The sequence below is a fragment of the Paenibacillus sp. FSL W8-0186 genome (assembly GCF_037969765.1).
Lineage (GTDB): Bacteria > Bacillota > Bacilli > Paenibacillales > Paenibacillaceae > Fontibacillus > Fontibacillus woosongensis.
In genome coordinates this window covers 3191029-3306371 of sequence record NZ_CP150207.1, presented here as the reverse complement: position 1 = coordinate 3306371, position 115343 = coordinate 3191029, and the positions used below count along the sequence as shown (strand labels likewise).

Below are 115343 nucleotides of genomic sequence, written 5' to 3'. Positions count from 1 at the left end.
ATGATGGTGCGGAATTTTCAACGGGTTATCGGCGATGAGACGCGCCGGCAAATCCTTGAAGCCGAAGGGCGGCTTCCGGATATGCTTGTCGCAGCGGTTGGCGGCGGCAGCAATGCGATCGGCATGTTCTATCCGTTCGTGGAGGATACGTCCGTTCAGTTGATTGGCGTAGAGGCGGCTGGCCGAGGAGTGGACACCGATTACCATGCCGCAACGATGACGAAGGGGACGAGAGGGGTATTCCAAGGCTCCATGAGCTACCTCTTGCAGGATGAACATGGGCAGGTGCTGCCTGCGCATTCCATCTCGGCAGGCCTTGATTACCCCGGCGTCGGACCGGAGCATTCGTATTTGAAAGATATCCAGCGAGCGAAGTATGTGCCGATTACCGATGCTGAGGCGCTTGATGCGCTCGGACTGCTCAGCCGGACCGAGGGCATTATTCCCGCGCTGGAGTCTGCCCATGCTGTAGCTCAGGTTGTGAAGCTGGCGCCAACGATGAGTAAGGATGAGATTATCGTTATCTGTCTATCAGGGCGCGGAGATAAAGACGTTGAGTCGATTATGGCTTACACGGAAGGAGCGAAGCAATCATGAATGCAGCGGCAACCAACGCACTAGATCTTACTTTTGGGCGGCTTAAGGCTGAGGGAAAAACGGCGCTGATGCCTTTTATCACGGTTGGCGACCCGGACCCGGATGCGACTGTGGACATCCTTGTCGCCCTGCAGGAAGCAGGAGCTGACATTGTGGAGCTTGGAGTTCCTTATTCGGATCCCCTTGCCGACGGACCGGTCATTCAGCGCGCCTCCGAGCGGGCTCTCGTGCACCATATCACCATTGATACATGTCTCGATACGGCGCGAAAGGCTAAGGAACGCGGTGTGACGATGCCGTTCGTATTGTTTACCTACTACAATCCGGCCCTGCAAATCGGCTTGGACCGTTTCTTCTCCAAGCTACAGGAGGCGGAGATCAGCGGACTGATCATCCCTGACTTGCCTTATGAAGAGTCGGCAGAGGTGCTCGCTCTTGCGGATGCGGCTAATATACGGCTCGTACCGCTTGTTGCGCCGACTTCCAACGACCGCATCGCACGCATTATGTCTTCAGCCCGCGGCTTTATTTACTGTGTATCATCGGTAGGTGTGACGGGGGAAAGATCGTCCTTCTTCGAAGGAGTCGAGCAGTTTATCAATTCCGTCAAGGAACAGACGGAATTGCCCGTGGCGATCGGCTTTGGCATATCGAGCCGCGAGCAGGTGCGCCGCTTCTCGGAAATTTGCGATGGGGTGGTCATCGGCAGCGCGATCGTACGTAAAATTGAGGAATCCATTCCTCTGTTGCAAAATCCAGAAACAAAGTCACAAGGCTTATTGCAAATCCGTGACTTTGTGGCACAATTAAAATCATAGTTTTTATTGAAGGAGGAACTTCTGATGCTGCCCAAATCCCGAATAGTTAATCTTCCTGTGTACCAGCCAGGCAAGCCTGCCGAGGAAGTGAAGAAGGAACTAGGCCTGGAGGAAGTTATTAAACTGGCCTCCAATGAAAATCCATATGGCTGCTCCCCACGCGTCCGCGCGGCGATTGAAGCAGAACTCGCTAATATTACCCAGTACCCTGACGGCAGCTCTGCGGAATTGACCGAGGTGCTTGCACAGCATCTTGGGGTCAGCAGGGAACAGATCATTTTCGGCTGCGGTTCCGATGAAGTCATCGCCTTGATCTGCCGTGCATTCCTGCTGCCTGGTGACGAAACGGTCATGGCTGATCAGACCTTCTCCGTTTACGACACGAATTCACGCATCGAAGGGGCGACGATTATCGAAGTTCCGCTGCAGGACGGCACGCATGACCTTGAAGGCATGCTCGCCAAGGTAGGGGAGAAGACCAAGATTGTCTGGATTTGCAACCCGAATAACCCGACGGGCACTATCGTCACGGACGATGCCCTAAGATCGTTCCTTGACCGTGTGCCGGCCCATGTTCTTGTCGTGCTTGACGAGGCATACGCCGAGTATGTAACCGATGCTTCCTACACGGACGGAATCAGCCTGCTTGGCAAATATTCTAATGTGATCGTCCTGCGGACTTTCTCCAAAATCTACGGCCTCGCATCCTTGCGGATCGGTTATGGCGTCGGACAGCCGGAGGTGATTCAGCTGATCAACCGCGTTCGCGAGCCGTTCAATACGTCCCGCTTTGGTCAAGCAGCTGCCAAAGCCTCTGTTGCAGATCTTGATTTTGTGAAGGAATGCCGGGATAAGAATGCTGAAGGGATCCGTTATTTAAGTTCGGAGTTTGATCGGCTTGGATTGGCCTATTTTCCGGCCCATGGCAATTTCATGCTGGTTCAGGTCAATCGGCCGGGAGGGGAAGTATTTCAGGAATTGATGAAGCTGGGCATTATTATTCGTTCCGGCTTCGGCAAGTATCCGGACTACATTCGCGTGACCGTAGGAACCAAAGAGCAGAACGTGAAATTTATCGCCGCTCTGGAGCAGGTCCTAAAGAAAGACCAGGTACAGGTGTAGTTCCTGTAGGAGCGCGTCTTAAATCCAAATCGTAGAAATCGAGTGAGAATTTATGCCAATTAAAGTAGCAATATTCGGAGTAGGATTGATTGGCGGTTCGCTGGCGCTTTGCCTGAAAGGCAAGCCCGGCTTAACCGTCGTTGGGCACAGCCATCGTCCCGAGTCCCAACAAAAAATTATGGATCGCGGCGTCGTTGACGCCGTGACTTCATCTATGGAAGAAGCGGCCTGCGATGCCGACTTCATTTTTTTGTGTGTGCCGGTCGGCAGTTTGGAGCCTTATCTGCGGAAACTTAGCGAGCTGCCGCTCAAGCAGGGATGTATCATTACAGATGTCGGCAGCACGAAGGCCTCGGTAGCCGCCTGCGCGGCGATGCTAAGCCTCCCGGGCGTCCATTTCATCGGCGGTCATCCGATGGCGGGGTCGGAGCGTTCCGGCGTTGAGGCTGCCTCCTCGCTGTTATTCGAGAATGCGTATTATGTGCTGACTCCTTCAGAGGATGTTCCGGAGGATTCCTACCGGAAGCTGGAGGATCTGCTTTCCTATACCAAAGCGCAAATTGTACGGGTAGATCCGGTGCTGCACGATGAAATTGTCGGGGCTATCAGCCATCTGCCGCATATTATTGCGGTAGCGCTCGTCAATCAAATTCGCACTTATAACAATACGGACGCTGATGGCTTGTACCGATTGCTTGCCGCTGGCGGCTTTCGCGATATTACGCGAATCGCTTCAAGCGACCCGGTGATTTGGCGTGATATTTTACTGAGTAACCGGGATATCCTCTTAACTTTGCTTAAGGATTGGAACCGCGAAATCGAAGGGTTTATTCATTTACTGGAATCGCGGGACGGGGAGGGCATCGAGGCGGCGTTCGCCACCGCTAACCAATTCCGCAGCGAGCTTCCAGAGCGGCGCAAAGGCGCAATTACTTCACTGTACGATATTTATATCGATGTGCCGGATCACCCGGGAATTATTGGTCAAATCGCGACACAGCTCGGCGATCAGCATATTAACCTGAGCAACATGCAGATTATCGAGAGCCGGGAGGACGTTCCAGGGGTGATGCGCTTATCCTTCCGCCAAGAGTCGGAAATGGAACGGGCAAAGCAGCATTTGCAGTCTTTAAATTACAAGGTGTATGTATAGGCTGCATAGGTGCATTGCACCTTCTGCCAAATGTAAATGAAAGCGATTAAAAAATAGTGTTGACAGAATGAAAACGTATACAATATAATAGAACTACAGTATGGTTTCTCTCCACTCCTATCCAATAACTGTTGCTCTAAATTGAGCAGTGGCCACTTTACGAAGTGGCCTTTTTTTTTGCATTTTAAATAATTGTCAAATTTAAGCAACCTTTTTCCTGCTGATTTCGTCTAGAATGTAGTTGGCGGTTACATAGCAATTATTTTTCTTATTAGGAATCTATGGTATAATATTCAAGGATTGTACGAAGGCCTGCTAATTCAGCAATAATTTGGTTTATAAAAAAATATGACTTGAAAACCGCAACTTTTTGAATCCTGTTCGGTAAAATGAAGAGAGAGAGTCGAACGGGAAGAAGCACATGGATGGGCGAGGAGGATCGCACTCAAATGACGGATTCCCAAATGATTCGTGAAATTAAGGAAGGCAATACAGAGCTGTATTCGGAGTTGATGCGGAGATATCAGCGTAAGATATTGGCCTTTATCTATCACATGTTGAAGAGCGCTCATATGGAGCTGCTCGCAGAAGATTTATGCTCGGAAACGTTCTATAAAGCATTTCGGAGTCTGAACTCCTTCCGCGAAGTGGATGCATCATTCTCAACCTGGCTGTATACAATCGCCAGAAATACCGTGCTAAGTGAGCTGCGTAAGCAGCGAGCAGGCAGCGTCCCGCTGGAAGAGAGCGGTATTGTACCGGTGGCGCCTAACGAGCTTGCACCGGAGCAAGCGATATTGCGCAGCGAGAAGGTTGAATTGGTGCGTGAAGCGATTAATAATCTTCCGGAGAAGCAGAGGTCGGCGCTCATCCTTCGCGAGTACGACCAACTGGATTATCAAGAGATCGCGAGTGTGCTGGGTCAAAGCGTAAGCGCAGTGAAGTCTCTGTTATTCCGTGCACGCAGCAGCGTGAAAAGTCAGCTTGAACCCTACTTTTATGAACAGATTTACGAGCCGTATGAAGGGATGAAAAGCAGATGAATTGTAGAGAGGCCCAAGAGCTGTTCGGATTAATTTCCGACTTGCCGGATCATGATCCCCAGCGTAAAATGCTGGAATGGCATATTTTGGGCTGCGAATACTGTGCGGCTGAATACTCCTTATGGCAGGAAAGTATAGAAATGATTCATGAACTGCCGGTGGAGTTGTCAGCAGATGAGGCGGAGCGGGTGAACCGCAAAGTCATGGATCGCATCTATGCGGAATCGCCCTGGCTCGCACCTGGCGGTGAGCATAGCAAAGTTACCAATCGGATTAGACGGCGCGTATCCATTTGGTCCGCCTGTTTCCTGGCAGTATTCTTGTGCAGCTTCCTCGTATTCCTGATCGGTGGATACGGCCAGAGCAATGATTCGATCAGACCGGCTACGGGCGTGCTTAAGCCCGTTGTTATCACTGAGGATATGGGTTCCTCGGCGGAGTTCCCCATATTTGACTTGTCGAACGTCTCGCGGGGGATTGTAGAGCCTTTTGTTATGCAAATGGGTCCTGCCTATCCGCAATATTGGATGGTCCTGTCGATGGCAGGCATGCTGCTGGCGCTCATATCCTACAGCGGCATACGCCGGGTAAGGAGATAAACTCAATAACAGTTCAAGCGCTTCTTCACCCGTTTGCGGGAAGAAGCGCTTGTTTTTAAAGGCAAGAATATATTATAGTACTGTTCAAATGAAGCAAACTATCGAAGCAAACTACGCGGAGGTTCAACATGATTGTCGGATTAATTCGTCATGGACTAACAGATTGGAATGCGGCAGGGAGAATCCAAGGCCAAAGCGATATCCCGCTCAACGATGAGGGGCGCAGACAAGCTCTGATGCTTGCCGAGAGGCTTCAACGCGAGAGCGGTGAACGCCCATGGGACTTTATTATTACGAGTGGATTATCGCGCGCTCAGGAGACAGGCGCAATCATTGCCGAAATTTTGCAAATCCCGGTATACGACCCCGATTCCAGATTAATGGAGCGGGCCTTCGGCCAAATCGAGGGCTTGACCTCGGAGGAGAGGGAGACCCTTTGGGGTAAAGATTGGTACATGCTGGACTTGGGCCAGGAGAAGGAGGATGACATCCGGCGGCGAGCCCTCGAATTTATGGAAGAGCTGGGCGAGCGTTATCCGGATAAGCGCATCCTTGTCATTTCCCATGGGGCATTATTGGCCCAGTTATATACTGCGTTATATGATAATAAGTACATAGAACGGATTGGCAACTTGTCGCTTACGATTCTGGAGAAGAAGGATCAAGATTGGGACATGCTGCTTTATAACTGTACGAAGCATCTTACAGAAAATTTGAAGGATTCGAAATAACCCGAATATTCGCGGGTTATTTTTTTTGTGATGACGGAATAAAAGCTGCAAATTTTCCCATAATGGTAGTAAAACAGCGAGGCGGTAAAATATGGACTTGGCGGATATGCTCACTTTTGCCGATATCGGACAGCTTAGCAGAATAGCGGATCATTACCAATGCGAATGCAACGGAAACTCTAAGAACGATCTGATTCAGTCGATTTTACAGACGGTCGGGCGCAGGGAGTTTATCGAGCAGCATCTCGATCAATTGAGTCTCGAAGATTTGCGCTTTCTGAATAGGCTGCTATTTGACGGAAGACGCCAGTTCAGCTTGGAAGAATTGATCGCCTGTGCTCAGCAGTCGCGTTTCACGCAGGATGCCAAAGAGCGCGAGAGCCCCAGGGATGTCATCACTAGATTCAGGCAGCGTGGATGGCTGTTTAACGGTTCAACCGCAAGCACAAAGTACTTGTTCGAAGTTCCCGAGGACCTGAAGCGGCGTTTCAGAGCATCTCTGGAGTCCCGGTTTAAATCGGCTGTTACACCAGCGGGTGCGGAACCGACCGTCTACAGGGAGGAGTATGATTTGCTTCCGAAGGATTTAAGAGAGCTGCTGGATTACGTCTATCATCACGAAATACCGTTGAACGCCGAAGGCGTCATGTACAGAAGAAATCAGATGCAGCTCCTGGACAAACTTCACGTGGCGGAGCCGCTGGTAGGTAAGGGCTGGAGGTTTGGCTATGGGCGAAGGTTCAAGGATTATCCGAACCGCCTGGCGCTGCTCTACGACTATGCCTATCACATGAAATGGATAAGGGAGGAAGGCGGATTATTGGTCCTGACGGCTAACGGCAGCGCGTTCCTTGCGGAAAATAAGCAGGAACCGATGATACAGTTTGTTAGCTTTTGGTTAAGACTTTATAAAGGGCCTATCCCTAACTTGCTATCTCTAATCTACTGGATAGAGCGCTGCTCCAGTGAATGGGTAACAGCAGTTTCGCTGTTCGCGCAAATGAAGCTTTTAATCAAGCCGTTTTATTACGATACTCCGGAGTCCATTTTTGAAGAACGCATTTTGCACATGATGCTGCATCTGGGTATGCTGCGAATCGGCGAAAGCGAAGCGCGTGAAAGATTTGTCCAGACGACACCTTTCGGGAAACACTGCGTTCAGCAGCTGGTAAAGCGCTAATTGCATCGAAGAGAGGTAGCCTGCCGCGTACATTGACAATGACAAATCATGCTGTTACAATCACTCCCAATTCAAAGCGGAGGAGTGGTTATCTTGTTACTGAATTATCAGGGAAAACGGCCTGCGGTGGATGCTTCCGTATTTATTGCAGAAGGCGCTAAACTGATCGGTGACGTAACCGTCGGTAAAGACAGCAGCGTTTGGTTCAATGCGGTGCTTCGTGGAGATTTGGCTGAGATCCGAATTGGGGAGAGAACTAATCTTCAGGATGGGGTTATAGGCCATGTCAATACCGGGCAGCCCTTAATCGTTGAAAACGATGTCTCTGTTGGCCACGCCGCGATCATTCACGGCTGTCATATAGGCAGGGGCACTTTAATCGGCATGGGGGCTATCATCTTAAACGGAGCAGCTATTGGTGAATATGCTTTAATAGGAGCAGGTTCTTTAGTCACGGAAAATACAGTCATCCCCGCTTATACGCTTGCTTTGGGCTCACCCGCAAGGGTTGTCCGCGAACTTACGGAAGCCGATTTGCAGCGAATGAAACTGACGACCGACAGCTATGTTGTGAAAGGAAAAGAATACAGGATCTAGTTGGAGGTGCATCCTATGGATCAAATGAAGGTAACTTACGAAGTGATGCTTGGCCTGGCCGCGGAGATGATATGGGATGAAGCTCTACGCAAACACCGTTCCGAGCAAATTTACAGTGAAATAGATTCCGCTTTGGCCAAGGGTGACGAAGAAGCCTTTCGAGCTTTGACAGAAGAACTTAAAGCGCTGGAGGATTTGAAGGAATGCCGTTAACGGCATTCTTTTTTTTCAAGCTTTTAATTGACGATATCCTCTGTATATAATGTTTAAAGGAAAACAGGAAGGGGATACATATGAAATTCAGTGAAATCGAGGCGGCGTCATGGGAAGAGCTGCGACCGTATCTGGATACTTGCCTCATTCCGGTCACCGGGCTCACCGGGAGCGAGCAGCCACATGAAGTGACCGCTGCGCTGGAGAGGTTAAGAGACGTTATGGATTGGATCGAGATTCCATTCAAGGGAAGAGTGGTAACATATCCTTCTTTTCAATATGGACGGGACAATATATTGTCGCAAATAAATGAAATTTGTCATAATGTCAAGTTATCTGGTTTTAACTATATTATCGTCGCGTCTGCCGATGTCGAGCTTCCGGCCGAATATATTCCTCATGCAGATTTAATCGTTGCCGCAAGCGAATTTAAGGAAGTTCAGGGTGCTGAAGCAAGCGCCGAAGTTGGCAGGAAAATTCAGCAAATGTGGCAGCAGGGCTAAAACATCAATTGTGACAAATTATCAACATTTTATGCGTTCGTTGAGCACCAGGGGCGGAAAAAGACGACGGATATTCTTGACGCTCTCAGAACCCTAATATATTATTAATATGTCTTACCAAAACATGTGAGATTTATCATTGAAACGGGAGAGAGAATTGGCTTGCAAAGGGGGTTGAAGACAGTATGAGCATTCATAACGACGAGCATGAATCATCGCATAAACCGCCTACACGTAAGGAAATGTCCCGTCGGCAGTTTCTTACATATACGCTGGGGGGCGCTACCGCTTTTATGGTAGGGGGTGCAGCGCTGCCTATGGTACGTTTTGCTGTAGACCCGATTCTGCAGAAGAAAGGCGAGGGCACCTTTGTTAAGGTAGTTGAAGTCAGTAAGATCACAACTGAGCCGCAGGAATTCACGTTCGAGCTGCAGCAGCAGGACGGCTGGTATTCGAGCACAGCATCACTTGTCGCTTGGATCCGCAAGGATGAGAGCGGCAATATTTATGCGCTTTCACCGATCTGTAAGCATTTGGGCTGCACGGTCGGCTGGAACACTAATGCGAGTTTCCCTGAGCAGTACCATTGTCCTTGTCATGGCGCGCATTATACGAAAGAGGGCAAGCAACTCGCTGTTGCGTCCGCTCCGCTAGACGAATACAAGGTCATGCTGAAGGATGATTGGGTCTATTTGGGTGAAATTATCCCGAATAGTATCGTGAAATAAGGAGGCGTAGATTCGGATGTTTAAAAATGTGTACAACTGGATTGATGAACGTCTTGATATCACGCCGATTTGGAGAGATGTTGCGGACCACGAGGTTCCCGAGCACGTTAACCCGGCGCATCACTTCTCCGCTTTCGTGTATTGCTTCGGCGGCTTGACGTTCTTTATTACTGTAATCCAGATTTTGTCGGGGATGTTCCTTACGATGTATTACGTTCCTGACATTATTAATGCTTACGCCAGTGTGGAGTACTTGCAGACACAGGTCGCATTCGGCCAAATCGTCCGCGGTATGCACCACTGGGGAGCAAGCTTGGTCATCGTCATGATGTTCCTTCACACGCTCCGGGTATTCTTCACGGGCTCCTACAAGGCGCCGCGGGAGATGAACTGGGTCGTGGGCATGCTGATCTTCTTCGTCATGATCGGACTCGGTCTGACGGGTTATTTGCTGCCATGGGACAACAAAGCGTATTTTGCAACGAAGGTTACGCTTGAAATCGCTAACTCTGTACCGGTTCTCGGGCCTGTCATCAAAGAGCTGCTTCAGGGCGGTACCATCGTAGGGGCTGAGACGCTTACTCGGTTCTTTGCTATTCACGTGTTCTTCCTTCCGGCCGTGCTGCTTATCCTTCTGGTAGGACACTTTATTATGATCCGCAGACAGGGTATTTCCGGTCCGCTATAAAATTGAGAAGGGAGGCACTAACATGGCTCACGTAGACAAATCGAAAGAAAAAGTCGTATTTGTCGGCGATTCGCGCGTACGCAAGGGTAACGGATTTATCACTCCTCCCGATTATACGGCATATCCGGGCAAATCGGAGGCGTTTATTCCGAACTTTTTGTTAAAAGAATGGATGGTCGGAGTCGTCGTGCTTGTAGGGTTTCTCGTACTGACCATTTCGGAGCCCGCTCCGCTCGGTTATCCGGCTAACCCAAGCGCATCGGTTATTCCGATGCCGGACTGGTACTTTCTATTTCTGTACCAGTATCTGAAATATCCTTATGCTTCGGGAGATTGGGTCGTGCTTGGAACACTCGGTATTCCGGGCGTGGCATTCGGCGGTTTGCTGCTTGCTCCGTTCCTTGATCGCGGGAAGGAGCGCCGCTTCTATCGCCGTCCAATCGCTTCATCGTTAATGTTTCTGTCGCTGGCAGCAGTCGTTTATTTGACGAACGTAGCCTGGACACATTACACGACTGAACTGGAGAAGACGGGCACGAAGCCGGAGCACATTCAACGCGAGGAAGAGGCTAGGGAGAAACGGGAACAAGGTTTGCCTACCTCGAACGCGATTCGGCAGAAAGAAGTGGCCATCGTGGATAAAGATGATCCGGCGATGGAGACATACAAGAAAGCAACCTGCATCAACTGTCATGCTGCTGATTTGAAGGGAACCGCGGCTCCATCATTGCGTGGAATCGGCGACAAGCATAGCAAGGATGAGATTCTGACGATCATCCATGATGGCTATAAAACGATGCCGCCAATGTATGAAACTGCGACCAAGGCAGGTCTGTCCGATGAGGAAATCGATCACTTGGCCGAATGGCTTGCGAAACAAAAAGCCGAACAGTAAAATAGAAATAAATCAAAACCTGATCGCAGCGTCGATCAGGTTTTTGGTTTCCAAGGACAATTGCAGCTGTGCAAACCTGCTGCATGGAAGGAGCATGAAAGTTGAGGCTGTCATTATTATGGAGCCGGGAGTTTCTGACCAGCCGGTTCATTCTATGGGCTTTGTTCATAAGTAATCTGCTAGGCACGGTTTATGGGTACATATGGTATGAGGCGCAGCTTCGGGAGACTTGGGCCAATTATCCGCGCTGGCTGATTCCTTTCGTGCCGGATAGCCCTACAGCTAGTTTGTTTTTTACGCTGGCGCTGCTATTTCTAATGTTTCCGGCCACATTGTCGAAGTATAACCGGATTCACACATTAATTGAAGCGTTAGCGGTGGTGACGAGCGTCAAGTACGGTATATGGGCGGTAAGCATTATTTTTGCGGGTGCATATCAGGGCGAGGTGCTCGTATGGCAGGATTGGATGCTGGTGGCTTCCCATCTAGCTATGGCTGTGGAAGCGCTACTGTTCGTCCGCTTTTTCAAATACGGCACGGTTATGCTGCTAGCAGCGGGGGCTTGGACATTCCTAAATGATTTTATAGATTATTCGTTTGGCGTATATCCTTGGCTGCCGAAGGCGCTCTGGGACGATGTTGGGTATGTGGCGGTCTTTACTGTGGCGCTGACGGGAGCCAGCATAGCAGCCGGTTGGATAGCCATGAGAGCAGCCAAAAGAATATAAGCGGTTCTAAGGCGGGACAGCTTGCCATACCATGATTGGTAAGGGGGGATGTCCGTGACGCGGGACAAGAAGAGACGGGGGCTGCTCGTGCTGTTGTATGCACTGCTGACTGTATGTTGGATGGTGCAGCATCCGGGCATGGCTGCGGCCATGAATAGCGATTCCGAAGTATCGTCTGCAACGGAACGGGACGAGAGGTTGAAGAGCTTTGAAACGGTGACAGAGCGCCTGTACAATGTCATGCAGCAAGGAGATACGTCGGCAGCGCACCAGGAAATGGATCAATTAATCCGGACTCTTGAGGGGTTGTCGTTTCGGGGGGTGACTTCTGTAGATGGCATACATGCTCTCGCGGAATGCATTATGGATACTAGGGAGACGATCAACCGGGTGAAGCTGTCGCCTGAAGCGTGGGTTGAGACGTCCGCACGGCTAAGGCTGGCCGTAAACAGCCTGACGCATAAACGGGATGCCCTATGGCAGCAATACTATAAAGTGATGTCCAGCAGTCTGCAGGATATGGGAAAGGCACGATCGGCCGGTAACCGAACGGGATTCAAGGAAGCGCTGCAATCCTTGCAGGCGAATTATGAATTGATCAGGCCGGCTGCGCTCATTCAACGGGACGCAGCAGACGTGAACAAGTTTGAATCATGGCTGTCCTATATGGAGCGGCTTGGGGGAGATGCTTCCTGGGATGAGGCGGCGCTGAAAGGAGCGATCGATCAAGGGGGGCCGCTGCTGCAGGAGCTGTTTGGGCGCAAAGGCCATGAGCCTGTTTTTTTGCCGATCATCGGGATTCGGAGTCCCTGGTACTGGAGCGCCCTGATCGGCGGCTGGATCATGCTTGCGCTGACTTATACGGCGATGCGCAAATACCAGGCCGAACAAGACGTATCTCCGGTGCAAAGGCCTAAATAAAATAGCGGAACCGTTTTAAAGACGGGAGAATAGCAAATTAAGTGACTGTTCCAGTTAGCCCTGCTTCTTTACGAAGCGGGGCTAATCCTCTTTAAAGCCTTCCCCGTGTACGTCATGAACGTCGCTGATGATGATAAATGCTCTAGGGTCAACGGACCTGACGATCTCCCGCAGCCGCCGCATTTCCTGCCTTGAGACGACGCAGTAAGCAACATGCTTGGCTTGCTTGGAATAGGCGCCGACAGCCGGGATGAGCGTGACGCCTCGTTCGAGTTCCTTCGTAATGATGTCGGCGATTTCCGGAGCGAAGTCGCTGATGATGGTGAAGGCCCGGGCGGAGTAGGCGCCCTCTTGGATGAAGTCAATGACTTTGGAGGCGATAAAGACGGCAACCAGCGTATATAGAATATTTTCCTCCCGGATATAGAACAGAGACAAGCCGATAATGATCACGTCCAGGCTTAAAATCACTTGTCCCATGCTCCAGCCGTATTTGCGGCCGAGAATTCTGGCGATGATGTCCGAGCCTCCTGTCGTGCCCCCAAAGCGAAAAACGAGGCCAAGGCCAGCACCAAGCGTAACCCCGGCGTAAAGGGAGGCAAGAATGTAATCATGCTCGGTCGTAAAAGGATTGATCCAACCGGTACGAATCATATTTTCGAACATCCAGAGGAAAAAAGACAATGAGGCAATGCCGAGCCCCGTATATATGATGGAGCGGCCCCCTAATATTTTCCACCCTAATAGAAATAAAGGGATATTCAGCACCAGGTTGGAGATGGAAGGGGAAATGCCAAACGCGTAGTTGAGCAGGATCGTCACACCGGTTACCCCGCCCTCCATTAATTGGTTCGGTATAATGAAATAGAGCAGCCCGAATGCATAAATCGCCGTTCCCAGCATGATGGGAAGAATAGTACGCAGATAGCTTGCCAGTTTAAGAGTTCTCATTAAAATCCCTCGCCTGCAGTAAAATAAATTTCGTTATCTTCTTATTTTCACCGATTTGCGTTAGAAGTATTGATCGTTGTTCAACTCCGCCGATTTTTCACTAAAGATCGATGCTCAACTCATATAGTATACCTTTTGCGCGGCGATTAAAAAATGATTTGTTTTCAAAACGTCTTTACGATAACATAGGGATAAAACCTGAGTAAAGACGGGGAGGCATAGGCATTGCAAGAGAAAACACTGTCGGAAATGCAGCGGGAAGTGGATGCATACATATCGCAGTTCAAAGAAGGCTACTTCAGTCCGCTTAGCATGCTTGCCCGGATGAGTGAAGAGGTCGGCGAGCTGGCCCGGGAAGTGAATCACCGCTTTGGCGAGAAGCCGAAAAAGCCGGAGGAAGCCGACAATTCCATCGAACTGGAGCTAGGCGATATATTGTTCATTACGATTTGCTTTGCGAATTCGCTCGGCATCGACCTGACGGAAGCGCATAATAAGGTTATGCATAAATTTAATACCCGCGATGCTGAGCGTTGGACCAAAAAGGACACCGATTAATTCATTGCGTCATATGCTGTAGTAATTTCAGCCCATACTGTGGGGGGACAGCATATGCAGGTTGAACAAAATTTGCAGAAGGCTTATCGCAGCATCTTCGATAATGATTTTGAGGGAGCGATTCACTGGTTCGAGCAGGCGCTGGCTGAGGGACAGGACAATGCAGACATTCATTATCGCTTGTCAATTACTTGTGCGCGCAGCGGTCAACTGGAGAAGGCGATTCATCATGCCCGTTTGGCTGCCACGCTAGAACCTGCCCATAAGGAATATAAATCGCATTATGACCGGCTGCAGTCCAAGGAATTGACGCTCATGGCGAAGAAACTGCTGGAGAAGCCCCAGGATCCTGTTCGCGGGTTGGCGAAGTCTGCAGTTGCCCTGCTTGAACGGGCGGTCCAATTGGACCCGCTATCAGTCATCGCTCAGCTATGGCTGTCTATAGCCTATGGTGAATTGCAGCAGTACACGCTTGCTTTACGAGCCGTCCGGGAGGCGATGCACCTTCCGCAGGACGAGGCTATCACAAAGCAGCTTCAACAATTGGAACAACGGTTCGCATCCAAGATTAATCAATCATCATCCTAGGAAATGTGAGGTAATTTCGAATGACTGAACAAATTAGAGTAGCTGTTGCCGGAGCTGGCGGCAGAATGGGTAAAGAAGTAGTGAAGATGGTTCTTGAGGATCCGAAATTGCGCCTGGTGGCAGCTGTGAATTTATCGGATGAAGGCCTGGACGCAGGTACGTTAGTCGGTCTTCCCGCTTGCGGCGTGACGCTCAGCAAGGATTTGGAGCTGGCGCTGGTAGAAGGCAAACCTCAGGTGCTGGTCGATTTCACGACGCCGCAGTCGGCGTATTCCAACACTTTGACGGCGATCAAGCATGGAGTTCGTCCAGTAATCGGAACAACGGGCTTCACACCGGAGCAAATCGAGGATTTGGACAAGCAGTGTCAGGAGCGGGGAATCGGCGGGCTGATTGCTCCCAACTTCTCCATCGGAGCCATCCTGATGATGAAATTTGCGGCCCAGGCGGCCAAATATTTTCCTCATCTTGAAATCATCGAATATCATGGGGATCAGAAATTAGACGCTCCCTCCGGAACTGCGGTGAAAACCGCGGAATTAATCGCCATGAACCGTGAGGAGCTGCGCCAAGGCAATCCGAACGAGGAAGAGACGATCGAAGGATCAAGAGGAGGCTACTATAATGGCTTCCGTATCCATAGCGTCCGTCTGCCTGGGGTTTTTGCCCAGCAGGAAGTTATTTTCGGCGGATTTGGCCAGACGTTGAAGATTCGCCATGATTCTTACGAGCGGGCCGGATATATGCCGGGGGTCAACCTTGCGATCAGCAAAGTGCTCGAATATGAGGGATTGATTTACGGCTTTGAGCATTTTGTAGACTGATAGTGGACTGATATTTAGAGATGCTGCTCAAAAAGGAGAAAACGCACATGATGAACATCGCATTTATTGCTCACGATCGAAAAAAAGAAGATATCGTTAACCTCGCCATAGCCTATGAACATGTGTTCATGGATAAGAAATTATATTCGACGGGAACGACAGGGGCGCGGATCATGGAGAGCACGAACCTGAACATTCACCGTTTCCTGTCTGGGCCGCTCGGCGGCGATCAGCAGATCGGCGCGCTGATTGCACAAAACGAAATGGATCTCGTCATTTTTCTGCGTGATCCGCTGATGGCTCAGCCGCATGAGCCGGACATCACAGCATTGCTTCGCCTTTGCGACGTGCACGGCATCCCCGTGGCAACGAATATGGCAACAGCGGAAATCCTGATCCGGGCTCTCGACCGGGGAGACTTCGCCTGGCGTGAGCTGGTAGAGCAGAACAAGCCGGGGTTAGCGTAATGAGCATGAAGCTGGATATTCTCGTCATTGGCGCTCATGCTGACGATGCGGAGATCGGCATGTCCGGCACGATCGCGAAGCAGGTTGCGGCCGGATTTAAAGTGGGCATCCTCGATTTGACGGAAGCCGAGTTGTCCTCGAATGGCAACGTTCAATTGCGCAAAGAGGAAGCGGCCGCAGCTTCCCGGGTGCTCGGGCTGGCGCATCGGGGAAATTTGGGATTGCCGGATCGGGGACTGGATGCCACGCCGGACAATATAGCCGCTGTTGCTGCAGTGATCAGGTCGCATGCGCCGGATATCGTCTTCGCTCCGTATTGGGAGGATCGCCATCCTGATCATGTGGCAGCGAGCAAGCTTGTGGAGGAAGCTGTCTTCAACGCCAAGCTGCGGCGCTATATGCCGGAAATTCCTGCGATCCCTCTTCCTGAATTATATTTTTATTTCATTAATGATTGGAGAACGCCGGACTTGCTCGTAGATATCACCGAGTTTTACCCGGTCAAGGAGCAAGCGCTGGAATGCTATCGTTCTCAATTTGGACAGGCCGCTCCCGGAGAGGATATCGCTCCGACGCCTCTGAATCAGGGGTATGTGGAACGGGTGAAAGCAAGGGATGCTTTGCTTGGCCAACGCAAGCTTATTCCTTATGCCGAAGGCTTTGCGGTCAAGTCGCCCTTTTTGATAGAACGATTCGGATCCAGCAGCATATAAATTCAAAGTAAGGCACAAGACTACGAAGGAGGTCCCTCACTTTATGGACCCATTTCTAAAAATCGGCATAACCTGTTATCCGACGCTTGGCGGTTCCGGGGTTGTTGCCACTGAGTTAGGCAAGCTGCTGGCAGAGAAAGGACATGAGGTTCATTTCATATCGCATAGCGTTCCTTTTCGCTTGGGCAGCTACCACAAGAATATTTTTTATCATGAAGTAGAGGTCAGCGATTATTATGTATTCCGATATCCGCCTTACGATTTATCGCTGGCCACGAAGATGGCGCAGGTAGCCAAGCAGCAGGAGTTGGATATTTTGCACGTGCATTACGCGGTTCCGCATGCGGTCTGCGCTTTTCTGGCCAAACAAATGGTTGGCGATAAACTGAAAATCGTTACCACACTGCACGGAACGGACATTACAGTGCTTGCGCAGGATGAATCGCTGAAGGACTTAATCCGGCTGGCGATTAACGAGAGCGACGCAGTTACATCGGTGTCCCGCGATCTTATGAGAGAGACCCGCGAGGTCCTTGACATTTCGAGAGATATTGAACTCACGTATAATTTCGTAGATGAGCGGGTGTACTACCCGCGTGACGCGAAATCCTGCCGCAGTGAATTCGCCGGTCCCGGTGAGAAGGTGCTCATGCATATTTCCAACTTTCGCCCTGTCAAGCGGGTAAGCGATGTTGTGGATGTATTCAATATGGTCAATGCAGAGGTTCCTTCCAAGCTGCTGTTCGTCGGCGAAGGTCCGGATCTTCCCAAAATCCAATGGAAAGTAAAAGAGCTAGGATTGGCGGATCGCGTTCATTTCCTCGGCAAGCAGGATGATATCGCTCACGTTATCTCGATGGCGGATGTCCTGCTCCTGCCGTCCGAAAAGGAAAGCTTCGGTCTTGTTGCCCTGGAAGCGATGGCCTGCGGCATTCCAACCGTTGGTTCGATGGCGGGGGGGATTCCCGAACTGGTCGCTCACAGAGAGACGGGCTTCCTGTCCCCCATCGGGGATACGCGCCAGATGGCGGACGACACACTCTCGCTGCTTAAAGACGAGCAGCTTGCGCATAAATTCCGTGAGGCATGTTTGGCGCGTGCAAAAAACGAATTCAGCAGCGATCTCATTACAGCGCAATATGAGAGCATTTATTATAAAGTGCTGGGACGCAAAACGCCCGTACCGAAGCCGCTTTGCGGATGAAATAATTCATTTGGGCAGGCATGGAATGCCACGATGCGCTGCCTGACTGTTTGAATGTAAAGAGGGTTGGCCTCTGGAGGTTATAGTGATGCAAGTATGGAAGCAGGTAGACCCCCTGATGCTGCATCAGGGGGAACGGGTGCTTAGAACATTGCTCGAATCCGGCTACAGCGCCTATTTCGTCGGAGGCTGCGTTAGAGATGAATTGATGGGCCGCCCGGTGCATGATATGGATATCGCGACTTCGGCGAAGCCTGAGCAAGTTATGGAATTGTTCGAACGTACAATTCCGACCGGTTTGCAGCATGGCACCGTAACAGTGCTGATGGGAGACTACCCGTTTGAGGTCACGACGTTTCGCACAGAATCCCATTATGAAGATCATCGCCACCCTGCAGCCGTCGAATTTGTGGATGAGATAACCCAGGATTTACAGCGCCGCGACTTTACGATGAATGCGATTGCCCGCAGTTTGGATGGCGAACTGACGGATCCTTTTCAGGGGTGGTCGGACATTCGGGAAGGAGTCATCCGCTGCGTTGGACAGGCTGCGGAGCGGTTTGACGAGGATGCGCTCCGTATGATGCGAGCAGTTCGCTTTGCATCGGTGTTCGGTTTCCGCCCCGTAAAGAGCCTCTGGCGGGCGCTTATTCAAGGTAGGGATAAACTAACCTTTGTGGCGATGGAACGTGTACGGGCCGAACTGGAGCGTCTGATGCTGGGGCCGAATCCTCTCCGGGGACTGGAGCTGCTTCGCCGCAGCCGGCTGCTCCATTATGCCAAGCTGCCATTTAAAGAAGGTGACAAGCGGAGCCCCGGGCAGGACGGACAGCTTCAGGCGCTGAGCCATATGCCGGCCGATCCCCAGGAGCTAAGATGGTCATTGCTCCTTCAAGGATTAGGAATATCCGGGTATGAGGCGGAGGCCAGGATGAAAGTATGGACATTCTCGAATCAAGTCGCTGAGACTACGGCAGACATCATGAGATTTGACGAGGCATGGGGCGAAATAAAAGCGAGACTCGGTGCAGCCGGGTCGGACCGGCTTCGCCGGAGCTGGATCGAGCTTCAGCTGCACTACGGACAAATGATCAGCCAACTGTGGCTGGAGCGCGAGCGCCAATGGTTGGCTTGCCAGGGAAGCGCGGGGAAAGAGGCGCTGCTTCGTCTGAATGAGGAGGAAATGCGCTGGCACCGCGACGTGCCCGTTCACGAGCTAAAGGAGCTGGCGATTCGCGGCGGGGACGTACTTGCGGCTTTAGGCCAGAGAGGCGGCCCATGGCTGGGGGATCTAATGAAGCGGCTGCTGCAGCTCGTAGCCGTCGGCGATGTGCCAAATGAGAAGGAGCTTTTGCTCGATTATGTGAAAGCTGTGGTGAAGCAAAATGAGTGATAGCCGCTTGCTTGATATGCTGCTGTCCAGGCCAGGCGAGTATATATCCGGTGAAGAAATTAGCCGGAAATTGTCGATAAGCCGGACGGCGGTATGGAAACAAATTAACAAGCTTCGTGAAGAAGGCTATGAATTTGAGGCTGTCTCCCGCAAAGGATACCGTTTGGTCAGCAAACCGGAGAAGCTCGAATACAGTACCTTGCTCCAGGCATTCAGTACGGTCTCTTTCGGCCGGACCTTGAAGCTAATGGATGTAACCACATCTACGCAGGAAGAGGTTCGCCTGCTGGCGGAGCACGGAGCGAGTGAAGGTGCGCTGGTCATTGCCGAGGAGCAGACGATTGGGAGAGGACGGCAGGGCCGCAAGTGGCATTCTCCTGCCGGCAAGGGGATTTGGATGAGCCTGCTGCTTCGTCCGCAGCTTCCCTTATCTGCAGCACCCCAGCTTACATTGCTCACTGCGGTGGCGGTATGCCGCGCCGTTCGGGCAGTAACGGGAATCGGCGTCGGCATTAAATGGCCGAACGATTTGCTGGTCCGCGGACGCAAAATTTGCGGGATTTTGTTGGAGTCCGTAGGTGAGGATGAAATGATTCGCTATTGCATTGCGGGAATCGGCATCGATGCCAATCTAGAACCTGACGACCTGCCGCCGGAGCTGGCATCCATAGCGACCTCTTTGCAAATCGAAAGCGGCCGGAAGGTGGACCGGGCTGTACTGATCGGCGCAGTGATGACAGAGATGGAGAAGCTCTATGGGCTTTACATGGAAGAGGGTTTCGCCCCGATCGGCCACTTATGGGAGGCATTATCCGTGACAACTGGCCAGCATATTACCGTCAAGACAGCACAGGGAGAAGTAAGCGGAAGAGCGGTCGGTTTGGAAGAAAGGGGAGGACTCCTCGTCATGCAAGAGGATGACAGCCTCACCACAATTTTCTCAGGGGAAGTGCATTTTGACGGGTGTAATCCTTAAGAAACTTTGTTATACTGTCCACATGAGGCGGTATCGAATGATTCGAGCTGCACTCTTGTGGACATTGTTATTTGAAGGAAGTGAAAAACCGTCATGACCGTGGTTTTGTTCGGTTGCGTCGGATTCTGCTCTGAGCCGGAAAGGACCGAGACAGAAGGGACGAACGAGAGAGTGACTCTTCTTTGGATTCGGACCTTTTTAGCGCTGCGACGATGGCGATAGAAGGTTTATTTGTCGTTGGCGCCGGACTGATGGATGATGAACCATCCGCGAGGCTTGAAAACCAAAGGAGATGAAGGAAATGACAGTCAAACATGCCTTAAACATCGTGAAAATGAAAAAAATGAAGCAGGAACAAATCCCTCTTACCATGATTACCGCATACGATTATCCTTCTGCCCGGCTGGCGGAGGAAGCGGGCGTAGACCTCATTCTAGTTGGAGATTCGCTTGGCAATGTCGTGCTTGGCTACGATACGACGATTCCGGTAACGATCGAGGATATGGTTTACCACAGCCGGGCCGTAGCTCGTGGCGCCCAGCACACCTTTATCGTAACAGATTTGCCATTCATGACTTATCATGGCAGCATCGATGAGACCATGCGCCAGGTCAGAAGGGTCATGCAGGAAGGCCATGCCCATGCTGTGAAGCTGGAGGGGGGCGCAGAAATCGCTCATACGGTTCAAGCGGTCGTACAGGCTGGCGTTCCCGTGTTGGGCCATATCGGCTTAACGCCGCAATCCGTCAATCAGATCGGAGGATATCGCATTCAGGGGAAAGATCAAGCGGATGCCGAGCGCCTCATGGCTGACGCCAAGGCTCTGGAGCAGGCAGGAGCGTTTGCCATCGTTCTGGAGCTGGTGACCGAGCAGGTTGCTGAAGCGATTTCCAAGGAGCTTGCAATTCCAACGATCGGCATCGGTGCGGGACGGGGATGCGATGGGCAGGTGCTCGTTTTCCATGATGTGTTGAAATATGCCCCGGATTACCGGGAGAAGAAATTTGTGAAAACCTATGCCGATATCGGTGAGCAGATCCGACAAGGCATTTCAGAATATGTGAACGATGTGAAGAAGCGCGTTTTCCCTGGAGAGCAGCATGTATTTGCTGCCGACGAGAAGGTAGTCGATGGTTTGTATGCAAAAGGGAAGGTGGAAGGTTAGTCATGATTGTGTTAACAGAGATCAGGGATGTCAGGGAGCATTTGCGTGCTGAGCGCTTTGCCGCCGCTAAAGAAGGAAGGGAGCTTCAGGTCGGGTTTGTTCCTACGATGGGATATTTGCACGAAGGGCATGCCAGCCTGCTGCGGAGCGCCCGGATGGACAATGATCTAGTCGTATTGAGCATTTTTGTAAATCCGATCCAGTTCGGACCTAATGAGGACTTTGACCGTTATCCGCGCGACCGTGACAAAGATATGGCGCTCGCCAAACGCGAAGGCGTAGATATTGTTTTCCTGCCGTCCGTCGATGAGATGTACCCACAGCCGACGAAGACGAAGGTTCACGTGGCCGAGCTGACGGATCACCTATGCGGGGCAGCGCGTCCCGGCCATTTCGACGGCGTGACGACCGTAGTCAGCAAGCTGCTGAATATCGTTGCTCCAGACCGGGCTTATTTCGGACAGAAGGATGCACAGCAGGTTGCGGTTATTACGCAAATGGTCCAGGATCTCAATATGGATGTCGAAATCGTTCCTTGTCCGATCGTGCGAGAAGAGGACGGGCTGGCTCTTAGCTCCCGCAACGTATATTTGTCGCCGGAGCAGCGTCAGGCCTCGCTGGTCATCTCCCGTTCTTTGCGGCTGGCGGAACAGATGGCCAGAGAGAAGGAGTCGGCAACGGCAGGGGATATTGCCTCGGAGCTGGTTCGGAGTATCGAAGCTGAGCCGACTGCTGTAATCGATTATGCGGACATTCGCCGTTTTCCTTCCCTGGAGTCCGTACCAAGCTCGATGCGCGTCAAGGATGCAGATGGGAAGCTGCTGATTGCCGCCGCGGTCAAATTTGGAGCCACCCGGCTGATCGACAACGTTATTTTAACGATGGAGGGAGACAAATAGCCATGTATAGAACGATGATGAAATCGAAAATTCACCGGGCTACAGTAACCGAGGCGAATTTGAATTATATTGGAAGCATTACAATCGATGAGGATCTGATGGAGACGGCGGATCTTCTTGAGAATGAGAAGGTGCAGATCGTGAACAATAATAACGGCGCGCGTCTGGAAACCTATGTCATTCCAGGGCCGCGCGGGAGCGGAGTGATCTGCCTGAACGGGGCGGCAGCCCGGCTGGTTCAACCCGGCGACAACGTAATCATCATTTCCTATGCGCAAATGTCCGCGGAAGAGCTGAGAAGCCATAAGCCGACCGTCGTTTTCGTCGATGAGCACAATCGTCCCGTAGAGACTGCCAAAGAGGAAGTCCACGCTACGATTCGTTAAGGGCTATACTTTCGCAGCCGGCGTTATGCAATTAATGCCTTCGGGAATGAAAAGCCCCCCGGGAACAAAAAATGAACATAAGGCCTCGCACTGATTTCATTTTCGTTAAAGGGTGGGTTGCGGATGATGTTTCAACATGTGTTTGCGGAAATGAATGAAATGTTGGATGAAATTGCCCGGCAATACCCGATCGCCCAAGGGACTCATAAGCATGAACTTGCCCGAAAGTGGCATCTTCTGCGGCAAATGAGCGATAGCATGATTGAAGAATGGCTTGTTTTCGAGGAGAAGATGGGAATGCTGCGCCAATCCGGTATTAGTCTCGAGGACAGATATGAGCCGGATTATCCGGAAATGAGCGCCGATGCTTTTGTCAAAGGCCAGGGATATTATAAGCTGCTGATGTTTCCCCAGTCCCTGGATCAATTTCAGGCCGTACTAAAGGAATATCCGGACAGCTTGATCGGCCGCACCTATTTGGCGATGTGCCATCTTCATCTGGATGAAAGCGAGGAGGCCGCAATCCATTTTGAAGCAGTCCTTAGGAGTGCGGCAAACAAGCGGCTGCGTTCCATTATTTACAATGCGCTTGGCTGCATTGAGGCGAAAAAGGGAAATCGCAGCAAAGCGAGGGAGTTTTTCACCCTTGCTCACCATAGCGACCCCAGCTTGCCGGAACCGTTAGCCAATTGGGAAGCCTGTCTGCATAGCACAGGAAAACTTCAGTACGGCACTCAGCTTACGAAATTGATGTAGGCGGGGCCGAATGCAGGAGCGATGCGGGAATCCGTTATTTTGCGGCGCATCGCTTCTTTTGTATTCATCTGTGTCAATTTTCAAAACGCCCATCTTCTGTTATGCTGTTAAGAGAAATAGAGACTGGAACGAAAGGGACCATAGAACAGAAATGAAATATGCTGTACTTGACTTTGAGACAACGGGCAATCAGTCCTCCGATGAGATCATTCAAGTTGGGCTTGCCATTATAGATGATAATTTGACCGTTTCCCAGGTATATCATTCGTACATTAAGCCGACGATACCGATTCCTCCTTTTATTACAGGATTGACGGGGATTACCGAGGATGACGTCAAAGATGCGCCGGACTTGGATGAAGTCATGATGGAAATGGTTCCGCTTCTAAACGATGTCGTGCTTGTCGGCCACAACGTAGCTTTTGATTTTAATTATCTTCAGAGCGCGTTGGACAAAACAGGCTACCTGCCTTTTACCGGGCGCATTTTGGATACGATGGATTTTTTGAAAATATTGTACCCTTCGCTTGGTTCTTACCAGCTCGGACTAGTATCTTCCGAGTTCGGCATAGAGCATGACCGGCCCCATCAAGCTGACAGTGATGCGCTGGCCACGGCCTATATATTCCTGAAATGCCTGGAGGAATTAAACGACCTGCCGCTTCTGACGCTGCAGCGGCTCGCCGACCTGTTTGCTGGGGAAGACAGCGATCTGGGCTGGTTCTTTGATGCTGCGCTGCAGGAAAGACAGCTGCAGGGAGAGCAGGACACGGACGGATTTACGTATTACCGCCAGTACGCTTTGCAAGTGGAGGATTGGATGGATATTATGCCCGCTAGGGAGAATATGCTGGACAATCCGCTAGATAACGTCAGCTTTACGGAGTTCAAGGAGCAGGTGAGTGAACATCTGCGCGCCAAGCTGCCAGGATATGAGGAGCGCGAGGCGCAGAACATGATGCTTGCGGAAGTAATGCGCGCCTTCGACGAAGACAAGCATTTGCTTGTCGAGGCCGGAACTGGCACGGGCAAATCGCTCGGGTATTTGCTGCCGGCCATATATCACAGCGTAAAGCACGACGAGAACGTCATGGTCAGTACGCACACGATCAATTTGCAGGAGCAGCTTCGCGAGCGGGACATCCCCTTGTTAACGGATGTTGTGCCATTTCCATTTCGTGCGGCAGTATTTAAGGGAAGACAGCACTATTTGTGTCTGCGCAAATTTGAACATAAAATAAGTAGGAGAGATTTCGTTTCTCCCAAAGAAGATGTCATGACAGCAGCCCAGATGATCGTATGGCTAACTCAAACCGAAACGGGCGACGATGAGGAACTGAATTTGAGCAGCCGCGGCGGCGATTTCTGGGAAACGGTGGCCAGTGATTCCGATTCCTGCTTGGGGCGTTCCTGCCCATGGTTTCGCAAATGCTACTACCACCGGGCTAAACACGAGGCTGGCGTAGCTGATGTCGTGATCACGAACCATTCCAAGCTGTTCACGGATATTCAGGCAGGGCATCAGCTGCTGCCGGGGTACGAACGGCTGGTCATCGACGAGGCACATCATTTGGAAGATGTGGCAGGCAAGCATTTGGGGCTTCACATGAAATACTTTACGGTCGTACACACATTAACCCGCCTTTTCAAGGACAGTAAGACAGGGCAGCTGCCTAATTTGAGAATGCTGCTGCAGAATACGCCCGGCGAGAAAGCCGCGGACTGGTGCAGTGTAATCGATGGCATTTATCCTGCGCTGCTTGACGTGAAGGAAAGCTGGGACAAGCTGAGCGAAATGCTGTTCGCCCTAATGCCGGAACGAAGCGACGCGGCTCCTGGCGACCCGGGGCAATTTGTTCTCCGCTTGCTGCCGCACAAGAAACCTAAGGATTGGGATACGCTCAGCGCGCTAGAGAATCATATCTATGTCCTGCTGGGGGACATCGTCCGCAAAGGGGAACGGATGCTGAACGACATCAGGGACGAGCAGGAGGATTACGGGGCGGACAGCTTGCTGACGGATATCAGCGGTCTGCTCAAGGACTTGGCGACAGAGCGGGAAGCAATCCGTTCGTTTATGAAGCTTGATGACGAGGACACCGTTTACTGGATCGAAGGCAACGGGAATTACCGCAGCCGCTCCTTGCAGATTTATGCGGTTCCGATCGATGTGAGCCAGCAGCTCAAAAACTATTTCTTCGACAAAAAGAAGAGCGTGGTTATGACCTCGGCTACATTGTCCGTGGATAAGTCATTCCAGTACATGATCGAACAGCTTGGACTGCAGGAAGCCGCTGACAGCGACCGGCTGCTGACCTCCATGCTGCCTTCGCCATTCAATTACAGAAACCAGGCGCTGCTCGTCATTCCGCGTGATTTCCCGAGCGTCAAAGGCAGCGTGGGGGATGAACATTTCGTGAAGATGCTGGTGCAGTCGTTAGCCGAAACGGCTATAGCAACGCGCGGCCGGATGCTGGTGTTATTCACGTCATACCGGATGCTTCGCCAGGTTTATGACCCGCTGAAGGAGCAATTATCCTCCGAGGGAATTACCGTCATCGGCCAAGGAATGGATAGCGGCAGCCGCACGAAGCTGACCCGCAGATTCCAGGGCCAGGAAGCATCCGTGCTGCTCGGCACGAGCAGCTTCTGGGAAGGCGTGGACATACCGGGGGAGGCGCTGACCAGCCTAGCTATTGTCCGCCTGCCATTCCAGCCGCCGAACCATCCTCTTGTCGAGGCGAAGAGCGAAAGGCTTCAGAAGGAGAAGAAGAACCCATTCATGAAGCTGTCCGTACCGCAGGCCGTCATCCGCTTCAAACAGGGGTTTGGACGCCTAGTGCGCTCTTCTCAGGATCGCGGGATAGTGGTGGTGTACGATACGCGCATCTTGGAATCTTACTACGGAAAATATTTCTTATATTCGCTGCCTGGGCCGAAGATGGAACATATGCCGACCGAGCAAATGGTACCGAGAATTTCCGAATGGCTGGATGTTCACGAAGTCCAGGGGGCAAAGGAGCAATAACCGTAATTCATATCGCGCCATTATAAGGGGAGAAAAGCTATGAAATCAGAAAAAATTTCCGATGCGGTTGTACGCAGATTGCCAGTGTATTTGCGTTTCCTCAATGAGCTGAGCCTTCGTGAAGTGCCTACGGTATCCTCTCAGGAATTGGGTCAGAAGCTTGATCTTAATCCTGCGCAAATCCGGAAGGACCTTGCTTATTTTGGGGATTTTGGCCGTAAAGGCATCGGCTACGACGTGTCTTATCTCATTGAAAAAATCCGGCAGATCCTCAATCTGGATCAGCAGATCAATGTAGCTCTAGTCGGAGCTGGTAATCTAGGCCAAGCACTGTCTAACTATAATGCCTACCTGAAGGACAATATGAAAATCGTGGCGGTATTCGATGCCGCACCGTCCAAAATCGGCACCAAGATCAACAATATTACGGTTCAACCGATCGACGAGCTCGTGGAGACGGTACAAGCGATGAACATACGGATCGGTATCATTACGGTTCCTGATTTCGAGGCCCAGCGCGTGGCGGATCAGCTTGTTGCCGCCGGGATCGGAGCGATTCTTAACTTCGCGCCAACTATTTTGAAGGTGCCATCGGAGGTAAGAATACATGCGGCTGATTTCACGACGGACCTGCTCAGTCTTGCCTATTATTTGAATGACGGAAAGGAACTTACTTCGAATGAGTCGTAAACTGCTAATCACAAACGGTACGTTTGCCGTGCTGGAAGAACAAGAACCTGTCGTTAACGGTTATATGCTCGTTGAGGACGACCTGATTACCTATATTGGCTCCGAGCGTCCAGAAGGCAGCGAGAATGCGGAAGTTATGGACGGAAAAGGCCTGTTGTTTTTGCCTGGTCTGATCAATACGCACGGCCATGCAGCCATGTCGCTGCTGCGCGGTTATGGGGACGATATGGTGCTGCAAAAATGGCTGCAGGAGAAAATGTGGCCGATGGAAGCGAAGTTCACAGGTAATGACGTGTACTGGGGAACTGCGCTGTCCGTACTGGAGATGATTAAGGGAGGGACGACAACCTTCCTCGATATGTATGATCATATGGACAAGGTCGCACAGGTGACGGAAGAATCCGGCATCCGCGGGGTACTGATGCGCGGGGCGATCGGGCTGTGCCCGCCTGACGTACAGAAGCAGAAGCTGGATGAAGCGGTTGCTTTTGCTCGCAATTGGCACGGCAAGGCGGACGGCCGGATTACGGCGATGATTTCGCCACACGCGCCTTATACTTGCCCGCCGGATTACATTGAGCAGTTCGTGCAGGCGGCACATGATCTTGACTTGCCGATGCATACACATATGTCGGAGACGCAGGCCGAGGTGGAGCAAAACGTCGCCGATTACGGAGCAAGACCGGTGGAGCATTTGCTTAAGCTGGGCATGTTCTCGCGTCCGACCCTGCTTGCGCATGGCGTTCATTTGACAGATGAAGAGATTGAAGTGCTCGCTGCCCATAAAGTTGCGATTTCACACAATCCAGGAAGCAATCTGAAGCTGGCTAGCGGCGTTGCGCGGGTTCCTGAACTGCTGAAAGCGGGGGTTACCGTTTCGCTTGGTACCGACGGTGCAGCGAGCAACAACAATTTAGACATGTTTGAAGAGATTCGTCTCGCCGCTTTGATTCACAAGGGGGTATCAGGAGATCCGACGGCAGTCCCGGCGCTGGAGGCACTGCGGATGGGGACAGAATACGGGGCCCAATCCGTGTTCCTTAACAATACGGGCAAACTTGCCGCAGGAATGAAGGCGGATTTCATCGCGCTCAACACCGAGCAGGCTCATTTTGTGCCGAGAACCGATTACGTTTCTCATGTTGTATATTCCGCCGGACCGAAAGATGTAGAGCATGTATGGGTCGACGGGAAGCAAATCGTGAAGCACGGCGCGTGCCTCACCCTGGATGAAGAGCGGATTCGCCATGAGGCACAGGCGGCTTTTGAAGGTCTGTTATCCAGATAGCCTCAAGCTTGTTTAGGAAAGGAAGAGAAGGTTGAAGAAGAGAACCAAATGGATCCTGCTTTCTATCCTCATTCTGCTGCTTGTGCTCTTTGGCCTTCATCGTTTTTATGTATACGTCATGCAGGATACTTGGAATGAGGAATCAGCGGCGATTCAGACGGCTAAACAGCAAACAGGCATCGTATCGGTCGACAAGACGTGGAAATCGGTGTGGGACGAGGTATGCTGGGTAGTTCAAGGACAAAACGAGAACGGTGAGGAACTGATGGTCTGGCTGCCGGAAGGCGGGGAAGCGCATGAAGAGCTTCTTAGCGGCGGAACCAACGAGCAGCAGATCCGGGATATCATCAAAAGCCAGCTGCCGGGAATCAGAATCGTCAGGCTCATGCCGGGGATCTATGAGGGCGAATATGTCTGGCAGCTCTTTTACAAGGAGAAGGAGCATCACTATTATCAGTTTTTCAAGTTTAGCGACGGCTCGATTCTGCCTGATAAATTTACGCTGCCGAATCGTTGATCAAGATGGCGCAATCCATAAAGTATAAAGGGAGAACCTCGCTCGGGTGGAGCGAGGTTCTTTGCTATTCCCTAAAAATTTTAAATATATTCATACTTTGGTTTCGATATTGCGCGAACTATATGTTATACTCTTATTTGTAGTTTGTGATATATCGAAGTATATCAATTCATGCAATATTTTATATATATAATTAGGATAGGAGGAAGCCGCGAATGAAATTACGTATCGGACAAACTGTCGCTATCGCTGCTGTCTCTGCCGTATTGCTGTTTGGCGGTTGGTTTGCCTATCGCCAATGGGCGATTGAAGCCCCGTTCCAAAAGCTGGTTAAGCAATACGAGGGCGTAAATCACGTTCAATTTAATATTACCCCCAAAGAGGTAGGGTTGAAACTTGACCTTGCAGTGGGTACGGATATGGGTGGACTTGTCCGCCACATTGAGAAAGACGGGAAGAAGCTGCTCGGCAATCGCAACCTGAAGCTGGAAGTGACGGATCATTCAACGCCGGATTTGGATAAAATTTGGAGTGAAGCGCTGTTTTCCGTAGCTCAGGCGATGGAAAACAAACAATACACCGAAATACAGCATACGTTGGATCAACTGGCGCAGCAGCACGACGCGCTGCAGGCGACCGCGGATATGGATAATGAGAACGTCTATGTGACGTTGACCTATGGAACTGCAAGCAAGTATGTTATTTTGCCACGCATTCCGCAAAAAATGGGGGTGTGGCCAAATGCGTAAATGGATGTGGGAAGCCATAGCCGGATTTGTTCCTGTATTATTGATTTTTATGGCTTTTATGGGCCTCAACGTAGTTCCGCTGATCTTCGCGCTCCTGATGGTGGGCGCGGTATTCACTGTGCTTAAAATGCGCGGAGGCATTGCGATTGGCGCAGCTCAAGAGCGGAAGCGGAAAAAGGCGGGACCGGCGAAGCTGACCTTCGAAGAAATCGGCGGCCAGGAAAGCGCCAAACAGGAGCTGCAGGAAGCGCTTGACTTCATGGTGCGTCATGAGGAAATCAAGCAGTTCGGCATCCGGCCAATCAAAGGGATTTTGCTGACAGGGCCTCCGGGAACGGGCAAGACTTTGATGGCCAAAGCCGCGGCCCACTATACGAATTCCGTCTTCGTCGCCGCCTCCGGCAGCGAGTTCGTAGAGATGTATGTCGGGGTGGGGGCAGGACGGATTCGCGAACTGTTCAAGGAAGCGCGGACACGTGCCGCTAAAGAGAACAAGGACAATGCGATTATCTTTATCGACGAAATCGATGTGATTGGCGGTAAAAGAGAAGGCGGCCAGCAGCGAGAATACGATCAAACGCTGAATCAGCTGCTGACGGAAATGGATGGCATTTATTCTACCGAAGCGCCGCGTATTTTACTCATGGCCGCGACGAACCGCAAGGAAATGCTGGACAGCGCCCTGCTGCGCCCGGGGCGATTCGACCGCCACATCCAGGTCGATTTGCCGGATAAGAAGGGCCGCATGCATATTTTGGAGCTTCACGCCAACAATAAACCGCTGCACGACAGCGTGAGTCTGGAGAAGGTCGCCGAGGAATCCTTCGGATTCTCCGGGGCGCAGCTCGAGAGCGTCATGAATGAGGCGGCAATTTATGCAATGAGAGAGAGCAAGAAGGAAATCGAGCAGCGTCATTTGTCGATGGCCATTGACAAGGTCATGCTCGGCGAACGGACTGACCGGGTGTCTACAGAAGAAGAGAAACGGCGCGTTGCGATTCATGAGCTGGGTCACGCGATCGCCGCCGAGGTAGTTGCACCGGGAAGCGTGAACCAGGTTGCGCTTAGTCCGCGCGGCAGAGCGCTTGGTTATGTCCGGCACAATCCGCAGGAAGACAAATATTTATATACAAAAGCCTATTTGGAAGGCCAGATCATTATCGCTTTGGCCGGAGCGGCTGCCGAAGAAATTTATTACGGGGAGCGCAGTACCGGTTCCAGCAACGATTTTGAGCAGGCGATCAACATCGTGCATACGATGATGACCTCCGGGTTAACATCGCTTGGCATCGTCAATATGGAGATGATGACCAAGGAAGTGCTCATGAAGGAGAATGCCGCTATTTTGGATGATCTAGCGGATCGTTCAAAGCAGCTGCTGCTTGATCATTCGGCAGCATTCGACAAGTCACTGGAGATCCTGTTGCGTGAGGAACGCCTCTCTGGGGAGCAATTTAGATGTCAATTTGGTGACAGTGCTCTTTTACCGGCATAAATCGTATGCCGGTTATTTTTTTTACTTTTTGTCCGTGCTAAGATATTATTATATGTTGGGTATAAAAAATTGTATTATTCGACATGAAGGGTACAATATTATGTGTAGATGATGAAAGGATGGAGCGAGAGAACCATGAACTTCAAAAGAATAGGTGTCATCGGCGGCGGCACGATGGGTCAGGGGATCAGCGAAATGCTGGCAGCCAAAGGACTCGATGTGCTGCTTGTGGAGGAAACGCCTGAGAAATTGGACCACGCTTATAATATGATAGAGACAAGCTTGGATAAGCAGCTGGAGAAATGGGCCATTACGAAGGCCGAGAAGAAGCTGATTTTATCCAAAGTCCATAAAGTAACCCATCTTGCCGAACTCGGTACCTGTGATATGGTTATCGAGACCATTTCGGAGGATTTGGATGCCAAAAAAGAAGTGTTCAAGCAGCTCGATCACGTATGCCCGAGCAATATTATTCTGGCCAGCAACACGTCCACGCTCAGCTTGACGGAGATCGCCGGCTCGACCATGTATCCTGAGCGCGTGATCGGCATGCACTTTATTTATCCTGTTTCCAAGATCAACCTCGTGGAAATTATCCGCGGACTGAAAACCTCGGATGCAACATTTGAAGAAACGAAGCATTTCGTGGAGGAAGTTGTCGACAAACGCGGCATCATGGTATATGAATCACCAGGATTCGTCACTTCCCGCATCATTTGCGTCATGATTAACGAGGCGCTGCACGTGCTGGGCGAAGGCGTTGCTACGGCAGAGGACATTGACAATGCCATGCGCGTTGGTTATCAGTTCCAGTACGGTCCTCTTGAAATGGCTGACCGTTTCGGCTTGGATTCCGTCTTGGCGGCGCTTGAGCGCATGTTCCGCGAATTCGGCGATTTGAAATACCGCCCTTCCTTCGTATTGAAAAAGATGGTCCGCGCCGGTAATTTGGGTGTGAAGACAGGTGAAGGATTTTTCAAATACGACAAGGATGGTGACCGGCTATGAAAGTTCTCGTAATCAACGCGGGAAGCTCTTCCCTGAAATATCAATTGTATGACATGAATGATGAGTCGGTATTGGCGAAAGGTCTGGTTGAACGGATTGGCATGGATTCCTCCATTCTGACCCATAAGCCGACAGGCAAAGAGGAAGTTACGGAGGTTAGTGAAATCCTGGAACATACGACAGCAATTCGTAAGGTTCTGGAGAAGCTGACCGATAAAGAGCACGGCGTTCTGAATTCTGTCGAGGAAATTCAGGCCGTAGGGCACCGCGTCGTTCACGGCGGGGAATTCTTTAAGGGCTCGGCGCTTGTTACTCCAGAAGTAAAATCCGAAATCCGCCGTTTGTTCGACCTGGCCCCGCTGCACAATCCGCCAGCGATTATGGGGATTAACGCGGCAGAGAAAAATATGCCAGGAGTTCCTCAGGTGGTGGCTTTCGATACGGCGTTCCACCAAACGATGGAGGAGAAGGTGTATTTATATCCGATCCCGAAAGTACTATATAAGAAACACCGCGTACGCCGCTACGGGGCTCATGGCACGTCGCACGACTATGTAAGCAAGGCGGCCGCAGCTTACCTGGAGCGTCCGATCGAAGACCTTAAGATCATTACCTGCCATATCGGTAACGGTGCCAGCTTGACCGCTGTTCAAGGCGGCGTGTCCGTAGACACCTCGATGGGTCTAACCCCGCTGGAAGGTCTCATGATGGGTACTCGCAGCGGTGACTTGGACCCGGCAGTCGTCACGTTTGTCATGAACAAAGAAGAGCTGTCGATCAGTGAAGTCAACTCCATGCTTAACAAACACAGCGGCTTGCTGGCAATTTCCGGCAGCAGCAGTGATATGCGCGATATTACCGATGGGCTGGAAGCCGGCGAACCAAACGAGACGCTTGCTTTTGAAATGTATGAGTACCGTCTGCGCAAATATATTGGTTCTTATGCAGCGGCAATGAACGGTGTGGATGTTATCGTATTTACGGCGGGTGTAGGCGAGAACTCGGCGATCGTGCGCGAGAAGGTCTGCGAAAACCTGACTTATCTTGGCGTAGAGCTTGATCCAGAGCTGAACAAAATCCGTTCCGGGGATCCGCGGCGCATTTCCACGCCGAATTCCAAAGTAGAGGTTCTTGTTGTTCCTACGAACGAGGAATTGGTCATTGCCCGGGATACCCATCATATTGTTAATAAAGCATAAATCAGCATAGTTAGAGGAGATGTTCATAAATGGCGAACAAAACGGTGATTCGTCAGGTTAACGAGCATGTCGGCGAGACAGTGGTCATCGGCAGCTGGTTAAACAACAAACGCTCAAGCGGTAAAATACAGTTCCTTCAGCTCCGGGACGGCACAGGCTACATTCAGGCCGTCGTCGTCAAAAGCGAAGTATCCGAGGAGACGTGGGATGCGGCAAAAAGCTTGACACAGGAATCCTCGCTGTATGTGACAGGTGTCATCCGTGAGGAGCCGCGCAGCCAATCGGGATATGAAATGACGGTGACGGAAATCAAAGTCATCCATCTGACGGAAAACTATCCGATTACACCGAAGGAGCACGGTGTTGATTTCCTGATGGATCATCGCCATTTATGGCTGCGTTCCTCGAAGCAGCGGGCGATCATGGTTATTCGCGCGGAAATCATCAGAGCGATCCAGCAGTTCTTTGATCAGAACCATTTTACACTCGTCGACCCGCCGATTTTGACGCCAACTTCTGCGGAGGGTACGACCAATCTGTTCCATACGAAATATTTCGACGAGGATGCTTACCTGACGCAGAGCGGGCAGCTTTATATGGAAGCGGCGGCGATGGCGCTTGGAAAAGTATATTCCTTCGGCCCGACGTTCCGGGCGGAGAAATCCAAGACCCGCCGCCACTTGATCGAGTTCTGGATGATTGAGCCGGAGATGGCTTTCACCGAACATGAAGAAAGCCTGGTTGTTCAGGAGCAGTTTATTACGCACGTCGTTCAATCCGTCCTGAAGAACTGCCGGACTGAGCTGGAGACGATTGGCCGCGACATTTCCAAGCTGGAGAGCATTCAAGCTCCATTCCCGCGGATTACTTATGACGAAGCTATCGAGTTTCTGCATGGGAAAGGCTTTGACCTACCTTGGGGCGAGGATTTCGGTGCGCCGCATGAGACAGCGATTGCCGAGCAGTACGACAAGCCGGTATTCATCACGCATTATCCTGCCGGCATCAAGGCATTCTACATGAAGCCTGATCCTAACCGTCCGGAGGTTGTACTCTGCGCGGATATGATTGCTCCGGAAGGCTACGGAGAGATTATCGGCGGTTCGCAGCGGATTGACGATCCGGAATTGATGGAGGCGCGCTTTCAGGAACACGAGCTGTCGCCGGAAGCTTACCAATGGTACCTGGATCTGCGCAAATACGGCTCAGTACCGCATTCCGGCTTCGGGCTTGGTCTCGAGCGGACGGTTGCCTGGATTTGCGGACTGGATCATGTCCGTGAGACGATTCCGTTCCCGCGGATGCTGTATCGCCTTTATCCGTAAAAGGACAGTAGCCCGGAAGTCATCAGCGTTATACAATACAAGTACGGGTTCGTAAGGATAAGAAAGGTGAGGACGTATGGCATTGACCGATGGTTGGAAGGTGTGGGCAAAAGGAGTCGCATTCGGTATGGAAGCAGGTGTTGTGCATGTACCCTCCTCTCTGCTGACACATTACCGAAAACTCGGTTTAAGTGATACGGAAGTCATGCTACTGCTGCAGCTAGTTACATACAAGCAGCTGGAGCATAATGATTTTCCTTCGATGGAGCAGCTGGAGCAGCGGATGGGAAAAGCGCCTGGGGAGGTCTCCTCCGTCATTCAGCGACTGATGAAGGATAAATGGATCTCCATCGATATGGAATGGGACGAACGCACAGGCATCCAGTTTGAGAGCTACAATTTGGCAGGGATGTATGAACGCCTGGCGCAGTGCTTGGCTGAAGAACGGGCCGCACTGCGGCAGCAGAGCCACCAGCGCGAGCCGGAAGCAGCCAAACCGGAGGCGAACGAACGGAACTTATTCGTTATATTCGAAAAAGAGTTCGCAAGACCCCTATCGCCGATGGAATGCGAGACGATTTCAAGCTGGGTGGATCAGGATGGTTACCCGGAGGAGCTTATTTTGCTGGCATTGAAGGAAGCCGTCTTCGCCGGCAAAGTGCACTTTCGCTATATCGACCGGATATTGCTGGAGTGGAATCGTAACCGCGTCCAGACGGTTGAGGATGCCAAGGCATATGCCCAAAAATTCCGCAGCTTGGGGCGATAGTCTAATATTTGTTACATGAAATGGAACCTCTACTTGGAGAGATTGGTGTTAGTAACCCTAGCAATTCCAAATCTCTCCAAGGAGAGGTTTCCTCTTTTTTAGTAGGGCCGAAATATGTTATGTTTGGTATGCAGTGCTAGGACATCTTGACTATAGACCAGTTTGTGCATTCATTAGATCGGGAGGAGAATGTCATGAAAGGCTGGATCATTTACAAGAGCGCTACCAACGAAGTAAGACCCGAAACATTCGAATTGAAACGATTGCTGGAAGAGGCGGAAAGACACCGCATGGATGTCCGCGTTTTTTCACCGGAGCAGTTCGAACTGATCGTTACCCGGGATGACCGCAAGAGCGTTATGGTCGACGGCGAAGTACTGCAGCTGCCGGACTTCGTCCTGCCGCGTATGGGGGCCGGGACGAATTATTTTGGTCTGGCATTAATTCGGCATCTGGAGCGGCTGGGCGTTAAGACGTTCAACTCGTCCCAGAGCATTGAGACGGTAAAGGATAAAATGTATACCTTGCAAATTTTGGCGGAGCATAATCTGCCCGTTCCCAAAACGATGCTGATTCGCTCGAAGGTTGATGTAGATCTGGTGGACAAGCATCTGGGTTTTCCCGTCGTGGTGAAGACGATTGCGGGTTCCCAGGGCTGTGGCGTGTTCCTGGCCGAAACTCGCAACAAATTCATTGATTTAATTGAAATGATCAGTGCTTATAAAGAGGATGCCACGATGATCCTGCAGGAGTTCGTCGAAACGAGCCGGGGCATAGACTTGCGGGTTATTACGATCGGCGGACGAGCTGTGGCTGCCATGAAGCGCTATTCTGGAAGCGACAGCTTCAAGGCCAATTTTTCGCGGGGCGGCTTGGTGGAGCCCTATGAAATTACGCCGGAAATCGAATGGCTTGCGCTGGAAACTTCGCGGATTCTAAATTTGGATATCGCAGGGATCGACCTGCTCTTTGATGGCGACCATTATAAAATATGCGAGGCCAACTCTTCGCCCGGCTTCGAGGGTCTCGAATCGTGCTGTAACGTGAATATCCCGGAGGAAATCTATAATTTCCTTAGGGTGCGTATCCATCGGTATGACTGAATCGCAACAACCGCAAAAAGAAGAGATACGAGAGTTTAGCCCTGGGAGGTAGAGACGCTAGCGATCATGGAATCGCCAGCGTCTTTGTTATGATATAAAGAAAATATAAGTTTTTAAAATAATATGCAGGGGCGGCACCAGGCTGCTTCGTCTATATAGATGGGAAGGAGGGGAGAGTCATTGAGGAAAAGCAGCTTATTCTAAGAATACAGCGGGGCGATCGCGGCGCATTCCGTGAATTGGTCAGCCAATATGGGCCATATGTGTTCCGGGTCGCTTATTCCGTGCTTCATGATCATAAGGAAGCCGAGGACGCAGCACAGGAAATATTTTTACAAGTATACAAATCTCTCCCCGGATACCGATTTGAAGGCTTCAAAACCTGGTTGACACGCATTGCGGTTCATAAATCAATCGATTTAAAGCGGAAACGGGATCGCCGCAGAGAGGAGCAGTGGGATCCTGCGGAAGTGTTACATATCGCACCAGCCCAGGAAGACGACGTGCTGCAGCAACTGATGGATGAGGAACGCAAAGCGCAGCTGCGAACCCGTATTTTGACGCTGCCGCCGGGGCATCGGGATATTATTACGGCGTTTTATATAGAGGGCAAAAGCTATGATGATATCGCAGCGGAGCAGTCTATTGCGGTGAAATCGGTAGAGTCGAGATTATACCGGGCAAGATCATGGATTCGCGAGCATTGGAAGGAGGAGGAGTGGCGATGAATGACCAGGGGAAGGACAGTAGAAATGATCAGAGCAGGGAAATCTGCTGGGATAAATATATCCGAGGAGAACTAAACGAGCAGCAGACGCGGCAGGCCGAAGTATTGCTGCTGCATGACGACGAAGCTCTGGCAGCTTATATCGCTGCGTTAGCTGAGCATGAGCAGGAACTGCCCGACTTGCAGCAGGAGGAAGCATTCATCGAAGCGGTGATGCGCAAGACTCAAGGCCACGCGCAGCAAGCGAGAGAATCCGCGAAGCCGTTAATCCGGAAAAGACGCTTAAGGGAGCATCCGCTGTTCAATTACGTCATTGCGGCGTCGATTACTTTATTCCTGTTATCGCTGGGTGCGTTTGATCACCTGAAATCTGGAACCGAGTATATTATGCCTCCTGCAACGGAGCCGTCCGTAAGTAAGCAAATTATGGACAGAACCGCAGGCTGGATTGATCATTTGAAACCTTAAATAATTACTATGAAAGGAAGGGATTCTATTGCCTCGTTATCGAAATAAAATGCTGGCATTCGTTCTAAATTGCATTCCCGGACTGGGCCATTTATATTGGGGGCGTAAGATAAGGGGAGTTCTTTATCCGCTATTTTTCTTCGGGGGGTTGCTGCTTGGCTTCCTTGCTGCCGTTGCCAGCAATGAAGGGGGATTAATGCTTGCCGCCGCCATCTGTGCATTTGTGCTCTGGTGCATCTGCATGCTGGATTTGATCATCACTCTGCTTCGTGCTCCTGACGCGGATTTGTCTGCCTATCCGTACGAGACGCCGCGCAAAGGCGAAGCTGATGCGGAGCGCTTCTATACGATTTTACTGTCGTTCGTACCTGGCTTGGGCCATTTTCAGCTTGGTTTAATGCAGCGCGGTTTGTCCTTTCTGATCAGCTTCTTCGGCTTAATCACGATCATGTTTGTTGTCACCGGGTTGACGCATCAAACTGTGTTTCTGCTATTCCTCGGCCTGCTGCCGATTATTTGGCTGTACTGCATGTTCGACGCTGTGCAGCTGGTTCACCGCAAACAGGCTGGAGAACTGCTGATCGATCGAACGCTGTTTGACGAATGGGAATCGGGCCGGGTGGAAGGAAAACGCAGTAAGGTGCTGGCGACGCTGCTGTCTGCTTTTCCCGGGGCTGGCCAAATGTACCTCGGGATGCAGAAGCGCGGTCTTCAGCTGATGGTTTTGTTCCTGGGCAGCTTCTATATTATCGATGTTCTGCGGTTGTCCTTGTTTCTATTCATTGTTCCGGTCATCTGGTTCTACAGCTTCTTTGACGGATTACAAGCAGCAAGCCGCTATGACCGGGTTCTACAGCTTGAGGATCGTCCGCTCTTGAATTGGAAAGGCGACAACCAGAATTGGCTTGGCTTGATATTGCTTCTGCTTGGCATCTATTACGTGACCATGAGCCTTGTCGTTCCGTTGTTCGACCGGTTCCTTCCGGAATTCCGCATTAACCAATTCATCACAAACTATTTGCGGCCGCTTATTGTCTCTCTGGTACTCATTGGAGGCGGGATCAAACTGCTATCTAGGACGAGGCACAAAGACAAACGGTATGAGGAATATTGATGGTGAGAAGAAGCTCTGCAGTTCAGCGGGGCTTCTTTTTCGCATATAGGGACGTTTCTTTGCTAAGATAGAAGGGGTTAAAATCCACAGGGCCACTTTTAGATCGAAGTAGTAAAAAGGAGAAAGATGATGTTCAAAATTTTCATTGTCGAAGATGATCAGGGGCTGGTCAAGCTTCTGGAGGAATATTTGCATAAGTTTGATTATGAGACTTTTGCAGTAACTGATTTCGAGAGCATTAATACGCAGTTTAGGCAGTATGTTCCTCATCTCGTGCTGCTGGACGTCAATTTGCCAAAGTATGACGGATATTATTGGTGCCGTCAAATCCGCAGCCTGTCGACCTGTCCGATCATTTTTCTGTCTGCTCGCGACGGCAAAATGGATCAGGTGATGGGGCTTGATAATGGAGCAGATGATTATATAACAAAACCTTTCGACTATGATATCGTACTTGCCAAAATCAATAGTCATCTTCGCCGAGCCTATGGAACCTATGCGGCGCAAGCGGAAGGCCGCCCGCTTCAGGTTCAGGGGCTCCGCTTGGACCGTGAACGGTTATGTTTGTTCCTTCATGAGATGAGGGTCGAGCTGAGTCATACAGAAATGAAAATATTGGATGAATTGATGATAAAATCCGAACAGGTGGTCAGCAGGGATCGCCTGTTGGAGAAAATATGGGACGAGCAAATTTTCGTCGATGACAACACGCTAAATGTATATGTAACCCGAGTTCGCAAGAAGCTGTCCGCGCTAGGCATCGAAGATGCGCTTCAGACAGTCCGGGGGCAGGGCTACCGGCTCGTTCCCAGCTGGGAGAACACGCCATGAGGCTGTTTTTGCGGGAGCAGCGGCCCGTCATCGTCATTTACTTTATTCAACTAGCGGTCGTTACCTTTGTTTACTGGCTGGACGGCTACCGTAATGCCGCGGTCAGCATGTATGCGGTGCTGCTGAGCAGCTGCCTCCTGGTCGGATATTTAGTATTCCGCTATTTGACGCATCGATCCTTCTACCGCCGCTTGCAGGAACCGGCCGAATCGATCGGGGATTTCACCGATGTGAAGCCGTCATCCCCGTTATCCGAGAGCCTGCATCGCCTGCTGAAATCGCAATATCGGCATTATATCTCCGAGCTGAGCGGGCAGACGGAGAAGATCGAAGGTCATATCCGTTTCATCAACCAGTGGGTGCACCAGATGAAGACGCCGATTTCTGTCATTCATTTGATGGTGCAGCAGGAGAGCGATTCACGTTCGGTGGCGATCGCTGATGAACTGGACAGGCTGAGAAAAGGGCTGGATATGGTCCTTTATACCGCCCGTCTTGATCAATTCGAGCATGATATTTATGTGGAGACTCTTGGATTGGAGAAGTTAGTCCGTTCGTTAATTACGGCACAAAAGCGCTTGTTCATTCGCGGAAAGGTATTTCCGGTCATAGAAATGGAACCGCAGTTGTCCGTCGTGTCCGACGAGAAATGGCTGACCTTTGTATTGACTCAGCTGATCACGAATGCCGTCCGTTATACGCTAAGGGAGAACGGCAAACTGTATTTCCGTGCTTACGCAAAGAACGGGCGAACCATGCTGGAAATCGAGGATGAAGGGATCGGTATTCCAGAGAGTGACCTGCCGCGCGTATTCGACGCTTATTTCACGGGAGAGAATGGCCGCAGGTTTCAGGAATCAACGGGGATGGGGATGTATTTGGCCAAAGAAATCTGCCGGAAACTGGGCCATGAGCTTGACATAGAGTCGGAAGAGGGGCGGGGTACCCTCGTCCGGATGAAATTCTAGGATGAATTCGGCTCACAAGCGCAAGCTTACAGAGTTGTAAGGGAAGTGTAAGGTTAAGATGTGGCTTCGTGAAGGCGGGAGAACTTATACTATGATCATCCCTGTCAGATAGGAGATATTGAGCTATGTCGGTGCTAGAAGTGCGTGCTTTATCAAAAATATACGAAGGCAAAGTTCCCACGCCGGCGCTTAAGGGTGTTACCTTCCGGATGGAGCGCGGGGAGTTCGTCGGCGTGATGGGGCCATCCGGCAGCGGCAAGACGACGCTTCTGAATGTTATGGCCACGATCGACGAACCGACATCAGGAAGCGTGCTGATCGAAGGAAGAGAGCCGCATCAAATGAGCGAGGAAGATACTGCATTGTTCCGCCGCCGTAAGCTGGGCTTCATTTTTCAGCAGTTCAATTTGCTGGACACTTTGACGATCGAAGAGAACATTGTGCTTCCATTGACGCTGGATGGCACGCCAGTACGGGAAATGGAGAGCAGGGCCGCAGCCATCGCGCAAAGACTAGGGATCGGTGGACTGTTAAAGAAATATGCGTTCGAGGTATCCGGCGGAGAGATGCAGAAAACAGCCATCGCCCGGGCGATGATTCACCGCCCTTCCTTGATTCTGGCTGACGAGCCGACAGGGAATCTGGATTCGAGATCCTCCCGCGAAGTGATGGAGGCATTTACCGCCCTGAATGAGGAGGAACAGGCGACGATATTTATGGTTACGCATGATGCCGTAGCTGCGAGCTACTGCCATCGGGTTATTTTCATCAAGGACGGGAAGTTCTATAACGAGATTTACCGGGGCAGCAGCCGGCAGGTTTTTTTTCAGAAAATTATCGATATGCTATCGCTGCTCGGAGGGGATACGCATGACCTTTCGACATTTCGCCTTTAGCCATGTGCTCCGCAACAAGCGGACCTATGCCGCCTATTATTTAAGCAGCTCGTTTTCGGTCATGGTTTTTTTTCTGTGCGCTCTGTTTCTGTTCCATCCCGGCATTCAAGAGAACATGATTTATGACCAGGCAGTACAGGCTTTACAGGTAGCGGAGGGAACTGTATACTTTTTTTCGTTTTTTTTCGTTATTTATTCAGTAGCTTCTTTTTTGCAGTCGCGCAAAAGAGAGTTTGGGATATTAAGGCTGCACGGGATGACCGTAAAGCAGCTTAACCGCATGTTGTTCCTGGAAAATGTGGCAATCGGCGGCGCATCCATTGTAACCGGGATTGCTGCAGGCCTTGTGTCGGCGAAGCTGTTCCTGATGGCCGGGGCCAATATGCTTGGCATTGAACGGCTCAGCTTTCACATTTCCTGGGCGGCCCTGCTGCTGACGTTGATGTCGTTTGCAGCACTGTTTTTGCTCATCTCCCTGTACACGCCCGCCCTAATTGGCAAAAGCAAGCTTATGACGCTGTTTCAGTCGAATCAGCGGGTAGTCGAGCCGCCGAGAAAGTCGCCGGTACTATCCGGTGTAGGCGCAGGTCTCGTAATATTGAGCTATTATTTGGCGGCAACCTCAACCGCGGCAAACGTTGTCATGCGTATGATACCGGTAACCTTGATGACAGTGGTCGGCACTTACCTGGTGTATGCCCATTTCGGCGCGTATTTCCTGGCATTGGTGAGGAGGCGGCCCCGGCTGTTCTGGCGGAAGACGAATATCGTAACGGTTCCCGCGCTGGCGCAGCGGATGAGCAGGAATGCGCAAATGCTGTTCCTCGTGACGATCATTTCAACGATCACGTTCTGCGCCATCGGGGTATTCGCCTCCATTCACCGGTTGTCCGACGAATTCCGGCAGGATTACCTTGCGGGGATCGGCTATGTATCCAAAGCGGCCAATTTGCTTGAGCGCGATCATTTGCTTGAGATAGAAAGCGAGTTGACGGCGCGCGGAATAACCTACGAGCGCGTCAGCCTGTCGATCAGAATTGTCGACGTTGTTCAAGCGTCCAGATCAGCACCGGCGGCTATGCGTATGGCGCTTGTATCGTACTCGGATTATGCCCGTTTGATCGCTGCGGCGGGAATCCCATTTGAGGAAGTGCCATTGTCAGGCCAGGATGCGCTCATTATGCTGGGATCGCAGCGCGAGAGACCGCTGCTGAAGGAGCGGCCGCTTGCCTCGTACACGATACCTGGCACGGGGCTGAAGATCGTGGAAAGAGGAATTACGAATCATGTGCCAATCCCTGAATATTTAATGCTGGAGCTAGGCGGCAGGATGGAAGGGAAGTTCAGCGGCCTCGTCGTCAGCGATGAGTGGATGGACCGTCTTCCTGCATCCGCGCAGGAAGATCGTTATTTCGGTTTTTACTTCCAGGATCCAACGCAGGGGGAGGAAATCGGGAATGCCTTGACCCGCCGGGGGAAGATGGCTTATGAAGAGGAGCAGCCGTATGCAATGACCGTCAGCGGTACGCTGTTCGCCGTTCAGAAGAGCATTTACAGCACAATGCTGTTTATTGCGCTGCTCGTCGGCACTGTGTTTTTCATTGCGTCGGGTAGTTTTTTATATTTCAGGCTGTATGCAGATTTGGATTATGACCGCCGCCAGTATACTACGATGGTGAAAATCGGGGTAACGAAAAAGGAGATCGACACGATGATCACCCGGCAAATCGGACTGCTCTTCTTCGTGCCCATCGTTCTGGCGATAATCCACAGCTTTTTTGCTTTTGTTGCTCTGCAGAGCTACTTGAATTTCTCCATCGCGATGGAGGCCGGATTTATTTTGATGAGTTTTTTCGTTATCCAAATCATGTACTTCTTCTTCATTAGAAGACGGTATTTGCGCAATTTAAGAAAGGCCCTTGGCTGAGAGAATAAGAGATAAGATAATCTGTGGAGGTACGATATGGAAAACTGGATTACTGAATTTATGGAGCAGTTCGGGTACATAGGGATATTTTTGCTCATTGCGCTCGAGAATGTTTTCCCGCCGATTCCTTCCGAGGTGATTCTGACGTTTGGCGGTTTTATGACGACGTATTCGGATCTGACGATGACCGGTGTTATCATTGCTGCTACGCTAGGTTCTGTGCTTGGAGCTGTTATTCTGTACGGCGCAGGCTATATGCTGAATGTCGATCGCCTGGAAGCGATCATCGACAAGTGGGGAAAGTATCTAAGGCTCAAAAAGGAGGATGTTCGCAAAGCGGACGCCTGGTTTGATAAATATGGCTACTGGACGGTCCTGTTCTGCCGGATGATTCCCCTCATTCGCAGCCTGATCTCTATTCCGGCTGGCATGGCTAAGATGAAATTCGGCTTGTTTCTCCTCTATACCACCGTCGGGACGCTGATATGGAACGTGATTCTGGTGTCCGTAGGCGCTGCGGTAGGCAGCTCCTGGGAGAAGATCGTCGCGTTCATGGACGTTTATTCCAACATTGCTTATGGGATCATAGGCGCGGGACTGATTGTCTTTTTCATTTGGTTCATGCGCAGACGGAAGAGGGCTTCTTGAAAAATGGCTGCAAACCATCTATTCTATTAAAGGAGTTTTATAAGCTGGAAGGCAAGCGATGTGCTGCCAAACACCGAATCTAACAGTCTTCCGGCACATCGGAGAAGAGGGGAAGTAGGAGCATGTTATTTTTGGATATTATTAAAGCCATCATTCTGGGATTGGTAGAAGGTGTCACTGAATTTGCGCCGGTCTCCTCGACGGGACATATGATTATCGTAGATGATATGTGGCTGAAAACGGAGCAGATATTGTCCTCCAAATATGCCGCCAATACGTTTAAGGTCGTGATCCAGCTTGGATCGATTTTGGCGGTCTTGGTTGTATTCAAGGATCGGATCCTCAATTTGCTTGGCTTGTCGCGCTTCAGCAATCAGGCCGTAACCGCAGGCGGGCCGCGGTTGAAGCTGGGGCAGGTTATCGTCGGGTTGATCCCGGCCGGGATCTTGGGCGTGCTGTTTGAGGATTATATCGATGAGTATTTGTTCTCTACGTCCACGGTATTGATTGGACTTGTGCTGGGAGCGATCCTGATGATTGCTGCCGATAAATTCGGCCCGAAGGAGCCGAAGATTCAAACGGTAGATCAAATGACGTATGGACATGCCTTAGTCGTTGGCTTGATCCAGTGTTTGTCGATTTGGCCAGGCTTCTCCCGCTCTGGCTCCACGATTTCCGGAGGGGTACTGGCGGGAATGAGCCACCGCGCGGCGGCGGATTTCACGTTTATTATGGCTGTTCCGATCATGTGCGGGGCAAGCGCGATCTCTCTATACAAGAACTGGGAGTATATGACGCTTGATGCGCTGCCGTTCTTCATCGCCGGTTTCATTAGCGCCTTCATTTTTGCTCTGTTGTCGATCCGATTCTTCCTGAAGCTGATCAACCGCATTAAGCTGATGCCGTTTGCCATTTACCGGATATTGCTCGCTGTTGTCATTTGGATCGTATTTTTCTAATTAAGTCAATGATGAAAGGCAGTCTCGTACTTAGTTTGCGCTAAGCATGAGACTGCCTTTTTAAGTTCTTGGGTGAAAATTACTCCAAATCGTACTCTGGCTCGTTCTAATCGGACCGTAGATCCGCTATTTCTTAAAAGAGTGCCTGAATTTAAGCTGAATGGACAGTCGTTCCGCTATTAGGCCGAAAAGTCAACTAAACAAGCTTACATAGAGCGAATAACGGATCCTATGTCCGCTTACCTTGCCAAATTCAGTATAAAAAGCAAAATAGCGGTTCTTGTGTCCGTTAGCCAAAGGGGGCTGGTTGCATAGGAATTAGGCCGTTATTTATTTTAAAGCAAGTCTGCGATATTCAACCTCGAATATAAACTCGAACGCTTCTAAATGCCGCTTCGCTTCGAAGGCATTTTTGCCCCAAACGTAAATCCCGTGGTTGCGCAGCAGTATGCCGGGGATTTCCGGCTTCAGGGCATCGGGAACAAGCTTGGCAATCGCAGCAATGTCGGCGTAGTTCGGGAGCACCGGAATTTCGATGGCCGCATTTTCCTCCCAGATGCCCAGCCCCTTAATCAGTTCGATTCCCTGCACGGGAACATAACCTTGATCGCCGTAGAGCTCGCTCAGGACGTTATTGAACACGGTGTGCACGTGGAAGATCGCGCCGCAGCCGGTCATGCGGTAGATCTTGGCGTGGATCAGCGTCTCCGCGCTGGGCTTCAGCTTCGTCGCCTCGCAGGGCTCGCCGGCAGCGTCAACGAAAAGGAAATCCTCCGGGGTATGAATCGATTTGTCTTTACCACTTGACGTTACCGCGAAATGGAACGAGTCGGGAGAGAATTCCCCAACGCGGATGGACAGGTTGCCGCTTGTGCCCGGAAACCAGCCTCGCGCGGCAAATTGCTCCTTGGCCTTACGCAGCTCGTCCAGGGCGGATTGCTTCTCTTCTAAAGAAATGGCATGGAAACTCATTTTCTTATTATATCTCCTTCTCGTTGAATAAGGTCTTGGCGAATGTCATGGAAAGTTTCAAACGGCGTGTGGTTAACGCCGAGTTCCTGGCATTTCTCCGTCAGGCGGGCTCGGGAATAGACGCGGTCCGCCAGCTTGGCGCCTTCGAAGTCCGTCAGGCTGTCGCCAATCAAGATGCGTTCGTATTGGCTGGCCGGGAATCGCCGCATGACCGTCGTTTTGCACATGCCGCAGTCATTGTCGCAATGTTCATCGCAGGGATTCGGCCACGTGATCTCGATACCTTCGGTGCTGAAGTCGGCACCATTACAGTAGATATGCTCCTTCGGTATATCAAAAGGGGCGAGCAGCGGCAGTACAAAGAAATCGATCCCGCCGCTGGTCACATAAAACGGAATGCCTCGTTCGCGCAAATAGCTTAGAAATTCTGCGAAGCCTTCGCGAATGCCGGCTTGCCCTAGGACGAAATCCGTAACCTCCCGTTTCATGGAGGAAGGGAGCAGGGCGAACATCCGCCCGACTCCCTCACGGATAGATATGTCGTGGGATAAAATTTGCTCCATGATCGGTTCGTAGCCCTCAGGCTTGAAATGTTTCATAATCGCTACAATATTATCGCTTAATGTGATCGTCCCGTCGAAATCACAGAAAATGACGGGCTGTTTACGGCTATTCATTTGCGACCTCCCCAAATATCGAGCGCAGCTTTCAGTTCAGGCAGGCTCTCTGCCGCCTGCTCGAGCGGCACCCCGTTCAATGAGGCGTCGATCGCTTGCAGGAAGGCGCGGCCGCCGCTGCTGGCACCATCTGGATGGCCATGAATCCCGCCCCCGGCATTTACGACAACATCCGTACCGAAATCGCTTAGGATTTGCGGAACGAGTCCGGGATGGATGCCCGCGGATGGCACAGGGAAGCTGCTGCGGATCGCCAGCTCTGGGGTTATGAGCTCGCGCTGGATGGCCAGGTTCTCTTCCCGCGGCATGACGACCGATCCGTAAGGAGAAGGGAAAAGAACCAGATCGGCTCCGGCAATGCGCATGAGTTTCCCGAGCAGCAGGGATGCGGCAATGCCGTAATGCGGCGATGGGTAGAGCGCTCCTGCAAGCGACGGATGCGCTGCGATTGGCACGGTAATGTCCGGATCGCTGCTCAGCTCGTGCAGGACGTCAAAGCCATACGGCAGTACGCTGAACAGCAGGGCGGTTGCACCTGCATCGATCGCCCGCAGTGCTTGCTCCTTCAGGGACGACGTGCGTCCAGTCAGGTTGACCGCATAGAGCAGTTCCTTGCCGGTAACCTGTTTGGCTTCCTCCGCAGCCTCGCGGCATACGCGTACGCGCTGCTCAATAGGCGTCAGCGGGTTCTCGAACAGGATCTCATCATCCTTGATGAGATCGACGCCACCCAACGCCTGAGCCATGAATTGTTCACGGAGTCCGTTCAGGTCATAACCGATGACGGATTTGAAGATGCTCATGAGCAGCGGGCGATGAGGCACGCCAAGCAGCTCACGAACGCCCTGGATGCCGAATTTCGGACCGGAATAGGCGCTGAGAAAAGCATCGGACAGCTTCAGGTCGAGCAGTTTGATTTTGCCGTCCATAGAAATTTTGCCGAAGACAGTAATGAGCAGTGCCGGAATGTCAGAAGTAAAATTGATGTCCGGGTAGGAGATCGATACGTCGGCATAACGCTCCCCCGGCACGCCGCCTTGCGAGTCATGGATCTGGACGCTCTCGACCCGCCCGAGGTGTCCCCGCATCTGATCCTGCTTAACCTGCGGCAGTTCAGTCCATGTACCGACGGTCATGCCGACAGCGATGGACTCGGCCTTCTTATGAAAGTCTGCTTTATCATCATAAATACGGTACGTGGCCGTACAATAGCTCATAACAATGCCTCCTTTACGGCTTCGCCCATTTCCTTGGAGCGCTCGGCGGCGCGATGCACGGCTGCCTTGACGGTAGCGTTGAAGCTGCCGGCTGCCAGCGTCTCGAGCGCTGCCTGCGTGGAGCCGTTCGGGGAAGTGATGTCCTTGCGGAGCTTGGCTGGTTCTTCACCCGTCTCCTTCATCATGGCAGCAGCACCGAGCACGGTCTGTACGGTAAGCTCGCGTGCCTGCTCTACGCTAAGCCCGCCTTCGATGCCTGCTTCGATCATCGCTTCCATCATATAATAGATGTATGCCGGGCCGCTTCCAGATACACCGGTCAAAATCTCCATTTGCTCTTCGGGGATGACCTGAACGGTGCCAACGGCTTCGAACATTTTCAGTACCTGAGCGGTTTGCGTTTCGTTCACCTCACCAGAGAAGGAGATGCCGGTGGCGCCAAAACCGATCGAGCTAGAAGTGTTAGGCATCGTACGCGCGATCGGCGCCTTATATCCAAGCAAGGCTTGAATCGTAGAGATGGAAAGTCCCGCGATGACGGATACGATGAGCTGCTCTTGGTTAAGCTTCGGTCCTAGCGCCTTGAGCGCTTCTCCAGCGTCTTTGGGTTTCATGGCCAGGACGATGACCGATGCGGAGATGAGGCTCGATTCCTTCTCCGCATCGCTGCGTCCCGTTTTGATGCCGTAGGCAGACTCCAAATGGGCTAACCGCTCCTGATTGCTGCGGTTCAGCATCGTAATGGATTCCGGCGGGGCTACCTTGCGATGGATCAGTCCTCGCACGATAGCCTCCGCCATGGAGCCGGCGCCGTAGAAGCATATCGAAGGGGCGTTATTCGTGTTGTTTATCGTCATCGTATGAAGCCTCCTTATTTCCGAATCTGTCCGCTGCCGTTAATGATGTATTTGCTTGAGGTTAGCGCAGGCAGACCCATCGGTCCTCTGGCATGCAGTTTCTGAGTGCTGATTCCGATTTCGGCTCCAAAGCCGAATTCGAATCCATCCGTAAAGCGGGTGGAAGCATTATGATATACTGCCGCAGCGTCGACTTCCTGCTGGAATCGCTCCGCGTTCGGACCATTCTCGGTCACAATGCATTCCGAATGCTTCGTGCCGAAGCGGTCGATATGCCGCAGAGCCGCATCCAGGCTATCGACGATCTTGATGTTAAGAATGTAATCATTATATTCGGTAGCGTAATCTTCTTCAGCCGCAGGTTTGGCCCAGGAGATCAGGCGTAGAGTCTCATCGCATCCCCGCAGTTCTACGCTCGCCTCGCGCAGCTTGCCAGCGATGTCTGCCAAATGGGACTGCGCAAAGTCCTTATGCACAAGCAGCGTCTCCATTGCGTTGCACACCGAAGGGCGCTGAACCTTAGCGTTCATCGTAATGTCTGCGGCCATAGACGGATCCGCTGACGCATCCAGGTACGTATGGCAGATGCCGGCACCGGTCTCGATGACGGGCACGCTTGCGTTCTGAACGACCGTCTGGATCAGCGAGCTGCCGCCGCGCGGGATGACAACATCAATCAGGCCGTTCAGCTTGATCAGTTCGTCAACCGAAGAACGGTTTGGATCTTCGATCAGTTGCACCGCATCGCGAGGAACGGCACTGCCCGACAGAGATTCATGGATGATCTCCACGATTTTGCGGTTGGAGGACAAGGCCGAGGAGCCGCCGCGCAGTACGACAGCATTGCCGGTCTTTAGGCACAGGCCAAGGGCATCGACGGTCACGTTCGGACGCGCTTCATAAATAATGCCGATTACGCCAAGGGGCACTCGCTTCTTGACGATATGCAGGCCGTTAGGACGGTCGATCGTCTCCAGCGTCTCCCCGACCGGATCCGGCAGTTCCACGATTTGGCGCAGGCCTTCCGCAATGCCGGAGATACGCTCTTCTGTAAGCGCCAGACGATCCAGCAGGGAAACCGAAGTGCCGTTCTCCCGGCCGCGCTGCAGGTCTTCCTTGTTTGCTTCAATGATGGCTTCGCTATGATCGATCAAAGCCTGGGCGCAGTTCAGCAATGCCTGGTTTTTCTGTTCTGTGGTCAGACTGTTCAATATGCTTGCTGTTTTTCGGGCAAGTTCTGCCTTTTGTCTTACTTCGCTCATTTGAATACCTCCTTGGAATCATAAAAATATAAAGCTCTTTATTTATAATTTTAATGAAATCCATTCATCCCGATGAATGACTTCGAGACGGTGGATGCCTTCCAGCTTCTTGACGACTTCTGTGCTCGCTAATCCCATAATATCCTGCAATTGCTCAGAATCATAGTTCACGATTCCCCGGCCCAGCGTTTCCTTGTCCTGATTGACAACTTCAACGACATCCCCGGCATGAAAATATCCTTGAGCTTGTCTTACGCCGACGGGAAGCAGGCTGCGGCCGCCATGGATAAGCGCTTCCTCAGCGCCTTGATCTACAGTCAGCGTCCCCAGCGGCGTGGATAGAAATCCAAGCCATTGCTTCTTGCGCGGCAGAGTAGAGGAGCGCGTTTCAAAGTATGTCCCTTGGCCTTGTCCTTCCAGAATGTCCTTCAGCTGGCCGGGCAGCGTCATCTTGCCGACAAATACAGATACGCCGCCCCGGGTGGCGATCTTTGCGGCATCGATCTTCGAGCGCATGCCTCCCGTACCGACGGCAGAACCGGCACCGCCCGCAATAGCGTAAATATCGTCTGTGATTTCGTCCACCTGCCCGATGCGCTTCGCAGATGGATTGATGCGCGGATCCTCCGTATACAGGCCGTCCGTGTCCGTTAATATGATCAAATGATCTGCGCGCAGCAGGTTCGCAACCAGCGCGGACAAGGTGTCGTTATCGCCGAATTTCAGTTCATCGACGGATACGGTGTCATTCTCGTTGATAATCGGCAATACCTGGCGCTTAAGCAGCTCCTCGATGGCCATGCTGGCATTGCCCGTGCGCTTGCGGTTCTGGAAATCCGAGCGGGTCAGCAGGATTTGAGCCGAGGCGACGTTGTGCTCGGATAGCGCTTCCCGGTAATTTTGCATAAGCAGCGCTTGCCCTACGGCAGCCGCAGCCTGCTTCTCATGAAGCAGCTTTGGACGCTCCGGATAGCCGATCTCCCGGAATCCGGCGGCTACTGCCCCGGAGGTGACCAGCAGTACCTGGCAGCCGAGCCCGTGGAGGGCGGCTAATTCAGAGGCGAAGTAGTCGATAGCTGCCCGGTTCAATCCTCCTTCCGGTGAAGTCAGCGAGCTGCTCCCTATTTTGACAACGATGCGGCGTAGCATGGAGATCACTCCTAATAATTATGATGAAGAAAATAAAAAAACCTTCGCCCCTTGCAGCGCAAAGGACGAAAGTTACACTTCCGCGGTACCACCTTTATTGATGAATATCTCATCCGACTCAAAGCCCGGTAACAGGGGCGCTGTCCGGCTTCTCGGCCGGCCGCTCGGGGATAGGGTTCCGAAAGGGCGAACGGTAAATTCTCACAGCCAAAGGAATTTACTCTCTGGACGACGCTGGCTATCGTACTGGTCCCGTCTTCACGTTTAGTCAAATTTATAAATATCCATTTGAAAATACGAATTGGATTTATTGATAGAATACCATGCGTTCTGCGGCATTGCAAAGCAAAACAGTTAGAACATGCCAAGCTTGCCGATTCGCTGCACCGCTTCGCGCAGGCGGTCCTCACTGCTCAGCAGCCCGACTCTGACATAGCCTTCTCCATGCTGGCCAAAGCCGATCCCTGGTGCAACGGCGACCTTGGCCTCGGTAAGCAGCTTGCGGGCGAAGGAGGCGGAGTCCCAGCCACTAGGCACCGGCAGCCAGGAAAAGAAGGAGCCGCTCGGTTTGCGTGCTTCCCAACCGATTTGCGCCAGTGCATCGAAAAGAGCGTCACGGCGGGATTGATACACGGCTACAAGCTCGGCGACGTTGTCCTGGGGAGCCGTCAGCGCGACCTTGGCCGCCTCCTGAATGCCGCCGAACAAGCTCACATATATATGATCCTGCAGCAAATTGATCAGCGAAATAATTTTTTCGTTTCCAAGCGCAAAGGCAACACGCCAGCCGGCCATATTATAGGTTTTGGATAAGGTGTAGTACTCCACGCCCACTTCTTTGGCGCCTTCCGCTTGCAGGAAGCTTACGGGTTTTTGGCCGTCAAAACCGATGGCCCCGTAGGCGAAATCGCTCGCGACAACGATTTGGTTCTCGGCAGCAAACCTGACGGTGTCTTCATAAAAGGACAGCGGCGCCGTAGCCGAAGTCGGATTATTCGGATAATTCAGGAACATCAGCTTTGCCCGCTTGCGGTCAAGGGGCGAGATGGCTCCATAATCCGGCAAGTAGGCGTTGTCCTCTCTCAGCGGCATGAAGGACATTTCGGCTCCGGCGAGAGCAGCACCCGACCAGTAATCGGGATATCCCGGATCGGGAACCAGGCACAGGTCGCCAGGATTAAGTAAAATCTGGACGATCTGGACAAGCCCGGTCTTGCCGCCGAATAGAATGGCAACCTCTTTCTCCGGATCCAGCGTAACCCCGTAGTCTTCACGATAGCGTTGGCAGACGGCTTCTTTGAGGAAGCTGTAGCCCTGAAACGGGGAATATTTATGATACTGCGGATTGGCCACGGCTTGCTGCGCGGCTCTAACGATATGCTCGGGCGTAGGGCGATCGGGGTTGCCCTGACCGAGATTAATCACATCATGACCCTGTGAAATTTCCCGGTTCACGCTTTGGACAAGCGAAGCAAAAAACTGCTTCGGCAGCTTATCCATGACGTCAGCGGCCTGAATAGGAAAAAGGGAGTCTCCCTGTGGTCGATTTTGTTGGCTCATGTTCAACACTCCGGTCTATAAAATAGCAATATTCATAATTTAACATGATTTATCCAATCTGTATAGAATGGATTGCTGTCTGTTCGCTTGCAGTTGAACCAAAACAATACTTGCATGGTTAAGGAAGGGCGCTTATGATGGTACTCAAAATGAATTATACGGATGAAAGGAGATTCGGCATGACTCAGCAGCAAACATCATGGAACATCGCCATGATTCAATGCGATATTCGTATGGGCAGACCCGCGGAAAACCGCGAAATCGTAGAGAGCTGGATGGAGAAGGCGGTCAGCCAGGCCGTCAAGCCGGACGTCATCGTATTGCCGGAAATGTGGAACACGGGCTACGCGCTGGAGCAAATCCATGAATTGGCGGACGTGGACGGGCGCGAGACCCGGGAGTGGATCTCCGGCTTTGCACGGCGTAATGCGGTTCGCATTGTAGCCGGTTCGATTGCGGAGAAGCGCGGGGGAGACGTGTACAATACGATGCGGATTTATGACGGGAGCGGTGAAGAGGTCGCGTCTTATTCCAAAATGCATCTGTTCCGGCTCATGCAGGAGGAGAAGCACTTGGCGCCAGGGGAGTCCGCGGTGACCTTTGACTTGGACGGACAAACCTCGGGTGCTTCCATCTGCTACGATATCCGCTTTCCCGAGCTTATGCGCACGCTTGCGCTGACGGGCGCTAAGGTATTGTTTGTGCCGGCGGCATGGCCGCATCCCCGTTTGCATCATTGGCGGACACTGCTGATGGCCAGGGCGATCGAGAATCAAATGTACGTTATAGCCTGCAACCGCACCGGACTAAGCGGGAAAGATAACTTCTTCGGCCATTCGATGATTATCGATCCGTGGGGGGAAGTCATCGCCGAGGGCGGAGAAGAGGAAGGCATCATTGCCGGGCAGATTGATCTGTCTTTGGTCGACGAGGTTCGTTCCAGGATTCCGGTGTTCGAGGATCGGCGTCCAAGCCTGTATAATGTAACACCTTAATATCTGAGCGCGAAAAGAAGGCTGTCCCCTCGGCTTAACTAGCCTGGGGACAGCCTTCTTGCAGTTATGGCTCTTCCTTCATTCGAGTCTCAATAGTTGTGCGGAACGTATCGATGAAAGCTTCGGCTGCCTTGGACAGATAGCGTCCTTTCCGATAAGCAATTACGAGCGTGCGGCTTGGAACCGGCTCCGCCAGCGGGACATACACCGGAATCAGCTCGCTGCGCTTGGCCCGGGCAATAAAGCGCGGTACAAGGGTAATGCCCATTCCTGCGGCAACGAGGGATTGGACGGTCTCAATGTTATTGCTCTCGAACACGATATCGGGGTCAAATCCTGCAGAACGGCATAAATCAATCATGATTTTGCGGAAGCCTTGGCCCTTCTTTAGGACGATGAAGGATTCGCCGGACAATTGCTCCAGAGCTACTCCGCCCGGGGGCCGATTGCCGGGGTCGGCGAGGTAGTGGTTCGGGGGGATGGCCAGATCGATTTTCTCCTCGCCGATCGTTTCGTAGGTTAAAGAAGGCTCCTGCAGCGGCAGGGAAAGCAGACTGAGATCCGTGCCGCCGCCTGCCGTGAGCTTCTCCAGGTTCAAGGATGTATCTTCAAGCAGAGTAACCTGTATATCGGGATAGGCTTCTTTAAACGCCGGCAGAACATAGGGCAGCAGATGTGAGCCAGTTATCGGCATGCTTCCGATGACTACGCGCCCGGCGCGCAGCTGGGAAATGTCGTCCATCTCCTGGCGAAGCTGCTCGACGGCATCCATAATTTTGCGGGCATGCTTGATGAAGCTGGCTCCGGCATGCGTAAGCTCTACGGTGCTCGTATTACGCTGGAACAATTTGACGCCCAGCTCCTGTTCAAGCTTGGACAATTGCTGGCTGAGCGACGGCTGAGCGATATGGAGTTTGTCGGCCGCTCTGGAGAAGTTACGCTCCTCAGCAATCTTCAGTGTATAAAGGAGCTGCCTTAATTCCATGAGATCACCTTTTTCTTGAATTGGTGTAGCGATTCAGTACGTGACTGTAATTAGCATTCTATAAGTATAGCCTATCATTTTTAAATAAAATATAGGACTTATTAATGCTTTCAAGCAGGTATTCTGCTCTAAAATTTTATTATTAGGCGAGTTGGTTGTATAATTATTATAAATGATTTGGTAAATGGAGGTTGCCGTTTCTATGAAAATATGGAAAGAGGTTCAGGGCTGGGGCCTGTCTATAATCATCGGCTTCATTATCAGCATGTTCATCGGCATATTTGTTATTCAGCCATATAAGGTGAACGGTCATTCCATGGAGCCTACGCTGGACGACAAACAGCGGATCTATGCCTGGAAAATAGCGCACGCGCTGGAGAAGCTGCCGAAATATGAAGATATCGTCATCATCGACAGCCGCATTGACCGCGACCGAACTTTCTGGGACAGCGTAAACGAGCATCCGCTGATCCGTATTTTGTCAGGCAACAAGAAGGAGGACTTCTTTTACGTTAAGCGTGTGATCGGCCTGCCTGGCGACGTAATTGAGATTAAAGACGGACAAGTGTTCAGAAACGGAGTCCAGCTGGAGGAGCCTTACATCAAAGAGCAAATGTATGCGGAGCAAAGCCAGGCATGGGAAGTACCCGAGGACCATATCTTTGTGATGGGTGACAACCGCAACAACAGCAAAGACAGCCGGATGATCGGGCCTGTACCGCTTGACCATATCATGGGAATCGAAGGCTTCACTAAATAAAAAGGAATGCCGCGGTGTTATGCGGCACGGCGAAGGAAGAGGCTTTCACGGCATAGCCAGCCAGCTTGCTGTGAAGGTCTCTTTATAGTCGGGGGCACCTGACCATTACCTCTTCTTTATAGCTAAATCCTATAACTATTATAGAAATTATATCTTGGAACAATCAATAGAGAGATGATATATTAATGACAACATACGAAGCGTGGATTAAAGGAAAGTTAATGTTCTCTCTATTGCTTCGTTACATGTTCGAATCCTTCAGTGGGGTGAATACGATGAGTAATGCTAAAAAGACAATGTATGAGAAAATTTGGGACAATCACGTGATTTATGCGGAAGAAGGAAAACCAAGCATCATTTATATCGATTTGCATTTGGTGCATGAGGTAACCTCTCCGCAGGCATTTGAGGGACTGCGCCTTAGCGGGCGCAAGGTACGTCGTCCAGAGCTGACTTTTGCGACGATGGATCATAACGTTCCGACGAAAGACCGTTTCAACATTAAAGACCCGATTTCCAAGCAGCAGATCGATACGCTTACGAAGAACTGCCGCGATTTCGGCGTAACGCTTTATGATCTGGATACGATCGATCAGGGCGTCGTACACGTTATGGGTCCAGAGCTGGGTTTGACTCACCCAGGTAAAACGATCGTCTGCGGCGACAGCCATACTTCTACGCACGGAGCATTCGGCGCGCTGGCATTCGGGATTGGTACGAGTGAAGTAGAGCACGTTATGGCTACGCAGTGCTTGCAGCAGGCCAAGGCGAAGACGCTAGAGGTACGTTTTGTCGGAAAACGCAAACCTGGCGTTACTGCTAAGGATATGATTCTGGGCGTTATTGCCCAATATGGAACGGATTTTGCAACAGGTTACGTTATCGAATATACCGGTGAGGCAATCCGCGAACTCACGATGGAAGAAAGAATGACCGTATGTAATATGTCCATTGAAGCTGGAGCCAGAGCAGGATTGATTGCTCCAGACGAGACGACTTTCGAATATCTGCGCGGTCGCGAGCATGTTCCGCAAGGTGAAGCCTTTGATCGCGCTGTAGCGGAGTGGAAGAAGCTTACTACAGATGAGGGCGCGGAGTATGACCGTGTCGTGGAATTTGATGTTGACGCATTGATTCCGCAAGTGACATGGGGCACGAGCCCAGGTATGGGAACGAATATCAACGCAACCGTACCGAACCCGAATGACTTTGCATCGGAAAACGAACGCAAGGCTGCCGAGAAAGCACTTGAATATATGGGACTTACTCCAGGCACGCCGATGACTGACATTGAAATCGACTATGTATTTATCGGCTCATGTACGAATGGGCGTATTGAGGATCTCCGCGCCGCAGCACAAATCGCACGAGGCTACAAAGTATCTGACAAAGTAACGGCAATCGTCGTTCCTGGTTCAGGCCGCGTGAAGCTGCAGGCAGAGAAGGAAGGCCTGGACAAAGTATTTATTGAGGCTGGCTTTGAATGGCGCGATGCGGGCTGCAGTATGTGTCTTGCCATGAATCCCGACGTTCTGGATCCGGGCCAACGCTGTGCTTCCACCTCCAACCGGAACTTCGAAGGACGTCAAGGCCGCGGCGGAAGAACGCATCTCGTTTCTCCGGCAATGGCTGCGGCTGCAGCGATTAAAGGCCGCTTCGTGGATGTCCGCGAATGGAATGTGAAAAGCGAAGTCGTTAGCTAACGAAGGCGAAAGAGGGGAGAACTAATCATGGAAGCTTTTAACAAACTTACAGGCATCGTCGGTCCCGTGGACCGCGTAAACGTAGATACGGACGCGATTATTCCTAAACAATTTTTGAAGCGGATTGAGCGTACTGGATTTGGACAATTTTTGTTCTATGAATGGCGTTTTGACACGGAAGGTAATATAAATCCGGAGTTTGAGCTGAATAAGCCTCGTTATGAAGGAGCATCAATTCTAATCTCGCGAGTCAATTTCGGCTGCGGATCCTCCCGTGAGCACGCGCCATGGGCGATTCTGGATTACGGCTTCCGCTGTGTCATCGCTCCGTCCTTTGCGGATATTTTCTATAACAACTGTTTCAAAAACGGCATTCTGCCGATCAAGCTCTCCGAAGAACAGGTTGAAGACCTGTTCCAGCGCACTGCTGCGCACGAGGGTTATCAACTGACGGTTGACTTGGAGAACAAAACGATTACGGATCAATACGGCTTGCATATTTCGTTTGATCTGGATGAGCACCGCCGCCAGTTCCTGCTGCAAGGTCTTGACGATATCGGACTTACACTGCAGCATGAGCATCTCATCTCAGCTTATGAAGCGAAGAGAGCAAGCAACTCGATCGCATAGTGCCAACACAGCATAATAGACAGTCCCCGGCCTACATGAGTAGTTCGGGGGCTGTCTATTTTTGTCTATAAACATACTACAAATATATGAATCTCTTTCGCGAATCTTGCATTAAAGTCTATGATCTGGACGAATTTTCTGATAGTATGGGATTAATTAGAAGGTGACATGGGATCGTGTACGAGCATGTCATATTTTGGTGTCGTTTGAACCTGGTATAATATTACAGCCGGTGGGCGGAAAAAGGGATTGGTAGGGGATACGATGAAGAAGTTAGGTTTTCTGTTGATGCTGGTTGTAATGCTGTGGGCTTTGCCGGGCATTGGGGAGGCATCTGCCGCTGGTCATGCCATTTATTTGGACGGCCAGGAGCTGGAGCAGCCAGGCGCTGCACAAGCAGGTCTGGTTAATGGCAGCGTTATGGTTCCCATTCGTATCATTTCGGAAGGGCTTGGTTATGAGGTTGGATGGGAGAAGCAGACGGAGACGGTTACGATTAAGCAGGACCAACGGCTGTTGCAGCTTTTTATAGACAACCCTAAGGCTGTTGTGGACGGCAGCGAGGTTGGCTTGTCCGCTCCGCCGCTGCTGCAGGATAACACGACGCTTGTTCCGCTGCGTTTTGTCGGTGAACAGATGGGCCTGAAGGTCAGCTGGGATAACGAAACAAAATCAGCGCACCTGTACAGTGAAAGCGGCGGTTCTGGCGGTGGCGTTGTCAATGGAGGGGCCAGTACACCTCCAGCCGGCGAAGGGGAAGCTGTTCCACAGCAGCCAGTAAAGCAGCCGGATAATACGGGAGGCAGCAATGCCGGTTCACAGGCAGACCATGATTATAGTCAAGGAGATCTCGCGGGGATCAGCAGCTTAAGCTTCACCGAGAACCGCCTTATGATCTCAGCCGATCGTCCGGTAGCGCCGAACGTATTCAAGATGACAGATCCGGAACGGATTGTGATTGACATCCCGAACGCTAAATTTGCCGACGAATTTATGGATGCGCTGCCACTGGACGCGACAAGCCAGGGACAATTGGCGGTTGAGGGTTACCCGGAAGTGGCGAAAATTCGCTATGCCTTATTCAGTAATGATCCATCTACGATTAGAATCGTTATCGACTTGAACGAGAGCAGAGAATTTGCAGTTTCAAACGAGAACGGATCACTCTTTGTCGATCTGACCTTGGAGGCCGCGACTCCTCCTGTGCTACCTGTAATTCCGGCAAGGCCGGACGGCAAAAGACTTGTTGTCATTGATGCTGGACATGGCGGGAAGGATCCGGGAGCCCCGAGCGTAACGGGGGGACGGGAGAAGGATTTCAATCTGGCGATTGCGCTACGAGTGAATGAGCTGCTTCAGCAAGAAACGGAAATTATTACGGTGCTGACGCGAAGCGACGATACATATCCGACGCTGGACGAAAGGGTACAAATTGCAAACGAATTGCAAGCTGACATTTTTATTTCGATTCATGCCAATAGCGGTTCTGTAACAGCCACTGGAACCGAGACGCTGTATACCCGGGACGTCAGCATACCTCTTGCGGATACGGTACATAAATACATGATCGAAGCAACCGGGTTGAACGACCGCAAGGTGAAGCACCAGAATTTGAAAGTGACGCGCGAGACGACGATGCCGGCGATACTGCTGGAGGCAGGCTTCCTCAGCAATCCCCAGGATGACGCGGTGTTGAAAGATCCTGCCGTACAGGATAGAATTGCAGCAGGCATTGTAGCCGGGATTAAAGAGTATTTAGGCTTGTGACAGAAACTAACGAAGCGGGTATAGATTGTAACAGAGAGGGGGAATCGTTTTGAAAAAGCTTGTTATGGCTGGAACTGTGCTTGTGCTTGCGGCCGCGCTTGCCGGATGCGGGCAGAAGCCCCAAGCTGCTCCGGAAGGAGAGCAGCAGCCGGCTCAAGTAACCGAACCTAATGTTTCCCAAGGGGCAGGACCGAATAATACACAGGTTGAGGAGCCAAATCTGCAAACCGTGCAAGTAGAGTTATATTTTACAGATGATGATCTCATGGAGCTGACGAAGGTGCAGCGCGAGATCCGGTTCGAGCAAAATGAGGACAAGTATGCCGAAGCTTTTAAGCAGCTTCAGGTTTCTGAAAACGGCTTGTTCTCACTATGGGAGAAAGCCATTTTAAACAAAGTTACATTTACAGACGGGGAGCTCCAAATTGATATCGGGCTGCCTGACGAGGCCCGTCTTGGCTCGGGCGGCGAAGTACTGGCTATCGATTCATTGAAAGCGACGATGTTCCAATTCGATGAGGTTCGCAGCCTGGAGCTTACGGTCGGCGGAGAACAGGTAGAAAGTCTCATGGGGCATGTAGAACTCGACCATCCGATGACTCGTTAAATACAGGAATTGCTCAAGTAAAAAGACTATTTCCAAGCTTTCGGGCTTGAAAATAGTCTTTTTTTTATTCCGGCCGTCGTAGGGACTATTGTCGGAAAACAGGAAAGATTACGCAACTTTTAGTTATTCTGGACGTCTAATATGTCGTCTGGTGATGCCGAGGAACAGGGCTTAAGTCATCGGTCATCACGAGGCAAAATTTTAAGATGGTAGGGGTGACGGATGAGAAGAATTGGTTTTTTGGTATTCATGCTCGTATGTATTTTCGCTTTTCCGACAATAGGACAAGCTGCCGGAGGAGGCACTAGCATCTATTTGAACGGAGAAGCGCTGAACTTGCCGAAGAACGGCCAGGTTCAGAATGTGAAAGGCAATGTGATGATTCCGATTCGTGTCGTCATGGAGGAGCTGGGTTTTGACGTCGATTGGGAAAAAGGGACGCGCACGGTAACTATAAAGCAAAGCGATACAACGATTAAGCTGGTTGTGAATCAGGCGAGTGCTACGGTGAATGGCAAGAAGCTGGCCCTTGGCGCCGCTCCGATACTGAAAGAGGATACGACGCTAGTGCCTCTTCGTTTTGTTAGTGAACAAATGGGTCTTACTGTAGGCTGGGACAACGCTACGAAGACGGTATATTTAATTACCCCGGATCATGGAAGCGGAAACGGAATAGAAGGAAACACCGGCAATACCGGTTCAGACAACGGAAGTCCAGGGAACGGTTCCGGCATTCCTGTGCCGGAACAACAAAATTTGGCGGGTGTAAAAGGCATCGGCTTTGATGCCAATCGCCTGATTATAGCGGTAGACAAAAACGTAACCCCCGATGTATTTCGCTTGACGGGGCCAGACCGGATCGTCATCGATATACCAAATGCCCGCTTTGATGAATCATTTTCAAGCAATCATTCATTGGATGCTTTCCAGGCCGGATTCATGGACATTAACGATTATCCGGATGTAACCAAAATCCGCTACTCGCAGTTCAGCGATAATCCTTCAACGATAAGGATTGTCATGGATTTATCAGGTGCAAGGAACTATTCTTTACTGAATGCAAACGACGGTTATGTCATTATTGATTTGAATGTGGATCAGAGCTATCCATCGAAAGGCAGCGGCAAACCGCTGGTTGTCATCGATGCGGGGCATGGAGGTACAGATCCGGGCGCCATCAGCGTAACGAAGAAGAAAGAGAAGGACCTTAACCTCTCTATCGTCAAGAAAGTCGAAGCGCTATTGAAGAAAGAAACGCAGCTGGACTATGTGCTTACGCGCAGTACAGATGTGTACGTGACGCTGCAAGACCGGGCCAAACTGGCTAACAATTTGAATGCCGACGTATTCGTATCCATTCATGCCAATAGCGGATCCGCGACGGCCAGCGGCGTAGAAACATATTATACGCGGCAAGAAAGCGTGCCATTTGCAAATGTCATGCATAAATATCTGGTCAAGTCTTCCGGTCTGTCCGATCGGAAAGTACGGGCAAAGAGTCTGCACGTTACCCGAGAAACAACAATGCCAGCGGTTCTGCTGGAAGTTGGTTATTTAAGCAATAAGAGCGATGAGGCCCTGCTGTATACGGAGAAATTCCAGAACAGCGTAGCCCAGGGTGTTGTCGATGGAATCAAAGAGTATTTGGGTTTAAAATAGCCAGCGGCTCATAAAATGTGCATTCAGGAAGCCGGCTTGCCGGCTTCCTGAACACCTTTAGAGGAGGAGGAAGTGACCATGAACAGAAAACTATGGATCATCGGCGTTTTGGTGCTTCTGCTTGCCCTAACCGCGGGATGCGGCCAAAAGCCAAATGCGCTCGTAGAAGGTGAGCAAGGAAAACAAGAAAATCAAGGAAATGCCGGTAATAGTACAGACGGAACGGCGATTCAAGAACCGCCGAGCAATCCCGTTGCTCATGGCGCAGGCGATTCACATCATAGCTCCCCGGAGGAGCAAGCCAAGACGATGGTTATTCAGGCATATTTCACGGATGATCAACTGAACGAACTGTTTCCAGAGAATAAGGAAATTACGTATAGTGCTGATACCGAGAAATATATGCAGACTTTAAAGGCGCTGCAGCAAAGCGAGACTCCTGGCCTGCTGCCGCTTTGGGAGAAGGTGAATTTCAAGCAGGCTGTACTTGAAGGCGGGAAGCTGACTGTCGATTTAACTTTGCCCGACGAGGCCCGGCTTGGAGCTGGCGGCGAAGCTCTCGCCGTGGAGTCGTTGACAAAGGCGATATTCCAGTTCGAAGAAGTGCAATCCATAGAAATTCTGGTGGATGGCCAGCAGGCAGACACATTGATGGGCCATGTCGAATTAGAGCATCCTTTTCAAAGAAAATAGCAACTTTTTGGAGGAAATAGCAGCTCGCCGTCGAACTTGGTTAAGAGATCAATGTTGAAGGAGAGAATTTGATGTCATCATTTAAACGCACTTATAGACGTAATTCCAAAAAGGCGGTATCGGCCATGCTCGCTGCCGCGATCTGCCTAAGCGGCAGCGCAGCCGTTTTCGCGGACGAGCCGGCAGAGTCTTCTGCCAATTCGGGAACGGGAACAAATATTACGAACACGTCAAATACGGCATTTTCCTTGTTTAGCGACGTACAGAATGGCTTTTGGGCCGAGAAATATATTTACAAGCTAGCTGCGGAGGGCATCATTGTCGGGGATGCCGGCAAGTTCCGTCCGAGCGATAGCGTTACGCAGCAGGAAGCCATTACGATGGCAATTCGCTTCATGAATTTAAGCGCTGAGGTCGGCAGCGGAGATACGGTTCCTGCCGAGCTGCAAATTAGCGGTTACGCGAAACCTTATGTCGAGCTGGCTCTGAAGAAGAATCTGATCGATAAAGATGAAGAGCTGGCTATTTTAAAGGAGAAGGAGTCCTGGGGACAGAAAAAAGCGTCCCGCGAATGGGTAGCTAAAGTTCTTATCCGCGCCCTAGGCAAAGACGAGGAGGCCAAAGCGCTGGGTACAGCGGCAACTGGCTTTGCAGACCACGACAAAATTACCTCTTCCGTTAGAGGTTATGTGAATCTGGCCGCCAAATTGGATATTACGAAAGGGATTGAAGGCAATAAATTCGATCCGCAGGGCAATGTCACACGGGCACAAATTGCGACCTTCTTCGGTAAAGGCGCGGAGCATTTAGACGCCAATTATTCGAACGTTTACGAAGGGATCGTGACCGAGCTGACCGACAGCAAGCTGACCTTGTACGTGGATAATCAGCTGAAGAGCTTCGTTCTCGATAACCGCAGTGTATACTTCACCAAGGATTCGCAATTAAAGATTTCGAAGCATGATTTAAAGCCTTACACAAAGGTGCTGGCGATCGATAAAATTGGTTCGGCGGCGTACGTCGAAATCATTGACGGGAATCAGCAGCTGGAGAGTACAGAGGGCACCCTGCTTCGGATTCTGAACGGCAATCGGATATTGATGCTCGTGAATAACGATTCCGTGGAATATACATTTGACGATACAACAGCGTTCCTGGATCAGAACGGCAATAAAGTGGCAGCCAGCAGCTTGACTCCAGAGAGCACGATCATCGTACAGCGGGAGACTTATACTGCGGCAAGGAAGCCGGTGCTTGTTCAAGTGAAATCGGCCCTGGTCAGCAAATCGGGTACTGGCACAATTGAATCTGTCGATGTGACCGGCAAGAAAATAACGATTCGCGATGCTTCAGGCACGGTCGAGACTTATGCAGTGGACGAGACGACGATTCTGCTGTACCAAAGCCAGAAGCTGAACAGCCTCAACGAATTGCAATCCAATTCGGCCATTAAATATTCGGTGAAGAACAGCGTGCTGGATTCCCTTGAGGTGACGCAAAGCATCGAGCGAACGGTCAAAGGGACGCTGCTTGGATTGGATCAGAACGGACGCTTGTTGACTTACAGCAATGCCAGTGGATATCCTGAAGTGAAGCTGTTAGCGGAGAAGCCGGAGATTATCGTCGGCGGCATTAAAGACGCTACATTTGACGATCTGTTCGCTGATTTGAACGGCGGCGATAAGGTCGAGCTGACACTGGATGCTGAGGAGCGGGTGACGAAGATCGTGGTGGAAGGCCGCCAATCCGAGCAAATGCCGGCGGCTACGGTCGTGAACTACGATAGCAAGTCCAAGACGCTGACGGTGCTGGATGCGAATGCGAAGCCGCACGTATTTGTTTTGGATGATAAGACGAAGGTAGAATACAACTCCAACCAGCCGACCCTTGCGGGGATGGAATCCGTCCTGAACAAAGACCGGAAAATTAATGTGACTTATATCGGCAGCCGGGCGCTAAGCGTGCAAATGATTTATAAATATGAGGGCACCTTTGTGTCTGTAAATACGGCGGAGAAGAAGATTACGCTGCTAACATCCGACAACAAAACAATTGCACTGCCTTACCAGGGAACCGCTCCTACGATTGAATTGTACGGCAAGAGCGCGACACTGAGCGATGTAAAAGTCGGCGATCCTGTAGTTGCTATGCTAAGTACGAACCAGGATGCGGTTCAGACGCTGGCTGTAAAGTCTTCCGCTCAATTCGTGGTCAGCTCGGTAGATACGTCCTATAGCCGCATCAGAGCGGTAAACAGCAATAACGGTCTTACAGAAAGCTTCTACGTCGATCAGGCGATTTTGACGGATGAGAACGGCAATCCGATCAGGGTGAACAATATCCAAAGCGGCCAAACGATCAACGTGGCATTTAATGGGCATAAGGCGGTATCGCTGCAGGTTGTCAAATTGACGCTGGGCAGCGTACAAAATATCGACGCCTCTACCTTAACGGTCAAAACCTTTGCCGGCGGAACCGAATCGTTCCCGCTTTCGGGCAGCGTCAAAGTTGTTCGCGGAACGTCCGTAACTACCGGGACAGGCGGACTAGCATCAGCGGATCGCGTAGAGGTGCGCAAAGACAGTGACGGTACCCTTATCGTCAAGGTTCTGACTTCGCTAGAGCGGAAATTCTCCCGCTATGATGCAAATGCTAGAGAGCTTGTTGTTAAAAGAGCGACCATCGCGGATGACAAATATCGCTTTTTTGTAAATGCGGATACGTATGTTCACCAAGGTGATACGACGATTTCCGTGCAATCTCTGAAAGATGATGATAAAATTGTTTTGTATTTCAATGGTGAAAGACTCGTTGAAATCGAAAAACAATAATCATTTTCGTGAGAATAACCGTCTTGTTGCGGGATCATTCCCGGGCAAGACGGTTTTCGTCGTGAAGATCCATGAAGAAAGGTTAGGTGGAGACATGAATGCCGCGGGTGTCCGTCATATTCTGGACTGCATCGGCGCTATGTTTCCGGATGCGCACTGTGAGCTCCGCCACAGCAATGCGTTTGAATTGACGATTGCCGTGCTGCTGTCGGCACAGTGTACCGACGCAACCGTAAACAAGGTGACGGAAGATTTATTTCAGAAATACAAGACGCCGGAAGATTATCTTGCCGTTCCGCTCGAAGAGCTGGAGCAGGATATCCGGCGCATCGGACTATTTCGGAGTAAAGCCAAGCATATTCAGAATTTATGCCGGATTCTCATTGAACAGTACGACGGGGAGGTTCCTCGCGAGCATGCCGAACTGGTGAAGCTTCCGGGCGTGGGGCGCAAGACGGCCAACGTGGTCGTTTCGAACGCCTTCGGCGTCCCGGCGATCGCCGTCGATACGCACGTGGAACGGGTCAGCAAGCGGTTGGGATTGGCAGGCTGGAACGATTCCGTGCTTGAAGTCGAGAAGAAGCTGATGAAGCGAGTTCCCAAGGAAGAATGGACGATTACCCATCATCGGCTGATCTTTTTCGGAAGATATCATTGCAAGGCCCAGAATCCGCAGTGCGAGATTTGTCCGCTGCTGGATGTTTGCCGGGAAGGCAAAAAACGTATGAAAAAGTCACTGGTCAGAAAAGATAGAGAGAAGTGACTTTCAAACCTAGGTAGAAGAGGATGAGACTCCATGAAATGTATTTCTGTGTACACCGATAGTTTTGAGCAATTCTCCGATATGTTCGAGCAGGTCATCGAAATCGACTTGCAGGAGAATGACGAGCGCGAGGTTGAAGGTGTGACTGTCAGCGACTCCGGCGAAGTGCCGAGCCATTATTTGGAGCGCATGGCGGCCAAACCTGAAGTGGTCGTAATGAAGGACAAGGAGAAAGGAATCACCATATTACAGCATGGCAAAGTGTTTGAAATTCTAATTCCATCCGAGGCCGATTCGCTCGAAGCACCTTCGGTGTAAACGGTTTGGCTAATCAGAATACCGTCTTGCGGGCATATCCGTGAGACGGTTTTTTGGGTTAGGCATCTGGAATATTACGGGTTAAAACAGGCGAATCTAAAATAATGTATATTTAAGAGGATGAAATGCTTCATTTTTAATCAAAAACGAAGATATCGGCCATTTGGCAACGAAGAATGTACCCTGAGCGGCGTTTTTCTATATATAAGCTGGAAGTTCTATAATTTTTACTGGAAAATCACTAATTATGAGACTTCCCTGACGGATGCCACTCATGTAAAATGAATGTATTTCCTAAGACATGGAATATGTCGAGGAGAATACTAAAAATGAATACCGCTTCTTGCTTCGTGAGGCGTTAGGCAAACATAAATAAGGAGAGTACATATTCATGGAAACGTTGACAATTGGTCGGGATCAGCGGCTTCATGACCGACTTGACCAGTTCTTGAAGTTATATGAGTCAGGTAAAGACCTAAGGGCTTGCCGGGAAATTCAAGATTTAACAAGGAAGCTGGAAGCTGATGAATTAACGTTATCGTTCTGCGGACATTTCTCCGCAGGCAAGTCCAGTCTGATTAACAGGCTGTGCGGCAAGCAGGTGCTGCCGTCGGGGCCGATACCGACAACCGCCAATGTAGCCGCCATTCGCAATGGAGAGCCTCGGGCAGTCCTTACGCGGGCGGAGGCGGAATACGGAGATATAAGCGAAACGGAGGAAGCGCGTTCGGAGCAGATTGAGCTTCATCTGGATCAACTGGATGACTATTGCCGGGACGGAAATACATATTCGATGATCTCCCTCTGGGATGATGTTCCTATATTGGGGCGGCATGGCGTGCTGCTGGATACGCCTGGCGTCGATTCGAATGACGCTGGACACGCGATGGCTACCAACTCGGCGCTGCATCTAGCTGATGTCGTGTTCTACGTTATGGACTACAACCATGTTCTGTCGGAAAGCAATCTGTCGTTTGCCAAACGGCTGGCTGATTGGGGGAAACCGCTCTATCTCGTCGTAAATCAGATCGACAAGCACCGGGAAACCGAATTGTCGTTCGGGAAATACCGCAGCTCCGTAGAGGACGCCTTCGAGTTATGGGGAATCGTACCGGCAGGGGTGTTCTATATATCCCTGAAGGAGCTGTCCCATCCGTTAAATATGCTGAGCGAGCTGGAGAAGACGATTGCCTCCCTGTTTGAGATTCGGGAGAGTCTGCTCGAGTTCAGCATCGGCTGCTCGCTTTTCCATGGAGCGGAACAGTATTTGAAGCGGCTGAACGATGCAGACGAGGAAGAACAGGAGCGGCTGCTTGAGGAAGTCGGCGGCGAGGAAGCCCTGTTAAGCCTACAGGCGGAATTGTCGGTGCTGGAGCGGGAGTTTACCGAGCAGGATGGCCTCATCGATCGGCTGCGCAATGATTTAACGAAGGAATTGGACGGACTGCTGGCCAATGCGCATTTGATGACGCCTGATCTGCGGGAAGCTGCCGCACTGTATTTGGAGAGCCGGAAGTCTGGCTTTAAGATGGGTCTTTTGTTCCATGCCGGCAAGACGGAACGCGAGAAGGAACGGAGGAGGGACCTCTTTCTAGGCAAGCTGCGGGAGCAGGTGCAAGCGCAGGTAGATTGGCATGTGCGCGATTTGCTGCGCCGCCTCGGTCAGAATCACGGGCTGTGGAGCGCGGAGTGGGAGAGCAGGCTGGAGGCGGAGCTTCCGCAGGCAGAGGAAGAGTGGATCGCCGGTTCTGCACGCGAAGGCGCGCTGCTCTCCGGCGAGTACACGCTCCGCTACGCCGCCGATGTGGCGGCCGGGATCGCCGGCCGCTACCGCCGCGCAGCCCTCGCTATCGCGGACGGTCTGCTCGCGGAGCTGGCGCCGCGCCTTAACGAGGCGCGGCACAGCCTGGCCGCGCAGCGCGAGGCGCTGCTGGCGCGCTCCGGCGCCGCCGGGCGGCTGCAGGCGCTGCGCGCTGCCGCCAAGGAGCGAGCTGCGCGCATCCACGCGCTGCTCGGCGAGCGCCCGTCCCTCCCTCCCGGCATTCTGCCGGAGGTGAGGGACGCCGCGCCAGGGGCGCCGGCTGCGCCGCAGCGCCCACAGGCGCCCGCTGCGGCGGTCATGGCGCCGCCGGCGGCCGCGGTGCCCGCGAGCGCCAGCGACAGCGCTGGCGCAGCCGCCGCTGCCGCGATAAGCGGGCGGCAGCGGCTGGGCGAAGCGGCCGCGGTGCTGAGCGCCGCAGCTGAGGCGCTGGCCCCTTACCCCGCCTTCGGGTCGGGGGTAAGGGAGCTGCGCGCCCGCGCAGACGTTCTTCGCGGCGGCCGCTTTACGGTCGCGCTGTTCGGGGCGTTCAGCGCGGGCAAATCCTCCTTCGCGAACGCGCTGCTCGGCGCTCAGGTGCTGCCGGTATCGCCGCATCCGACGACGGCGGCGATTAACCGCATCCTCGCGCCCGAAGGGGACATGAAGCATGGCCAGGCGGCCATCACCTTCAAGTCTCTGGAAGCGATGCGCGAGGATCTGGCATACTCCTTCGAGGCGCTGCAGCTCGGAGCGTGGAAAGAAGGAAGCTGGAGAGCCGAAGTGAATAAACTAAAGGCTCCGGACGTGCCGCCTTCCGGGAGGGCTCACTTCAGCTTCCTGAAAGCGGCGGCAATCGGCTGGGAGCACAACGCTGCAAGACTTGGCAGCCGTGAGGTCACGGGACTGGAGCAATTCGCCGAGTATGTGGCGGAAGAGAGCCGCGCCTGCTTCGTAGCGGGCATTGACCTGTATTACTCCTGTCCGCTCACCGAGCAGGGGATTGTGATCGTGGATACTCCAGGGGCGGATTCCATTCATGCCCGGCACACCGGAGTCACCTTTGAATATATGAAAAATAGCGATGCATTGCTGTACGTTACCTACTACAACCATGCCTTCTCCCGTGCGGACCGCCAGTTTTTGGGCCATCTGGGCCGGGTGAAGGGCAGCTTTGCGCTCGATAAAATGTTCTTCATCGTTAACGCGGCGGATTTGGCGTCAACGCCGGGCGAGCTCGCTAGCGTAGTCGAACATGTAGAGGGCGGACTGCGGGCCGCAGGCATCGAGGCTCCGCAAATTTATCCCGTGTCCAGCATCGCTGCGCTCGATGCGAAGCGCAGCGCGGATGCGGCGAAGCTCGAAAGTTCGGGCTTCGCCCGGTTCGAGGCCCCGTTCCTCCGCTTTATTAGCGAGGACTTGGCGGGTCTCGCCGTAGATGCGGCCCGCCATGAACTGCAGCAGTTCATCGCGCGGGCGGAGCAGTGGAGCGAGACGCTGGCCAAAAGCGAAGAGGAACGCGAGCAGCTTAAGGTTCAGTTATCGCTGGACCGCAAGCGTTTCTTAGAAGAACTTCAGATGCTGGCAAACAGCGATAAAGAGGCCGAAATCGCACAGGAAACCGGAGAACTGCTGTTCCATGTGCGCAGAAGGCTGCAGTTTCTAGCCGGTGATTTATTCCATGAATATTTCCATCCTTCGCTTCTCCAGGATGACGGAGGGGATATGAAGCGGAAATTCGCGGCTTCAGTCAAGGGCTGGCTGGCTCAGCTCAGCATAGAGCTTGAACGCGAAGTTCAGGCAACCTCCCTGCGGCTGGAGAAGAAATGCGAGTCGCTGCTGGCGAAGGAAGCCGAGGCTTGGCTCGTAAGGCTGCAGCAAGAAATTCCGGCGCTGCCGGCGCTGTCAATTTATGCAACCTCTGCCTGGCTGACTCCAAGCGTTTCCGAGGGAAGTCTGGAGCAAGGCATTAAGGCAGCTTCATATTGGAGTTATTTCAAAAATCCAAAAAATTTCTTTGAAGGAGGGGGGAAGCAAAGATTGCGCGACGCTCTGGAGGAGCCGCTCAGCGATAGCATCAAAGAGGCGGTGCAGCGCTTTGGCCGCGATCTGATCGAATTTTACACGCAGGAGACTTCGGCGAGATTTGCGGCGATCGCAGCGTCGCTCGAAGCGCAGTGGGAAGAATGGGAGAGCAGCGTTTCCGGCATGCCTTCAGCCACGGATTCAGATGAATCGTGGAAGGCCGTACCGCAGCGTCTTCATGCACTTCATCAGGCATTGCTTTGATCTAAATTCCAAAAACAACATAACTGAAAAGTAACGCGGCAGTCGCGAAGAGGGGCAAATTTCAGATGTTGCAAGCCATCGATGACATGCGTTACTGGGAGGGAACGACATGGAAGTACTAAGGCAATTAAGAGGGTATTACCGGGAACGACGAACATATTTAATAATGTCGATTCTATGCCTGGCGGCAGCAACCGGCTTTGGGCTCATATATCCTATGCTGCTCAGAAAGCTGATTGACGACGTAATTCGTCCGGCACAATATGACGGGGTGCTGTGGATTGCCCTGACAGCGCTCGGCGTCGTGATCATCAAGGCCTTTTTGCAGTTTTTACATGGATTTTTCGGCGGAAGACTCGGCAACTATCTCGCTTACCGGCTGCGGAATGCCTGTTACGAGAAGCTGCAATTCCTGTCGTTCCGCTATTATGATAGAGCAAAAACCGGTGACCTGATGTCCCGGCTGACGGGGGATTTGGAGGCCATTCGCAACTTCGTCGGCTTTGGGTTTGCACAGCTGCTCAATCTGGTGCTCATGGTCATTTTCGGTGCGGCCATGATGATGTCGATTCATTGGCAGCTGACGCTGATCACGATGATAACCATTCCTTTTCTGGCTGCGGTAGCTCTAAAATTCGAATCGAAAATCCACCCTGCCTTTCAGGAAATGCGCCTCGCCCTGAGCTCGCTGACGACGGCGGTTCAGGAGAACGTAACCGGGGTGCGTACGGTTAAGTCCTTTGCGCGCGAACCTTACGAGATGGAGAAATTCTCGCACCGGAATGAGCGTTACAAGGATAATCAGATTTTTGCCTCGATGCTGTGGAGCAGATTTTTTCCTGTCATGGAGCTGCTGGCCTCGATCAGCGTAGCTGTCCTGCTGGCCGTAGGGGGAACGCTCGTCATTAAGGAACAGCTGACGCTCGGAGACTTAGTTGCCTTCTTCAGCTTGATCTGGTTCATCATTGGACCAATGTGGGGGCTTGGCTTCCATATTAACAACTATACCCAGTCCAAGGCTTCAGGAGAGCGGGTGCTGGAAATATTGAACCAGAACGTGGATGTGAAGGATGAAGCTGGCGCAGTAGACTTGGATCTGGAGAACGTGAAGGGCAAAGTGGAATTCGACCACGTTACATTTGCTTACGGCAACAAGATGCCTGCGGTTACGGATATCCATTTTACGGCGGAACCGGGCTCGGTCATCGGGTTCCTCGGCGGAACCGGCTCGGGGAAATCGACGATCATTCAGCTCCTGATGCGCGCCTACAATGTGAACGAGGGAAGCATCCGCCTGGACGGAAGAGACATCAGGGACATACGCATTAAGAGCCTGCGGAGCGGGATCGCAACCGTCTTTCAGGAGACGTTCCTGTTCTCTTCCACGATTCGCAACAATATCGCTTACGGGATGACGCAGGTTTCGATGGAGGAGATCATTCATGCCGCCAAGCTGGCCAAAGCCCATGATTTCATCATGGAGCTGCCGGATGGCTATGATACTGTAGTCGGCGAGCGGGGCATGGGGCTGTCCGGCGGACAGAAGCAGCGGATTGCCATCGCGCGGGCGCTGCTCAAAAATCCGCGCATTCTGATTCTCGACGACGCGACGAGCGCCGTGGATATGGAGACCGAGCATGAAATCCAGTCAGGCTTCCAGGAAGTGATGCAGGGCCGGACTACCTTCATTATCGCCCACCGTATTTCGTCGCTTCGCCATGCGGATGAAATCCTCGTTCTCGATGAAGGGCGGATCGTTCAGCGCGGCACCCATGAGGAGCTAATCGCAATTCCTGGGCCGTATCAGGACGTGTACCATATCCAATATGCGGACCACTTGTCCAGGGCTAACCAGGGCCATGAAGGGAAGGTGATGTAGCGTGCATACGGAAACCCGCAGCAATCAGGCGTTCAAAGGAAAGAAACAGAAGACGCGGATCGAGGATCGCTTCGTCTATCAGGACGACGAACTGATCGACAAAGCATTTGACTGGAAGCAGTTCAGGCGCTTGTTCGCTTACATGAAGCCTTATGCGAGGCAGATGCTGCCGCTCGTGCTGCTGATGACGGTGCTGGGAACGATCACCAAGCTCACCGTACCGTATTTGACGAGTATTGCGATCGATAAAGCGATCGCCCCGGAAGCCGGGAGCCCAAGTCTAAAACTGCTCTATATTCTGACCGGAATCATCGTTGCGTTATATATCGTGCAGTGGATATCCAGCAAGCTGCGTATTAAATATACGAATATTATCGGGCAGAGAGTCATTTACGATTTGCGCTCGGATCTGTTCAAGCATATTCAGAAGCTATCGTTCAATTTCTTTGACAAGCGGCCGGCGGGCTCCGTACTCGTTCGGGTTACGAACGATGTGAACTCGCTGCAGGATCTGTTTACGAACGGCGTGGTCAACCTGATGATTGACTGCGTGCAGCTGGCGGGGATCGTCGTCATTCTGCTGCTGATCAACTGGCAGCTCGGGCTGGCGGTCATGATCACCGTACCGATCATGTTCTTCGTATCGACGAAGCTAAGGCAGAAAATCCGGATTGCCTGGCAGGAGGTGCGGATGCGAAATTCCCGGATCAATTCCCATCTGAACGAATCGATTCAGGGTATTCGTGTTACTCAGGCGTACACGCAGGAGCAAGAGAACATGCGCTACTTCGATATGATGAACATGGACAGCAAGAAGTCATGGGATAAGGCGTCGGCGATGAACCAGATGTTCGGCCCTATAATTGAAATCACCGGCGGACTGGGAACGTTCATCTTGTTTATGCTCGGGGCGTACATGATCCAGTCAGGACAGCTGACCATCGGGCTGCTGGTGGCGTTCAGCAACTATGTAGGGAACTTCTGGGATCCGATCAACCGGCTTGGCATGATGTATAATCAGCTGCTCGTCGCCATGGCATCCTCCGAACGCATCTTCGAATTTATCGATGAGGAGCCGAGTATTGCGGATAAGCCGGGAGCGAAGCCGCTTCCGCCGATCGAAGGGAATATTGAGTTCAAGAACGTCATATTTGAATATGAGAAGGGCCGTCAAGCACTGAAAGGAATTTCCTTAAATGTGTGTTCGGGCCAATCGATAGCTCTTGTCGGACATACTGGCTCAGGAAAAAGTACGATTATCAACCTGCTCAGCCGGTTCTACGATACGACAGAAGGTTCGGTGTGCATCGATGGCCACGATATTAGGGACGTTACTGTTCAAAGCCTCAGAAGCCAAATCGGAATCGTGCTTCAGGATACATTTATTTTCTCCGGCAGCATTCGCGATAATATTCGCTTCGGACGCCTCGATGCGACCGATGAAGAAGTCGAAGCGGCGGCAAAAGCGGTGGATGCGCATGATTTCATCATGAAGCTTCCGGGGGGCTATGATACCGAGGTGGAGGAACGCGGAAATGCCTTGTCAATGGGGCAGCGCCAGCTGCTGTCGTTCGCACGGGCGCTGTTGGCCAACCCCCGTATTCTGATTCTCGATGAAGCGACGGCAAGCATCGATACGGAGACCGAGCTGAAAATCCAGGATGCGCTAAAGGTGCTGCTGAAAGGGAGAACCTCCTTTATCGTTGCTCACCGGTTGTCGACGATCCGCAATGCCGATAATATCGTCGTCTTGGATCACGGGGAGATCAAGGAGCAGGGTTCTCATCAGCAATTAATGGAACAAAAGGGAATTTACAGCGGACTTGTCGAAGCCCAGTTTCGTTTTTTGTAGTTTTCTGAAGATTTTAATCACATTTTAATGTCGAACTATTGCTTTATTTCTCATAAAACCCGAAAATAGATGAAGACGAATTAACTCATCATTCAAGGGGGATATCTGAAGTCATGTGGGGTGCTCCTCAATCAGAGCATGCCAAGAGCATTATGCTGCTTGGCAGTGGGGAATTGGGCAAAGAAGTAGTCATCGAAGCTCAGCGGCTCGGCGTCAGATGCATCGCTGTCGACCGTTACGAGCACGCGCCCGCAATGGGAGTCGCACATGAGTCCCATGTCATGGATATGCTGGACGGCGCGGCGCTGCGGTCTTTGATTACCAGCGTCTCGCCGGATCTTATTGTTCCAGAAATCGAAGCCATTGCGACGGATGTTCTTGTCGAGCTGGAGCGCGAAGGCTATAAGGTCATTCCGACCGCTGCAGCGGCAAGGCTGACGATGGACCGGGAAGGCATTCGGCGGCTTGCTGCGGAAGAGCTGGGTCTGCCGACGGCGGATTACCGGTTCGCCAGCAGTCTGGAGGAACTGGAAGCGGCCGCTGCCGAGGTTGGCTATCCATGTGTTGTTAAGCCGCTAATGAGCTCATCCGGCAAAGGCCAGAGCGTATGCCGGGAGCCTGGCGACGTGCCGCATTGCTGGCAGACTGCGCTGGATGGCGCCCGCGCGAAGCAAACGCGGGTTATTGTTGAAGCTTTTATCCCTTTTACTAGCGAGATTACATTGTTGACGGTTCGGACTTCCTCCGGAACGGTGTTCTGCCCTCCAATCGGGCACGTTCAGGAGGATGGGGATTACGTCGAATCGTGGCAGCCTCATGCTATGAGCGCAGCGCTGCTGGCCGAAGCGCAGGAGATCGCCCGTAAAGTTACGGATGCTCTGGGCGGCTATGGCGTGTTCGGTGTCGAATTGTTCCTGACGGACGACCGGGCGATATTTAGCGAAGTATCTCCGAGGCCGCATGATACCGGGATGGTGACGATGGTTACCCAGGATTTATCAGAGTTTGCCCTGCATGTGCGGGCCATTCTGGGCTTTCCGATTCCTTCCGTCGAATTGCTGACGCCCGGAGCTTCCGCGACGCTCAAGAGCGATCTGGAAGGAGAAGCCTTCGCGATCACCGGCATGGAGGAAGCGCTGAGCGTGCCAAGGACGCAAGTCCGCGTATTTGGCAAGCCGCTTAGCAAGCAGGGAAGACGGATGGCCGTTGCTCTCAGTGGAGCAGAAAATGTTGAAACAGCTCGCAGCCGCGCTAAACAAGCGGCTAGCTCATTAAAGGTGGTAAAGGTCAATGAGTAGTATGGTGTTGGCACCGGCTTTAGTCATTCGCAGAAGTTGTTCCGGGGACGTGGATCAGATGCTGCCCTTAATGCGCCAGCTGAAATATCCGACGACGCCAAGCGTGCTTAAGGAGCGCCTTAGCATGTTGGAGGAGCATCCGCTCTTATGCAGTTTCGTCGCCGAGTTGGATGGCAAGCTTGTGGGTACAACCTTTTTGAAACAGCATCAGACGCATGACATGAGCAATCCAGTAACGCAGATTACGGCAATGGTCGTGGATGAGCAGCACCGGGGCACCGGAATCGGCCGTCAGCTCGTGGAGGCGGCTGAAGCTTGGGCTAAGGAGCAGGGAAGCCTGCAGCTGGTATTGTCTGCGGGCGGAGAGCGCCATATGCTGGCGAAGACCTTTTATGAGCATGTGGGCTTTATTTGCCGAGGCTACCGTCTAAGCAAATCTTTAGATACCTAAGCGATAGAGGCGCTAGATATCGATCCCAAGAATATAGCAGAAACAGTAAAGAACCTCGCCTTAGGCGAGGTTCTTTACTGTTTCATTCAAATTGTGGGGCGAAGCGATGCGCGGAGCTGCTACATGACGAAGGATGGCTGCTGCTGCTGGACATTACTGCTTCGACGATACCGGCATAGCTGACGGTACGTATCCAATCTCCCGCGGAATATGAGCTCGAGATGTGAGCAGGATTCCAAATCAGCGGGAGTTGTGAGAGCAGCTGACTTATTTACGAGATGTACACCGCCTTGCTGAAAGACAGCGCTGACGAATTGGGAGCAAAAATAGGAGTTCTCTCCACCGAGCTCCATATTGAGGATAATGCCGAGGATGCCGAGGAAATTATAGCTGTAAAGCTCGTCGTTCTCTTCGAATTGCCGGACGTAGCTGCGCATTCTTTCGTATGTAGTTTTATTAACGCGGCAGCTGTAGACAGCGCATGTCGCTTTCTCGAAAACGCCGGAGTGAATGTTCTCCTTAACGAATCCGCCGAACACGGGAATAAGCGGATGCTTGCGGCCGAAGCTGTACACTTCGCGAAGTTCGGAATCAAATGCAATCGAAGCATGGTTGTATTTCGCTCTAGTGTACAAACCGATTAATTTCGTGACGATGGTCCGCGGATTGCTCAGCAGAATATAAATTTGTGTATCATTGTTCATATTTTTTCAACCGCCATTAAAATTTATAGGTTATGTACTACCAATAATTGATATTACCATGGTATGCCAATTGGGGGAATAGCAAAACCGTCTAAAGCCGCAAATAATACTAGACTATGGTCGTGGCCCTATAGTTTACATTTGGTGGGCGATATTATAAAATCGGGTGGAAATCTAGGAATACATACATCGTTTTATATTGTTCCAAATAGAAGGGTGATTTCCATGTATAAGTTAATATTGGCGGACGATGAAGCGGATGTGCGGGAAGGGCTGGCCGAGCAGATCGATTGGGCGGGCCTGGGCTTCATGGTCATGGATACGGCGGAGAACGGGAAGGAAGCGGCTGAGCTCATCGAGAAACACGTCCCTGATGTCGTTGTCACCGACATTCAAATGCCGTTCATGAGCGGCCTGCAGCTGTCCGACTGGATCAGAACCCACTATCCTTCGACTAAAATCATCATCCTGACCGGTTTTGAGGAGTTTGAGTATGCTCAGCAGGCGATCCGCCTGCAAATCGACGAATACCTCCTAAAGCCGTTTTCCTCCGGAGAATTGGCCGAGGTGCTGCGAAAAGTAAAGCGCAATATCGATGAGGAGCTGGCAGAGCGGGAGAACGTCCAATCCTTGACCGCGCATTACCGCCAAAGCTTGCCGATTTTGCAAAGTTTATTTCTCTCCTCGCTTGTATCCCGCCGCCTGCCGGATGCGGAAATCCGCGAAAAGAGCCGCAATTACGAGCTGGATCTGGACGGGGACGGCTATATGGTTTCGGTGATCAGCGTCGATTCACTCATATTGCCGGAGGAAGAGGAAGGAGGCAGCGGAGGTTCATCGGCCGCTAGACCCCCTTCCTTGCGGGACATGAAGGACAATCAGCTGCAGCTGTTCGCTGTGCTGAATATCGCCGATGAAATCATGGAGCGGGAACGATACGGGCGGGCCTTCATTCATCATGATGTCGTTGTACTGTTAACTATATGTCCGGATAACGATAAGGAGCATATTTCCGCACGCACGCTTGAAATACTCGAAGAAATCCGCTTCAGCGTCGAACGCTATCTCAAGCTGAGCGTTACGGCAGGGGGCGGCTCTGTTGTACGGAATTTGAGTGATCTGACGATATCCTACGAGGATGCCCAGCAGGCGCTGGATTACCGCCTTATCCTCGGGCATAACAAGGTGATCTGGATTCATGACGTCGAGTCGCGCCAGAGCATTCCGTTCATTTACGACGACACCCGCGAGAAGGAGCTGATCCGCTGCCTGAAGGTCGGAAGCGATTTGGAATTGCAGGATTTACTGGATGAGCTGTTTTCGGTCATGGTGGACAGCAAGGTGTCCTATGAGGATTTTCAGGTTCATCTGCTGGAAATGCTGACGACGGTCATTCGGGTCGCTAAAGAGTCCGGGATCAATTTGGATCAGCTGTTCGGAAATGAAGGGGCATTGCTGGGGCATTTCGCGAAAATCAACCATGCGAGCGAAGCGAAGACATGGTTTAACGGCATTTGCGCCAAACTGAGGAGTTCGATCGCTTCGGATCGGCAGTCCAGCTACAGCCAGCTGGTGGCCGAGGCGAAGGCATACATAGAGGGCAACTTCCATGATAGCGATATGTCTATTAACAAAGTGTGCCGCCATTTGCATATCAGCACAGGTTATTTCAGCAATATATTTAAACGGGAAATGAAAATGACCTTCGTGAACTATTTGCTGGGCGTCCGTATGGAGGCTGCGCAATATTTACTGCGAAGCACAGAATTGAAAGCGTTTGAAATCGCCGAGCGGGTAGGCTTCTCCGATCCGAACTATTTCAGCTTTTGCTTCCGTAAAAAATTCGGGATTTCACCGAAGGAATACCGTAACGGGATGGGACGGACATGAACTGGCTGAGGCATGCAAGCTCGTTCCTTAAGCAGTTTCACCTGCGAAAAATCCAGACGATTATCACCTTATCAACTATTTCGATTACGGTGTTTGTTGTTGTCCTGGTCAGTTACATGCTGTTTGACCGCTTCTCCAAAGCTTCGGAACAGAACACGTATTTGAACCTCAATCAAATTATCGAGCAGGTCAATGCGAATTTGGAGCTCTACGTAAACGGGATGGAGGATATATTTGAGGTTGCGGAGGAGAAAATCAACGAAGGCAGCACATGGAGCGACGCAAAGCTGGAGGAGCAGCTGGGAACGATTCTAGGCACACGCGAGGATCTCGTCTCGATTGCGCTGTTCTCGACGGAAGGGGAGCTCATCCGCAATGTGCCAGCCATTCCGATGCGGCAAAATACGAAGCTGACGGAGCAGTCCTGGTTTGAGATGGCTAAGAAAAATCCGGGAAAGCTGCAGTTTACGCCGCCCCATATTCAAAATTTGTTCAAGTGGCAGTACCGGTGGGTCGTTTCGATGAGCAAAGTGATTCAGTATTACAACGGGAACCAGCTCCATGAAGGCGTACTTGTGATCGATGTTAATTTCCGAACGATAGACGAGCTCAGTAAAAGCGTGATGTTGGGCAAACAGGGCTATGTCTACATCATCGATGCGGCGGGGAATATCGTGTATCATCCCCAGCAGCAGCTGATTTACGCCGGGCTGAAATATGAGAATCTGGAGCCGGTCCTCAATTACAGCTTCGGAAGCTATCTGGACGATTCGGAAGGGGAGCAGCGCATTATTCTGATTCAAACGGTTGAGCCGATCGGATGGAAAATCGTCGGGGTCGCTTATGTGGAGGAGTTTTTGACTACGAAGCAGGAGCTGCGTGATTTTATCGTATGGTTTCTGCTCTGCGTGATTGTAATTGTGCTGATCGTATCGATTTACGTCTCCGCCAAAATTTCGCAGCCGATCCGCAGGTTGGAGCGGTCCGTCAAAAAGGTTGAGAAAGGTAATTTCCGAACGGCTGTTCATGTAGGCGGGGTATACGAGGTGGAACAGTTGTCTAAACGGTTCAACTTGATGCTGCGGCGTATTCGCGAACTGATGGATCAAATCATTGAGGAGCAGGAAGCCAAACGAAAAAGCGAGCTCGACGTATTGCAATCGCAGATTAATCCGCATTTTCTATACAACACATTGAACTCGGTTACCCGTCTGGCCGAGATGGGACGCAACGAGGAGGTTGTGACGACAATAACGTCGTTGTCGCGCTTTTTCCGGATCAGCTTGAGCAAAGGGAGCCATATCATTTCCGTTGAGGAAGAGCTGGAGCATGTCCGGAATTATTTAATTATTCAGACGATCCGCTTCAAGAATAAATTCCGGTATGAAATCAAATGCGAGGAAGCGGCGCTCGATTGCCTGACACTGAAGCTGATTTTACAGCCGCTTGTGGAGAATGCAATTCATCACGGTATCGAGCAGCTGGCAGAAGAAGGCTTCATCGGGATCTACGTTACTCTGGAGAACGAGCAATTGCGGCTGCAAATCAAGGATAACGGCGTAGGAATGAGTCCGGACAGGCTAGCGAAAGTACGGGCAGGGGTTGCGCGGAGCGAGAGCGGCTCCGGGTCCGGCGTAGGGGTACGGAATGTGCAGGAGCGGATCGCCCTGTATTATGGTTCCGCTTACGGGCTGCATTTCGAGAGCGAGCTGGAGGAAGGAACGGCCGTCACAATTACGATACCCGCCGTCAAGGCGGAAAGCGTACAGAGGAGGGAGAGGGCATGAGAAGGATGCCGACACAACAAGCGTTCAGAGTTGATGACTGCAAGGGGTGTGATTTGGATCAGGCCGTACACCGAGGCCTTTCAGGCATACCGTCCAGCAAACTCCGCCGCATGCAGCAGGCATTTCGGACTGTACCGCTGCTGTTTGCGATGGCTCTGCTGGTATCCTGCACCTCCTCTGTAACTCCGCAGCATGAACGCAACGTGCTGGTCATCGACATGATTGTCAAGCTGGATCGCGGAGATTATTGGCGAACGATCCGTATGGGAGCCGAGGTGGCCGCGAAGGAGTATAATGTTCAGCTCAATTATATGGCGCCTAGCAACGAGAACGACTACAGGGATCAAATCGCACTGATGGAGGAATCTATCGCCCGCCGTCCAGACGCCATTATATTGTCGGCCAGCGATTATGAAGCACTCGGCCAAGTGACCGACCGTTCCTCCTATTATGATATTCCCGTGATTTCTATGGACTCGGAAGTAGCTTCCACGAAAGTCAAAACGTATGTGGGCACCAATAACTACGAAGCGGGTCAGAAGGCTGCCGAGCGCCTGGTGCAGCTGATCGGAAAGAACAGTCAGGTCGGCATCGTAAATTTTGTGAAAGGGGCGAGGAACGCCGACCAGCGGGAGGAAGGGTTCCTGGATTACGTCGCTCGCTTTCCGGGGATCGAGGTCGTTGACATTCAATATTGCGGCTCCGATGAAGAGCTTGCGTACAGGCTTACGAAGGAGATGCTGGCCAAATACCCTGGGATAGACGGGCTGGTCTCCTTAAGCGCCGAATCTTCGATTGGGGCCGGAAGGGCGGTCAGCGACCTCGGTTACGGCGGAATCGTCAAGATGATCACCTTCGACAATCCGCCGGAGATGCTGGAGCTGATGCAGGAGGAAAAGGTGCAGGCGATGGTCGTCCAGAATCCGTTCAACAACGGTTACCTGGCCGTGGCCGCCGCTGTCCAAGCCGCCCGGGGCGAGAAGCTGGAGGATCGGATACCGACCGATACGAAGCTGATCGATTTGGACAATATGCTTTGGCCGGAGCATCAGAAGCTGTTGTTCCCGTTTGTGCAGTGATTAACCGCATATAGACGTTCGCCCATAGCTTCGTTTCCGCTTCAGGGGACGGGGCTTTTTTTGTTAGCGAATTGTTGTGAAATATGAATGATGTGAGCATTTGATCAGAATTTTCATAGAACATCTCAGAATTTTAGATTCGCTTTCTTGGAAGAACCCGGCATAATGTAATCGTATCCACAAAGATAAAGAAAACGAAATTGATTTCAGGAGGTCAAAACGATGAAGAAAATTGCTTCTGCTATGCTGGCTGCCGCTCTTCTTGGTACAGCGCTGGCTGGCTGCTCCAACGGCGGTAATCAGGAGGGTTCGGGCGCAGGCTCAACGCCGAGCGTCGGCGTGGCCATCTACAAATTCGACGATACCTTCATGACCGGAGTGCGCAACTCGATCCGGCAGAACGGGGAAGGGATCGCCAAGCTGGAGATCGTGGACAGCCAGAATTCCCAGCCGACTCAAAACGACAAAGTCGACTTATTCCTCACGAAGAAGACAAATGCACTGGTCATCAATCCAGTGGACCGTACTGCTGCCGGTGTCATTATTGACAAAGCAAAGGCCAAGGACACGCCTGTCGTGTTCCTGAACCGCGAGCCGCTGCCTGAAGACATGAAGAAATGGGACAAGGTCTATTACGTCGGGGCAAGAGCGGAAGAGTCCGGCACATTATCCGGCCAGATTATCGCCGATTATTGGAAAGCCCATCCCGAAGCTGACAAGAACGGAGACGGCGTGCTGCAATACGTCATGCTGAAGGGCGAGCCAGGACACCAGGATGCCGAGCTGCGCACCCAGTATTCTGTTCAGGCTATCGAGGACGCCGGCATCAAAGTTGAGAAAGTGAATGAGGATACGGCCATGTGGGACCGGGTAAAAGGCCAGGAGAAAATGGCGGCGTTCCTTGCGGCCAACGGCGATAAAATTGAAGCTGTGCTGGCCAACAACGATGATATGGCTCTGGGTGCCATCGAAGCGCTTAAAGCGGCCGGCTACTTTACGGGAGACAAATACATTCCGGTTGTAGGCGTGGATGCTACGGCACCGGCACTGCAGGCTCTTGAGCAAGGAACAATGCTTGGCACGGTGCTGAATGATGCGCAGAACCAGGGTAAAGCCGCGGTTACACTTGCTGCCATGCTGGCCAAGGGCGATGAAATTACTACCGAAAGCGTAGGTTTTGAAATTTCCGATAATCAATACATCTGGATTCCTTACCAGAAGGTAACGAAGGAAAACGCAGCCGAGTTTAAGTAAGTCACTGAAGCAGCAGGTCTTTTCAGCAATAGAGAGGAAGGGAGGTTCGATGCCTTTCGGTAGCGAGCCTTCCTTTTTTCAAGAATCATATCAGATAGGAACGATTTATTGGGGGATAAGCTTGCTGTGCCTCTATATGGCGACAATTCAATCAGGAGGCGTATACGATGTCTGAACAACCATATATGCTCGAAATGAAAAATATTACGAAGGAATTTCCGGGCGTCAAAGCGCTTGACGGAGTGACTCTACAGGTGAGGCCTGGCACCGTCCATGCCCTGATGGGCGAAAATGGAGCGGGCAAATCGACGCTGATGAAGTGCCTGTTCGGCATTTACCGTCCGGACGGCGGCGAGATATATATTCAAGGCAAGAAGGCGGAAATCAACAATTCCCGGGATGCGCTGGCGCTGGGCGTCTCCATGATTCATCAGGAGCTGCATCCTGTGCCTTACCGTAATGTGATGGAAAATATATGGCTTGGCCGATTCCCGATGCGCGGAATAGGACCTTTTAAAATGGTCGACCACCGCAAGATGTACCGGGATACGCAGGAGCTGTTTAAAGAGCTCGATATTCCCATAGAGCCCGACATTCTGGTCGGGAAATTATCGGTCTCGAAAATACAATCGATCGAAATTGCGAAGGCGGTTTCTTTCAACTCGAAAATCATCGTCATGGACGAACCGACCTCCTCGCTGACTAGCGTGGAAGTGGAGCATTTGTTCCGGATCATTAACGATTTGAAAAAACGCGGCGTCGCCATCATATATATTTCGCACAAAATGGAAGAAATTTTGCGTATATCGGACGATGTCACCATTATGCGCGACGGGCAAAAAATCGGAACATGGCCGGCAGCGGAAATGACGACGGATCTGATCATTTCCAAGATGGTTGGACGGGATCTGACGCAGCGCTTTCCTGACCGCCATAATCACCCGGACGGAGTCATTCTGAAAGTAGATAACCTGACCTCCCCGGATCCGAAGTCGTTCAAACATATTTCTTTTGAACTGCGAAGAGGAGAGATCCTCGGCATAGGCGGCCTCGTGGGCGCGCAGCGCACCGAACTCGTCGAGGCTTTGTTTGGCCTGCGCAAAATCGCCTCCGGCACGATCGAAATCAACGGCAAAGCCGTGAACATCCGCAATTCCAGCGATGCCAAGAAACTAGGACTCGCCTTGCTGACGGAGGAACGGCGCACCACAGGCATCTTCTCGGTATTATCGGTGCATGAGAACGGAGCCATTGCCAATATGAGGCGGTACGTGAAGCCGTATGGGCTGCTTGATGAGAAGAAGAAGAAGCGCGAGGTCAACTCGATGGTGGAGAAGCTGCGCACGAAGACACCGACGCATAAGACGCTGATCATGAACTTGTCGGGCGGCAATCAGCAGAAGGTGCTGCTGGCCAGATGGCTGCTTACGGAGCCGGAAATTCTGCTGCTCGATGAACCTACGCGGGGAATCGATGTAGGCGCCAAATTCGAGATTTATTCGATCATCGCCGAGCTGGCGGAGCAAGGAAAGAGCATCATCATGATCTCCTCTGAAATGCCCGAGCTGCTTGGCATGTCTGACCGGATTATGGTTATGTCCGAAGGACGGATTACCGGCATCGTGGACGGGGACAAAGCAACGGAGAAAGAGATTATGACTTTGGCCGCCCAGCATTAAGGCTTGAGAAGAAGGAGAGACGATCATGAATGTGAAAAAAATGCAAGGGTTCGTATCCGAATATGCGATTTATATCGTACTGGCCGTATTAATTATCGGCATTACTGTATATGATCCCAATTTTATTGGAATCAGTTCGCTCCGCGATATTCTAGTGCAATCATCCACGCGGGTTATTATCGCCCTTGGAGTGGCGTTTATATTGATTACCGGCGGCACGGACTTGTCCGCTGGGCGGATGGTCGGTTTGACGGCAGTCATCTCGGCGTCCATGCTGCAGATGCAGGATTATCCGCGGCGTTTCTTTCCGAATTTGTCGGAGCTGCCGCTGTTCGTTCCGATCCTGCTGGCGATCGCTGTCGGCCTTGTGTTCGGCATGATCAACGGAATCATCGTATCGAAATTCAAGGTGCCGCCGTTTATCGCCACGCTAGGTTCGATGGTTGCCATTTACGGCATCAACTCTTTGTATTTCGATATGGATCCAAATAATTCCCAGCCGATCGGGGGACTGCGCGACGACTTTACGAAAATGGGCTCCGGAAGCATCGGAATCGGGCCAATCTCTATTCCTAATATTGTCATCATCGCCATATTCGTATGCTTCATCGTCTGGGTCATGTTCAACAAAACGAGACTCGGCAAAAACATGTATGCCATCGGCGGGAATGAACAGGCCGCGAAGGTATCGGGTATCAATGTGTCCAGAAACCTGATCATTATTTACTCGATTGCTGGGGCATTGTACGGCCTGGCGGGGGTGCTTGAAGCTGCGCGCACGGGCGGCGCAACGAACAACTACGGCAACATGTACGAACTTGACGCTATCGCAGCTTGCGTCGTTGGCGGCGTGTCGACGACCGGCGGGATTGGCAAGGTTCAGGGCGTCATGGCCGGGGTACTTATATTTACGGTTATCAACTATGGTTTGACGTTTATCGGTGTCGGTCCTTATTGGCAGCAAATCATTAAAGGCGCGATCATCGTTGCAGCGGTTGCTTTCGATATGCGGAAATATGCCGCGAAGAAGTAATAAGTACGGCCTGGCCTGTGATTGTGGGACTGGATGGTGGCCAGCGGGAGGAGCAGGACAGGAACGGGAACATAAACAGGAATAGGAACAGGAACAGGAACTCTATCGGACAATGGTTCCGTTATGACATGGAAATAAGCTATATTTTTGCGCCTAACGGACACACAAGGTCTTATTGGCCCAAATACCATGCAAAATAGGGCGGTTTCTAGGCTAGTAAAGGATCGAGTGTCCGTTAGAACAGCGATTTTCGCCGTTTGCCGATAATAAAGGCTTCTGTGTCCGTAAGCCTGACCCGAGAAACTTGGAAGAGCTCTCCCATAAATTGCTCATGCAGCGCTTCAAAAGTCATGTTAGAATATGACAAGATACTCCAAAGAATGTAAGGAGTCTGAAGGAGGATATACAGCATGAACAAATCGAAGGCAAAAGCCATCCTGTCAGGGGCCATGCTGATCGGCTTGACGGCATCGCTGGCTTCGGTTCCGGGACTGCCGGGATCTGGCAGCGGCGCGGTGTATGCGGCCACGTCCTCGACGTCCAAGTCATCCGCCCAGCAGACGGCGGCATTATATGCGAAAATTCAGGCCGAAAATGCGGCCAAGGTAGTTGCATTAGTGAATGTGGAGCGGAAAAATGCGGGACTGAAGCCGCTAGTTGTGCATACGAACTTAACCAAAATGGCTAAGGACAAAGCGATCGATATGTATAAAAACAAATATTTCAGCCACACCTCGCCGAAATACGGTTCGCCGTTTGATATGATGGATGCCTACAAAATCACCTATCTGTACGCGGGCGAGAACATTGCCAAGGGACAAAAGACGCCGGCCGAGGTCGTAGCCGCCTGGATGGACAGCCCTGGGCACAAGGCGAATATTCTGAATCCGAAATATACTTTAATTGGCGTTGGCTATTATAACGGTCACTGGGTTCAGGAATTCATCGGCAAATAGTCATAAGCAATAAGGATTTACCTGGCAGCTCGGCTTGCCGGGTAAATTTTTTTTAGCCAGGATTTATTACGAATGAGATGACAAAAAGAGCTGTTCCCGCATATGCAATATGCGAAAACAGCTCTTATTCAGCCTAAATATGGGTTATGCAGGGGTCGAACCTGCGACCTGCCGATTAAGAGTCGGCTGCTCTACCAGCTAAGCTAATAACCCTCGTTGTTGCCTGTACAAAGTATTATACTCCTGTCTTTTTTGAAAATCCAGTTTTTTAGATTAGTTTTTTACTGGTTATTCTGGAAACTGAATTTGCTTATTGAAGGAAGAAGTTTTATGTTAGTTATTAGCTGGAAAAGTTATTAATGATCGAAGGAAAAGGAAATAATGGCACAGGAGGACAAGGAACACAATGAAATCCACATCACGGATTTGGCGGACGACGGGAGTTATATCGCTGTTGTCCACCGTACTGCTCATTGCCGGATTTCTATATGCAGTCAGTGACGTGATTATGCCCGGGATCGTAGGAAACGGGAGCGGGCTTAATCAGGGCATAACCGTACAGCCAGGTGAAGAGGCGGGCGTTCCGCCGAAACCATCGGGTGTTCTGAACGTCGCGGCCATTGGGGATTCGCTCTCCAAAGGGACGGGAGACGACAGCGGCAAAGGGTTCGCAAGACGCTTCGTCGAACTGGTGAAGAACGGGGGAAGGGATTCAAAACTGGTCAATAATCTCGGCATTAACGGTCTGACGACGGAAGGGCTGGCTGAATTGCTGAAAGAGAAAGGAGTACAATATTCGCTTAGCCAGGCCGACATCATCGTCATGTCGATCGGAGGGAACGATCTGTTTAAAGGGGCGGAGAGTCTGCAGTCAGGAGGAAGACTGCCTACGGAAGCGGAGCTTGAGCAATCGGTGACGCAGGCCTCGGAGCGGCTCGGGTTCATTGCGGACAGTATTCTGGAGATTAATTCCCAGGCGCAGCTTGTTTATGTCAGCTTGTACAATCCGTTCTCCGATCTGCCGGGAATGCGGGAAATCGGCGACGAGGCCGTTTCCCGGTGGAATCATATTGCGGCGGACACACTGCGCAAGCGCGAACGAACCCTGATTGTGCCGACGTTTGACCTGTTTACATATAATTCGCAAAAATATTTGGCAAGCGATCATTTTCATCCGAATGGCGCTGGATACCAGATCATTGCGGAACGGATCCTGCAGGGGGTTAATTGATGACCGGAATCGGTGCTGCCTGCAGGTGCAGATACAGAAATAAGGGGTGGAATTTATGAACGCAGGAACGAAGCGGCGTCCTGCACCGGATGGCGGATCAGGGGCGGATGTGCATGGAGGTAAGCAGAGGCAGACGGTGCTCAGCGTTGAGCATTTAAGGAAGCGGATCGGCCGCAAGTGGATTGTGCAGGATGTGACGTTTGAGGTGCAGGAGGGCGAGGTATTCGGCTTTCTGGGTCCGAATGGCGCGGGAAAGACGACGACGATCCGGATGCTTGTTGATTTGATCCGCCCGACGGAGGGCAATGTGAGGATTTGCGGATACGACGTCAGAAAGCAGCCGGAGCAGGCGCTTGCCTACGTCGGTTCGATCGTGGAAAATCCTGAAGTATATCCTTATTTGACGGGCTGGGAGAACCTGCAGCATTTCGCTAGGATGATGCCTGGTATAGGCGAGCAGCGAATCGCTGAAGTCGTAGAGGTTGTCGGCCTAGACCAGCGTATCCACGATAAGGTCAAGACCTATTCCCTGGGCATGCGCCAGCGGCTTGGCATCGCCCAGGCACTGCTTGGGCGTCCTAAGCTGTTAATTCTGGATGAGCCGACGAACGGACTCGATCCCAAAGGAATCAAGGAGCTGCGGATATTCATTCGCCGGCTGGCCGAGGAGGGCCTAGCCGTATTCGTGTCCAGCCATTTGCTCAGCGAAATTCAATTGTTGTGCGACCGCGTAGCGATCATCAGCCGGGGGCGCGTGCTGACGGTGGGCGCCGTGGAGGAGCTGATCACCCAAAATTCGAATTATGTGATTTGGGAGCTGTCCCCCCGCGAGAGCGGCTTGAAGCTTTTGTCTGCCGCCGGGATCACGATCATTCCCGATCCCGACCAAGTGCTGGACGATACGATTCTAGCCGGGATGAGCGAGCAGGCTATCGTAACGCAAATGCTGCCAGAAGAGGTGCCGGCGCTAATGCCCCGGCTGGTTGCGGAAGAAATTCAGGTGCATGCCGTACAGAAGATCAATCCTACGCTGGAGCAGCTGTTCCTTGAATTGACGGAAGGTGAGAGCATTGAATAGTATGATGGCATTGGTGAAGAATGAAACGATCAAGATGATTAAGAAGAAGCGCTTCTATGTCATCCTGCTGGTACTGCTCGTGCTTGTCCCGATATTCTCTTATGCGCAGTTGCGGGCGGCGGAGGATAAGCGAAGCAAGTTCGGCACGGATTGGCGCAGGGAAGTGCAGCAGGCGATTACGGACAATCAGAATTCCCTGGGCAGCGACCGCGTGCCGGAGGAATGGAAGAAATACCGTCTCATTTATATACAGCAGATGAAATATTATTTGGAGCACGACGTGAATCCCCGGCAGCCTGGAGCTGTCGCCTTTACAAAGGAGTTTCTCGATAATGCGGCGACATTGTTCATCCCGCTGCTTATTATGGGCATCGGGTCGGATATCGTCTCTTCGGAACGTACGAGCGGGACGATTAAAATGCTGCTGACCCGGCCGGTCAGGCGCTGGAAGGTGCTGCTGAGCAAGCTGATCACTTTGCTCATGTTCGTGTCGCTGATCGTCGTGTCCACGTTTATCATATGTTATTTGATATCGGGATTATTTTTTGGGTATAAAGGATTTAATTTGCCTGTCTTTACCGGATTTAAACTTCAGGGCGCAGATGTCGATATAACAGGAGTACACGCTGTTCCACAGTGGAAGTATATATTGATGCAAATGGGGCTGATCTGGTTCGTCAGTTCGGTTGTGGCTATGCTCGCCTTTATGGTATCCGTGCTTGTGCGAAGCACGGCGGCAAGCATCGTCATTATGATGGCGGCCTTGATTGCAGGCAATATCCTGACGAATTTGGCATCGGCCTGGACTAGCGCCAAATATTTGTTTATGGTCAATTTGGGCCTGACGCAATATTTGGCGGGAACGCCCGCGCCGATCGAAGGAATGACACTAGGTTTTTCATTGGGCGTGCTGGCTGTTTGGGGCCTTGGATCGCTCGTTGTTTCATTCCTTGTCTTTACGAAACAGGATATATTGAATTAAAATGGACAAGGAAACCAAAACATCTGTTTGCATTTGTAAGTCAAATGTCTACATAAAGAAGCATAAAAGGGGGAGCATGAATGGCCGATCAAATCGATTTGTTTGAAGACGCCGTCCAGCCGGCTGTTGGTACGGCGGCTTCAGGATACGACGCTGACGACATTCAAGTGCTCGAAGGGCTTGTCGCGGTACGTAAACGGCCAGGTATGTATATTGGCAGTACGAGCTCGTCGGGATTACATCATTTAGTATGGGAGATCGTGGATAACGCTGTCGATGAGCATTTGGCGAAGTATTGCTCTAAGATCGATATTTCATTGAACAAGGACGGATCGGTAACCGTATTCGATAACGGGCGGGGCATACCCACGAGTATTCACAAGACCGGAATTCCAACACCGCAGGTCGTGTTCACGATTCTGCACGCGGGGGGCAAATTCGGCGGTTCGGGCTACAAGAAGTCAGGCGGCCTGCACGGCGTCGGCGCTTCGGTGACGAACGCGCTGTCCGAATGGCTGGAGGTCGAAATTTACCGGGACGGCAAAATCCACCGCCAGCGCTTCGAGTACTGGGTCGATAAGAAGGGAAAGGAACATGTCGGTGAACCTGTTACTGGACTGGAGATCATCGGCAATACGAACCGGACTGGCACGAAGGTGACTTTTAAACCGGATATTCGCGTGTTTCCGAACGGAATCGGACTGAATTACGATACACTGGCCGAGCGCCTGCAGGAAATTGCCTTTCTGAATTCCGGGCTCAAGGTTACGCTGAAGGATGAGCGCTCCGATCGGGCGGATGAGTTTTATTACGAGGGCGGAGCAAGCCAGTTCGTCCAGTTCCTGAACGAAGGCAAGGAAGTACTGCACGACGTCATTCATTTCTATGCGGAGAAGGAGGACGTCGAGGTTGAGGTTGCTTTGCAATATAACGCAGGGTATACCGAGACGCTGGCTTCCTTCGTTAACTCGATTCCGACCCGCGGGGGAGGAACGCATGAGACGGGCTTCAAGACCGCGTATACGCGGGTCATGAATGATTACGCCCGCAAGAACGGCCTCCTGAAGGAGAAGGATAAGAACCTGGAAGGCACGGATCTGCGCGAGGGCATGATGGCGGTCATTAGTGTCAAGATGGCTGAGGTCGAGTTCGTCGGACAAACGAAAGATCAGCTCGGCAGCGCCTCGGCTCGAAGCACAGTGGATGCTGTCGTCTCCGAGAATATGGCGCTGTTCCTGGAAGAGAACCCGCAGGTGGCTCAGCTGCTGATCAAAAAGGCTGTGCAGGCATCCAAGGCCCGCGAAGCAGCCCGCAAAGCAAGGGATGAAATGCGCACAGGCAAGAAGCGCAGCGAGAGCTCCAACCTCGGCGGCAAGCTTACTCCTGCTCAATCGAAGGATTTCACGCGCAACGAGCTGTTCATCGTGGAGGGCGACTCCGCTGGCGGATCCGCCAAGCAGGGCCGGGACTCAAAGACCCAGGCGATTCTGCCGCTAAAAGGGAAACCGATGAACCCGGAGAAGGCAAAGCTCGCGGATATATTAAAGAACGATGAGTACCGGTACATTATCTCGGCGATCGGCGCCGGCATCGGCACGGAATTTGCGCTGGAGGACAGCAATTATTCCAAGATCATCATTATGACGGACGCGGACACGGACGGCGCGCACATCCAGGTGCTGCTGCTGACCTTCTTCTACCGCTATATGAAGCCGCTGATCGATGCGGGACGGGTGTACATTGCCCAGCCTCCGCTATACAAAATTACGCGCAAATCCGGCAAGCTTGAGACGGTTAGATATGCGTGGACTGACGAGCAGCTGCAAAATTATTTGAAGGAATTCGGCAAAAATTTCGAACTGCAGCGTTATAAAGGACTCGGAGAAATGAACCCGGATCAGCTGTGGGAAACGACGATGAATCCGGAGACACGGACGCTGCTCCAGGTGCAGATCGAGGACGCTACAAAGGCAGAGCGCCGCGTGTCCACGTTAATGGGCGATAAGGTCGATCCGCGGAAGCGCTGGATCGTCGAAAATGTAGATTTCACGGAGTATGAGGAATAGAGGGTGACTTGATTTGAGTTTAATGGAGAACTTTTTGCCGGCCTATTTGGAGGAAGTCGTTGGCGACCGGTTTGGCCGGTATTCCAAATATATCATTCAGGATCGCGCTATTCCCGATGTGCGCGACGGCCTGAAGCCTGTCCAAAGACGGATTCTATACGCCATGTACGATTCGGGGAACACTCCGGACAAGCCGTATCGCAAATCCGCCAAGACAGTCGGAGACGTGATGGGGAATTACCATCCGCACGGCGACTCCTCGATTTACGAGGGAATGGTGCGCATGGCCCAGCCTTGGAAAATGGGGCATGTGCTGATCGACGGCCATGGGAACTGGGGCTCGCAGGACGATGACCCGGCAGCGGCGATGCGTTATACCGAGGCGAGATTGTCGCCGATCGCCATGGAGCTGCTGCGTGACATCGATAAGCGGACGGTTCCGTTCAAGGACAATTTCGACAATACCGCGATGGAGCCTGTCGTGCTTCCATCGCGGTATCCGAATCTGCTTGTCAACGGCGTCAGCGGAATTTCCGCAGGCTTCGCCACTGAAATTCCGCCGCATAATCTGCGCGAAGTCATCGATGCCTGCATTGCGGTCATGGAGAAGCCAAGCATGAGCCTGGAAGAGATTCGCGCCTATGTGAAGGGGCCGGACTTTCCGACCCACGGCATCATCATGGGTGAAGAAGGCATCAAGGATGCCTACGAGACCGGACGAGGCCGCATCTATATCCGCGCGAAGACGGAAATTGAGTCACTGCGCGGCGGGAAGCAGCAGATCGTGATTACGGAAATTCCATACCAGGTTGTTAAGTCCCGCCTGGTTACGGCAATGGAGAATATTCGCCTGGAGAAGAAGGTCGACGGGATCGCCGAAGTCCGGGACGAGAGCGGCCGCGAAGGGCTGCGGATCGTCGTGGAGCTGCGGAAGGATGCGGATGCCCAGGGGATTTTGGCGTATTTGCTGAAGAAAACCGATTTGCAGGTAACCTATAACTTCAACATGGTGGCGATCGTCAACAAGGCGCCGCGCCAGCTCGGCTTGAAGCCGATCCTTGAAGCTTATATCGCCCACCAGCGCGAGGTCGTGACCTACAGAACGCAGTACGAGCTGGAGAAGGCGGAGGATCGGGCCCATGTTGTCGAGGGACTGGTCAAAGCGCTGAACATTCTTGACGAGGTCATTGCCGCGATCAAGGCTTCCAAGAACCGTCAGGACGCTCAGAACAATCTGCAATGGATGTTCGGGTTTACCGAGCGGCAGGCCGACGCAATCCTTACATTGCAATTATACCGCTTGACGAATTTGGAAATTACGTCGTTAGAGAAAGAGTTAAACGAGCTGAACAAGAAAATTGCCACGCTGCGGGGAATTCTGGAGAGCGACAAGAAACTGATTGCGGTTATTAAGAAAGAACTGTTGGAAATCCGGGAGAAATACGGCGTGGACCGCCGCTCGGAAATTCAGGGCGAGGTTGAGGAAATCAAGGTTAACCTCGAAGTGATGGTCGCTCAGGAAGATGTGCTTGTTACGCTGTCTAATGAAGGTTATATCAAGCGTACGAGCATGCTGTCCTTTACGCGCTCCGGCGGCGAGCTGGACGGCTCGGGTGTGAAGGATGGCGATTACATTAAGCATATCCTTGAGGTGGATACGCTGCAAAATGTGCTGATCTTTACGCAGCGGGGGCAGTACTTCGTGCTGCCTGTGCATCAAATTCCCGAGTTCAAGTGGAAGGATAACGGAACGGCGATCGTCAATGTCATTGCCATGGCCAAGGAAGACCACATCGTTAGTGTTATCCCGATCAAAACCTTTGAAGAGCCGGATACAAGCCTCGTATTCGTGACGAAGCGCGGACAGGTGAAACGCACGCTGCTGAAGGATTACGAGACGAAGCGCTCCGGCGCTGTCGCCGCTGCGAAGGTTGCGGATGGGGATGAAATCATCCAGGTGCAGCTCAGCCGGAACACGGCCGAAATCCTGCTGCTCACGAAGGATGGCATGGCGATTCGCTTTGCCGAAAATGAAGTCAATCCGATGGGACGCGTTGCTTCTGGTGTTAAAGGCATTGGCCTGAAGGACGGTGACGAGGTGGTAGCCGCACTTTGGGTGGAAGGCGAAGAAGGAGAAATCCTGGTCGTCTCTGACCTGGGTTACGGCAAGCGCAGCCTGCTGCTGGATTATCCGATGCAAAGCCGCGGCGGACGCGGCGTGCAGACGTTCGAGTTCAAGGAAGGCAAGCGCGTGAAGCCGAACGGCAGCCGCATTGCGGGAGGCTTCCATTGCAAGGAAGCGCTGGACATCGTAGCTATGACGAAGCAGGGCGAGTCATATGGGTTCAATTCAGAAACGGCCCCGCTGGCCGATCGCAAATCGATCGGGAAGGCACTAGCCGCTGTAGGCAAAGGGGACGAAATTACCGATTTACTGATTGTGCCGCAGCGCAGCGAAGAGGCGCAGGCCAAATAGCATAACAGCAAGCCAAACAGGCTCTCCTCCATGATGATTGTGCATGGAGGAGAGCCTTTTGACTGTACGGGGTAAAAGGAAAAACTCGTTAGTCCGTTTGCAAATTGGAGGATAAGTGTTCGATAAAAGCCTGTATGGCTGCATCCATGTATGTATCTTTGCGGTACACGATGCCAACACTGCGGTAGGGGGCAGGTTCAGCGATGGGGACACTGACAAGGCGCGGGTCCCGAAGCGTTGCGGTGTAGGATTTGGGCACGACGGTCAAGCCTACGTGATGAGCCACCATTTGGCACTGGGATTCCATCGTGGACAACTCGATAACAGGACTGAGCTGAATGCCAATTTCAGCACAGGCCGCATCCAGCATTTGCCGGGCCAGAAACTTCGGGGGAAACAAAACGAGAGGCGACAGGGCCAGCTCTCGCAGTTCAATACCGCTCGATTCGGCAAAAGGATGATCTTGGGGAACGATGACGACGAGTTCCTCTTTATACAGAGGAAGACTGATGAGCTGCTCGTCCTTCAGCGGCAGAAATACAACCCCGAGATCCAGCTTGTTAGTGAGCAGCCGATCACGGGTTTCTTCGGTCGCCAGCTCGACGATGGATAGCTCGATCCCGGGAAACTGGCGATGAAAGGAAATGATGGACTGGATCAGCAAATGATTGCCTGAGCAGCCGATTCTTAATCGGCCCCGCCGCAGCCCGGTCAATTCGCCGATGACCAGCTTCGCCTGCTCCAGTTCGTGAAACACCCGGCGGGCATGCTCCAGCAGAACCGTTCCGGCCTGGGTCAAATGAATTTTCTTGCCTGACCGGTGGAACAGCGGCGTGCCCAACTGCTCTTCCAGCAAGCGGATTTGGTGGCTGAGCGTCGGCTGGGAAATCCCCAGATTATCCGCGGCTTTCGTGAAATGCAGTTCCTCGCTCACGGCGATAAAGTATTCTAGCAGACGATGTTCCAAGTTATCCCTTCTTCCATAGATATAACCTATGATTATAGTAGAACATATTATTTAAAAATCGTATATATATCAAGGGTTTATTGTTTACAAACTAATACATTTTTAGAGGCGATATGGTAGTTTTGTTGGATTCTTTTATAAGTTAGCAAGCGATATAATTAAGCCGAATCTTGCGATTCAAATATACTGTAAAGGGTGGTCATGGTTTAGAGATACAGTGCACTTGCTTATAGAAGATCGGCAGGCTTTACTTCTTCCAGCAGCTTAGCATCATTATTCCTCACGTTGCCTACTTCAGACGATACTGGATAAGCCCTCATTTCATTGGAGTCATACGGCCTCAACAATTGCAGAAGTGCCGGTACATCTGCATGATCCCTGTCAAGCCATTCTGCTTCATCTTTCTTTCGGAGAATAACCGGCATTCTGTGATGAATATCGGCCATTAGACTATTCGGCGCAGTAGTGATGATGGTGCAGGTCGCCAGTCTGTTTCCGTTTGGGTCCATCCACATATCGTAAAGCCCCGCGAAAGAGAAAATCCCCTCGTCCTTCAATGTGATTCGAAACGGCTGCTTTGATTTTGTCCGCTGCTGCCATTCGTAAAAACCATCAGCAGGGATAATACAGCGGCGAGACGCGATCAATCGATTAAAGGATGGTTTTTCTGTGATCGTTTCCGCCCGTGCGTTGATCATTTTGCTGGCGATTTTATCTTCTTTAGCCCAGGATGGGACTAACCCCCAGCGAAGGCTCCCCAACCGGTTCCCGTTACTGCCTTTGACCACTGCCGGGATGTATTGCATAGGAGCTGCGTTATAGGAAGGTTCATAGTTTGTGTTTGTGTCTTCATCGATATAATAGCGCAGCAATAGTTCTTCATAAGGAACTGTGATAGTAAAACGTCCACACATAAGGCAGGCCCCCCGATTAAAATGACGAAGCTCTTGGAAAAATTATAAACCAAAAATGCAAAAGCCCACAAACATAGAGGTCAGTGGACATTTAGTTTACTTGTAACGGGTGTGGAGCTTGCGCGTTATAGATACGAACTATGATAATGATCGATATCATATTATTGATCAATGATTGAATGAGCGCTATAGTAAAGATAGAGTTAATAATCGAGAGGACGTGTAGTAATGGAGAGCTTGCACATTGAGTTAAGTCAGAATTTGAAGCAGAAGCCGGACCCGGGGGCCCTGGGCTTTGGGCAATATTTCAGCGACCATATGCTGACGATGGAATATTCGCTTGAGGCGGGATGGCATGATCTGAAAATCGTCCCTTATGGTCCGATTGCCCTTGATCCTTCGGCGATGGTGTTCCATTACGGGCAGGAAGTATTCGAAGGGATGAAAGCATATCGGACGGCTGCCGGGGAATTGGTGCTGTTCCGGCCGGACATGAACCTGAAGCGGCTAAACGACTCCTGCGAGCGGTTAAGCATTCCACAGGTAGAGCCTTCCACGCTGCTGCAGGGGATCACGGAGCTTATAAAAGTCGATGCATCATGGATTCCGTCGGGAGAAGAGAACGCCTTATATATTCGTCCGTTTATCATTGCTACTGAGCCATGTCTCGGCGTACGGGCTTCACACACGTATAAGCTGCTGGTCATTCTTTCACCGGTTGGTTCCTATTATCCAGAGGGTATCCATCCGGTCAGCATTCACGTAGAACAGCGTTATGTTCGGGCTTTCCGCGGCGGAACCGGTGCTGCAAAAACGGCAAGCAACTACGCGGCCAGCATCAAAGCCCAGGAGGATGCGAAGAAGTCGGGCTACTCGCAGGTGCTCTGGCTGGATGGAGCAGAGAGCAAATATGTTGAGGAAGTTGGCAGCATGAACGTCTTCTTCAAGGTAAACGGTGAAGTCATTACACCCGAGTTGTCAGGAAGCATCTTGGCCGGGGTAACGCGAGATTCCGTTATCGCGCTGCTGAAATCATGGGGAGTTCCGGTGAGCGAACGCAAAGTTGCAATGGAGGAGCTGGTCGAGGCGCATCAGAAGGGATGGCTTGAGGAAGCTTTTGGGACGGGTACGGCCGCGGTCATTTCGCCGATCGGCAGCATGAAATGGGGGGAGCTCGAGCTGAACATTGCCGAAGGCAAAATCGGTGAGTTGTCCAAGAAGCTGTATGACACGATCACGGGCATTCAGCGCGGTCTACTTGATGATCCGCTTGGCTGGAGATATCCGATTAAATAATCCATAGCTGTAATTCCGTTAGAAATTTTGAGCCAGCCGAGCAGTCGGCTGGTTTTTTTTGCAACAACTCAAACGGATGGATTTTTTTGGAATAAGGAGGATTTTGAGCGAAGGACGGCGAATTTAATTAAAGGCGTTAAGAAAAACGTGTATTGTAATGTATATCATGGCTTCTATCGTCGTACTCATCATCTTTACATAGGACAAAACCAACGAATCATTATTCATAAATTATTGAGTCAGGCAGAGATAGGGGGGATATGATGCATACGGAAGAATTCGGAAAATTACTTGGCAAAATCGTAAAAGACTATCAGAATCATTTGGAAGAGGAGCTTGCGCCAACCTTAACCACATCCCAATTGTCGGTGCTTGAAGTATTAGAGCAGAATGGCCAGTTGAAGCCGTCGGATCTGATTCCGTTTCTAGCAACGACCCCGGCGGCGGTAACGATGCTTCTGGACCGGATGGAGAAGGCGGAGCTGATTCGCCGCGACCGGGACGAGGAAGACCGGCGGATCGTCTGGATATCGATTACGGAAAAAGGCAAGGCGGAGGCCGACCGGGGAATTTCGATCCGTCACGCCTATTTGGACGGTGTGCTCAGCCGCATTTCTACGCATAATCAGCAGCTGCTTGTTTATTTAATGGGCAAAATTTCAGGGATAAAGTAATAAGCATGGATATATATAAGCCAAAGAACCTGAGAGCATGCTCTCAGGTTCTTTGGCTTCATAGTAAGCTGTCGCACCGGCGTTCAGAGCTGCCGAGCCAGCTCCTTGTAGGTTTGCCTGCTCCACAGGCTCCAAGGAGCTTCATCCGGCGGCAGGGAGGTAATATGAATCTGTTCCTTCGATACCGGATGCGGGAAGCCGACATATAGTGACCACAGAGCGATTTGCTGGCCCGGCTTGTTCAAGGCCTGGCCATACTTCTGGTCGCCGTACAGCGGGCAGCCGATATGGCTGAGCTGTACCCGGATCTGATGGGGGCGCCCGGTGAGCAGGGTAACCCTAATCAGCGTCAGATTGTCGCCTGCAGCTGTTCCAATGACCTCATAATCAAGAATGGCCTCTTTGCCGCCAGGCGTTCCCTTCGTAACGACCGACACGGTATTCGTACGCTCATTTTTCAGCAGTGTATTCGTTAGACGTCCTTGCTGCTTCAGAGGCGTACCGTGCACGATGGCAAGGTACGTCTTATCGAAGCTGCGGCTGCGGACGGACTCCGATAACCGGGAGGCGGCCTTTGACGTCTTCGCAAAGATCATTGCGCCGCCGACGGGCCGGTCCAAGCGATGGACGAGCCCTAAATATACATTGCCCGGCTTCTGATGACGTTCCTTGATATCCTCCTTCAGCAAGGACAGCAGGTCGGGATCGCCGCTGGCATCCCCTTGGGTCGGGATGTTTACCGGTTTGACGATCCCCAGCAGATGGTTATCCTCGTATAAAATATCGAAGTCCGACTCCGTCATGTTCCGGCCCTCGTTGTTGTTATTTGTAGTCATCGGTTATTCCTCCCAGCGGCCAAGGATCCCGCAAGGAAGGTTCAGTCCCGAATTCGTAATCGGCAGCCCGATCTCGCCGGCGGAAATACTTCCCCCGTAGCGCTTCTTGACAGTCATCGACAGAATGTTATGAAGCACGGTTGGCGAGATGCCTGTCGTATAAGAATTGATCAAGAAGAAGAGAGGGTTGTCCGACAGAATGGACAAACACGACTCCACGAACGGATACAAGCTGGTCTCCAGCTTCCACATCTCGCCGCCAGGCCCCCGTCCATAGGAAGGAGGGTCCATGATGATGGCGTCATAGCGATTTCCGCGCCGCTGTTCACGCTGGACGAATTTGAATACGTCATCCGTAATATAACGGATTGGCCGTTCACTAAGACCGGATAGGGCGGCGTTCTCTTTAGCCCACTGCACCATGCCTTTAGCTGCGTCAACGTGCACAACGGATGCGCCCGCGGCAGCAGCTGCAACTGTAGCGCCTCCCGTGTAGGCAAACAGGTTAAGCACCTGAATTGGCCGTCCGGCGCGCTGAATTTTGTCCATCATCCAGCTCCAGTTTGCCGCCTGCTCTGGGAATAGACCCGTATGCTTGAAGTTCGTAGGCCGAATATAAAACTTAAGCTGCTCGTACGATATCGTCCACCGCTCCGGGATTTGCTTCTTCATCTCCCATTGCCCGCCGCCCGAGGAGCTGCGGTGGTAATGGCCATGTACATTTCTCCACTGTTGTGATTCGTGATGAATCGGCCAGATGATCTGCGGATCAGGGCGGCGTAAAATGATATCCCCCCAGCGTTCCAGCTTCTCTCCGCCTCCGGCGTCAATGATCTCGTAATCTTCCCACTTGTTTGCTACATGCATGAGTTCATCCATCCTTCCAATATCCTCTAGAGGTATCCTATCAAATGAAAACGGACAGGCCGTCTCATATGGCGCTGCATACGCTTGTAAACCTACGGATGTTATTGTACCTCATTATTCCATCTCCATGCTACCAATTAAAGAAATAGCCGTCTGAAAGTTGTGTCAAAAAAATATTTCAATAAAATTTAAAAATTACTGTTGACGTGTAAGCGCTTTTAAAATACAATAAAAACGTATTAGCAAAACGTTTTAGCAAAACGTATTAGCAGTGCATAACCCTGAATGGTGTCTTAATGAATTGATTTAATCTCGTTTGAACCTATACAATGGATTAGGATATTTTGCCAATATGATGAAAATGATGAGGTGTTATAAGCATGGCAAGCATTAAGGAAATAGCCCAACTTGCTAAAGTATCGCAAGGCACGGCCTCCATGGTGTTGAATGGCAAAGGGGACAAGTACCGGATATCCGCCGCAACGCAAGCGAAAATATTAGAAGCTGCCCGAGAGCTTAACTATCAGCCGAATATTTCGGCGAGACGATTGCGGAGCGGAGGGGAAACGGTGCTGCCGATCATCGCCCTGTTCTGGACGCTGGATACGCGGACTGCGCTTGTCGGCCGGTACCTGAAAGGCTTTCAGCACGCCCTTAACGAGCTGGAGGATGAGTACGAGCTATTGATCCAGCCATACGTTGGCACCAAGTTGAATGAGGTGAGAAGCTTAGTAACAGGAACCCGGTTTAACGGGGCGATCATTGCGAACTCCACGGAGGAGGATGACGAGTTCCTTGAGCAGGCTGATCTGAACGTTCCGATCGTGCTGCACCAACGCGAATCCAGCAAATATTCATCCGTTAATGTCGATAGCCGCAGAAGCGGCGAGATGGTTGCGGAGAGGTTGTATAAGCGGAACCACAAGAAGGTGGGACTGATTATCCCTGACGTTTCCTCCAAGGCAATCATGCTGCGCAGAGAAGGATTTTTGGATAAGGCGGCCGAGCTAGGATTGGAAATCGATGAAGAGCATTTGATGTATGAAGATTTCTCGGAGCAGGGCGGGTATGAAGCGGTGATGAGAATGAAGGAGCAATCCGGCTTCATGCCGACAGGGGTATTTGCAATTAGCGATCAGATGGCTGTAGGCGCACTCAAGGCGCTGAATGAAATCGACATCAAAGTGCCAGAGGACATGGAAATCATTGGACATGATAACGACGAAGTAACCAATTATACTATACCTACATTATCTACAGTTCATTTGCCGGTAGAAGAGATGGCGAAAGAGAGCTTGAGAATGCTGACGGATATGATGCTGTACAAAACGAATGTGAAGGTTCATAAAATGTTCGATACGCATATCGTGACCCGCAAATCCTGCGGAGAGTAACCCGGTGAGAACCGGCGGTACATCAGCTTGGTTATACGTCTAACCGGGAGGAGCGGCAAATCGTCTTCTCCCTGGTTAGCGCTAAATATAAGGCATTACCCTATAATTCACAACCTGAAAGGGGGTGAGCGTTAAATCTGAACCGCATTAAAGAAAGCGCTTACATTTATAGTTTGACAGGCAAATCTTCATTAATCTTGAGAATCCTTAGAGGGGGATGTACATGAGAACAAAGAGATGGCTTGCAAGTTTTCTTACTGTAATGTTGTTGGCTTTACCGTTGGCAGGTTGTGCGGCCGACCCGAAACCACAAGCGACGAACTCACCGGCCCCAGCGAATGACGGTGGCAGCGGCAAGGTTGTGAATATTGATTTCTGGGGCGGATGGACAGGACCTGACCTCAACACGATGGAAGGACTAGTTAACAAGTTCAATCAGGAACAAAGCGGCATTCATGTTGAATTTACTTCCCTGCAATGGACTCCGCTGTTCACCAAGTTTTTGACGGAAATGAAAGGCGGGAATCCGCCGGATGTATTGGTCATGCATCCATTTGAGCTGGGACAGTTCGTTGAAATGGGCGTCCTGGACAACGCGCCGATCACTGACGTCGGCATGGAGACGGGAAATTATTCTTCCTTTGCCTGGGGCGGAACATTCTATAAAGGCGAGCAATATGCGGTTCCGTTAGACGTTCATATGCACGGACTTTACTATAACAAGGATCTTTATAATGAAGCGGGAATAACGCAGCCTCCAATGACCGGCGAAGAACTGATCGCGACAGCCCAGAAGCTGACGGTCGACAACAAAGGCAAGCGTGCCGACGAAGCAGGCTTCGACGAGAACAATATCGTGCAATACGGGCTTGGTTTCTCTATGAACCACCATGTATTCTATCAAATCTATGCTCTATTGAATCAGCAAGACCATAATCCGTTTACCGAAGATATGAAAGCGGTTGAATTGGATGAAGACAAGATGGCGAAGGCGATTGCCTTCCTGCAAGACCTTGTATTTAAGTACAAAGTCGTGCCTAAAGGCGAGAAATCACCGGTTGATGATTTCATGGGCGGCAAAGTAGCGATGTTTGTTGACGGACCATGGCAAATGCCGAAGCTGGAGGATTCCAATATCCAGTGGGCAAGCGCGCCTTATCCTAAAGTGTTTGACAAACCGGCTGCTTGGGGAGCTGCAGAAATCCTTACCTTCCCGCTGAAGAAAAACAATGATCCTGACAAAGCCAAAGCAGCGATCGAATTCGTCAAATGGCTGGACAATAACTCCGGCGAATGGGCGAAATCCGGGCAGCTTCCATCAAGCAACGTCGGCATGCAGACCGCTCAAAGCATGGAAGGCCGGGAAGCGTTCATTAACAGCTTAGACAGCAGCGTCCTGCTTCCATCGCATCCGAAGGCGGCGCAAATCTTCTCCAGTACGGCTCCGAGCCCGATATTGACAGCCGCTCAGGACGCTATTCTGAACAACAAGGATCCACATGATATCGCCAAGCAGTTAAAGAAAGATATGGACAGTCTGCTGCAAGAGTAGCATCTGTTGCTCGCGAGCAGCCACTGACATTGACACAAAAATGAACCGATACGGCTGGTCAGAGGAAAATTGCGCATGGTTGACCACCTTTGTAAGACGCCAGGCACCGCACGCAGGGATCCTTGCCGTATCGGTTTCATGTACCACTCTATTAAGACTAGTAATATCACCATAGTGGTAGAAAGGTTGACGACTTCATGAAATCACAAGGAAAAGTCGCAGCGCTGTTCTTGCTGCCTTATCTGCTCGTATTCCTTGTCTTTCGCTTTGGACCGAGTATAGCAGGGCTGTTCATCGGCTTTATGAAATGGAATATCGTCGGCGACGCCGAGTTTGCCGGATTAGCCAACTTCAAGAAGCTGTTCAATGATCCGATATTTTGGGTCTCTCTGAAAAATACACTGCTGTTTCTCGTATTGACATTGCCGCCGCTGATTGTGTTCAGCCTCCTAATGGCCGTGCTGTTGAACCAGAAGCTGCGCTTCCGCAACGCTGTAAGAACGATTTCAATCATTCCCTACGTGTTGATCCCGGCCGTCGTCGGTATCATTTGGAACTGGCTGTACGATAACAACTTCGGGATTCTCAACTACTACCTGAAGCTGGTTGGCCTTGGGCCGATTGAATGGCTGACGAGTGAAAAGTGGGCGTTATTCTCAATTGCCCTTGTCACTGTATGGTCGTACCTCGGCTACAACATGATTCTGTATCTTGCCGGTCTGCAGGATATTTCCGCGGATTTGTACGAGGCGGCCAAAATTGACGGGGCCACGGGCGCACAGGCATTCATGAGGATTACCTTGCCGATGCTGAAGCCGATTACCTCGATGGTGATCACACTTACCCTCGTGAATACGATTCAAATATTTGACCAAATATTCGTCATGACGAACGGCGGTCCGGGAACGGCTACGCTCACATTGGTGCAATATTTATACGGAACCGCATTCCAGAACTACAATCTCGGCTACGGCTCTGTGCTTGGCATCGCGACATTGGTCATTTTGATCGTATTTGTGCAAATTCAATCCAGATTGCTGAAGCTGGATGACTAGGGGAGGCTCATGGCATGAAATTAAAAAACACTTTGATCTACATTGTCATGGCGTTTATCGGTGTCATATTCCTGTTTCCCTTGCTATGGTCAGTCGTTTCTTCGCTGAAGCCGGAAGCGGAAATTATGAACTATCCGCCGAAATGGATCGCCGATTTCACGCTCATCAATTATAAATCCGTGCTGGCCCAGTATCCGTACACCGGCTGGATGATGAACAGTTTGATCATTACCGTATTGTCTACATTGTTTGTGCTCGCGTTAACTACGCCTGCAGCTTATGCGTTTGGGCGGCTTAACTTCAAGGGGAAAAAGGTGATTTTTACGCTCATCGTCTCCATGCTGCTCATTCCGATTCAGGCCTACATCGTTCCGTTATTCCTGCTCGTATCTGAATTGAAGCTGCTGAATACATTTGCCGCGCTCATTCTGGTTGCTGGCGCGAACGTCATCAGCGTATACATCTTGACCAGCTTTTTCAAGGGAATCCCTAATGAGCTGGAGGAAGCCGCGAGAATCGACGGCTGCAAGGATTTCGGGATCTTCTGGAAGGTGATGCTGCCTTTAACGAAGCCCGCTGTGTCCACAGTCACGATTCTGATGTTCATCTCGAACTGGAACAACTTCCTGTGGCCGATGATCGCGATTCGTGCGAATGCCTTGAAGCCATTGACGGTAGGGATTGCGCAGTTTATGGGCGGAGCGAATTCCACCGCGCAATTCCAGTATGGCACTTCGCTTGCCGCGGCCTGTATGGCCATCATACCGTCTGTTATCGTGTTCTTGTCTTTACAGCGTTATTTCGTAGAGGGAATTACAAATTCCGGGATCAAAGGCTAATCAACCAGGCCGCAAATGCGGCAAGTTGATTTCTCAGGAGGGAATTACGGACATGTTCAATGAGATCACGAATGAATTGATCATGGGAACGGACAAACCGTTTGCCAGCTGTCATGCTTCACATTTGGCGGTGCTGCCTAGCGGCGATATCCTCGCCGTCTGGTTTGCGGGGAGCAAGGAAGGCGCGGATGACAGTGCAATCTGGTGCTCCCGCAAGACAGGCGGGAGCTGGTCGCAGCCGCTGCAAATAGCGGCGGGAGTAGAGGAGCCCTGCTGGAATCCGGTACTTATGAATCTTCCGGGCGGCGAGCTGATGCTATTCTATAAAATCGGCCGATGGATTAAGGAATGGCGAACGCTCTATAAAATTTCCAAGGATGAGGGGAGATCCTGGTCGGCGGCGAGGGAGCTCGTTCCTGGTGACCGGGGAGGCAGAGGCCCCGTACGCAATAAGGTGATCGTTCTCGCGGACGGTACTTGGATCGCTCCCGCTTCTGCCGAGGACGGAATTTGGACTTCATTCGCCGATCGCTCGCAGGATCAGGGCTTGACCTGGCAGCGGAGCGAGGAGATCGGCATCGCTGGTATTCAACGGAGTGACATTCAAGCGGTAAAGAGCGATATTCCGGTGTCGGAGCAGTCTTTTTACGGCCGGGGGGTTATTCAGCCATCGCTATGGGAGTCCCAGCCTGGACAGGTTCATATGCTGATGAGAAGCTCGGAAGGCTTCATTCACCGCAGTGATTCGCAGGATGGCGGCGTCCATTGGAGCGCGGCATATCCAACGAGCGTTCCAAATAATAACAGCGGGATGGATGTTGTCCGCATGGAGGATGGAACCCTGGTGCTCTGCTGCAATCCTGTCGGCGTCAATTGGGGCCCGCGCACGCCGCTAGTATTGATGGCGTCCACGGATAATGGGCTGACCTGGACCCAAGAGGCCGTGCTGGAAGACGGCGAGGGAGAGTTTTCCTATCCGGCAGTTCTAGCGTACGGAGACCAGGTCTACCTGACTTACACCTGGAACAGAGTCAATATTGCCTTTAGAAAGTTTAGCAGAAGGGCGAAGTAATACGGTTATTGCGGTAAGCTGCGGTGCAAATTCGCAGCGGGAAATAGCGGTGTTTAGCCGTGCAGCGGATAGGAATTGTTGTTATTGACTACATGCGTGGAGGGACATAGATGTTGAATCAATTACAATCACATATACCGGACGGTGTATGGCCAACCATGGTTACGCCGTTCAAGGAGAACGGACAAATCGACTTCGTTGCCCAAGAGCGGGCGGTCGAATGGTATATCCGGCAGGGTGTAGACGGTCTGTTTGCAGTTTGCCAGTCGAGTGAAATGTTTCACTTAAGTTTGCAAGAGAGAGTGAAGCTGGCCTCTTTTATTAAGGAAAAAGCAGCCGGGCGCGTGCCTGTGATAGCTTCAGGCCATATTTCCGAAGATTTTGACGACCAGGTTAAGGAACTGACATCCATGGCTGCAACCGGGATCGATGCCCTTGTGCTGATTACAAACCGGTTAGCGAACGAGGATGAGCCGGATGAAGTATGGAAGGCCAACTTGGAGAAGCTGCTCAGCAGGCTGCCGGAAGATATTCCGCTAAGCTTTTATGAGTGTCCATTTCCCTACAAAAGAATTATTTCACCCGAGCTGCTGCAATGGTGCGCAAGCACGGGGAGATTCCACTTTCTGAAAGATACTAGCTGTGATACGGACAATATTCGGCAGAAGCTCGAAGCCGTACAGGACAGCTCTTTGAAAATATATAACGCGAATTCAGCGACGCTGCTGGAGACGCTTCGGCTTGGCATCGCGGGGTATAGCGGGGTGATGGCGAACTTTCATCCGGACTTATACGTATGGCTGCTGAAAAATTGGGAGAATGAGCCAAAGCGGGCGGAGACGCTCACGAATCTCCTCAGTATGACCTCTCTAATTGAGAGGCAATTATATCCGGTCAACGCCAAGTATTATTTAATGCTGGAAGGCGTCTTCGATAACTATTACTGCCGGGTGAAGAACCACCGTGACTTTACGGCAACGAACCGTTTAGAAATCCGTCAGCTGCATCAATTGTCCAAGCAGTTGTCCGAGCAATTCATTTTATAAAGATTCGATCAGGAGGAATGATCATGAGTACACCGATGATTGTAAACCGATTGGAGGGCGCTATGCCCAAAATAGGCATTCGTCCAGTCATTGATGGACGGCGCGGCGGAATCCGCGAATCCCTGGAGGAGCCGACGATGAATCTGGCTCTCGCTTGCGCCCGCTTTCTATCGGACAATCTCCGCCATGCTAACGGTTTGCCTGTGGAATGCGTAGTAGCGGATACGACGATTGGCGGGGTGCGGGAAGCGGCCAGCACGGCCGAGAAATTCCGCCGGGAAGGCGTGGGCGTAACGATTACGGTAACTCCGTCCTGGTGCTATCCGCTGGAGACGATCGATACCGATCCGTGGATGCCGAAGGCGATATGGGGCTTTAACGGAACGGAGCGTCCAGGAGCGGTCTATTTGGCGGCCGCGCTTGCGGCCCACAACCAGAAGGGATTGCCTACGTTCAGCATTTATGGACGGGATGTGCAGGATATTGGCGATGATACCATCCCAGAGGACGTACAGGGTAAATTGCTGAATTTTGCCAAGGCCGGGCTTGCTGTAGCGACGATTCGCGGCAAATCCTATTTGTCGATGGGAACGGTGTCAATGGGGATTGCCGGCTGTATTGTGGACGAAGGCTTCTTCCAAAATTATCTTGGCATGCGCAATGAGTATGTGGATATGACCGAGTTTATCCGGCGGATGGAGCGGGGGATTTACGATAAGGAAGAATATAAACGCGCGTTGGAGTGGACGAAGAAACACTGCAAGGAAGGGGAGGACGTTAACCCGCCGGAGCGTCAAAGATCTGCCGGTCAGAAGGCTCAGGATTGGGAGACGGTAGTCAAAATGGCGCTCATCGCCCGCGACCTCATGGTCGGTAATCCGAAGCTGGCGGAAATGGGCTACGGCGAAGAAGCAGAAGGGCGGAATGCCATTGCCGCAGGATTTCAGGGACAGCGAGCCTGGACGGATCATTTGCCGACCGGTGACTTTATGGAAGCCATTCTGAGCAGCTCCTTTGATTGGAACGGCATTCGCGAGCCGTTTATGCTGGCCACGGAGAATGACAATTTGAACGCGATCACCATGCTGCTCGGGCATCAGCTGACGAATGCCGCGCAAATTTTTGCCGATGTGCGTACGTACTGGAGCCCGGAAGCCGTCGAGCGGGTGACCGGCAAGAAGCTGGAAGGACAGGCAGCAGGCGGAGTGATCCACCTGATCAATTCGGGCCCGGCTTCCCTGGATGGCACAGGCCAGCAGTCGCGGAACGGTCAGCCGGCTATGAAGCCGTTCTGGGAAATCAGCGAGGAGGAAGCCCAGAAGTGTCTGGATGCGGTAGCCTGGTGCCCGGCCAAGGATTTCTTCCCGTCGGGCGGATTTTCCACGGATTTTACGACACGGGGCGGTATGCCGCTGACAATGGCTCGGATCAACCTGATCCATGGCATCGGCCCAGTGCTGCAAATTGCCGAGGGGTATTCTGTGGAATTGCCGGAGGATGTGCATGACGTGCTGGACCGCCGGTCTGATCCGACATGGCCGACGACATGGTTCGTGCCGAGATTGACTGGATCGGGGGCATTCAAGGATGTTTATTCGGTCATGAACCATTGGGGCTCCAACCACTGCGCAGTCAGTTACGGCCATATTGGCTCCCAACTGATTACGCTTGCTTCGATGCTGCGTATTCCGGTAAATATGCACAATGTGCCTGAAGAGGATATTTTCCGGCCAAGCGTATGGTCAGCTTTCGGCGCAGACGATGCGACCGGAGCGGATTACCGGGCGTGTGCCGCCTTTGGTCCTCTATATAAATAATCGCCAGCGGGGGAGCTGGGAGAAATGAAAGAGGAGCAAGAGAGAAGGGGGCAAGAAGCATGAATATGGATGTTCGCTATGTTCTTGGAATCGATTATGGCACCGAATCGGGACGTGTTGTGCTTGTGGATGTCCGCGACGGCCGGGAGGTTGCCTGGCATGTGACGCCTTATCCTCACGGTGTTATGGATGTCGAGCTTGCGGGAACTGGAGTCAAGCTGGGCGCGGAGTGGGCGCTGCAGCATCCTCGGGATTACGTGGAAGTGCTGCGGCACTCCGTTCCGGAAGTATTAAGGATTTCCGGCGCCTTGCCGGAGCAGATCATTGGCATCGGGGTTGATTTTACTTCCAGCACCATACTTCCCATAGATCAAGAAGGCAATCCGTTATGTTATGCCGAGGAGTACCGTCATGAGCCGCATGCCTATGTGAAGCTGTGGAAGCACCATGCGGCCCAGCAGGAGGCCGATCTGATCAATGAACTTGCCGCTGCGCGGGCAGAGAGCTTCATTGGACGGTATGGCGGCAAGGTGTCCTCGGAATGGATGACGGCGAAGGCTCTGCAGGTGCTGCGGGAACGCCCGGATATTTATGATGCGGCAGATCGCTTCGTGGAGGCTGCGGATTGGATCGTATTTGTGATGACCGGGATGTTAAAGCGCAATAGCGGCTGTGCGGGTTATAAGTCGCTTTGGCATCGGCGAGAGGGATATCCACGGTCGGATTTCTATCAAAACCTGGATTCGCGTTTTGCCGCCTTCGCCGAGACGAAGCTCCGGGGAGATATCGTGACACTCAGCGAGTCTGCGGGCGTACTTACGGAAGAGGCGGCTGCAATGATGGGCTTGCGTCCAGGCATCGCCGTGGCGCCGGGCATCATTGACGCTCATGCGGCTGTTCCCGGCGCCGGCGCGACCTCACCTGGGGATATGGTGCTATCGATGGGAACCTCGTTATGTCATTTGCTGCTAAGTGAACAGGAAATTCAAGTGGAAGGCATTTGCGGTGTCGTAGAGGACGGTATTATACCTGGGTTGTATGCATATGAAGCGGGACAGCCGGCCGTTGGAGACATGTTCGGATGGTATGTGAAGCAGGCCGTGCCTGCTTACGTGGAAAGGGAAGCCGAGCAGGCGGGCGTCACTGTTCATGAATGGCTGGAGGCGGGAGCGGCTAAGCTGCTGCCTGGCGAGAGCGGGTTGATCGCGCTCGATTGGTGGAACGGGAATCGTTCTAATCTGGTCAATTCCGAGCTGAGCGGCATGATGGCCGGGCTGACGCTGCAGACGAGACCCGAGGAAATATACCGTGCATTGCTGGAAGCAACAGCATTCGGCACTCGCCATATTATTGAGGCATTCGAAGCTGCTGGGCTTGAGGTGAAGGAGTTGTACGCCTGCGGCGGCCTGCCGCAGAAAAACAAGCTGCTAATGCAGCTGTATGCGGATATCACAGGCCGGGAGATCAAAATCGCCGCTTCAACACAGACTCCGGCGCTGGGAGCCGCGATGTTTGGAGCGGTAGCAGCAGGTTCCCTGCGCGGCGGCTACGACACCATCGAGGAGGCGGCCAGGCATATGGCTCACCTCCAGGAGAAGAGCTATACACCAACTGCCGTGCATCAGGCTATGTATGATGAGCTCTATAGGGAGTATCGTCGGCTGCATGATTATTTTGGCCGAGGCGGCAATGAAGTTATGACTAGGTTAAAGCAGCTGCAAAAAAAGGCCATGACCTCTTCCTGACTCCTTGAAGACAAAATGACAGCAAGCGTTTGAAGAACCGCATCCGGGAAAGGAAGGAACAGCCATGATGCTGGGGGATATCAGAAACCTGGATCAAGAGAAGCATTTATACCCTTCCGCTGTGCGAAGAGGGCTGGAATACATTAAGCTGCATCAGCTAGAGAATGCTTCGCCAGGCAGATATGAACTGGAAAGCGGAAAGATGTTTGCTATTGTTCAGGAATATACGACACAGCCGGTTAGCGGTCAGCAGTACGAATCTCACTACAGCTATATAGATATTCAGTATTTGGTGAGCGGTACGGAACGGATTGGCTGGAAAAGATACGATGACCGGCTGAAAATTAGCCTGAACCGCTTAAGCGAAGACGATATACAATACTATGAATCCGAAGCGGAAAAGGAATTCGAAGCTGTTCAGCGGAGAGAACGGAGGGCGGGACAGGATGAAGGCAGTGACTTGATCATGGAGCCGGGACTATTCGCCGTTTTCTTTCCAACGGATTTGCATCGCCCATGCGGCCACGTGCACAGAGAGAGCTGCATTCGCAAAATCGTCATCAAAATACACCGAAGTCTCGTCGGGTTGTAAAGCTTAGAACCGAGCTCTGTAACCGTTAAATATATGAACGACTAGCCCCGATATTTTCACATTTGTCATCGTCTATATCACCATCCTTCGCTCAAAATGAGGACATTCCATGCACATTCCTGGCTTGACAAGTTTATTCCAGCGAGTTAGCTTTGTAAATATTATAGGGCAGCAATCTAAGCCCATCATTAAGAATAGGGACAGAACGGAAACCAGTTAAGTCAGGGAGGCGTTGTAGATGAGTGATTCGAACCGGTCGGAGGGTTTTAGTCAAGTGATTGAGATGCAGAATGTAACATGGCGGCGGGACGGCAAAGTTGTGCTGGACGGGATAGACTGGCAGGTCGCGCCTGGCGAGAATTGGGCTTTGTTTGGGCTGAACGGGTCGGGTAAAACGACATTGCTTAATATGATCAACGGGTACATTTGGCCGACAACGGGCACGATTTCCGTACTGGGGCATAAATATGGCGAAGTGGACGTCAGGGAAATGCGTAAATCGATCGGGTGGGTCAGCTCTTCTCTGCAGCAAAGAATTCATGCATCCGAGAAGGTGCAGGATCTGGTTGTGAGCGGGAAATTTGCATCGATCGGGTTGTATGAAAAGCCGTCAAGCGAGGATTTTGACCGGGCGGAGGCATTGATGCATCAGTTAAGATGCGGCCATTTGCTGGATCGCACATATCAGACCTGCTCCCAGGGCGAGCAGCAAAAGCTGCTCATTGCACGGGCATTGATGGCAGAACCCAAACTGCTGATTTTGGATGAAGCTGCGAACGGCCTCGATTTCATCTCGAAGGAAGGGCTGCTGGACAGCATTCAGGAGCTGGCGGTACAGCCCGACGCTCCGCATATGATCTATGTTACTCACCATACGGAGGAGATCGTACCGGCCTTTGCCAAGACGCTGCTTCTCCGGCGCGGTGAAGTGTTCATGCAGGGAAATACGAAGGAGCTGTTCCGCGGGGATACCTTGTCAGACTTCTTCGAACTGCCGGTCGATGTCACCTGGAGAAATGACCGCGCCTGGCTTTCTAGAAAGTAAAAGTTTCATGTGAAGTAATTGAAAAATAGAACTTCCATTATTATTTGGAAGTTCTATTTCATTGTATAGTCTTATTTAACTAAACTAAAGCACCTAATGTTTTATAAATGCCGCGTAACGGGACAAGTGTTCCTCCATTCTGCAAAACTGGTGGTTGATCATAATGTTATTTCTCTCCACTTTACGGTCTCTCGCGACTAAAACACATACTTGTTCGTTGCTTAGACCCCGTTTCTTTGTGCTATCTCCACGTTCACGAGGCTTTCTACGTTACTTATAACTTCTTTTCCTCCAACGACAGTTGAGTATTATCCAAACCGAATCATACGCCCCGATTCAAAGTCTGGACAATGATAACCATTTCCTGTTTTAAGCTCAGATATTTTTTGAAGGGAGTTTTGTTACCTTTTGCCTGGTGATGCGTATTATCCATTAACGGCGCCAAGACAGCCGGCGAGCGATACACATAATGTGGAGGGGATCTATCATGGAAGCAGTACCTAACAAACCAAGGAAAAACACGGGATACAAAGGGATAGCTGCAATCGCAGTGATCGTGATTTTGGCTTTTGTAGGGATGAACAGTGTGACGCAGGTGCAGTACGGCCATGTTGGGTTGTATAAAACTTTTGGAAAACTCAACGACAATATTTTGTCGCCCGGCATTCATTTGAAGATTCCTTTCATTCAGACGGTGATTCAGGTAAATACCCAGGTAACGAAGACGGAAACGGATACGACCGCATCGTCCAAGGATTTGCAGCCGGTATCGACGCATGTCGTCGTCAACTATTCCGTCAATAAAGAGTCGGCCTACAATTTGATGAATAATGTTGGGGGAGCTTATGATTCGGTCATCATTAACCCAGCGGTGCAGGAAGTCGTCAAGGAGGTTACCGCACGGTACCCCGCTGAGGACTTGATCGCAAAGCGTGATATCGTAGCCGGAGAGATCAGCGAGCATTTGACGGCAAGGATGGCTAAATACGATTTGATTGTAAATGAAATCAATATTGTGAACTTCAAGTTCTCCGAAGCGTTCGACAATTCGATTGAAGCGAAGCAGGTCGCTCAGCAGCAGGCGCTGAAGGCGGAGAACGATTTAAAGCGGATTGAAATCGAAGCGAAGCAAAAGATCGCCCAGGCTCAAGCTGAGGCCGAGTCCCTCAAGCTGAAGAAGCAGGAGGTTACGCCAGAACTGGTACAACTGAAGCAAATCGAAGTGCAGGAGAAGGCCCTCGAGAAGTGGGATGGACGTCTGCCTGCAGTGAGTGGCGGAGCTACTCCGTTTATCGATATTCAATCCTTTGTGAGTCAAAATCAGTAAGCTGTTGCTGATTATACGGAAGGAAGTACATGGACCGTCAAGCTGAGGCTTGGCGGTTTTTCATTTTAGCGAAAAATGCGCGCAGATAAGAGTGAATGCGTGTTACGGAATACGGCAATCGTGCGGAAATACCAATCAGCCGCCAAGAGGGTCGAGAGAATGATGTAACAGCCTCACGGCCCCTTCATGGAACTGGAGTCTTTCCCTTCATAAATTTAACTCTGGTTTAGTTACTGTACCTGGACGTTCAGGTTACAGATTTCTAACTGTTGCTAGATGGTCGCGAGTTAGTTAACTAGATGTATTTCATGCAGTTAGTTTATCGGTTTTGGCTCTGTCGAGGGGAACTAACTGCAAAACCTGCATTTAGTTTTAAGCTATTTCGGCGAACAGGCTCTTAGCAGGCAAACTAATTGCATGTTATACATTTAGCACATGTTTTTCTGACAAAAAGAGCTTAACTAGCTCTATAAAATACATTCCGTTTTAAAATGATCCGTGTATGGGTACTTGCGTGTTACATGAGCTTCTGGAAGGTGAAGAAAGTGTATATGGGTACAGGTTACTTGCCAATGTCATTCCACGGGGAGGCTTCAAGAGACCGGATCGTAAGCGGCCCTCACCAGTTATGGCAACTGGATGCGAAGTAAATACAAGAGGCATGTTGGTTCCTAATATAGCAATTATCAAAATTTGTATTGCCAGATTGCTAGATTTCTTATATCCTCCGTAGTAGGTCGAAAGAACCAAAACATCATGCGGAGGAAATCAAGTGACTAGAAACAGCACGAGCTATAGTAACACCAAAAACATTAGTAAAAGCACTAGTATAAGCACAAACACTAGCAACAGCACAGATACTAGTAACAAAGGCTGCAGTATAGGTGCATTCGGCGTCAACACTAGCAGCACTGGCCCTTATGGCGCTAATACTAGCAGTGTCAGCACTAGTAACGCCGACATCAGCCTCTTCAAAACTAGCAACACCAACAAGAGCAGCAGGCGCATCAGCACCGTGAACAGCTGGCATAACGCCAAGTTTTGGCTGCCCATCCTCGCTGCCATGCTGTCGTTGGCGATGTTAAGTTCTTCTACGTCTGCAAGCAGCGGGGATATCGTGCGAAGTGATACAGTTATGAGCTATGAGAGGATGACCTCGCATATTGCCGATTTGGCGGAGCGTTATCCGGAGACCATCGAATATAAGTCAATCGGCACAACGCCGCACGGCCGGGAGATTTGGGCGGTGAAATTGGGTCAGGGTGAAGCGGCCATTTTCATAAACGGATCGCATCACGCCAGGGAATGGCTAACGACGACGATAAATTTGCAGATGATCGAGCAATATGCCAAAGCTTACAGGGCAGGAACGGCGATCGACGGCTATGATGCGAGGAAGGTGCTGAACGAAACGACAATCTGGTTTGTGCCCATGGTCAATCCGGATGGGGTTACGCTTCAGCAATCCGGGCTTACGGCTTTTCCGGAGAAATCGAGGAATGCGCTGCTGCAGATGAACCAGGGCAGCAAAGATTTTACGCGCTGGAAAGCCAATGCCCAAGGCGTAGATTTGAACCGCCAGTATCCCGCAGACTGGAGTACGATACATAACAACGCGGCTGGGCCGAACTGGATGAATTACAAAGGGGCCAAGCCGCTGCAAACGACGGAGAATCAAAGTCTCGTAAATTTCACTTATGAGATTCAGCCGGAAATCGCCATTTCCTACCATTCAGCAGGGCGGATTCTGTATTGGAACTACAAGACAGCTCCGGCCAACCTGGCGCGCGACCGGAAGCTGGCCCACAGCTTTGCTGCCAAGACTGGATACAGCCTGGTCCAGCCGACGAGTAATCCTTCCGGCGGAGGGTACACGGATTGGTTCATCACGACATTCGGGCGTCCCGCTTTCACGCCGGAAATCGGCATTAAGACAGGCGAAGCGCATCTGCCGCTGTCCGCATTTGCCGAGGAATGGAAGCGAAATAAAGGGATCGGCATATGGCTTGCGGA

Annotated in this window: 105 protein-coding genes and 1 tRNA gene (2 of these 106 only partly in view); 90 read left to right on the top strand and 16 right to left on the bottom strand. The window is 51.5% G+C overall.

Going from position 1 to position 115343, the window contains the following annotated elements; translation table 11 throughout:
• The 16 genes from trpB to MKX50_RS14810 all read left to right on the top strand — a co-directional run.
• On the top strand, positions 1–597 hold the 3' end of the coding sequence (gene trpB / locus MKX50_RS14885; protein ID WP_213590626.1) for a tryptophan synthase subunit beta. It extends 603 nt beyond the left edge of the window; the window shows 597 of its 1200 coding nt (coding positions 604–1200); the start codon falls outside the window, past its left edge; the stop codon is at positions 595–597.
• Complete coding sequence (trpA, locus tag MKX50_RS14880) at positions 594–1415, top strand: tryptophan synthase subunit alpha (RefSeq protein ID WP_213590627.1); 822 nt, start codon at positions 594–596, stop codon at positions 1413–1415. Before trpB ends, trpA begins: the two co-directional genes overlap by 4 nt.
• A 24-nt stretch (positions 1416–1439) precedes the next feature.
• Positions 1440–2537, top strand: coding sequence for a histidinol-phosphate transaminase (hisC, locus tag MKX50_RS14875; protein WP_339157287.1), 1098 nt, complete (start codon positions 1440–1442; stop codon positions 2535–2537).
• 52 nt (positions 2538–2589) lie between these two features.
• The gene (locus MKX50_RS14870) at positions 2590–3690 is read left to right on the top strand and encodes a prephenate dehydrogenase (RefSeq protein ID WP_213590629.1); all 1101 of its coding nucleotides are present in this window, start codon (positions 2590–2592) and stop codon (positions 3688–3690) included.
• Between the two features lie 449 nt (positions 3691–4139).
• The gene (locus tag MKX50_RS14865; protein ID WP_213590630.1) at positions 4140–4733 is read left to right on the top strand and encodes a sigma-70 family RNA polymerase sigma factor; all 594 of its coding nucleotides are present in this window, start codon (positions 4140–4142) and stop codon (positions 4731–4733) included.
• Entirely contained in the window at positions 4730–5332 is a 603-nt protein-coding gene (locus MKX50_RS14860; protein ID WP_213590631.1) for a zf-HC2 domain-containing protein, read from the top strand. The genes MKX50_RS14865 and MKX50_RS14860 overlap by 4 nt, the downstream gene beginning before the upstream one ends.
• 128 nt (positions 5333–5460) lie before the next feature.
• On the top strand, positions 5461–6063 hold the full coding sequence (locus MKX50_RS14855; protein WP_213590632.1) for a histidine phosphatase family protein: 603 nt from the start codon (positions 5461–5463) through the stop codon (positions 6061–6063).
• Between the two features lie 91 nt (positions 6064–6154).
• On the top strand, positions 6155–7243 hold the full coding sequence (locus tag MKX50_RS14850; RefSeq protein WP_213590633.1) for a hypothetical protein: 1089 nt from the start codon (positions 6155–6157) through the stop codon (positions 7241–7243).
• A 93-nt stretch (positions 7244–7336) separates the two neighbouring features.
• A complete protein-coding gene (locus tag MKX50_RS14845; RefSeq protein ID WP_213590634.1) occupies positions 7337–7840 on the top strand; it encodes a gamma carbonic anhydrase family protein in 504 nt (167 codons plus the stop codon).
• Positions 7841–7855: 15 nt separating this feature from the next.
• Positions 7856–8053, top strand: a complete 198-nt coding sequence (locus tag MKX50_RS14840; protein ID WP_110932512.1) for an IDEAL domain-containing protein — start codon at positions 7856–7858, stop codon at positions 8051–8053.
• Positions 8054–8133: 80 nt separating this feature from the next.
• On the top strand, positions 8134–8556 hold the full coding sequence (locus MKX50_RS14835) for a DUF2487 family protein (RefSeq protein WP_213590635.1): 423 nt from the start codon (positions 8134–8136) through the stop codon (positions 8554–8556).
• 185 nt (positions 8557–8741) lie between these two features.
• Entirely contained in the window at positions 8742–9284 is a 543-nt protein-coding gene (locus tag MKX50_RS14830; RefSeq protein ID WP_155610107.1) for a ubiquinol-cytochrome c reductase iron-sulfur subunit, read from the top strand.
• Between the two features lie 16 nt (positions 9285–9300).
• Positions 9301–9972 carry a cytochrome b6 gene (locus MKX50_RS14825; RefSeq protein ID WP_016311825.1) on the top strand — a complete coding sequence of 224 codons (672 nt, stop codon included), beginning with the start codon at positions 9301–9303 and terminating at the stop codon, positions 9970–9972.
• A 22-nt stretch (positions 9973–9994) separates the two neighbouring features.
• Entirely contained in the window at positions 9995–10867 is an 873-nt protein-coding gene (locus tag MKX50_RS14820; protein WP_213590636.1) for a menaquinol-cytochrome c reductase cytochrome b/c subunit, read from the top strand.
• Positions 10868–10968: 101 nt separating this feature from the next.
• Complete coding sequence (locus MKX50_RS14815) at positions 10969–11595, top strand: DUF1405 domain-containing protein (RefSeq protein WP_339157286.1); 627 nt, start codon at positions 10969–10971, stop codon at positions 11593–11595.
• 48 nt (positions 11596–11643) lie between these two features.
• Positions 11644–12516 (top strand): sporulation protein YpjB, encoded by an 873-nt coding sequence (locus MKX50_RS14810; RefSeq protein ID WP_339157285.1) that lies wholly within the window; start codon positions 11644–11646, stop codon positions 12514–12516.
• Positions 12517–12597: 81 nt separating this feature from the next.
• Here the strand turns inward: MKX50_RS14810 and MKX50_RS14805 are convergent, their stop codons facing one another.
• Positions 12598–13467, bottom strand: a complete 870-nt coding sequence (locus tag MKX50_RS14805) for a YitT family protein (protein ID WP_213590639.1) — start codon at positions 13465–13467, stop codon at positions 12598–12600.
• 249 nt (positions 13468–13716) lie between these two features.
• Between MKX50_RS14805 and MKX50_RS14800 the strand changes: the two genes are divergently transcribed.
• The 32 genes from MKX50_RS14800 to MKX50_RS14645 all read left to right on the top strand — a co-directional run bounded on the left by MKX50_RS14800 (position 13717) and on the right by MKX50_RS14645 (position 45105).
• Positions 13717–14025, top strand: coding sequence for a nucleotide pyrophosphohydrolase (locus MKX50_RS14800; RefSeq protein ID WP_213590718.1), 309 nt, complete (start codon positions 13717–13719; stop codon positions 14023–14025).
• Between the two features lie 54 nt (positions 14026–14079).
• Positions 14080–14613 carry a tetratricopeptide repeat protein gene (locus tag MKX50_RS14795; protein ID WP_213590640.1) on the top strand — a complete coding sequence of 178 codons (534 nt, stop codon included), beginning with the start codon at positions 14080–14082 and terminating at the stop codon, positions 14611–14613.
• Between the two features lie 20 nt (positions 14614–14633).
• On the top strand, positions 14634–15437 hold the full coding sequence (gene dapB, locus MKX50_RS14790; RefSeq protein ID WP_213590641.1) for a 4-hydroxy-tetrahydrodipicolinate reductase: 804 nt from the start codon (positions 14634–14636) through the stop codon (positions 15435–15437).
• Positions 15438–15484: 47 nt separating this feature from the next.
• Positions 15485–15904, top strand: coding sequence for a methylglyoxal synthase (locus tag MKX50_RS14785; protein WP_196427102.1), 420 nt, complete (start codon positions 15485–15487; stop codon positions 15902–15904).
• A gap of 5 nt (positions 15905–15909) precedes the next feature.
• Positions 15910–16617 (top strand): bacillithiol biosynthesis deacetylase BshB1, encoded by a 708-nt coding sequence (gene bshB1 / locus MKX50_RS14780; RefSeq protein WP_339160137.1) that lies wholly within the window; start codon positions 15910–15912, stop codon positions 16615–16617.
• 43 nt (positions 16618–16660) lie between these two features.
• Positions 16661–17821, top strand: a complete 1161-nt coding sequence (bshA, locus tag MKX50_RS14775) for an N-acetyl-alpha-D-glucosaminyl L-malate synthase BshA (protein ID WP_213590642.1) — start codon at positions 16661–16663, stop codon at positions 17819–17821.
• 88 nt (positions 17822–17909) lie between these two features.
• Complete coding sequence (locus MKX50_RS14770) at positions 17910–19214, top strand: CCA tRNA nucleotidyltransferase (RefSeq protein ID WP_339157284.1); 1305 nt, start codon at positions 17910–17912, stop codon at positions 19212–19214.
• Positions 19207–20190 (top strand): biotin--[acetyl-CoA-carboxylase] ligase, encoded by a 984-nt coding sequence (locus MKX50_RS14765; RefSeq protein ID WP_339157283.1) that lies wholly within the window; start codon positions 19207–19209, stop codon positions 20188–20190. Before MKX50_RS14770 ends, MKX50_RS14765 begins: the two co-directional genes overlap by 8 nt.
• A gap of 301 nt (positions 20191–20491) precedes the next feature.
• A complete protein-coding gene (gene panB, locus MKX50_RS14760; RefSeq protein ID WP_339157282.1) occupies positions 20492–21355 on the top strand; it encodes a 3-methyl-2-oxobutanoate hydroxymethyltransferase in 864 nt (287 codons plus the stop codon).
• Positions 21356–21357: 2 nt separating this feature from the next.
• Positions 21358–22254, top strand: coding sequence for a pantoate--beta-alanine ligase (gene panC / locus MKX50_RS14755; RefSeq protein WP_213590646.1), 897 nt, complete (start codon positions 21358–21360; stop codon positions 22252–22254).
• A 2-nt stretch (positions 22255–22256) separates the two neighbouring features.
• Complete coding sequence (gene panD, locus MKX50_RS14750; RefSeq protein WP_155610095.1) at positions 22257–22640, top strand: aspartate 1-decarboxylase; 384 nt, start codon at positions 22257–22259, stop codon at positions 22638–22640.
• Positions 22641–22763: 123 nt separating this feature from the next.
• Positions 22764–23396, top strand: coding sequence for a tetratricopeptide repeat protein (locus MKX50_RS14745; protein WP_213590647.1), 633 nt, complete (start codon positions 22764–22766; stop codon positions 23394–23396).
• A gap of 151 nt (positions 23397–23547) precedes the next feature.
• Positions 23548–26424, top strand: a complete 2877-nt coding sequence (gene dinG / locus MKX50_RS14740) for an ATP-dependent DNA helicase DinG (RefSeq protein WP_213590648.1) — start codon at positions 23548–23550, stop codon at positions 26422–26424.
• Positions 26425–26463: 39 nt separating this feature from the next.
• Positions 26464–27114 carry a redox-sensing transcriptional repressor Rex gene (locus tag MKX50_RS14735; RefSeq protein ID WP_213590649.1) on the top strand — a complete coding sequence of 217 codons (651 nt, stop codon included), beginning with the start codon at positions 26464–26466 and terminating at the stop codon, positions 27112–27114.
• Complete coding sequence (locus MKX50_RS14730) at positions 27104–28402, top strand: amidohydrolase (protein WP_213590650.1); 1299 nt, start codon at positions 27104–27106, stop codon at positions 28400–28402. Before MKX50_RS14735 ends, MKX50_RS14730 begins: the two co-directional genes overlap by 11 nt.
• A 31-nt stretch (positions 28403–28433) precedes the next feature.
• A complete protein-coding gene (locus tag MKX50_RS14725; protein WP_213590651.1) occupies positions 28434–28919 on the top strand; it encodes a DUF5590 domain-containing protein in 486 nt (161 codons plus the stop codon).
• Positions 28920–29134: 215 nt separating this feature from the next.
• Positions 29135–29668, top strand: coding sequence for a hypothetical protein (locus MKX50_RS14720; protein ID WP_213590652.1), 534 nt, complete (start codon positions 29135–29137; stop codon positions 29666–29668).
• Positions 29661–31163 carry an AAA family ATPase gene (locus MKX50_RS14715; RefSeq protein ID WP_213590653.1) on the top strand — a complete coding sequence of 501 codons (1503 nt, stop codon included), beginning with the start codon at positions 29661–29663 and terminating at the stop codon, positions 31161–31163. The genes MKX50_RS14720 and MKX50_RS14715 overlap by 8 nt, the downstream gene beginning before the upstream one ends.
• Before the next feature lie 135 nt (positions 31164–31298).
• A complete protein-coding gene (locus MKX50_RS14710) occupies positions 31299–32171 on the top strand; it encodes a 3-hydroxyacyl-CoA dehydrogenase NAD-binding domain-containing protein (RefSeq protein ID WP_155610088.1) in 873 nt (290 codons plus the stop codon).
• A complete protein-coding gene (locus MKX50_RS14705) occupies positions 32168–33370 on the top strand; it encodes an acetate kinase (protein WP_339157281.1) in 1203 nt (400 codons plus the stop codon). Before MKX50_RS14710 ends, MKX50_RS14705 begins: the two co-directional genes overlap by 4 nt.
• A gap of 29 nt (positions 33371–33399) precedes the next feature.
• The gene (asnS, locus tag MKX50_RS14700) at positions 33400–34695 is read left to right on the top strand and encodes an asparagine--tRNA ligase (RefSeq protein WP_213590655.1); all 1296 of its coding nucleotides are present in this window, start codon (positions 33400–33402) and stop codon (positions 34693–34695) included.
• Positions 34696–34771: 76 nt separating this feature from the next.
• Positions 34772–35464 (top strand): DnaD domain-containing protein, encoded by a 693-nt coding sequence (locus MKX50_RS14695; protein ID WP_213590656.1) that lies wholly within the window; start codon positions 34772–34774, stop codon positions 35462–35464.
• A gap of 194 nt (positions 35465–35658) precedes the next feature.
• A complete protein-coding gene (locus MKX50_RS14690; RefSeq protein WP_213590657.1) occupies positions 35659–36567 on the top strand; it encodes a RimK family alpha-L-glutamate ligase in 909 nt (302 codons plus the stop codon).
• A 239-nt stretch (positions 36568–36806) separates the two neighbouring features.
• On the top strand, positions 36807–37295 hold the full coding sequence (locus MKX50_RS14685; RefSeq protein ID WP_280530406.1) for a sigma-70 family RNA polymerase sigma factor: 489 nt from the start codon (positions 36807–36809) through the stop codon (positions 37293–37295).
• The gene (locus MKX50_RS14680) at positions 37292–37762 is read left to right on the top strand and encodes a hypothetical protein (RefSeq protein WP_213590658.1); all 471 of its coding nucleotides are present in this window, start codon (positions 37292–37294) and stop codon (positions 37760–37762) included. The genes MKX50_RS14685 and MKX50_RS14680 overlap by 4 nt, the downstream gene beginning before the upstream one ends.
• Before the next feature lie 49 nt (positions 37763–37811).
• Positions 37812–38876: a hypothetical protein gene (locus MKX50_RS14675; protein WP_213590721.1), complete on the top strand. Its 1065-nt coding sequence runs from the start codon at positions 37812–37814 to the stop codon at positions 38874–38876.
• 129 nt (positions 38877–39005) lie between these two features.
• Positions 39006–39707, top strand: coding sequence for a response regulator transcription factor (locus tag MKX50_RS14670; protein WP_213590722.1), 702 nt, complete (start codon positions 39006–39008; stop codon positions 39705–39707).
• Positions 39704–40675, top strand: coding sequence for a HAMP domain-containing histidine kinase (locus MKX50_RS14665; RefSeq protein ID WP_283924904.1), 972 nt, complete (start codon positions 39704–39706; stop codon positions 40673–40675). Before MKX50_RS14670 ends, MKX50_RS14665 begins: the two co-directional genes overlap by 4 nt.
• Positions 40676–40800: 125 nt before the next feature.
• Positions 40801–41571, top strand: coding sequence for an ABC transporter ATP-binding protein (locus MKX50_RS14660; protein ID WP_283924903.1), 771 nt, complete (start codon positions 40801–40803; stop codon positions 41569–41571).
• Complete coding sequence (locus MKX50_RS14655) at positions 41546–43498, top strand: ABC transporter permease (protein WP_339157280.1); 1953 nt, start codon at positions 41546–41548, stop codon at positions 43496–43498. Before MKX50_RS14660 ends, MKX50_RS14655 begins: the two co-directional genes overlap by 26 nt.
• Positions 43499–43534: 36 nt before the next feature.
• Positions 43535–44146 (top strand): DedA family protein, encoded by a 612-nt coding sequence (locus MKX50_RS14650; RefSeq protein WP_213590662.1) that lies wholly within the window; start codon positions 43535–43537, stop codon positions 44144–44146.
• A gap of 122 nt (positions 44147–44268) precedes the next feature.
• Positions 44269–45105 carry an undecaprenyl-diphosphate phosphatase gene (locus MKX50_RS14645; RefSeq protein WP_213590663.1) on the top strand — a complete coding sequence of 279 codons (837 nt, stop codon included), beginning with the start codon at positions 44269–44271 and terminating at the stop codon, positions 45103–45105.
• Positions 45106–45435: 330 nt separating this feature from the next.
• Here the strand turns inward: MKX50_RS14645 and mtnB are convergent, their stop codons facing one another.
• From mtnB to MKX50_RS14610, 7 genes are all read right to left on the bottom strand, one after another.
• Positions 45436–46077, bottom strand: coding sequence for a methylthioribulose 1-phosphate dehydratase (mtnB, locus tag MKX50_RS14640; RefSeq protein WP_213591885.1), 642 nt, complete (start codon positions 46075–46077; stop codon positions 45436–45438).
• Positions 46074–46754 (bottom strand): 2-hydroxy-3-keto-5-methylthiopentenyl-1-phosphate phosphatase, encoded by a 681-nt coding sequence (locus MKX50_RS14635; RefSeq protein WP_213591887.1) that lies wholly within the window; start codon positions 46752–46754, stop codon positions 46074–46076. The genes mtnB and MKX50_RS14635 overlap by 4 nt, the downstream gene beginning before the upstream one ends.
• Entirely contained in the window at positions 46751–47971 is a 1221-nt protein-coding gene (locus tag MKX50_RS14630; RefSeq protein ID WP_213591889.1) for a 2,3-diketo-5-methylthiopentyl-1-phosphate enolase, read from the bottom strand. The genes MKX50_RS14635 and MKX50_RS14630 overlap by 4 nt, the downstream gene beginning before the upstream one ends.
• On the bottom strand, positions 47968–48828 hold the full coding sequence (gene proC / locus MKX50_RS14625; protein ID WP_213591892.1) for a pyrroline-5-carboxylate reductase: 861 nt from the start codon (positions 48826–48828) through the stop codon (positions 47968–47970). Before proC ends, MKX50_RS14630 begins: the two co-directional genes overlap by 4 nt.
• Positions 48829–48842: 14 nt before the next feature.
• Entirely contained in the window at positions 48843–50090 is a 1248-nt protein-coding gene (locus MKX50_RS14620; RefSeq protein WP_213591894.1) for a glutamate-5-semialdehyde dehydrogenase, read from the bottom strand.
• Between the two features lie 42 nt (positions 50091–50132).
• Entirely contained in the window at positions 50133–51239 is a 1107-nt protein-coding gene (gene proB, locus MKX50_RS14615; RefSeq protein ID WP_213591896.1) for a glutamate 5-kinase, read from the bottom strand.
• Between the two features lie 354 nt (positions 51240–51593).
• The gene (locus tag MKX50_RS14610) at positions 51594–52799 is read right to left on the bottom strand and encodes a pyridoxal phosphate-dependent aminotransferase (protein ID WP_213591898.1); all 1206 of its coding nucleotides are present in this window, start codon (positions 52797–52799) and stop codon (positions 51594–51596) included.
• Positions 52800–52978: 179 nt separating this feature from the next.
• On the opposite strand from MKX50_RS14610, the gene MKX50_RS14605 reads away from it, so the two are divergent.
• Positions 52979–53794 (top strand): carbon-nitrogen family hydrolase, encoded by an 816-nt coding sequence (locus MKX50_RS14605; RefSeq protein ID WP_339160136.1) that lies wholly within the window; start codon positions 52979–52981, stop codon positions 53792–53794.
• A gap of 64 nt (positions 53795–53858) precedes the next feature.
• Here MKX50_RS14605 and MKX50_RS14600 read toward each other — a convergent pair whose 3' ends face one another.
• On the bottom strand, positions 53859–54779 hold the full coding sequence (locus MKX50_RS14600; RefSeq protein ID WP_155610068.1) for a LysR family transcriptional regulator: 921 nt from the start codon (positions 54777–54779) through the stop codon (positions 53859–53861).
• A gap of 202 nt (positions 54780–54981) precedes the next feature.
• Between MKX50_RS14600 and lepB the strand changes: the two genes are divergently transcribed.
• From lepB to MKX50_RS14525, 15 genes are all read left to right on the top strand, one after another.
• Complete coding sequence (gene lepB / locus MKX50_RS14595; protein WP_339157279.1) at positions 54982–55539, top strand: signal peptidase I; 558 nt, start codon at positions 54982–54984, stop codon at positions 55537–55539.
• Positions 55540–55814: 275 nt separating this feature from the next.
• Positions 55815–57242, top strand: coding sequence for a 3-isopropylmalate dehydratase large subunit (leuC, locus tag MKX50_RS14590; RefSeq protein ID WP_213591904.1), 1428 nt, complete (start codon positions 55815–55817; stop codon positions 57240–57242).
• Between the two features lie 27 nt (positions 57243–57269).
• On the top strand, positions 57270–57872 hold the full coding sequence (gene leuD / locus MKX50_RS14585) for a 3-isopropylmalate dehydratase small subunit (RefSeq protein WP_339157278.1): 603 nt from the start codon (positions 57270–57272) through the stop codon (positions 57870–57872).
• 264 nt (positions 57873–58136) lie between these two features.
• A complete protein-coding gene (locus MKX50_RS14580; RefSeq protein WP_339157277.1) occupies positions 58137–59639 on the top strand; it encodes an N-acetylmuramoyl-L-alanine amidase family protein in 1503 nt (500 codons plus the stop codon).
• A gap of 49 nt (positions 59640–59688) precedes the next feature.
• Positions 59689–60246, top strand: coding sequence for a GerMN domain-containing protein (locus tag MKX50_RS14575; RefSeq protein ID WP_339157276.1), 558 nt, complete (start codon positions 59689–59691; stop codon positions 60244–60246).
• Between the two features lie 222 nt (positions 60247–60468).
• Entirely contained in the window at positions 60469–61905 is a 1437-nt protein-coding gene (locus MKX50_RS14570; RefSeq protein WP_339157275.1) for an N-acetylmuramoyl-L-alanine amidase family protein, read from the top strand.
• A 78-nt stretch (positions 61906–61983) separates the two neighbouring features.
• Positions 61984–62598 carry a GerMN domain-containing protein gene (locus tag MKX50_RS14565; RefSeq protein ID WP_213591912.1) on the top strand — a complete coding sequence of 205 codons (615 nt, stop codon included), beginning with the start codon at positions 61984–61986 and terminating at the stop codon, positions 62596–62598.
• Between the two features lie 71 nt (positions 62599–62669).
• The gene (locus tag MKX50_RS14560) at positions 62670–65429 is read left to right on the top strand and encodes an S-layer homology domain-containing protein (RefSeq protein WP_339157274.1); all 2760 of its coding nucleotides are present in this window, start codon (positions 62670–62672) and stop codon (positions 65427–65429) included.
• A 94-nt stretch (positions 65430–65523) separates the two neighbouring features.
• Positions 65524–66192: an endonuclease III gene (nth, locus tag MKX50_RS14555; RefSeq protein ID WP_339160134.1), complete on the top strand. Its 669-nt coding sequence runs from the start codon at positions 65524–65526 to the stop codon at positions 66190–66192.
• 33 nt (positions 66193–66225) lie between these two features.
• Complete coding sequence (locus MKX50_RS14550) at positions 66226–66510, top strand: NAD/NADP transhydrogenase alpha subunit (protein WP_213591916.1); 285 nt, start codon at positions 66226–66228, stop codon at positions 66508–66510.
• 391 nt (positions 66511–66901) lie between these two features.
• Positions 66902–70597, top strand: a complete 3696-nt coding sequence (locus MKX50_RS14545; RefSeq protein WP_339157273.1) for a dynamin family protein — start codon at positions 66902–66904, stop codon at positions 70595–70597.
• A 109-nt stretch (positions 70598–70706) separates the two neighbouring features.
• The gene (locus MKX50_RS14540) at positions 70707–72476 is read left to right on the top strand and encodes an ABC transporter ATP-binding protein (protein WP_213591920.1); all 1770 of its coding nucleotides are present in this window, start codon (positions 70707–70709) and stop codon (positions 72474–72476) included.
• 58 nt (positions 72477–72534) lie between these two features.
• The gene (locus tag MKX50_RS14535; protein ID WP_339160133.1) at positions 72535–74328 is read left to right on the top strand and encodes an ABC transporter ATP-binding protein; all 1794 of its coding nucleotides are present in this window, start codon (positions 72535–72537) and stop codon (positions 74326–74328) included.
• Positions 74329–74441: 113 nt separating this feature from the next.
• Positions 74442–75626 (top strand): formate-dependent phosphoribosylglycinamide formyltransferase, encoded by a 1185-nt coding sequence (purT, locus tag MKX50_RS14530; RefSeq protein ID WP_339157272.1) that lies wholly within the window; start codon positions 74442–74444, stop codon positions 75624–75626.
• A complete protein-coding gene (locus MKX50_RS14525; protein WP_213591924.1) occupies positions 75619–76077 on the top strand; it encodes a GNAT family N-acetyltransferase in 459 nt (152 codons plus the stop codon). The genes purT and MKX50_RS14525 overlap by 8 nt, the downstream gene beginning before the upstream one ends.
• Before the next feature lie 119 nt (positions 76078–76196).
• Here the strand turns inward: MKX50_RS14525 and MKX50_RS14520 are convergent, their stop codons facing one another.
• Positions 76197–76781: a hypothetical protein gene (locus tag MKX50_RS14520; protein ID WP_213591926.1), complete on the bottom strand. Its 585-nt coding sequence runs from the start codon at positions 76779–76781 to the stop codon at positions 76197–76199.
• Positions 76782–77006: 225 nt separating this feature from the next.
• Here MKX50_RS14520 and MKX50_RS14515 point away from each other — a divergent pair, with 225 nt between their 5' ends.
• The 7 genes from MKX50_RS14515 to MKX50_RS14485 all read left to right on the top strand — a co-directional run bounded on the left by MKX50_RS14515 (position 77007) and on the right by MKX50_RS14485 (position 86459).
• Entirely contained in the window at positions 77007–78671 is a 1665-nt protein-coding gene (locus MKX50_RS14515; RefSeq protein ID WP_339157271.1) for a response regulator, read from the top strand.
• A complete protein-coding gene (locus tag MKX50_RS14510) occupies positions 78668–80458 on the top strand; it encodes a sensor histidine kinase (protein ID WP_339157270.1) in 1791 nt (596 codons plus the stop codon). Before MKX50_RS14515 ends, MKX50_RS14510 begins: the two co-directional genes overlap by 4 nt.
• Positions 80455–81537 carry a substrate-binding domain-containing protein gene (locus MKX50_RS14505; protein WP_244996490.1) on the top strand — a complete coding sequence of 361 codons (1083 nt, stop codon included), beginning with the start codon at positions 80455–80457 and terminating at the stop codon, positions 81535–81537. Before MKX50_RS14510 ends, MKX50_RS14505 begins: the two co-directional genes overlap by 4 nt.
• Positions 81538–81759: 222 nt before the next feature.
• Positions 81760–82791: a galactose ABC transporter substrate-binding protein gene (locus MKX50_RS14500; protein ID WP_213591932.1), complete on the top strand. Its 1032-nt coding sequence runs from the start codon at positions 81760–81762 to the stop codon at positions 82789–82791.
• Between the two features lie 167 nt (positions 82792–82958).
• A complete protein-coding gene (locus tag MKX50_RS14495) occupies positions 82959–84470 on the top strand; it encodes a sugar ABC transporter ATP-binding protein (RefSeq protein ID WP_339157269.1) in 1512 nt (503 codons plus the stop codon).
• Positions 84471–84495: 25 nt separating this feature from the next.
• Positions 84496–85503 (top strand): galactose/methyl galactoside ABC transporter permease MglC, encoded by a 1008-nt coding sequence (gene mglC, locus MKX50_RS14490; protein WP_155612841.1) that lies wholly within the window; start codon positions 84496–84498, stop codon positions 85501–85503.
• Between the two features lie 410 nt (positions 85504–85913).
• Positions 85914–86459, top strand: a complete 546-nt coding sequence (locus MKX50_RS14485; protein WP_339157268.1) for a CAP domain-containing protein — start codon at positions 85914–85916, stop codon at positions 86457–86459.
• A 140-nt stretch (positions 86460–86599) separates the two neighbouring features.
• Here the strand turns inward: MKX50_RS14485 and MKX50_RS14480 are convergent.
• Positions 86600–86672: transfer RNA gene (locus tag MKX50_RS14480), tRNA-Lys, on the bottom strand.
• Between the two features lie 193 nt (positions 86673–86865).
• Between MKX50_RS14480 and MKX50_RS14475 the strand changes: the two genes are divergently transcribed.
• From MKX50_RS14475 to gyrA, 5 genes are all read left to right on the top strand, one after another.
• Complete coding sequence (locus MKX50_RS14475; RefSeq protein WP_339157267.1) at positions 86866–87690, top strand: GDSL-type esterase/lipase family protein; 825 nt, start codon at positions 86866–86868, stop codon at positions 87688–87690.
• A 55-nt stretch (positions 87691–87745) separates the two neighbouring features.
• Positions 87746–88768: an ABC transporter ATP-binding protein gene (locus MKX50_RS14470; protein ID WP_339157266.1), complete on the top strand. Its 1023-nt coding sequence runs from the start codon at positions 87746–87748 to the stop codon at positions 88766–88768.
• Entirely contained in the window at positions 88761–89750 is a 990-nt protein-coding gene (locus MKX50_RS14465) for an ABC transporter permease (RefSeq protein ID WP_155612837.1), read from the top strand. The genes MKX50_RS14470 and MKX50_RS14465 overlap by 8 nt, the downstream gene beginning before the upstream one ends.
• A gap of 80 nt (positions 89751–89830) precedes the next feature.
• The gene (gene parE / locus MKX50_RS14460) at positions 89831–91816 is read left to right on the top strand and encodes a DNA topoisomerase IV subunit B (RefSeq protein ID WP_213591940.1); all 1986 of its coding nucleotides are present in this window, start codon (positions 89831–89833) and stop codon (positions 91814–91816) included.
• Between the two features lie 13 nt (positions 91817–91829).
• Positions 91830–94292, top strand: a complete 2463-nt coding sequence (gene gyrA / locus MKX50_RS14455) for a DNA gyrase subunit A (RefSeq protein ID WP_213591942.1) — start codon at positions 91830–91832, stop codon at positions 94290–94292.
• Positions 94293–94380: 88 nt separating this feature from the next.
• Here gyrA and MKX50_RS14450 read toward each other — a convergent pair whose 3' ends face one another.
• Positions 94381–95259 carry a LysR substrate-binding domain-containing protein gene (locus tag MKX50_RS14450; RefSeq protein ID WP_213591944.1) on the bottom strand — a complete coding sequence of 293 codons (879 nt, stop codon included), beginning with the start codon at positions 95257–95259 and terminating at the stop codon, positions 94381–94383.
• Between the two features lie 227 nt (positions 95260–95486).
• Positions 95487–96173: an SOS response-associated peptidase gene (locus MKX50_RS14445; RefSeq protein WP_339157265.1), complete on the bottom strand. Its 687-nt coding sequence runs from the start codon at positions 96171–96173 to the stop codon at positions 95487–95489.
• A 228-nt stretch (positions 96174–96401) separates the two neighbouring features.
• On the opposite strand from MKX50_RS14445, the gene MKX50_RS14440 reads away from it, so the two are divergent.
• Both MKX50_RS14440 and MKX50_RS14435 read left to right on the top strand, forming a co-directional pair.
• Positions 96402–97469: a branched-chain amino acid aminotransferase gene (locus tag MKX50_RS14440; RefSeq protein ID WP_339157264.1), complete on the top strand. Its 1068-nt coding sequence runs from the start codon at positions 96402–96404 to the stop codon at positions 97467–97469.
• A 263-nt stretch (positions 97470–97732) separates the two neighbouring features.
• Positions 97733–98143, top strand: a complete 411-nt coding sequence (locus MKX50_RS14435; RefSeq protein ID WP_213592454.1) for a MarR family transcriptional regulator — start codon at positions 97733–97735, stop codon at positions 98141–98143.
• 83 nt (positions 98144–98226) lie between these two features.
• On the opposite strand, the gene MKX50_RS14430 is transcribed toward MKX50_RS14435, so the two are convergent.
• Together MKX50_RS14430 and MKX50_RS14425 are read right to left on the bottom strand one after the other, a co-directional pair.
• A complete protein-coding gene (locus tag MKX50_RS14430) occupies positions 98227–98979 on the bottom strand; it encodes an RluA family pseudouridine synthase (protein WP_339157263.1) in 753 nt (250 codons plus the stop codon).
• A 3-nt stretch (positions 98980–98982) separates the two neighbouring features.
• Positions 98983–99846: a class I SAM-dependent methyltransferase gene (locus MKX50_RS14425; protein WP_213591952.1), complete on the bottom strand. Its 864-nt coding sequence runs from the start codon at positions 99844–99846 to the stop codon at positions 98983–98985.
• Positions 99847–100226: 380 nt separating this feature from the next.
• Between MKX50_RS14425 and MKX50_RS14420 the strand changes: the two genes are divergently transcribed.
• The 11 genes from MKX50_RS14420 (at position 100227) to MKX50_RS14370 (ending at position 113330) form a co-directional block, all read left to right on the top strand.
• Positions 100227–101240 (top strand): LacI family DNA-binding transcriptional regulator, encoded by a 1014-nt coding sequence (locus MKX50_RS14420; protein ID WP_213591954.1) that lies wholly within the window; start codon positions 100227–100229, stop codon positions 101238–101240.
• Between the two features lie 262 nt (positions 101241–101502).
• Positions 101503–102792 (top strand): extracellular solute-binding protein, encoded by a 1290-nt coding sequence (locus tag MKX50_RS14415; protein WP_339157262.1) that lies wholly within the window; start codon positions 101503–101505, stop codon positions 102790–102792.
• A 197-nt stretch (positions 102793–102989) separates the two neighbouring features.
• Positions 102990–103847 (top strand): sugar ABC transporter permease, encoded by an 858-nt coding sequence (locus MKX50_RS14410; RefSeq protein WP_213591958.1) that lies wholly within the window; start codon positions 102990–102992, stop codon positions 103845–103847.
• Positions 103848–103861: 14 nt separating this feature from the next.
• Complete coding sequence (locus MKX50_RS14405; protein WP_155612825.1) at positions 103862–104686, top strand: carbohydrate ABC transporter permease; 825 nt, start codon at positions 103862–103864, stop codon at positions 104684–104686.
• A gap of 52 nt (positions 104687–104738) precedes the next feature.
• A complete protein-coding gene (locus tag MKX50_RS14400; protein WP_339157261.1) occupies positions 104739–105758 on the top strand; it encodes a sialidase family protein in 1020 nt (339 codons plus the stop codon).
• 110 nt (positions 105759–105868) lie between these two features.
• Positions 105869–106804: a dihydrodipicolinate synthase family protein gene (locus MKX50_RS14395; RefSeq protein WP_339157260.1), complete on the top strand. Its 936-nt coding sequence runs from the start codon at positions 105869–105871 to the stop codon at positions 106802–106804.
• 23 nt (positions 106805–106827) lie between these two features.
• The gene (locus MKX50_RS14390) at positions 106828–108621 is read left to right on the top strand and encodes an L-fucose isomerase (RefSeq protein ID WP_244996495.1); all 1794 of its coding nucleotides are present in this window, start codon (positions 106828–106830) and stop codon (positions 108619–108621) included.
• Between the two features lie 65 nt (positions 108622–108686).
• The gene (locus MKX50_RS14385; protein WP_339160131.1) at positions 108687–110366 is read left to right on the top strand and encodes a ribulokinase; all 1680 of its coding nucleotides are present in this window, start codon (positions 108687–108689) and stop codon (positions 110364–110366) included.
• A gap of 64 nt (positions 110367–110430) precedes the next feature.
• The gene (locus tag MKX50_RS14380; RefSeq protein ID WP_155612821.1) at positions 110431–110958 is read left to right on the top strand and encodes a YhcH/YjgK/YiaL family protein; all 528 of its coding nucleotides are present in this window, start codon (positions 110431–110433) and stop codon (positions 110956–110958) included.
• A 238-nt stretch (positions 110959–111196) separates the two neighbouring features.
• A complete protein-coding gene (locus tag MKX50_RS14375; protein WP_155612820.1) occupies positions 111197–112003 on the top strand; it encodes an ABC transporter ATP-binding protein in 807 nt (268 codons plus the stop codon).
• Positions 112004–112490: 487 nt separating this feature from the next.
• Positions 112491–113330 carry a prohibitin family protein gene (locus MKX50_RS14370; RefSeq protein WP_155612818.1) on the top strand — a complete coding sequence of 280 codons (840 nt, stop codon included), beginning with the start codon at positions 112491–112493 and terminating at the stop codon, positions 113328–113330.
• A 754-nt stretch (positions 113331–114084) separates the two neighbouring features.
• Here the strand turns inward: MKX50_RS14370 and MKX50_RS14365 are convergent.
• Complete coding sequence (locus tag MKX50_RS14365; RefSeq protein WP_155612817.1) at positions 114085–114360, bottom strand: hypothetical protein; 276 nt, start codon at positions 114358–114360, stop codon at positions 114085–114087.
• On the opposite strand from MKX50_RS14365, the gene MKX50_RS14360 reads away from it, so the two are divergent.
• A protein-coding gene (locus tag MKX50_RS14360) for a M14 family metallocarboxypeptidase (RefSeq protein ID WP_244996504.1) crosses the window boundary here: on the top strand, positions 114346–115343 show its 5' portion. Its footprint extends 424 nt past the window's final position; the window shows 998 of its 1422 coding nt (coding positions 1–998); the start codon lies at positions 114346–114348; the stop codon falls past the right edge of the window. The genes MKX50_RS14365 and MKX50_RS14360 overlap by 15 nt on opposite strands.

What these genes read in the sequence shown, in the direction of transcription:
- trpA (WP_213590627.1), top strand. Translation starts at nt 594, where the DNA reads ATGAATGCAGCGGCAACCAACGCACTAGATCTTACTTTTGGGCGGCTT.
- MKX50_RS14730 (WP_213590650.1), top strand. Translation starts at nt 27,104, where the DNA reads ATGAGTCGTAAACTGCTAATCACAAACGGTACGTTTGCCGTGCTGGAA.
- MKX50_RS14565 (WP_213591912.1), top strand. Translation starts at nt 61,984, where the DNA reads ATGAACAGAAAACTATGGATCATCGGCGTTTTGGTGCTTCTGCTTGCC.
- MKX50_RS14795 (WP_213590640.1), top strand. Translation starts at nt 14,080, where the DNA reads ATGCAGGTTGAACAAAATTTGCAGAAGGCTTATCGCAGCATCTTCGAT.
- MKX50_RS14600 (WP_155610068.1), bottom strand. Translation starts at nt 54,779, where the DNA reads ATGGAATTAAGGCAGCTCCTTTATACACTGAAGATTGCTGAGGAGCGT.
- MKX50_RS14870 (WP_213590629.1), top strand. Translation starts at nt 2,590, where the DNA reads ATGCCAATTAAAGTAGCAATATTCGGAGTAGGATTGATTGGCGGTTCG.
- MKX50_RS14400 (WP_339157261.1), top strand. Translation starts at nt 104,739, where the DNA reads ATGTTCAATGAGATCACGAATGAATTGATCATGGGAACGGACAAACCG.
- MKX50_RS14540 (WP_213591920.1), top strand. Translation starts at nt 70,707, where the DNA reads ATGGAAGTACTAAGGCAATTAAGAGGGTATTACCGGGAACGACGAACA.
- MKX50_RS14825 (WP_016311825.1), top strand. Translation starts at nt 9,301, where the DNA reads ATGTTTAAAAATGTGTACAACTGGATTGATGAACGTCTTGATATCACG.
- MKX50_RS14580 (WP_339157277.1), top strand. Translation starts at nt 58,137, where the DNA reads ATGAAGAAGTTAGGTTTTCTGTTGATGCTGGTTGTAATGCTGTGGGCT.
- MKX50_RS14690 (WP_213590657.1), top strand. Translation starts at nt 35,659, where the DNA reads ATGAAAGGCTGGATCATTTACAAGAGCGCTACCAACGAAGTAAGACCC.
- MKX50_RS14435 (WP_213592454.1), top strand. Translation starts at nt 97,733, where the DNA reads ATGCATACGGAAGAATTCGGAAAATTACTTGGCAAAATCGTAAAAGAC.
- mtnB (WP_213591885.1), bottom strand. Translation starts at nt 46,077, where the DNA reads ATGAGTTTCCATGCCATTTCTTTAGAAGAGAAGCAATCCGCCCTGGAC.
- MKX50_RS14805 (WP_213590639.1), bottom strand. Translation starts at nt 13,467, where the DNA reads ATGAGAACTCTTAAACTGGCAAGCTATCTGCGTACTATTCTTCCCATC.
- dapB (WP_213590641.1), top strand. Translation starts at nt 14,634, where the DNA reads ATGACTGAACAAATTAGAGTAGCTGTTGCCGGAGCTGGCGGCAGAATG.
- MKX50_RS14390 (WP_244996495.1), top strand. Translation starts at nt 106,828, where the DNA reads ATGAGTACACCGATGATTGTAAACCGATTGGAGGGCGCTATGCCCAAA.
- MKX50_RS14830 (WP_155610107.1), top strand. Translation starts at nt 8,742, where the DNA reads ATGAGCATTCATAACGACGAGCATGAATCATCGCATAAACCGCCTACA.
- lepB (WP_339157279.1), top strand. Translation starts at nt 54,982, where the DNA reads ATGAAAATATGGAAAGAGGTTCAGGGCTGGGGCCTGTCTATAATCATC.
- MKX50_RS14525 (WP_213591924.1), top strand. Translation starts at nt 75,619, where the DNA reads ATGAGTAGTATGGTGTTGGCACCGGCTTTAGTCATTCGCAGAAGTTGT.
- MKX50_RS14705 (WP_339157281.1), top strand. Translation starts at nt 32,168, where the DNA reads ATGAAAGTTCTCGTAATCAACGCGGGAAGCTCTTCCCTGAAATATCAA.
- MKX50_RS14365 (WP_155612817.1), bottom strand. Translation starts at nt 114,360, where the DNA reads ATGCCAGCTGTTCACGGTGCTGATGCGCCTGCTGCTCTTGTTGGTGTT.
- MKX50_RS14405 (WP_155612825.1), top strand. Translation starts at nt 103,862, where the DNA reads ATGAAATTAAAAAACACTTTGATCTACATTGTCATGGCGTTTATCGGT.
- MKX50_RS14745 (WP_213590647.1), top strand. Translation starts at nt 22,764, where the DNA reads ATGATGTTTCAACATGTGTTTGCGGAAATGAATGAAATGTTGGATGAA.
- leuC (WP_213591904.1), top strand. Translation starts at nt 55,815, where the DNA reads ATGAGTAATGCTAAAAAGACAATGTATGAGAAAATTTGGGACAATCAC.
- MKX50_RS14860 (WP_213590631.1), top strand. Translation starts at nt 4,730, where the DNA reads ATGAATTGTAGAGAGGCCCAAGAGCTGTTCGGATTAATTTCCGACTTG.
- panC (WP_213590646.1), top strand. Translation starts at nt 21,358, where the DNA reads ATGATTGTGTTAACAGAGATCAGGGATGTCAGGGAGCATTTGCGTGCT.
- MKX50_RS14605 (WP_339160136.1), top strand. Translation starts at nt 52,979, where the DNA reads ATGACTCAGCAGCAAACATCATGGAACATCGCCATGATTCAATGCGAT.
- proC (WP_213591892.1), bottom strand. Translation starts at nt 48,828, where the DNA reads ATGACGATAAACAACACGAATAACGCCCCTTCGATATGCTTCTACGGC.
- MKX50_RS14765 (WP_339157283.1), top strand. Translation starts at nt 19,207, where the DNA reads ATGAGTGATAGCCGCTTGCTTGATATGCTGCTGTCCAGGCCAGGCGAG.
- MKX50_RS14670 (WP_213590722.1), top strand. Translation starts at nt 39,006, where the DNA reads ATGTTCAAAATTTTCATTGTCGAAGATGATCAGGGGCTGGTCAAGCTT.
- MKX50_RS14475 (WP_339157267.1), top strand. Translation starts at nt 86,866, where the DNA reads ATGAAATCCACATCACGGATTTGGCGGACGACGGGAGTTATATCGCTG.
- hisC (WP_339157287.1), top strand. Translation starts at nt 1,440, where the DNA reads ATGCTGCCCAAATCCCGAATAGTTAATCTTCCTGTGTACCAGCCAGGC.
- MKX50_RS14675 (WP_213590721.1), top strand. Translation starts at nt 37,812, where the DNA reads ATGCTGGCATTCGTTCTAAATTGCATTCCCGGACTGGGCCATTTATAT.
- purT (WP_339157272.1), top strand. Translation starts at nt 74,442, where the DNA reads ATGTGGGGTGCTCCTCAATCAGAGCATGCCAAGAGCATTATGCTGCTT.
- MKX50_RS14550 (WP_213591916.1), top strand. Translation starts at nt 66,226, where the DNA reads ATGAAATGTATTTCTGTGTACACCGATAGTTTTGAGCAATTCTCCGAT.
- MKX50_RS14855 (WP_213590632.1), top strand. Translation starts at nt 5,461, where the DNA reads ATGATTGTCGGATTAATTCGTCATGGACTAACAGATTGGAATGCGGCA.
- MKX50_RS14660 (WP_283924903.1), top strand. Translation starts at nt 40,801, where the DNA reads ATGTCGGTGCTAGAAGTGCGTGCTTTATCAAAAATATACGAAGGCAAA.
- MKX50_RS14415 (WP_339157262.1), top strand. Translation starts at nt 101,503, where the DNA reads ATGTTGTTGGCTTTACCGTTGGCAGGTTGTGCGGCCGACCCGAAACCA.
- MKX50_RS14500 (WP_213591932.1), top strand. Translation starts at nt 81,760, where the DNA reads ATGAAGAAAATTGCTTCTGCTATGCTGGCTGCCGCTCTTCTTGGTACA.
- MKX50_RS14610 (WP_213591898.1), bottom strand. Translation starts at nt 52,799, where the DNA reads ATGAGCCAACAAAATCGACCACAGGGAGACTCCCTTTTTCCTATTCAG.
- MKX50_RS14545 (WP_339157273.1), top strand. Translation starts at nt 66,902, where the DNA reads ATGGAAACGTTGACAATTGGTCGGGATCAGCGGCTTCATGACCGACTT.
- MKX50_RS14560 (WP_339157274.1), top strand. Translation starts at nt 62,670, where the DNA reads ATGTCATCATTTAAACGCACTTATAGACGTAATTCCAAAAAGGCGGTA.
- MKX50_RS14840 (WP_110932512.1), top strand. Translation starts at nt 7,856, where the DNA reads ATGGATCAAATGAAGGTAACTTACGAAGTGATGCTTGGCCTGGCCGCG.
- MKX50_RS14505 (WP_244996490.1), top strand. Translation starts at nt 80,455, where the DNA reads ATGAGAAGGATGCCGACACAACAAGCGTTCAGAGTTGATGACTGCAAG.
- MKX50_RS14495 (WP_339157269.1), top strand. Translation starts at nt 82,959, where the DNA reads ATGTCTGAACAACCATATATGCTCGAAATGAAAAATATTACGAAGGAA.
- MKX50_RS14635 (WP_213591887.1), bottom strand. Translation starts at nt 46,754, where the DNA reads ATGAATAGCCGTAAACAGCCCGTCATTTTCTGTGATTTCGACGGGACG.
- MKX50_RS14385 (WP_339160131.1), top strand. Translation starts at nt 108,687, where the DNA reads ATGGATGTTCGCTATGTTCTTGGAATCGATTATGGCACCGAATCGGGA.
- MKX50_RS14420 (WP_213591954.1), top strand. Translation starts at nt 100,227, where the DNA reads ATGGCAAGCATTAAGGAAATAGCCCAACTTGCTAAAGTATCGCAAGGC.
- MKX50_RS14770 (WP_339157284.1), top strand. Translation starts at nt 17,910, where the DNA reads ATGCAAGTATGGAAGCAGGTAGACCCCCTGATGCTGCATCAGGGGGAA.
- MKX50_RS14735 (WP_213590649.1), top strand. Translation starts at nt 26,464, where the DNA reads ATGAAATCAGAAAAAATTTCCGATGCGGTTGTACGCAGATTGCCAGTG.
- panD (WP_155610095.1), top strand. Translation starts at nt 22,257, where the DNA reads ATGTATAGAACGATGATGAAATCGAAAATTCACCGGGCTACAGTAACC.
- MKX50_RS14375 (WP_155612820.1), top strand. Translation starts at nt 111,197, where the DNA reads ATGAGTGATTCGAACCGGTCGGAGGGTTTTAGTCAAGTGATTGAGATG.
- MKX50_RS14800 (WP_213590718.1), top strand. Translation starts at nt 13,717, where the DNA reads ATGCAGCGGGAAGTGGATGCATACATATCGCAGTTCAAAGAAGGCTAC.
- MKX50_RS14410 (WP_213591958.1), top strand. Translation starts at nt 102,990, where the DNA reads ATGAAATCACAAGGAAAAGTCGCAGCGCTGTTCTTGCTGCCTTATCTG.
- MKX50_RS14520 (WP_213591926.1), bottom strand. Translation starts at nt 76,781, where the DNA reads ATGAACAATGATACACAAATTTATATTCTGCTGAGCAATCCGCGGACC.
- leuD (WP_339157278.1), top strand. Translation starts at nt 57,270, where the DNA reads ATGGAAGCTTTTAACAAACTTACAGGCATCGTCGGTCCCGTGGACCGC.
- MKX50_RS14510 (WP_339157270.1), top strand. Translation starts at nt 78,668, where the DNA reads ATGAACTGGCTGAGGCATGCAAGCTCGTTCCTTAAGCAGTTTCACCTG.
- MKX50_RS14630 (WP_213591889.1), bottom strand. Translation starts at nt 47,971, where the DNA reads ATGAGCTATTGTACGGCCACGTACCGTATTTATGATGATAAAGCAGAC.
- MKX50_RS14425 (WP_213591952.1), bottom strand. Translation starts at nt 99,846, where the DNA reads ATGCATGTAGCAAACAAGTGGGAAGATTACGAGATCATTGACGCCGGA.
- asnS (WP_213590655.1), top strand. Translation starts at nt 33,400, where the DNA reads ATGGCGAACAAAACGGTGATTCGTCAGGTTAACGAGCATGTCGGCGAG.
- MKX50_RS14445 (WP_339157265.1), bottom strand. Translation starts at nt 96,173, where the DNA reads ATGTGTGGACGTTTTACTATCACAGTTCCTTATGAAGAACTATTGCTG.
- mglC (WP_155612841.1), top strand. Translation starts at nt 84,496, where the DNA reads ATGAATGTGAAAAAAATGCAAGGGTTCGTATCCGAATATGCGATTTAT.
- MKX50_RS14485 (WP_339157268.1), top strand. Translation starts at nt 85,914, where the DNA reads ATGAACAAATCGAAGGCAAAAGCCATCCTGTCAGGGGCCATGCTGATC.
- proB (WP_213591896.1), bottom strand. Translation starts at nt 51,239, where the DNA reads ATGCTACGCCGCATCGTTGTCAAAATAGGGAGCAGCTCGCTGACTTCA.
- MKX50_RS14820 (WP_213590636.1), top strand. Translation starts at nt 9,995, where the DNA reads ATGGCTCACGTAGACAAATCGAAAGAAAAAGTCGTATTTGTCGGCGAT.
- MKX50_RS14715 (WP_213590653.1), top strand. Translation starts at nt 29,661, where the DNA reads ATGCGTAAATGGATGTGGGAAGCCATAGCCGGATTTGTTCCTGTATTA.
- MKX50_RS14695 (WP_213590656.1), top strand. Translation starts at nt 34,772, where the DNA reads ATGGCATTGACCGATGGTTGGAAGGTGTGGGCAAAAGGAGTCGCATTC.
- MKX50_RS14370 (WP_155612818.1), top strand. Translation starts at nt 112,491, where the DNA reads ATGGAAGCAGTACCTAACAAACCAAGGAAAAACACGGGATACAAAGGG.
- MKX50_RS14620 (WP_213591894.1), bottom strand. Translation starts at nt 50,090, where the DNA reads ATGAGCGAAGTAAGACAAAAGGCAGAACTTGCCCGAAAAACAGCAAGC.
- MKX50_RS14835 (WP_213590635.1), top strand. Translation starts at nt 8,134, where the DNA reads ATGAAATTCAGTGAAATCGAGGCGGCGTCATGGGAAGAGCTGCGACCG.
- MKX50_RS14515 (WP_339157271.1), top strand. Translation starts at nt 77,007, where the DNA reads ATGTATAAGTTAATATTGGCGGACGATGAAGCGGATGTGCGGGAAGGG.
- MKX50_RS14665 (WP_283924904.1), top strand. Translation starts at nt 39,704, where the DNA reads ATGAGGCTGTTTTTGCGGGAGCAGCGGCCCGTCATCGTCATTTACTTT.
- dinG (WP_213590648.1), top strand. Translation starts at nt 23,548, where the DNA reads ATGAAATATGCTGTACTTGACTTTGAGACAACGGGCAATCAGTCCTCC.
- MKX50_RS14710 (WP_155610088.1), top strand. Translation starts at nt 31,299, where the DNA reads ATGAACTTCAAAAGAATAGGTGTCATCGGCGGCGGCACGATGGGTCAG.
- panB (WP_339157282.1), top strand. Translation starts at nt 20,492, where the DNA reads ATGACAGTCAAACATGCCTTAAACATCGTGAAAATGAAAAAAATGAAG.
- MKX50_RS14440 (WP_339157264.1), top strand. Translation starts at nt 96,402, where the DNA reads ATGGAGAGCTTGCACATTGAGTTAAGTCAGAATTTGAAGCAGAAGCCG.
- MKX50_RS14850 (WP_213590633.1), top strand. Translation starts at nt 6,155, where the DNA reads ATGGACTTGGCGGATATGCTCACTTTTGCCGATATCGGACAGCTTAGC.
- MKX50_RS14430 (WP_339157263.1), bottom strand. Translation starts at nt 98,979, where the DNA reads ATGACTACAAATAACAACAACGAGGGCCGGAACATGACGGAGTCGGAC.
- MKX50_RS14865 (WP_213590630.1), top strand. Translation starts at nt 4,140, where the DNA reads ATGACGGATTCCCAAATGATTCGTGAAATTAAGGAAGGCAATACAGAG.
- MKX50_RS14380 (WP_155612821.1), top strand. Translation starts at nt 110,431, where the DNA reads ATGATGCTGGGGGATATCAGAAACCTGGATCAAGAGAAGCATTTATAC.
- MKX50_RS14810 (WP_339157285.1), top strand. Translation starts at nt 11,644, where the DNA reads ATGTCCGTGACGCGGGACAAGAAGAGACGGGGGCTGCTCGTGCTGTTG.
- parE (WP_213591940.1), top strand. Translation starts at nt 89,831, where the DNA reads ATGGCCGATCAAATCGATTTGTTTGAAGACGCCGTCCAGCCGGCTGTT.
- MKX50_RS14680 (WP_213590658.1), top strand. Translation starts at nt 37,292, where the DNA reads ATGAATGACCAGGGGAAGGACAGTAGAAATGATCAGAGCAGGGAAATC.
- nth (WP_339160134.1), top strand. Translation starts at nt 65,524, where the DNA reads ATGAATGCCGCGGGTGTCCGTCATATTCTGGACTGCATCGGCGCTATG.
- MKX50_RS14645 (WP_213590663.1), top strand. Translation starts at nt 44,269, where the DNA reads ATGTTATTTTTGGATATTATTAAAGCCATCATTCTGGGATTGGTAGAA.
- MKX50_RS14720 (WP_213590652.1), top strand. Translation starts at nt 29,135, where the DNA reads ATGAAATTACGTATCGGACAAACTGTCGCTATCGCTGCTGTCTCTGCC.
- MKX50_RS14655 (WP_339157280.1), top strand. Translation starts at nt 41,546, where the DNA reads ATGACCTTTCGACATTTCGCCTTTAGCCATGTGCTCCGCAACAAGCGG.
- MKX50_RS14785 (WP_196427102.1), top strand. Translation starts at nt 15,485, where the DNA reads ATGATGAACATCGCATTTATTGCTCACGATCGAAAAAAAGAAGATATC.
- MKX50_RS14395 (WP_339157260.1), top strand. Translation starts at nt 105,869, where the DNA reads ATGTTGAATCAATTACAATCACATATACCGGACGGTGTATGGCCAACC.
- MKX50_RS14470 (WP_339157266.1), top strand. Translation starts at nt 87,746, where the DNA reads ATGAACGCAGGAACGAAGCGGCGTCCTGCACCGGATGGCGGATCAGGG.
- bshA (WP_213590642.1), top strand. Translation starts at nt 16,661, where the DNA reads ATGGACCCATTTCTAAAAATCGGCATAACCTGTTATCCGACGCTTGGC.
- MKX50_RS14570 (WP_339157275.1), top strand. Translation starts at nt 60,469, where the DNA reads ATGAGAAGAATTGGTTTTTTGGTATTCATGCTCGTATGTATTTTCGCT.
- bshB1 (WP_339160137.1), top strand. Translation starts at nt 15,910, where the DNA reads ATGAAGCTGGATATTCTCGTCATTGGCGCTCATGCTGACGATGCGGAG.
- MKX50_RS14650 (WP_213590662.1), top strand. Translation starts at nt 43,535, where the DNA reads ATGGAAAACTGGATTACTGAATTTATGGAGCAGTTCGGGTACATAGGG.